This window comes from Providencia sp. 2023EL-00965, from assembly GCF_033550225.1.
Taxonomy (GTDB): Bacteria; Pseudomonadota; Gammaproteobacteria; order Enterobacterales; family Enterobacteriaceae; genus Providencia; species Providencia manganoxydans.
The window spans coordinates 519,043-605,447 of record NZ_JAWUEH010000001.1 but is presented as its reverse complement, the minus strand read 5'-3'; the positions used below and the strand labels follow the sequence as shown (position 1 = coordinate 605,447).

Sequence of the window (86,405 nt, the reverse complement as noted above, 5' to 3'; positions counted from 1 at the left end):
ACGTTTTACGACAGCGGCAGACCTGATGTTACAGCTTTCAACGGCAAAACGCCAAAACAAACTGAAACACTATTTATCACGTTCAGTGATGGCACCGAAGTTATTGATTATCGATGAGATAGGTTACCTGCCATTTGGACGAGAAGAGGCCAATCTATTTTTCAATGTTATTGCCAAGCGTTATGAGTATGGTAGCGTCATACTCACGAGTAATTTATCGTTTGGACAATGGCCGAGCGCATTCGCAGATGATGCAACATTAACCGCAGCGATGTTAGATCGTTTACTCCACCATTCACATGTATTGCAATTGAGTGGTGAAAGCTATCGATTGAAAGATAAACGACGCTCAGGTGCCATACCTAAATGAAACAGTGGATCACTTTTGATTGATCGAATTTGAGTTAAAAGTGGATCAGTTTTCGTTGATCGTTGACAGCGTTATGATGATTATTTTTTGGCGAGTGATTATTTTTGGAACTATATACTGAATTGATAATTAGCTTTCATTTTTTTGTTACAGGGGATGTTGTGCGTCATTGTTAAACTATCCCCTGTTTACAGTCATTATTATAATTTTTTGATTTTATTAATTTCGGTAATGTTCGTTCCAGTCTCTAATATCGGTTATTCGATAGGTATATTCTTTTCGTATATTATTATCGTCAATCTCTGAATAAGTAATATATTCACCAAAGCGAATTTGTTTATTAAAAATATTAATATATGTTGTTGATAGTTCTGATGTTTCCGAATCCGGATCTGATCCCCAATATATATTTCCTTTATTTCCTTCGTATTTTATATAAATAGGCCATTTACCATAGTCGTGAGAAATATACCCAAAAATCTCCATTTTTTCAATGAATCCATCTTGTTTTAAAAGTGCATCAAAAACAAGAATGTCATTGCTTTGGGGCGAATTGTCAATACATACAGCCTTTATCCTAGAAAAACGCATAGTATTATCCTCATTAGATATAAAATTCGGGTATTCATCCAATTTTGTTATATTTTGCCGTTACAAGATTCTAAAACTGAATTTTCCAATAAATCAAGTACCGCAAATAATCCCCGCCATCTTCTTGCAGCCCGTGCACCAATGGCTTCATACTTTTATGGGGCAAGTCAGGCCACTCACCAAGGCTTCTTGGCTGATGAATATTTTTCTCACTTAGGCTTTCCCACCCAGACTCATTCGGTACCCACAAACCTTGCCACTCTTCTTGTGCTATTCGAGGTAGCTTCCAGCACGGCTGATAACTAATTCGTCCATGTTGTCGTAACACATCCAATGGGGTTTCAGGGCGCAGGGTGGCTAGAAAACGGTAAGAACTGGCGTTGTTGCGTAGCGTATCCTGATAAATGTCATCGCTGTGGGTGTCAATCAGGTATTCAAACGGTGAGACAGATTTCAAGATATTGTTTGTCCCGCCTTCAACCTCGATTTCTTCGACCCAAACCACGATACGTTGCCAGACGATAGCCTGAATCAAGCAACGGTATTCTAGGGTTTGCGTATCCAGTGGTAATTCAGTGAATAATGGGGTTTGTGCTATCTCAATAGGTGCTGCAAAGGCTGATGTATCGAAAGAGCGGTAGTGAGTCGGATATCCTAGAACCTCACGATAATCGTATTGATTCAAAGGCGTAATCACCCCTAGATACTCCAGTTGATGAATAATCCGCTCAGCTCGGTGAAAACCTATCCGAAAATGGTGCTGTAAGCGTCTCGGTGACGCCCTGTTAATAAGAATGACGTAATCAATAGCTTTAGCTGTTAATGGGTCATAGCTGCTGTCGAGCGTGTTGTGGTGAGATAACTGCATAGTGCCTCTGAGTCAGTGACGAAAATACAGTTATTAAAATAACAAAAGATATCAAAAGATACTAATTTAATTCTTCCTGCTTCATGATGAGTGCATTTTTTAATAACGCTTTCCTTTTCTCAACTGATAGTGATTTATAGATTTCGAGTAAAAGGTTAAGATCTGCACTTTCTGCGGATAGCGTGTTTTGCTTGATGATCTCTTTTTCATCCGTGTTTAGGATCACCTTAAAGGCATCAATATGATAGAGATCGCCACGCTTATTAGGGTTCTTCTTGCGAAAGTGGGGATGAAGAGCTGTGATTGACTCTAGACGGACTCTAACGCCTTTCGCTGTCGTCGGGATATCCATATCTTTATATTCAGGATAACGTGTTGGATCGTCAGTTTTTTCTTTTCCTATAGCAGCTAGCTCCCCACTGGTAAACCAGAGCTTGGGCGCATTATCCATTTCAGTTAGTTGTTTTTTATCAGTCATGATTTCTATAAATTCCATACATATCAAAAGGATAAAATAACCGCACTAGAAAGATGTTAAAATCATAAAGATATCTATTGATAATTCCCTTTAATTGGTTTTTAATAGATGAGGAATTAAACAGTGGAGTTATTACTATGTCTAACCCTGTAGCATCTCAAAAAAAGCCCCGAAAAGGAAGCGCTGCGGATTGGCACCGTGCGGATATTGTGGCGGCTTTACATAAAAAAGGGGTCACACTAGCGCAATTATCTCGTGAGCACGGTCTTTCTTCTCGGACGTTAAATAATGCGCTAGAGCGAGCGTACCCAAAAGCTGAACAGATCATTGCGGATGTGATTGGCACGGCTCCCGAAACAATATGGCCGAGTCGTTACATCAATAAGCCATCTTCTAATAATCATAGAAGGTCATTGAAATAGCCTAAATATTTACCTTTGCCTATCAGTAAGGCATTGCACCCATTCTAGCGCCAACATCATGGAAAAAACCTTAATTCATTTAATTGAAGGAACACTCATGTCTATCAAAGATAAATTGCAAAAAAATCGAGAAGAAAACGAAGCTAACGGATTAAATGATCCGACTTTATTTAAACAACGTTTGTTCAACGGGGATTTTGGATTAGCAAAGACCTTTTGGTTATTTTGGTTTGTTCCAGTTTTATTCTCAAATATCGTTGAATGTTTTATCACTAAAAAGATGGTATTTAATCAAATAGAAGCATTGATGATTATTTGGAGCATTTATTGTTTTTACTTTATTGTGAAAATACCGAATCGTCGGGCATGGTCTTACGTGGCGTTGGTCGTGATTGTTCTCAATTTATTATTGGGAATACTCGCAATAATTGGGAATTTTCTGGGGTAAAGTGAATCGATGAAAATAAAACTGAACCAGTGGATGAAATTAAGCGTATTAATGGCGATGGTTGGTTTAACGGGATGTAATGAGAGCGCTGTTAATTGTAACAGTGATGGCGCAAAGGCATTAGCGTTACAAGTCGTCAATCAACATGTGGGCTGGGCGATGTATGAGCAGCTTGAGAATGTGCGAACGCAACGTCAAAATGCAGATCGAGGTATTTATCTTTGTGCTGCGGAAGCAACGGGAAAAGCAGGCTCTGTCACGGTAATTTATTCCGTGCAACTTACGGATGATAAAAAAAGTTTTGTAGTTACGTTACTCAACGGTTAATTGCTATGCCAGCCTATTATTAGGTTGGCATTTTACCCTTCGATGCTTCTATATTCTTTCATTCACTTTCCACATCAATATTCCCCGCCATAAATAAAAAATCACAGTACGTATATCCAAATAGCAATGATGGCTAAATCCCATAACTATCTGATTACAAATAATAAACTACTTGTTTTTGCTAGTGTTTATGGTAAAATATTAGTATGGCACTATACCCAAAATATGATTGGGTTGTGCTTAACAGTTTATTCCCACTTTTTTATTTAAAGGCAACTTTATATGACTATTCATCAGTCAGGGCTACGCTTGCCTATCGCCCAAGCTTTTAGCCAATTGTTATTAAATGAACTGAATAATTCAGTGATTAACTCAGCAATTGATTTAACCACTGTTCGAGCGGTTACAATGAATTTTCGAGACTCATTGTATAGTGCTGAAACAGGTGGTTTCCATCCTGTCGAAATACGCTTGTTGAGGCTCCATGAGCAATGGCAGTTTGATTATGTGACTGATTTTTCATTCATGGGGAACTATTATCCTGAGCTTGAAAAGGAACTCGATATTTGTTGGTCGCAAGGTTATGTTTATCATTTTATGATGGGGGATATTGATGAAGAAGAGGGCGGAGCAATGTTTGAACTGTGGCAACGCAATTTTATTCAATACCACAAAATGAAATGTTATGAAGTCAGTATTCAGTGGGAAACCCACTAATTAATTAAAAAATAATACCAGCGCTGGTTATTCCATAAAGTACAGTACAATCAATAGAAGGTTTGAATTGATGTTGATACCGTCCAAGCAAGGGGATTTAGATTGCCTCTGTGGGATTTACAGTCTGGTGAATATGAGTACATGGTTCTATGGAGAGCGCATTAAACCCCGCCCGTTATTTAACTATCTTTTGCGTGAATACAGCGAGTATTGGTCACTGTACAAGTGTTTAAGTCAAGGTATTGATATTCCTGAAATGGATTACTTGATTAAGCGTCTAACCTCAAAATACCCATCACAAACCCCTCTACACGTCACCACGCCATTTCGTTACAGAGATGGACTTACCACACAAAAAATACTGTCTGCTTGTCAGGCGTTCTTAGGCGCTCATACAACGTCACGTCGGCTTATTCTTCTGGGTGATCAGTGGCATTGGTCGCTGGTGGAACGTATGGACAGTGAATATCTCTATTTCTTTGATAGCCACCAGCAAGAGAAAGTGAGCCGCACCTGTTATGGTTTACGAGGTAACAAGGTACGGCGGTTGTATAGTGAATCTGTTTATTTTATTGATTTAAAATAATTAAACTGATGGGGATGGTATAATGCGAATAAAAGATCATTTTTTACGATTGCTAAGTTTATTAAGGTATTCGATATCGTGATTCAGAGCCTGAATATCTAATAAGTCCACAACCTCTTCCAACGTCCATGGTGCCTGTTTATATCTTTCACCGCCTTTAATTAGGCTATTAGGTGTTGGATAGTGTTTATTCCGCATTTTTTCAAGAATATCTGTGGGGCTATCACCATTCTCTTTTAAAAATTGAGCTACTTGGTATAGATCATAGAGTTGTTGGCTATAAGGTTTTACAGCAGGTAAAATATGCGGTTCATTCTTTGTTTTGATCATATTGTTATAAGCAGTATTAATACAATAAGTTATTACTCGGCTTACTGAATCAATCTCTTTACGCCCTGCAAAATTGAGATCATTTTTTTGCTGAATCTTATAAATTTCTTCTAATTTTTTATAAGTGTCCTTCCCTAAGTAGATCTTAGCCCGCTTAAATCCTGCTTCAGCGTATCTTTTCGCTAATTTAGCTTTATTTTCTGCATCAGCTCGACGCTTTATCTCGTTTTTATCTTCAATCTCAGTCTTATCGATTTTATTATTGGTTTTTTCGTTGTTTTTCACTGAATTTCCTTATTTTCGCTCATTTATCAAACATTTCAACCGCAAAGAATTGGTTGTTTTTTGACCGGTAAGGGGGCTTTTATCGTTAGTTTAAGAGAAGCGGATCCTTACTTTTTATAACTCCTATTTTAAATGGAAAGTCAGAGTAATAAAGTAAATTTTGGGAGCCGCTTCTCTCAAATTCTGTGTGTTTGGAGTTTGCTATGATTGTGTCATCAACGAAAGGGGGAGTAATGGAACATCGTAAATTGATTAAAGCTAATGAGGTGTTGAGGCGTTGTGCTATCAGCAGAGCAACACTTTATCGTCTAATTTCGAAAAAGTGTTTTCCAAATCAGGTTTCAGTGACGGGATCGAGGTCTGTCGCATGGCGTGAAGATGAAGTTCAAAAGTGGATAAATGAACGTCCATATAGCAAATAGTAGGATCAATATGAATCGAAAGCACCCAATACCTTTGCGTAAATTGGATGATGAGCTCGAAACTTTCGCTAAGGCCTTACCGAACTTTGAAACAGTAAAAGATGTACGTCAAGAACGAGAGTTGAGGATAATAAAGCTAACGCGTTATTTATCTAATAGTCTGAAATTAATGAACAAGCTTGAAAATTGTCACCCAGAATACCCTTGTAATAGTGCGGCTTGTCCTGAGTGTATAAGAATGCATCGACTGGAGATGACTAAAGAGGTCATGACAATATGCAGTAATCTGGACGAGTGGAAAAGTGTCACGTTGATTTTTTATCAAGATGCCATTAGTAATGATGATTTTTGGGGCTTTGATTTGAATAAACTAAAACGGCGCTTAAGGCGATGGCTAAACGACTGTGGCTTTTCAACGATGGTTATTGGTGGATATGAAATGGATTTTCATACAGATGTTCAAAAATGGTTACCTCATTTTCACCTTATTGTGCCAAATGAACCCGATGCAATTAATAAATTACGCATTAAAATGAAAAGTCAACAAAATGCAGTATTTAGACAAAAAATTATTAATCGACCAATCTTAGTTAATAATTTAAAAATACCAGAAAAACAAATTAGCTATCATTTTAAATCAATTTGGTGGCGAATTGAATCTATAAGCTATGATGAAACGATCAAAATAGGTCTTAAAGTAAGGAAAAGAAAGCGTAGGACAAAAAAATTTAGACTGAAAAAGAAAGAGTATATTCAATCATTATTGATGTTGGATAAGATAGGTATTTCTGAATTAACGTTTATGTATAAAGTAAAAAAATATGGGAGTCATTTAGTTATTAAAGATTAAATCTTATTTTTTTGTTGGTTTAATTAAATTTTCACTCGATTAAATTGAGCGGGTTATTATATCTAAAATTCAGTTTTTATTAAAGGTAATATTATGAAATTAAAGAAGAAATCATTAAAAAATAATGAGTATGAATTATTCGTTACTTTATTAGGACGAACTAAAATATCTCAAGGTGCAAAATTATCATACCGCCTTATGAAATTATCATACCCTAATAGTGAAGAGTCAATATATACATTATTTGAATCTGCCATATTGGCGAAAGAGAGTGATACTAAAAAATATCTCTTAAAAATAGGACATACTGCCAATGTTCCAAAAGAGTATTGGACAAAAGCACATCAAGAATTAAGTCAGGATATTGAACAATATATTACGTTATGTCACAAGCCTGGTTATTATCATCATCGCTATTTATGTGTCAATGATAAGGTTCTTGGAAAAGGGGATAAGAAAGCAGATATCCTCATTTTACACCCTGATGTAAAAAAACACTTACCTGTTGAAGATAAACAAGGAACGTTGAAAGAATGGAAAAAAGAAGTTGCTCCTTACGCGTTATATAGTTCTCGTATTTTATTGGCGATGTGTTGTGGTTTTTCTGGATTTATTTTGCACCTTCTTGGAATGGAGGGCGGAGGGTTCCATCTATGGGGAACAAGCAGTTATGGAAAAACGTCTTGCGGCTATATAATTGCCTCGTTGGCTGGTGATCCGCAGTATGTGATTGTCATGTGGAATAACACGGATAAAGGCTTAGAAGAAATTGCAGTTGCACATAATGATAGTTTTTTAGTACTTGATGAGTCCAAATTGCTTGATAAAGACACTATCGTTGCCGCAAAAACAATGCAAAACCGTGTTTATACTATCTCTGGTGGTAAAGGCAAAACACGTTCAGCTCTGTATGAAAATCAGGTAGCGGAATGGCGTGAAAGTATTTTCAGTACAGGCGAGGTGAGCCTTCAACAATTAGCTGAACAAGGGAATATCGAGCGCCTTGATGGGGAAGGTGTGCGTATGATTGATGTGCCAGCTGATGCGGGATGTGACCTTGGTGTATTTGAAAATCTACCACCGAATATGAAATCTGCCAATAAACTGGTCGATAAAATTAAGCAGGTCAGCCATCTTTATTATGGTTCAGCAAAACCTAAATTTTTGAAATGTTTAATTGATGATTTACAAGAAAATGAAGAAAGCCTCAAGGCTAATATCGAAAAAAACATTGAGTACTTTCTGCAAATAACAGGGGTTAATTATCGCTCGGGGATCCAATTAAGAACCGCTAAACGCTTCGCTGTTGCTTATGCTGCGGGTTGTCTTGCGATTAAATATGGTATTTTACCCTCTACGTTTAAAAAGCCAGTTATCGTTAAGGGGATCCTCAAATGTTATAACGATTCAATTAACGGAGTGAATAAGTGTGGTCTCGTGCCGAATGATGATTTACTCAAGGAGATTAACACAATTTTATCGAATCAACCCATGAATTTAATCAATAGTAAAGGTTATTCTGTGGAACAAATCGAAGAAGCAGATGCAGTGATTTCTTTAGTGAAAGGCATTGAAGTGATAGCAGTTAAAAAGGATATGATTCATCGCCATTTGAAGCAGATAAAACAACGCAAGTACGCATTATCGACATTAACAAAAGCGGGGATACTGCTCGCTGATAGCGGTAAGAAATTCAGTACAGTACCTATTCGTTATCAAAATAAAGTAGTGGGACGCCGTTACTGCTTTATTCTGGGTAAGTTAAAAGATATTAACTAATGCTAAGGCGGTCAATTGACCGCCTTATTTGTATTTGTCACAGTTTGGCATGAAAAAATTCAGCAGGAAATCCTATGTATTCGACGGAATGCTCATTTATCTTTTTGAGTAAATCGTTATTTAATGGCGGCAGATAATAAGTTTCATCGCATTCTGCATTATAAGTACAAAAGCGCAAAGCGTTTCCATAATCAATATCAATTAATGAGATATCGTTATGACAGCAAGGCGCATGTCGCATCTTTGTTAAATCGCTTAAGTCTATGCCTTCATTATCACTGTCCGTGTTATCGTATATTTCGCCAATAATATCATAGACCCAATCTTGTGATATTATTCCACTACAGCGAGGACAAATGACATCACTGACACCGTATGGATTGATTATAGGTCGTATCCGTTTGTAATAGTTGTGCTCAAAATGGCCTTGAGAGATATCATATTTTTCCAAAAGCTTATCAATTCTATTGACTTCATCTACTGATGGTGTGTACGTGATATCTTTCGGGATTATATAACAAAGATAAACACCCATGTGACCCTCTTATCAGTTTGGTTTTCGTAGATTAATTTAAGTATGATTTTAATGGCAACAATTCATATCGATGTTTGCATATTATCGCTGGCTATCAACATAAATAAACATTTGCTATCTACTTTAAGTAAAATGACCATTGCAATCGTGGTATTTAAACGCAAAGAGCGCAGGATCTTAAATTATATTCTTTGCATTACAAGACCAATAAGGCATGGTTTTATTATACAAGAAGAGAACGAATGTAACTTTCTGCTTGTTCTCTATTCATCGGAGGTCGCTCATTGATCCCCATATCAAAGGCATTCAATGCCTCATTGAGCTTATTAATAAGCTCTTCGTTGTCTCTGACACAGAGAATATACACATTTTCGAAATTAGCTAAATCAACTAATCTTAATCCTTCTTTGGTCAAAAAGGCATTGAGGTGCTCCAAATAAGGCAGTTCGTAAGGAAGCATATAAGGATCAACGCTGACTGTATTCCAGTCTACTTCACTGAGTTCTTCCAATATGAAATCATTCGGTGATTCAGTTAAAGACAGCGTATCCAGCAGGCCGATATCAGGGTACTCGCCAAAGTATTCTTTCCATTCAACATAATCCATTAACCTCTGGGATGAAAGCGATTGATATAACCAATCCAGTACATCATCTTGGTTTTCTGTCTCAGGTAAATTATTACTGAGTATTTGGGTATTCAAATTTGGAATTGCTTTTTCCAGAATGTTAATCAAATAGCTAACTTTATCCATTTTTTCCTCAATTCAAATTACATTATTTATGGGGGAAGCAGTATAAAACAGGACATTTCAATAAGATATACATCAATATTAGTCAAAATTTAGAGGTGGTATGGCTTGATGATGAAGTCTTCGATATTGGAATATCATATATAGCCTACTTTATACTTTTAACTATCAACAATTTATTTGAATAAGTAGGCTATGGATTTATGAAACTATACCCAAAAATCAGATGGCCTTTCATAATTTCATAGATATTACTTTCACAAGCTTTATTGCTACCAATCACTTTATTTGGTTATTCTGAAGTACTAAAAATAGAATAGCTATATGATGAATGTGCATGAGCTTTTTAGAAGAATCCTTCAAAGGATAGCTCTAACCTACCTGTAGATGCATTAACTCGTCTAGTTGCTGAAAATGTGTGTACAACACTACTCAAGATAGCTATGACACTTAATGTATAAAAATAATATGGGTTAAAAAAAAGTGATTGGCTGATTTTGTGATTATGTCACTGGTTAGACATGGAGTTAAAATAAATGAAGTTACAGTGCAGGAGGTGATAATTCATTCAAATTTTTTCGTGAAAAGTTTAACTGTGTATAGCTATGTTAGCCTATTTAATATACTAAAGACTATAAAGTAATTGTTTTGATCGTTACTTGCTCACATGATTCAAGGATTAGAGGGCTGTGAAATCTGTGATTATGTAAGCTTGCACAGCGGTATTTGTGCGCTAGAACATGATGGATTTATGAGTTTGCATGAGTTGTCTGATGGTGATTGGCAACATCCATATTTGGAGATAGTGCGGAAACATGAGCGTTAGTTACCTATTGACATGGAAGTTGATTTCTGGAGGATGAATTTGAGTTGACTTATCAAATGATTTGATAGACTTTGGAGGTATCTTAAATTAAATTAATAAGGAAAGCTAATGGCAACTAGAGTCGTAGTTGTAAAGAATGGGGTTATTAATGGAACAGAATATCTTAGGTCATGCTCAAAGAGAAACTTCAGGATCAACCACATTCGGAAAATATGATTTCCAATATCACTGGGCTTTATGCCGAATTATTGAAAAGCACCAATCTGGTTCTGACTACGCACTATTAATAGAATATCATGAGGATGTTGTTATTGCTGATTCATTGGATGGGCGTTTAGCAAAATTTGAATTCTACCAAGTGAAGAATACTGGAAAATCATTTACATTAGACGCTTTAACCAAGAGAAAACAAGGAGCTAAAGAGAACAAGAGTTCTATTTTGGGAAAATTATTAAGATCTTGCATAGGTACTGATTATGAAACTCGTATTACAGAAATAGGGCTTGTATCCTCGAGTGGTTTCTCTTTTGATCAAAAAGATAACAAGTTGAAGCTAGATATTATAACGTCAGGTGATCTGAGCGTAGATTGTTTATCAGGGTTAACTGGGAAGTTAAAGGATGAACTTGGAATAGATATCTTACCGGAAAACTTAAAATTTATTGTTCCAAAAATAAAGCTAGAAAATCAAGAAGAATTTGTCATTGGTAAATTTGCTGAATTAGTAAATGAAATATTTCCTAATAGTCATTGCAATGCCGTCAATATATATAGAGCTATCATCGATGAGATTCATCGTAAAGGGCAAAATACTTATGATTTTACTGTTTGGGAAAAAATGGTAGAGGATAAGTCGCTTACATCGCATAAGGTAAAGGATGTTATAGCTGTGAACACCACAAGCCCTAAATTTGAAGATTTCGAGAAAAATTTTGAGTACTTAGCTAAAAATGATATGAAATGGAATTCATTAATCTATCTAAAAATGAATAAAAAAATAAAACAGCTTTTTTTACGTCGAGTTGGATATATTTCGGCCTTTGATCTAAATATAATGAGAATAGTACAGAATGCTTTTAATCTTGTTTCTGAGGATGATTTTTCAGAAACTAAAGATTATATAGAATCGGTCATAGTAAAAGCCAAAGAACTAAATATTGAAAGTCAGATTATTGAATATGATGATATACTTTGCGAGATAATTTACTTTTTTTTAAAGGTGATGCATGAATAATATAGAAAGAAAAAAGGAACACTATAAATTATTAGTTCGAAATCTAAGGAATAAGAAAAATGAAAAGCTTGACATTTCAACGGTTGGTTCTGATATCAGATTCGAAAAGACTTGCGAATCAATTCGTGTTTCCCAAGAGATTGAATCTAATTACAGGAGTAGATAATAGTATAGGGAAATCTACTTTAGCTAAAAGTTTACTGTGGTCTTTAGGGTGTGAACCTACAATTGACGAAGAGTGGAAATCAAATGATATTAAATCGATCTTATATTTTACTATAAATAATAAACAATATTTTTCTTGTAGGGGAAGTCATTCAATAATTTTGGGTGAGGTTGGCGGTAAAGCGAAAAAATATTCGCATATAACTGGAGACTATTCAAAAGATTTATCAGACCTCGTTAGTTTTAAAATGAAACTTCCTAATCGTAGTGATGGTAGTTTAGAAACACCTCCACCAGCATACTATTTCTTACCATTTTATATTGATCAAGTAAAAAGTTGGAGTTCGCCATGGAATTCATTTGAATCCTTAGGGCAATATGCTAAATGGAAAAATCCGTTAATCAAATATTTCACTGGTTATCTGAAGCCAGAACATTTTGACATTGAAGAAAATATTTATGAGTACGGTGAAATCAAAAAAGAGTCATCAACAAAAATAGAGAGATTTAAAAACGCAGTTGAAGTAATTGTCGATAATCCAGATGACTTATCGGTAGCTTTAGATAATGAGAAGTTCAACCGAATTCAGGATGAAATTAACACTGAGCTACAAGGATTGATAAGTTATCAAACAAGGTTGTATGATGCTCAGGCAACACTTCTCTCAAATATTTATGATCTAGAAAGGCAATATGAGCTGGCTTCTAATTCAGCAAATGAACTAGAAGAGGATTATAAATTTGCTGTAGAGTCTATACCGACTGACACTTTAGAGTGCCCATTATGTGGTACTTTTCATGATAATTCGCTTCCTAGTAGAGCATTGCTTCTTTCAGAAAAAAATTTATTGCTTGATGAAGCAAGCTCTATCGCATCTAAAATAGTAGAACTTAAATTTTCATTAGCTGAATTAAATGAAAATGTTCAATTTGCCACAAATGAAATTGAGAGAATAAATAAGAAATACATCAATGATGGCAGTGATGGTAATCATTGTGAAAACGAAATTATTACGAAAGTTATAGATGCGATATCTACTGAAAATGTTTCAAGAAATATTCAAGTTAAAATTGATAACGAAGACCTTAAAATTAGTAGAGCCAATGGTTCTATAAAAGAATTAAAAAAAGATCAGAAAAAGCTTTTATCAGCTAGCGATAAGGAAGAATTGAATTCTTCTTTTATGTTCAAGCTGTTGGATAATATTGAAGCATTGGGATCAACAGGAGTAAATCTTAGTAAAGTAAAATCTCCAACAGATTATAAACAATTGCTAGGTGGTGGCGCAGCTGAAGCAGCTAGAGGATTACTAGCTTATCAATTCTCTATACTGCAACAAATACATGAGACTAAAACATGCATAGTGCCTCCATTTGTTATTGATACTCCTAATCAACAAGAACAGGCAGGGCACCGCTATGAGGTAGTCATTAAAAAATTAATGAGTAGTGTTCCTTTGGATTATCAGATAATACTATGTGCAATGGAAAATGATGCACTAAATGAATTCAAGAATGATGCTAATATTATAGTGCTTGATTCAAATAAACTTTTAAATTCATCACAGTATGACTCTTTGAGAGCTGAATATAAATCTATTCAGAAAATAGTTGTAGAGCAATGAGAAGATATAAATTGCATCGAGTATGTGATTTTTATTGTAGTGAGTGAGTTTTTCTTAGTGCTATTTTATACTCTAAAATAGCACTAAGCCATCATTCATATGAATTTAAATTAATTAAAGTGATTGGTTATCTAAGGGTATTAGTAATATTAATATATTTTTTTGTGCCACGTGATTAGTGTTGCCATATAAACCAACGATGATAAAATACACTATCGCCCGTTTGATGTGAGACTACTATGAAAAAAAACGAATTAATTCAAGCAACAAGACCAACTCGTACTCAACTTATTCGTTCGGTCGCAACCTCTACGGCGATTGAAACAGGGCAGGAATCCCGTCGCCTTGAAGAAGAAATGAAAGCGAAACGTGAGAAGTTTGGACATTTGAAACTGGCGATTTAGTTCGCTTTCAAGGCTTCGTTAACCCAATATTTCATGGGTTCATAGTTAAGGTTTAACCCCGCGTGGATTGCTGCAATGTATTTTTCGGGGTGTTGAGTCCAACTTTCATAGTCTAACGGCTGGAAACCAGCTTGTACCGCCATCACATCAGCGAGTAAACGCGATAAGCGCCCATTTCCTTCCCTGAACGGATGTATCAGAATTAACTCCACATGCACTGTGGCAATAGCTTCTATGACTTGTTCTCGGCTCATATTGGTGCAGGGTGTGTACTTCGCTAGAAACTCTTTCTCGAATTGAACAAGTAATTTTGCAACTCGACCCGCAGGGGCAAACATAAAGCCACCTTTGCTAATATTCACTGTACGTAATTGACCTGCCCACTCGTAAACATTTCCTAACCATTGGCGGTGCCAGCGCTGAATAAGTGATACCGTGATTTGTTCAGTTTGGAATTGCTCTTCAAAAATAACCTGATACAACTTTTCTAACAGAACAAGCTCTGCATCATTGATATCATCAACGTTTTGTCCACTCCCCTTTAATTGAGACACGTTAAATTAGAGTTTTCTAACTGTTTTCTGTATGCCTCCGGCGGGAGGTGATTTAAACTTTCATGAGTTCGATTTTGGTTATAATCTTGCAGCCAAAACCATGCTAATTCTCGTACTTGGCTTAATGATTCAAATAAATACGCATTTAAAAACTCACGACGGAACGAACCATTAAAGCGTTCGATAAACCCATTTTGCTGCGGTTTTCCCGGTTGAATATGGCACAGTAAAATTTGGTTATCTTCACAATAATTCAATAAGTTAACTGAAATGAGTTCAGGACCATTATCGACTCGGATCTGTTTCGGCAACCCTCTTTCGGCTTTTAAACGCTCAAGTACCCTGATGACGCGTTCAGCCGGTAATGACGTATCAACTTCGATCGCTAAGCATTCACGCGTTCCTTCATCAATAATATTGAGGGTTCTGAAGCGTTTGCCGCAATATAAACTGTCATGCATAAAATCCAATGCCCATTGAATATTCGGGACTTTCTCTATGACTAATGGCCTTTTTTCACGCTTCGGAAGCACTTTTTTAACCCGTCGTTTCAGATTTAATCCTAATCGACAATAAACGCGATAAACTCGTTTATGATTAAAAGGACAACCTTGAAATCTCAGTCGAAAATAGCATTTCCAGAATCCCGACTGTGGGGATTTCGCTAAAACGGATTGTATGGCATCGATGACGATTTTATCTTTCTCGTGCCAATTTTGAGTCTTTCGATAAAACGAAGCGCGAGGGAGCGATGTGAGTTTACACGCTTTAATGACTGATAAACCCGCAGCCTTTAACGACTGAGCACAGGATTTTTTTTCAGCCACTACCAACCCTTTTTTGCGAAAAGCTCCTTCATTGCATGGTTTTCAAGGCTAACTTCCGCAAAGAGCTTTTTCAGTTTCGCATTTTCATCTTCAAGCTCTTTTAATCGTTTAACATCATTAGCTTCCATGCCACCATACTTTGATTTCCAATTATAATAAGTGGCGTTGCTGATCCCATTTTGTCGGCAAATATCGCCCACTTTCATACCTGAATCAGCGAGTTTTAAAATATTAACGATTTGAGTTTCAGTAAAACGAGCTTTTTTCATCATGACCTCTGCAAATTTTAGGGCAGAAAATTTAATTATAGCTGTCTTATTTTAGGGGAAGTGGACAGTTTGAAAGCCCTAGCTTGTTAGCTAGCACTTCTTCATCAGAACCATCAGCAAATTTTCCTTCGCTGTTAAACACATCGTATTTATTCATATAAGCGTGTACTTGTGGTGTGGGTATGAATTTTGTACGTTATAATGCTAAAAACATCAAATAAATAATAACCACCTATAAATCAATGAATTAATTAAGTGTAGGTTAAATTGTAGGTTTTGCTGGGAAATTAATAAATATCTTTATATATCAATGCTAACACACCCATGCATCATGATTTTGATTCTAGGTTGGCCTGTTTTACCCAAATATCAAGTTTATCAGCCCAATCTTGCATCATGATTTTGCGCTCTTCAAGATAAGTTGCATGATTATATGAACGTCTAACGCTATTTGAGTCCATATGGGCTAATTGTGCTTCGATAGCATCAGGTCGATAACCTAACTCATTTAATCGTGTGCTGCCTGTTGTACGTGTCGCATGAGGGCTATATATACCACTCCAACCTCTCGTTTTAAGAAATTGCCTTAGCGAGTTAGTGGACATTGGTTTATGGCAAGAATCTCGACCGGGAAATAAATGTTTGCGGTTACCAGTAAAACCATAAAGAGATCTTAGAATCGTAATAGCTTGTGTAGGCAGAGGAACAATATGTTCTCTTCGTGCTTTCATACGCTCAGCTGGGATAGTCCAAAGTGCATTATCAAGATCGAATTCAGACCATTCAGCCTCAGCGACTTCAGATGGACGAGAAAGCGTCCACCACATTAACCACATACAATAGTTCAGTTGAAAGGTGCCACGGCTATTATCAAAGTTATTGAGTAGTTGACCTATTTGATCCGTAGTGAGGGCCTTTTTATGTTGTGTTTTGTTTGCTGGGAGAGCTTTTCTTATTGCCCATACTGGATCACTATCAGCTCTTAATGTGGCAACAGCAAATTCAAAAATCGAGGATATAGTCCGTTTAGCTTCAGCAGCAACTGTTGGGGCACCTCTTTGAACCTCACGTTGCAATATTTTGAGAATATGGTGAGATGTAATTTCTCTTATTGGTAATGTGCCGATAGAAGGAAATACAATGCGCTCCAACATATCAAGGCGACGGTATTTGGTTACATCAGCCCAATCTTTCATTTGCAACCATTCTTTTGCGATGATTTGAAATGTATTTGCAGATTCGTTCGCTTTTCTAATCTTATCTAGTTGCTTAGCTTGTGTTGGATTAATTCCTTCTGATACGAGTTTTCTGGCATCATCACATTTAGATCTGGCTTCAGCTAGTGTTACCAATGGGTAGTTGCCCAATGCAAGCATGCTTGATTTTCCATTTATTTGAAAACGGAATCGCCATGCTTTTTTACCATTAGGTTTCACTTCAAGGTACAAACCGTTGAAGTCATTGATACGATAAAGTTTTTCTTTAGGTTTTGCAGTTCGGCATTTTGTATCAGTAAGCATAATGAGTTCAACGAGTTATGTAAGTTGATATTATTATACTCACTTTAAAAGGGAAGATAAATAAATTGTACTCAGTTACGTACTCATTTAATCGCGAGCTTTTATGAAACTTAATGAGACATAAAAAAGCATAAAACCCAGTTAATATCATGAATTTTATGCTGTTTTCTTATTAAGTGATACTTTGTGAAACAGTATGAGACTAGAGTGTAAGCTTACACATTAAATAAGAAGTTAAGTACATCGCCGTCTTGAACAATATAATCTTTACCTTCAGCGCGCATTTTACCTGCTTCTTTTGCACCTTGCTCACCACGGTATTTGATAAAGTCATCAAACGCGATAGTTTGAGCGCGGATGAAGCCTTTTTCAAAATCAGTGTGGATCTTACCCGCTGCTTGTGGTGCTGTAGCACCAACAGGGATAGTCCATGCACGAACTTCCTTCACGCCAGCGGTGAAATAAGTTTGTAAGTTAAGCAGTTGATAACCGGCACGAATAACGCGGTTCAAACCAGGCTCTTCAATGCCTAAATCTGCCATAAACTCATCACGTTCTTCATCATCAAGTTCTGCGATATCAGATTCGATAGCGGCGCATACAGGAACGACAACAGAGCCTTCTGCTTCTGCGATTTTGTACACCATATCTAAGAATGGGTTATTTTCGAAACCATCCTCATTGACGTTAGCAATGTACATAGTGGGTTTTAATGTCAGGAAGCTTAAATAGCGGATCACAGCTTTTTCTTCAGTGCTGAGATCTAAAGTACGCAACATGCCTGCTTGTTCAAGGTGCGGTAAGCATTTTTGTAATGCTTCTAACTCTGCCTTAGCATCTTTATCACCGCCTTTTGCGCGTTTTTGAACACGATGAATAGCGCGTTCACAAGTATCAAGGTCAGCCAATGCTAGCTCAGTGTTGATAACTTCGATATCTTCAGCTGGATTTACTTGGCCTGCTACGTGGATAATGTTGTCGTTTTCAAAGCAACGAACCACATGACCGATAGCTTCAGTTTCACGGATATTCGTCAGGAATTGGTTACCTAAACCTTCACCTTTAGATGCCCCTTTTACCAAACCTGCAATATCAACAAATTCCATTGTGGTAGGCAAAATACGCTGTGGTTTGACAATTTCAGCCAATTGTTCAAGACGTGGGTCTGGCATTGGCACAACACCCGTATTCGGCTCAATCGTACAGAAAGGGAAGTTGGCTGCTTCGATGCCGGCTTTGGTCAATGCATTAAACAGTGTAGATTTACCCACGTTAGGCAGACCAACGATACCGCATTTAAAACCCATATGTTTCTCACCTTAAAATCACAAGGGGCAGGCGAGTGCTGCCCTAAATGTTAGAAAATTGGCGCTGATTATACACAAAAAGTTGATTTTAACGAAATGAACTCTTTTATCTGCTTCTAATTAAGCGGTAGCTTTAAAGCTATGCAGGCGATTCATTGCCTTTTCTATTCCATCATTGAGTAGAATATCGGTACATCTTAATGATTCATCGATAGCTTCATCAATCAGCTTTTGCTCTGAAACAGGCGGTTTACCGAGAACAAAGCCCACCACTTTATTTCTATCTCCTGGATGACCAATACCGATACGTAAGCGATAAAAGTTAGGGTTATTGCTAAATTTGTTTTGAATATCTTTCAGGCCGTTGTGACCACCATTACTACCACCCAATTTCATTTTAGCAACGCCGGGTGGTAAATCTAATTCATCGTGGGCGACTAAAATTTCATCAGGATTAATACGATAGAAATTAGCGATGGCCAATACTGACTTACCGCTTAAATTCATAAAGGTTGTTGGTACTAATAATCGAACATCATTGCCATTAAGGTTAATTCGTGCGGTATAACCAAAAAATTTAGGCTCTTCTTTTAGAGGTTGGTTATGGCGATCAGCAAGTAAATCAACATACCATGCACCTGCATTATGACGAGTTTGGGCATACTCAGCCCCAGGGTTGGCAAGGCCAACAATTAATTTTATTTTGCTCACGGCTAAGAATTCACTGTCAGTTAAGTCAAAAATTAGGTCTAGTTTACCCCGTGAAGGGCTAAATGTGCAAAATTGAATTAAGCCTATGGGTAAGTTAGTTACAAAGAAAATAATTCGGGAAAAATTCTTTTAAAAAAAGCATCTTTTGTACAGAAATAATAGAAAAAGTCTCACCCTGTGATACCCATCGCAAACAATTTTACTTATTGCACTATAATAAAGGCATAAAGATATATATTTTCCGAATATTTAATACTGGCTTTGCTTATCAGTCTACTGACATGGGAGGTAGATATGAAACGTAAAACGGCTGTTTTAGTAGGTAATATTTTGATGGTTTTAGGGTTAATTGCGATGATTGGGAGCTTAGCGGTTAATTTATCTTCTCATGTTTTTAGCCTTAACTTGCCAGATATGATCACGATGGGGTCACTATTTGGGATCTTCGTCGGTGCAATGATTTGGCTTGCCGGCGCAAGATTGGGTGGCAGAGATAAAGTGGCAGACCGCTACTGGTTGATAAAACACTATCATGACTCAAAGCATGATAATCACCGTTACCCATAGTGGATAGGGCTTACGTCTATTTTAGAGTCCCTTAACTTTAAAGAAAAATGTCATAAAGGTGCTGATTTTAGCGCCTTTATTATTTTGCCTTATGTTTGGTATAAATATGGACGTAAACGTGGTGATAAATAAAGCCCCTACGGTTGATGAACAACGGTAGGGGCGCTACTTAAATGTTATGACATTTCTTAAATTGTCTAAACACATAGAAAAAACGGGGTAATAATACCCCGTTAAGTCATTCTTAGTGTTCGAACATCGCAGAAATTGACTCTTCATTACTAATGCGGCGAATCGCTTCTGCCAGCATGCCTGAAAGTGTCAGCGTACGAACTTTGTTCAATGCCTTGATTTCAGGAGAAAGAGGAATTGTGTCACAAACAATGACTTCATCAATCACTGAATTTTTGATGTTGTCTACAGCGTTGCCAGAGAAAATAGGGTGAGTTGCGTAAGCGAATACGCGTTTAGCTCCACGCTCTTTCAATGCTTCAGCTGCTTTACACAGCGTGCCACCAGTATCTATCATATCGTCGACTAAAATGCAGTCACGACCAGAAACGTCACCGATAATGTGCATGACCTGAGAAACGTTTGCGCGTGGGCGACGTTTGTCGATGATAGCCATATCAGTGTCATTTAACAGTTTCGCAATTGCTCTAGCACGTACGACGCCGCCGATGTCTGGAGATACAACGATTGGGTTTTCCAAGTCTTTCTGTAACATATCTTCCAGAAGGATAGGGCTACCGAACACGTTATCAACAGGAACATCAAAGAAACCCTGGATCTGCTCTGCGTGTAGGTCAACAGTGAGAACACGGTCAACACCAACACTGGACAGAAAATCGGCAACAACTTTAGCGGTGATTGGTACACGGGCAGAACGTACGCGACGATCCTGTCTTGCATAACCGAAGTAAGGAATAACAGCGGTAATACGACCAGCAGATGCACGGCGTAGCGCATCGACCATAACAACCAGTTCCATCAGGTTATCATTGGTTGGTGCACAAGTTGACTGGATGATAAAGATATCACCACCGCGGACATTTTCATTAATTTGAACACTGACTTCGCCGTCGCTAAAACGACCAACAGCCGCGTCTCCAAGATTAGTGTAAAGGCGGTTAGCAACACGTTGTGCTAGTTCCGGTGTAGCGTTACCAGCAAAAAGCTTCATATCGGGCACGAGAAAAACCTCAGGCTTGCGTCCAGAGAGATATTGTTGACCAATAAAACGATTAAGTCGTGATTATTGGTGCAATACACGGGTTATCCCAGCGCGGAATCTGTGCAATGGCGATTCGTTCACCCCTTGAGCGACGAAACCTTGCACCCACGATGGGGCTTTATTTAACACCTGCAAGGCAGCAGCCTGTGTTTCAAATTCAGAAAAAACACACGCACCTGTTCCTGTTAGGCGAGACGGTGCATATTGTAACAGCCAAGAAACGAGCTGTTCAACCTCACGAAAACGTTTTCTTGCAATTGTTTCGCAATCATTTGCGTACGGAGCCAGTAATAATGCGGCTAGTGAGCGTTTTGGAGAATTTCTATTTAATTGCGGATCTGTGAAGATCATCGGGGTTGAGATTTCAATTCCGGGATGAGCGACCAAATACCATTTCTCCTTAGGTGACGCTGGTGTCAAAATTTCACCAATTCCTTCGGCAAAAGCGGCATGACCACGAACAAACACTGGCACATCTGCACCTAAGCTTTTACCTAGATCGGCTAACACATCATCAGAAATTTGAGTCCCCCAATGTTCATTTAATGCGACTAACACAGTAGCCGCATTTGAAGAACCGCCACCGATACCTCCTCCCATAGGTAAAATTTTATGAATAGTAATATCCGCGCCTAGGGGGTGTGTGAGTTTAAGTATTTCGTGGCAGTAGTGTTGTAACAATTTGGCTGCCCTAACGATTAAATTTTGTTCGGGCTCGACGCCTTCCATATGCGTCAGTAAATTGATTTGGTTATCAGTTCGGGTTGAGATGGTTATTTCATCGCCATAATCTAGAAATTGAAATAGCGTTTGTAGTTCATGATACCCATCAGCTCTACGACCTGTGATGTAAAGAAATAGATTTAATTTTGCGGGCGAGGGCCATGTCAAAGTCATTTCTGTAGCGTCCAACTATCCATTTTGAGTTTAATCAGTCGTGAACCTTGGCGTAACTCTAGGTTACTTGGCAACATTGGCGAAGTACTTTTATCATAAGAAAGATAGTTGAGTTGCCACGTTTCACCATTTTGTTGGAACGTTATTGATTTCAGTAAATGGTTTTCATCAAGTTCAAACTCAGTTGCCCGTCCCGGGGAGCCTGTTAGCCATGCGGTGAGGTCATCAAGAGGGATCTCCATTCCAGTGAGTTGATAAATCAACTCTGAAGGTACGTCACTCATGTGAGTTTGCCCATCTTTAGTCGTAAGGCGAGCTAAATCAGGTTCGACTGTTAATTCTAATTCGCGGCTACCCAATGGGTTAGTTAATAATAGACGGTATTTTTCAGGCGTATATTGTTGCCAGAAAAATTTAGCGTAAGTTTTGGTTTCCCCGCCGTTATAAACAAACGAGCCACGTGTTTGATAATCTCGTAGGGCATTAAGTTCTTGTAAATGTGTTTTCCATTGAGGGTCGGATGCTGAGCCAGTTCCTGTTGTTGTTTGTTTGTTGAAGACACATGCGGTTAGCAATAAACACGACAGCGGCAGTAAACGCCACAAACCCCGTGTTGTGATAGAGCGATAAGTAGCCCAAGTAGTGAACAGTTGCATAGCGACTCTCAAAAATCATTTAGTGAAAATAAATGGTGGCCTATCAAAACCTAGGCCCAAACCGAAGTGTAACCTGTTATTGTCAGTGAAGAAAACGTCTTCATTAGCAATGATAATAGTGAAAACAGGGTGAACTGAATAAAATAGTGCGCGAAAAACGCTAAATTATCAATCAGATTGAGGCTGATTTGCCTATCTATACAATTAGCTATAACTACGGTTTGCGTTACGTGCCAAATTATTGCATTTTAGATACCTATTATTGATATAGGGAATACCTTATTATATATAATAAAATAAAGAGTACATTTGTAAGCTTATGCGATGTAAACTTTTATAATAACAATAAGGTATGTGATGAAATAGCCATCAATTTTCTCTGCCAAAATCTGGCCTTGATCATCTTTATAATCTTTGATTATTAGCAGGGCGTAGAAAGCGCGGCTCGGATCATCTACAATAGTAGGTAAACAAATCACGGTAATATGATTACTGTTGAATAATTAATTAGCAATGTGAGCAATGTAATTAAGCACAATGACCCTATTAGCCTTAGGCATCAACCATAAAACGGCACCAGTGGCTCTGCGTGAGAGGGTCACTTTTGGACCAGAAAAAATAGACCATGCACTTGAGCAGTTATTACAACAGCCTCAAGTTAGCGGTGGTGTTGTGCTGTCGACGTGTAATAGAACAGAGCTGTACCTTAGCTTGGAATCGCAAGAGCAGGCGCAAGAGCAGTTGATTGCATGGCTATGTGAATTTCATAATATCACTGACAAAGATTTAAAGCCTAGCTTGTATTGGCATGAGGGTGACCAAGCCGTTAGCCATTTAATGCGTGTTGCTAGTGGGTTAGACTCATTAGTGCTTGGCGAACCCCAAATTCTTGGGCAAGTCAAAAAAGCCTTTGCACTTTCTCAAGATAATCATTCACTCTCCAGTGAGCTAGAGCGTTTATTTCAAAAGTCATTTTCAGTGGCTAAGCGTGTTCGTACTGAAACTGAAATCGGCGCTAATGCTGTCTCTGTGGCCTTTGCCGCATGTACACTAGCAAGGCAAATTTTCGAATCACTTAAACATTTGAATATACTGCTGGTGGGAGCAGGGGAAACGATTGAATTAGTGGCCCGCCATTTACGTGAGCATGGCGTACAGCGCATGATGATTGCCAATCGTACTCGTGAACGCGCTCAATTATTAGCGAGTGAAGTTAACGCTGAAGTGATCACACTCTCTGATATTGATACGCGTTTGGCGCAAGCAGATATTGTGATCAGCTCGACGGCTAGCCCATTACCTATTATTGGTAAAGGTATGGTGGAGCGAGCGATGAAAGTACGTCGTAATAAACCAATGTTACTAATTGATATCGCAGTTCCTCGTGATATCGAGGAAGATGTTGAAAAATTACGAGATGTTTATTTGTACACCGTTGATGATCTTGAATCCATTATTCAGCAAAACTTAGCACAACGTAAAGCTGCTGCTGTCGAAGCTGAATTTATTGTTGAACAAGAAAGCAGCCATTTCATGGATTGGTTGCGCTCGCAAGCAGCAGTGTCTACAATTCGCGATTACAGAGCGCAAGCAGAGGCAATCCGCGCGGGTATGACAGAAAAAGCACTCGCGGCAATTAGTCAGGGTGCAGATCCTGAACAAGTTATTACGCAACTTACCCAACAATTGACCAATCGCTTGATCCACGCACCGACAAAGTCTTTACAGCAAGCTGCTGGAGATGGTGATGTGGAGCGTCTGAATCTACTTAGGGACAGCTTAGGGCTGAACCATCAATAACCACATTTTAATCATGGGTCTGATATAACGAATGAAGCCTTCTATTGTCGCAAAACTGGAAGCATTACAGGAACGCTATGAAGAAATTCAAGCACACCTTGCCGATGCAGGTGTGATTGCTGATCAGGGGCGTTTTCGCGCCCTATCAAAAGAGTATGCTCAACTGACTGATGTCGCAAAATGTTTTACCGCATGGCGAACTGTTCAAGAGGATATCGAAACAGCAGAAATGATGCTAGATGATCCTGAAATGAAAGAAATGGCTCAAGAAGAGCTGAAAGAAGCAAAAACGCGCAATGAAGAGCTAGAGCAGCAGTTACAATTACTATTATTACCAAAAGATCCGGATGACGAATACAACTGTTTTCTTGAAATTCGTGCGGGTGCAGGTGGTGATGAAGCGGCTATTTTTGCGGGGGATCTATTCCGTATGTATAGCCGTTTTGCAGAAGCAAATCGTTGGCGTGTTGAGCTAATGAGTACCAGTGATGGTGAGCACGGCGGTTATAAAGAAGTTATCGCAAAAATATCTGGTGAAAGTGTCTATGGACGCCTGAAATTTGAATCGGGTGGTCATCGTGTTCAACGTGTGCCTGAAACTGAATCGCAAGGGCGTATTCATACATCGGCATGTACGGTCGCAATCCTTCCTGAATTACCTGAAGCTGAACTACCTGATATTAGTCCTGCTGACTTGCGTATTGATACTTTCCGTTCTTCTGGTGCGGGTGGACAGCACGTTAACACCACCGACTCAGCGATTCGTATTACTCACCTTCCAACAGGTATTGTAGTTGAATGTCAGGATGAACGTTCACAGCACAAAAACAAAGCTAAAGCGATGTCAGTGTTGGGAGCTCGTATTCGTCAAGCTGAAATGGATAAACGTCAAGCCGCAGAAGCTTCGGAGCGTCGTAATTTATTAGGTTCAGGAGATCGTTCTGACCGTATCCGTACTTATAACTTTCCTCAAGGTAGGGTAACGGATCATCGAATTAACCTAACCCTATACCGTTTAGACGAAGTCATGGAAGGAAAACTAGATACGTTAATTCAGCCAATTATTAACGAATATCAAGCTGACCAACTTTCTGCATTATCTGAGCAAGACTAATGCAGTACGGTGAATGGGTGAGCCTAGCTGTTGCTAGGCTGTCAAATAGCGACAGTGCTAAACGAGACGCAGAGATCTTATTGCAACACGTCACTAGGCAAACGCGAACATTTATTTTTGCATTTGCGGAGACAGAGTTAAAACTCGTAGAGCAAGATCACTTAGAATCTTTGTTGCAACGCCGAGAGCAAGGTGAACCCATTGCCTACATCATTGGTGAACGTGAATTTTGGTCTTTGCCATTATTTGTCTCACCTGCAACACTTATCCCTCGTCCTGACACTGAATGTCTTGTTGAACAAGCCTTAATACGCTTGCCAGCACAGCCTTGTCACATTTTAGATTTAGGAACAGGGACGGGGGCAATTGCATTGGCTCTTGCTTCTGAACGTTTGGATAGCACAGTTGTCGGTATCGATTTCAATCCTGAAGCAGTTTCTCTGGCACAAAGCAATCAACAGCGTTTAGCTATAAATAATGTGCAGTTTTTTCAAAGTGATTGGTATAAGGCTCTTTTCAATCAACATTTTGATATGATTGTTAGTAATCCACCTTATATTGATGGAAATGACGTTCATTTACAGCAAGGCGATGTAAGATTTGAGCCTTTGACTGCATTAGTGGCAGATAATCAAGGATTATCAGATTTAGACCATATTGTTTCCAAGTCGAAAGGATATCTTAAACCGAAGGGTTGGCTGCTGGTTGAACATGGATGGCAACAAGGTGCAGCGGTACGAAAACTGTTTGAACAATATGGATTTAGCAATATTGAAACCTGCCTAGATTATGGCGGCCGAGATAGAATTTCGCTTGGGCAGTGGAATAAAGCAGTGGAAGAGTGATGAAAACCATAAAAAATATTGAATTCAATAAAATACCTTTAAGTGAAGGTATTATGATGGTCTCGCAAAACGTTCGTGTAGATTTTCCTCTGATGCAGGTTCAAGCTCAGTTAGATAGCTTAGTAGAGACAGCTAAAGCGGCTATCGATTTACAGGCTGATAATGAAAGCAAAATAAATCAGTTGCTATGCCTCTTTTATCAGCAGTGGCGCTTTGGTGGAGCAGATGGTATTTATGCTTTATCTGATATGCTTTGGTTAGATAAGGTTTTGACCTCAAAACGAGGTACACCTGTCTCATTGGGCTCAATATTTCTATATATCGCCGAGAAACTTGATATTGCTATAGAACCGGCGGTGTTTCCAACCCAGCTACTTTTGCTGGCACAAAAAAACGATGGTTCTCAATGGTTCATAAACCCAGTTAATGGTGAAACGTTATCGTGGCATACATTAAATCTTTGGCTTAAAGGAACAGTCGATCCATACTCCGATCTTGATGACGATCAACTTGATGTTGCGGAAAACAGTGTGATTATTCGTAAATTATTTGACACGCTGAAAGCATCATTGATGGAAGAAAAAAAGATGGAATTGGCACTAAGGGTTTGTGAAACATTACTGGCGTTAGATCCTGAAGATCCATATGAAATCCGTGATCGTGGGTTAATCCTCGCACATTTAGATTGTAATCATGTTGCTTTGAATGATTTAAACTACTTTATTGAACACTGCCCAGAAGATCCTGTTTCTGAAATGATTAAAATTCAGATATATTCATTAGATAATCTTCCTGTAGTGTTACATTAATTTATTGTATAGACAGAAAACTGTCTCGATATAAAAGGTAAGAGCATGCAACAGAAAATGGTCAGTATTGGTGATATCCAAGTCGCTAACAATCTCCCTTTTGTTCTTTTTGGTGGGATGAACGTTCTTGAATCACGTGATATGGCAATGAAGGTGTGTGAGCACTATGTGACTGTGACTCAAAAATTAGGCATTCCTTACGTATTTAAAGCATCGTTTGATAAAGCTAACCGTTCATCAATTCATTCATATCGTGGCCCAGGCCTTGATGAAGGAATGAAAATTTTTGAAGAATTGAAAAAAACGTTTGGCGTAAAAATTATTACTGATGTTCATGAACCATCACAAGCTCAACCCGTTGCTGAAGTCGTGGATGTAATTCAATTACCTGCATTTTTGGCACGTCAAACCGATTTGGTTGCGGCAATGGCTAAAACGGATGCTGTTATCAATATTAAAAAACCACAATTTATCAGCCCGGGGCAAATGGGGAATATCGTTGAAAAATTTATTGAAGGTGGCAACGATAAAATTATCCTGTGTGACCGTGGCGCGAACTTTGGTTATGATAATTTAGTGGTTGATATGCTTGGCTTTAATGTCATGATGCAGGCCTCTAAAGGTTGCCCAGTTATTTTTGATGTTACTCATTCATTGCAATGTCGTGATCCATTTGGTGCTGCCTCTGGTGGTCGTCGTGCTCAAGTTGCTGAATTGGCAAGGGCGGGTATGGCTGTTGGCCTAGCTGGGTTGTTCCTTGAAGCTCATCCAGACCCAGATAATGCGCGTTGTGATGGCCCGTCAGCTTTACCTTTGAATAAACTAGAGCCATTCTTGCAGCAAGTTCAAGCCATTGATGCGCTTGTTAAAAGTTTTCCTGAGTTAGATACTAGCCGTTAATCACTATTTGGTATGCAACTCAATCAAGTTGTCAACATGTTCGGCGCTGATCTCCAGCGCCGTTATGGTGAGAAAATTCATAAAATTACCCTTCATGGCGGTTTCAATTGCCCTAATCGGGATGGCACCCTTGGTCGTGGTGGTTGTACATTTTGTAACGTGTCTTCTTTTTCTGATGAAACTCAATCGTCTCTATCCATTAGCGAACAAATTCGTGGGCAAGTGACTAAAATTACTCGTGCTAATCGCTATCTTGCCTATTTTCAAGCCTACACGAGTACTTATGCAGAGGTATGCATATTAAAAGAGCTCTATGAAGAAGCTCTTAAACAGGCTGACATTGTTGGATTATGTGTTGGAACGCGTCCCGACTGTGTCCCTGAAGAGGTTTTATCGCTATTGAGCAGCTATCGTGAGCGCGGTTATGAAATATGGTTAGAGCTAGGTTTACAAAGTGCCCATGATAGAACACTGCATCGTATTAACCGAGGGCATAATTTTTCGTCGTATCAGCAAACAGCGAGTAAAGCACGACAATTGGGATTGAAGGTGTGTACCCATCTTATTTGTGGCTTACCTAACGAAGACCAATTAATGAATATGCAAACGCTCGATAAAGTCCTTGAATGTGGAACAGATGGCATTAAATTGCATCCTTTACACATTGTTGATGGCAGCATAATGGCTAAAAGTTGGCAAGTTGGACGTCTTCAACCGATCACATTGGCGGACTACACCTCAATCGCTGGCGAAATGATCCGTCATACTCCATCTGAAATTATTTATCATCGTATATGTGCTAGTGCTCGACGTCCGACACTATTAGCACCAGAGTGGTGCGCAAACCGTTGGTTAGGCATGAATAGTCTATATCAGTATCTACTGTCTCATGGTGGACAAGGCTCTGCGTTGTAGCTCCTGTAGCTGCGCCTAAAATATAAATATTCAGACTAAAATAAATTAATGTGGCATGGAGACGCCCAACAAGATTGATTGAATATTGTTAGTTTTATTGCTGATAAAAATCCTCAATCAGCACAACAAATAAAAAATGAAGTAGCAACCAAGGCTTCACAACTATTATCTTTTCCAGATATGGGGCGAACAGGATGAGTAAAAGGTATGAGGGAATTGGTGATTAATCACCACTATGTCATTATTTATGTTCAATTGAAAAGTAATATCATTATGTTAAGGATGTTACACACTTCACAGCAATGGCCGCTGATCTCAGTAATTTGAAATAAAAAATTAGCCGCTACTCAGGTATCTGACAGCGGCTAATTTTATTTATTCAGAATCAAGCTCTTCAAGAGCTTTATCTATCGAATTATAGAAACTTAATGTGCCTTCAATTGGTGTCACACGTGCGCGAGCCAAGGTTTTTAAAGGCTGGAATGGAATATCACATACAACAATATGCGTGTCTTTTTTTACGGTATCGATAAATTTTTGAAATGCTTCTAAGCCACCCGCATCGAGAACAGGGACAGCATCCCATTGCATAACGATCGTTTCGTAACCTTCACTTTTGATCCTTAATTCATCAAATATGCGTTCTGCGGCAGCAAAGAACAGAGGACCATTTACGCGTACGACCAATCGACTTTTCGTTTCATCCGTTGCTGCTAACTCACTAATTCGTGTCATGTTGGCTATGCGGCGCATAAATAGCAATGATGCTAAAACGATACCGACAGTAATTGCAATCACCATATCAAATAACACAGTCAGAGACATACAAAGCAGTAGAACAATGATGTCGTCTTTAGGGGCGCGACGTATCAGGTCGATAACTTTACGTGCGGCGCTCATATTCCAAGCGACCATTAACAACAGTGATGACATCGCAGCAAGAGGCAGATAGGAAAGCATTGGTGCCAATACCAGTAATGTAAGTAGTACTAGCAGTGAATGGATGATAGCTGATACGGGCGAGGTTGCTCCTGCACGAACGTTAGCCGCTGAGCGTGCAATAGCTGCTGTTGCTGTGATCCCACCAAAAAATGGTGCAGCGATATTACCAAAACCTTGGCCGATCAGTTCACTATTTGAATGATGTTTTTTACCTGTCATATTATCAAGTACGACAGCGCAAAGTAGTGATTCAATAGCCCCTAAAACGGCCATAGAAAAAGCGGCTGGCATTAAAGCCGTAATCATTGACCAGCTAATTGGTGCACTACCAGGAAGCTCCCACGGTAGAACAAATTGAGGCAAAATGGGAGGGATACCGTTACCCTCAGTGCCATCAGGTAATAAATAACTAAATTGCGAACCAATAGTAGCCACTTGCTTATCAAACAGTGATAAACACCACATGACTAAAGTACCTGCGACCAACGCTGGTAAGTGACCGGGTAACTTTAAGCCAAGTTTTGGCCAATAAATTAGGATTAATAAGGTAACAAGACCAATTAATGTATCGCTATATTGTAAGGTTGGTAAGGCATTAGCTAATGCAATGACTTTATCAACATAGTTTTCGGGCACGTGCGCCAATTGCAGGCCAAAAAAATCTTTAATCTGCATTGTGGCAATGGTGATAGCGATCCCTGAAGTAAATCCCAATGTGACAGAAACAGGAATATATTCGATAAATTTCCCGAAGCGGGCAAAACCCATTGCCAGTAAGATAAGCCCCGACATAAGTGTCGCAACCAGTAAACCACTTATGCCAAACTGTTGCGACACTGGATATAGGATCACTACAAAAGCGGCCGTGGGGCCTGAAACACTGTAACGTGATCCCCCCGAGATGGCGATAACAATACCTGCAATTGCCGCAGTATACAGCCCATATTGCGGAGGCACACCACTTGCTATAGCTAAGGCCATTGCTAATGGAATGGCGATAATTCCGACGGTGATCCCTGCAATTAAATCTTTAATAAAACGCGCAAAGGTATATTTTTCTTTCCAACATGAATCTATTAGCGCACTAAATGGGCGCAATCTATTAATTTTTTTTGTACTCATTGTACCCCACCAAAATAACAGGGTGAAAATAATGGAAAACGAATGACAAAGGATACGCTGAATTCATTGGAAAAAATCTGTTATGAGTCAATGAATTCGTAATTATCATAACGGTTACAGTGCCAAAAGTAAAAAAATGGCTAATATCTTATTGTGATACCTCTAAAAATGAATAAATAGTAATTTATTATAGTTAATAAGAATCAATGAATAATACCATTCATTAGTAAGATTTTATTACATTCTCATCATTATCACTGAAACTATTAACCAAACCCAATGTATAACAACTAATGAGAGTGCATAATTAAATAATTTTTTTGTGCCATCCCAACGTTGATGCATATTGGTAATCATTTGTTTTTTAGGAAAAAGATATTGTAATGCAAAATCAAAATGAGAGCAGTCATCCTGTTGATATAAAACTTGAAATAATTGATTATCAAACCATAGTCTAAAGATATAATAGTGGCTAATAATAAAAATAATGCTATTAACAAATAAATATACCCAGTTATCGAATGAGTATATATAGAGAATGAACTGACAAATAAAGGCGAGCAATGATGCACTTGCTAAATAACGCCAACTTGATGTAAAAATAACCATGACATTGCCGCATTGCCTATCAGATAAATTATTCATGGCATTCTCCTATGTGAATGATATTTCTGATACCAATGATTTAATTGTTCAATAGTTGCTTCATTTAGGATCACTTGCGGTCTTACTTGAGTCACAATTTTAATTGCATCATCAATCGTTTTTGCTTGATGCTGATGGACTAACCAAGCGATAACAACCGTTGCACTGCGTGAATAACCCAGCTTGCAGTGTACATAAATTGAACCTATCTTCGCTAACTCATCCATGGTGTGTACGGCACGCTCAATATCTTTCGCGCTTATTGGTAACAAATCTATTTGTGGTTGGCTACGGTAAATTAAATTTTTGCTATAAGCATTGCGAGGCCACTCGCAAGTCATGTCGAAAACGGCTTGTGTTTGCAAAGGATAAAGCGGACGTCCTCCTAAAATAATATGTTCGCTGACTTTACTGGGTTGTCGACATGCGCTTGCATAGTAATGATAGGTACCAATAGCGATGAGTCGATATGGGAGAAGTAATATGCAAGCTGATGGAGAGAGTGCCCCTTCAGGGGTTTTTTGGAACACTGAAGCGCCCAACCCTAGGTATCCAAGGGTGATCAATAGGAATGTAATGGCAGGCCATAATAGTATCCATGCTCCTCCTTGGAAGGTAATGGCAATAAATAAGCAGATCAAAGCCCCGATACCATAGTTAATCGATATTTTGAAACTACGTCGGCTGCCGGTGTAGTGCCAGTGCCATTGGCTATCAATAGGCAATAGATAACTAATGATAACACCCACAGCAAAGCCACTGATGACATCAATAAAATGGTGTTGCCATGTGGTAAGGACAGAAAAGAGTATTAATAATGACCAGCTATGAAGTATCCAATGCCATTTAGCGGGTAGATGAGCTCGGAAACGTAGCCAGAGCAGCCATAATAGGATGATATGTAATGAAGGAGCTTGATTGTAAGGAAGGTCGAACATCTCAAGGCGATCAAACATCCATCCAGTAATGTGGCTTGTTTCAGGTCTAGGGAAACTAAATTTTAACGGAAATAGTAAAAAACCAATGCATGCGGCTAATGATCCCGCAATTAAACGTAGCGCATGGATAGTTTGTTCACGTACTGAGGTGCATATGAAAAGGGATAAACCATAGAAAAGGTCAATACTCCAATAGGGGATAATACTCCAAGCTAGAAATGGAATATGTTTTTCCCATGAATAAACATAGGAAGAAACTTGGGACAATGAAGCCGTGTAGGTATTGACTTGCCCATACGTGAGGAAGAAAAAAGGGGCTAAAAAGATTAACCAAATAAGACCGTATAACCAAATTTGTCGCCGAGATGCGGAGGGCAATGGTTTATGTAGGGATATCATTCGGTTACCTTATTTTTATCACTATTTATATGGTTTGTGATTCATTTAATGCTAATAAATTATCGTAGTGATTAGATGGCAAAATAACCATCTAATCCAACGTTAATACAGCGTATTAGCAGCGCCGAGCAATAGATACGGTAAATATACCCCAGCTATCAATTAATTGATTGAGTTTTTCAAAACCAGCTTCTTTAATGAGAGCATCCATTTCACCTTGGCTACGGCAGCGCATAACCCATGCTTGGCCGCCTTGGTGGCTTGGCAGTACGCGAGCAATCATTTCAACTTGAGGGTGCCATGGTTGACATGTATAGATGAGAAGCCCACCGGAAGGTATGGCACGGGACAAGCCATTTAATGAAGCACGGATCAGCTCATTGCTTGGGAAAAGTTCATACAATCCACTGACGATCCCCAGTGTAGGTGCTGGCGTTACCGCAGCAAGATCATCAGCATCAAAGGCATTACCTTCTTCAAAGCGGGCTTTATCTTCAAGGTAACGTTCTTTGATCTGCAAGCGGCCTTGTTCAACATTGATTGTGCTGTAATCACGTAAGAGGAGTGACTCAACTTTGCCATAGTCGTTGATAGCATCAAAAAGGTATCTGCCTTGGCCTGCGGCAATATCTATGATACGAACAGGCTGTTGATTGTCATGGAGATCGCGGATGGCTTGTCGAATGATATTTTCAATATTGGTTTTACGCTGACGTATACCTTGCCAGCCAATACTGTTGAGATATTGTCTATCAATGATTCGGCCAAATAATCCATTGCCTTGTGCTTTATTGCGATAGATATAATCGAGGGTCGAGCCGGAATCAAAGCCTTTATCATAACCGATGCGTACACCTTCGGAAGTTTTTCCTAATGTACTCATCAGTTTACCAAGGAGCTTATAACCTATATTTTTAGGGCACCAAATAGGCATTGGTTTAGTGAGTTCACGATAAGCATCAGCACTGGCACTCCATGTATCTTCATATTGGTAGTCATGTTGGTAACGGGGTAATGAAAATAATTTGCCAATGAACTCACGGATCTTAGCGATTGGAATATGACGCTCTTTCTCACCTAAAGTGTCATGGTAAAAATTAGGTAGAATATGTTTTTCTTTGATGGGGGTGTTCAGCCGTGCATAAAATTGGTGTTGAGGTTTGTGGTGCACCACATGATCACTACCTGAAATAAATAATTGTGTAGGCAGAGTGATTGCACTCGCATCAGAAACAATTCTGTCAGCTGTTTTGTAAAGTTCGAGCAAAATGTTGACGGCAATAGGGCGTGTAATTAATGGGTCGCGATTGAAAGAATCAATGCGTTGTTGATCATGAGTTAAAAATTTAGCTTTTACGTAGGAGTTAACATAAAACAATCCACGTATTTTTTGCATCAGCGCTAGCCCACTACGAGCAAAAGGAACATAAAGTTTTACTTTAAAAGCAGGGGATGCTAACACCATACCTCTAATGGGGGGCGCATAATCATGTACCCAAGTAGATACGAGGACCGCACCAACACTTTGACCAATAACAATGATATTTTCTAACGGTATTTGATATTGCGTTGAAACATAACGAACGAATTCATCAACATCATGTACAGAGGTACTGAGTGATGGGCTATAACCTCTAGGGCCATCATTACGACCGTGCCCACGGGCATCCCATGCAAACATGCTATAGTCAGGTAACTCTAATTCATCAACCAAATGAGCGACTCGCCCTGAATGCTCATGGCCACGATGAAACAGTATAATTGCTTTATCACTGGGTTGTTCTGCGGGCCAATAGCGGTAAAACAGTGAAGTACGATCACTGGTAGTGAATTGTGATTCAATAACAGAGCGTTGTGTTAAATAGTCTGTCTGCACGTTCATAGTAGTTCCTTAATATGAATGATCATCCGTTTTAGCGTTGAGCTCAATCAGCGCACGACGAATACGGTTAAAGCAGGTATAAAACAGCAACAAGGACAGAAAGATGAATATAAGAGTAAACCAATAGGATGTTATCCACTGTGGAAAAATCGACACGATAAGCCCTATAGCGCCAAATACAAATGCACGATCACTTTTACCGATAGGCCCATCGTAGCGGCGCGAGGCACCAATAGCTTGTGCGATAACACCAATAAATTCAGTGAAAAGAGCGAGTACTAGAATGAGCAAGATCAACCAAAAATCATGTGGAAATAATAAGATAAAGGGTAGGTACAATGCGATATCAGAAATGACATCCCCAATTTCATTTAAAATTGCGCCTAGGTCACTTTTTTGATCGTGTTCACGCGCAAGCATGCCATCAATTGCATTGAGCGCCATACGAATAAACAAAATAAAGGGTAATAATATAAATAGCTGTGGGTACGGGAAAAGGAGTAGTAATGTTCCTACTATGATGGACAATAGCATCGCAGTAACGGTTACTTGATTAGCGGTTACATTTGAATCATAAAGCTTTTGTACAATAGGGCGTAAGAGGTTCTGAAACTTGGGTTTCAGATCATAGATTGTCATTTATTCATCCTTGTTATTCGCAACAGCAATACATCAAATATACTTTTAATCATTCAAGATACGGTTGGTCGACAAGTGCATGAGTCGCTGGGAGATTTGTATTAGTCGATGACTAATGTGAATGAACAAGTCAACAACCCTATAACTTGAAATATCGTCAGTATCTAGCTATATCAATACGCTATTATTTCTAAGCTGCAATAAGAGCTATCCTAAGTTAACGATGCAGTGACAGCGTCACTTTTGTGGGGATAAAGATACGAATAACATTGAATTATCAAATATGCTGTTAAATATGGCTCTATATGATGCAGCTAAAGGTATTAGAGAACGAATAGGCCAACCTACTCGCTACTAGGTATATAGCAAGTTGTTGTATTTTACATTGAAGTATGGCGACTACGCACAATTGCGTAAGTCACCGTATTCTCTGTGCTATTACGACTTATTTAATTATTTCTTAGTTGCACTAGGAGCTGTTTTAAATATAAAAGAAAATGGTGATTGTTATATTTCGATAGCTTGGTCTTCAATAAATGAAGTTTTAGCAATATTAAGGCGCATCCGTTTAAATTGGCTTGGTGTCATTGTGGTCATTTCTTTAAATTTACGACAAAAAGCACTGTGATCGGCGTAAGCGCATTTGATAGATATTTCAGTGATAGAATAATCCTCCTCAAGCAATTCAATAGCATGCTCAAGTCGTTTCTTTTGAATATATTGCTGGGGAGTTATATGAAATATGGCTTTAAATTGGCGGTTGAGTTGTGATAAAGATAATCCAGAAATCTCTGCGAGAGTGGTTATTTTTATCGGTGTATCAAAGTATTGACTAATATAATGTTCTACTTGGCTTAATTGCTTATTTAATTTAGGGCTAACAGACTTTTCATCTTGCAAATCGACAGAAATTCCTGCAACACCAATGACTTGGTTGTATGTGTTAAATATAGGTACTTTAGTCGTGACACACCATCCTAATAAGCCTGCCTTATAAAGATGTAATTCTAATTTGTTAATGACGCTAATTTTCTTTTGCATCACAAGATAGTCTTGTGAGCTATAACTTCCACCTAATTCAGCATGAAAAATATCTTCTGCCCGTTTACCAATCACTCCATCAATAGATTTAATTTTACAGCGTTTTGCTAGGTTTTCATTCGCTAGAAGATATTTAGCATCACAGTCTTTAACAAAGAAAGTAACGTTAGGCAATGTATTGATTAAAGGCATGACTAGCCCAAGGTGATTTAAAAGTACGTCAATATTATCAACGGGAAACAGCATATTCTCCTGACTAATCAGTAGCAATTTATTTAAATTAATCATGCGGCCTCCTAGAAATTCAACATATTTAATCAGTTATCTTAAATATTTTTAAATTGTGCTGAATTACGCATCAGTGTGCACGAAAGATATCAAGATCCTTTAACAAAAATCAAGCATTCTGTTAACAATTAATGTGGCAGAGGACGCAATATGCACAAGCGCTATACAAAAATCGAAGTAATTGATTCACACACAGCGGGCGAGCCAACACGCTTAGTGATTGATGGTTTTCCTGATTTGGGCGATGGAGATATGGCTTCTCGATTAAAACGTCTAAAAAACGATCATGACCAATGGCGTACAACTACCATATTGGAACCACGTGGCAACGATATTTTAGTTGGGGCGCTACTTTGCAAGCCGCAAAACCCACAAGCAGCGGCGGGAGTCATTTTTTTCAATAATGAAGGTTATCTGGGTATGTGTGGGCATGGCACTATTGGCCTCGTAGCCTCATTATCTTATCTAGGTAAAATCACGGCTGGAGAGCATCTTATTGAAACACCGGTTGGTGATGTTAGGGCTACACTCCATGCTGACGGCAGCGTTAGCATTCAAAATGTTTACTCTTATCGTTATCGTAAATCAGTCACTCTTAATGTACCCGAAGTTGGCGTGATAACGGGAGATATTGCGTGGGGGGGCAATTGGTTCTTTTTGGTTGAGCAATCCCCTTTAGCTATTGATTATCGTAATGCTAAGGCACTAACCGAGGTATGTATAAAGATAAAGAGTGCATTGGTGGAGCAAGGGATCTACGGAAAAGACGGCCAGGAAATTGACCATATAGAATTGTTTGGCAGTTACGAGAAAGCCGATAGTCAAAGTTTTGTGTTATGTCCTGGTGGTGCATATGACCGTTCACCTTGTGGTACGGGAACCAGTGCTAAACTGGCCTGTTTGGCCGCAGATGGCAAACTAAATGAAGGTGCCCTTTGGCATCAAGCGAGTGTAATCGGTAGCCAGTTTGAGGCGAGTTACTTATGGGCTGACGGTAATGGCATCATTCCAACGATCCGTGGAAACGCTTATATCAGTGGTCGAAATACCTTATTGCTTGATGAAACTGACCCATTTTGTTGGGGGATCACGGTATCGTGAGGGCATAACATGGATAAAAAACATTCTGTGGTTGTCATCGGTGGCGGAATTATTGGATTAAGCATTGCACTGACATTGCAAGCTGATGGCACTGATGTCTTGTTAGTCGAAAAAGATCATATAGGTGCAGGAGCCTCATTTGGTAATGCGGGGCATATTGCAACAGAACAAGTTTTTCCTGTTGCTGACCCTTCGATTTTGAAATCTATCCCTGGAATGTTATTCGATCCCCTTGGGGCACTGCGTTTGGATTGGCGCTATTTACTGAGATTAACACCGTGGTTATTACGTCTGCTTGGTAACATGCGACATAAACCATTTACACATATTCATCATGCGTTATCTGCAATTAATGGTGTTTCTTTAGAAGCATGGCAATCATTTAGTGAACAATGGCAATTAACTGATTTAATTAAGATTGAAGGCTCTTTACTGGTCGCAGAAAAGGCCTCATCACTAGAAAAATTACGTAAACATGGTGAATATCTCAACTCGATAGGTGTCACCAATCAGCTATTAACCCAATCACAGTTGCTTGAGCGTGAACCTGCATTGGCACATAACCAGTTGGGGGGACTGTTTTACCCTGATACGGGGCATGTGGTCGATCTTAAACAGTTACACATCAAGTTAGTTGAGCATTTTTCACGTTTAGGTGGTGAACTACTCACCGAGTGTGAAGTGACAGCAATTAATGCACCAAGCAATGACAAAGTGGTGTTAACCACATCGCAAGGCCAAGTCGTGGCAAAACAAATAGTGATTGCTGGTGGCGCATTTTCTAAATCCTTAGTCAGTATGATCAGCCGCATTCGTGTACCACTTGAAACAGAGCGTGGTTATCATTTAATGCTGCCTAATGAAATAGGACGGTTAAACGTACCAGTATCAAGTATTGATAGACGTTTTATCATGACACCTATGAATGGCGGATTACGCCTTGCTGGTACAGTCGAGTATGCGGGCTTGAAACGGCCCGCAAATATGCAACGAGCGCGTCATTTCTTACCGCTTGCTAATCCAATGTTAAATACACCATTAAATAATTATCAATCTACAGAATGGATGGGATTTCGTCCAACACTCGCAGATTCTTTACCCGTCATTGATAAAAAAGGTCCTTATATTTTTGCTTTTGGTCATCAACACTTAGGACTGACTCAAGCGGCAGTGACTGCAAAAATTGTACAAAGCTTGTTTCAAGGGCGATCGACTTCAATCGATTGCTCTCCTTATTCGATTGAGCGTTTTCTTTAAGATTTCAAGGAGTTTTATATGAATTTTCATGGCATTGTTGTCCCTATTGTTACACCATTTCACAGTGATTTTTCATTAAATGTGAGTGGTCTGGCCCAACTGACTGAGACTCTTATTGAAAAAGGTGTTTCTGGTTTAGTGGTATGTGGTACGACAGGGGAATATTACGCGTTAAGTGAAGCCGAGCGTGAAACGGTTTTAACGACCGTCAGCAAAATTGCTAAAGGTCGCGTAACCCTGATAGCGGGTATCAATGATTTATCTACTGAAGGCGCAATAAAGCGTGCTGAGCAGGCAAAATTATTGGGTTACGAAGGATTAATGTTATCGCCTCCGCCTTATAGCCTACCTGATCAGCAAGGTGTTATCGCCCATTACGAAACAGTGGCTGCGGCAACAACACTACCAATCATTATGTATAACTTCCCTGCACGTATTGGTATCGAAATTGAATATGACACCGTGGTGCATCTATCGAAGGTGAAAAACATTGTTGCCATCAAAGAAAGTAGTGGTGACTTTAGTCGCGCTTTACGTTTACTGCAAACCCAATTTGATAATTTTGAAGTGATTTGTGGTTGTGATGACCAACCCGTCGATTTTTTCTTCTGGGGAGCTAAAAGTTGGATTGCTGGTGCTGGCAACGTATTTCCTGCTGAACAAGTTGCGATTTTTAACGCTGCACAACAAGGCGATTGGGTTAAAGCGAAACAAATTATGTCACAGATTTATCCAGCTATTTATTCGATGGAATCTGGTGATTATAACCAAAAAGCGAAAGCGGGTTGTATCAAAGGAACCGTCGATGTCGGGCCAGTCAGAATGCCATTATCCAACATTTCATCACAGCAGCAACGTGATTTTCTTGCCTTAATCAAATGAGGAGGGAAATGATGAAAATAACAAAAGAGCAGGTATTTGAACGAGCTAAAGGCGGCCAACTTTGGGCTGGCTGCCTTATCGAAAATTATCAGGATAGTGGTGCAAAACTGGAAAATCGTACCCCTATTGATGATAGCGTGATCGGTTATATCGCTGATGGACAAGCCGCCGACGTTGATGCTGCGGTTACAGTAGCTAGAAATACTTTTATTTCAGGTGATTGGAAAAATTTATCGCCTCAGGAACGTAAACAAGTGATGTTGCGTTGGGCGACTTTAATTGAACAGCACAGTGAAGAGCTTGCGGCTTTAGATTGTGTCGATGCAGGCAAACCAATCACGGAATGCTTAAATACAGACATGCCAGCAACCATTGAAACATTCTATTGGTATGCAGAAGCGCTAGATAAAATGTTTGGCAAAGTGGCACCCACTGGTCAGCAAGAGCTTGGATTGATTGTTCATGAGCCTATCGGTGTAGTTGGGGCAGTATTACCATGGAACTTCCCCGCACAAATGTTTGCTTGGAAGGTCGCGCCGGCCTTAGCGGCAGGGAACTCTGTAATAGTAAAACCCGCCGAGTTAACCTCTCTGAGCGCGTATCGTATGGTTGAACTAGCTTATGAGGCAGGTGTACCGAAAGGTGCTCTGAGTTTAGTGTGTGGTTTAGGCGAAAAGGTCGGTGAAGCCATTGGTCGCCATGCGGATATTGATATCGTTTCATTTACAGGCTCTACCGAGGTAGGCCGTTTATTTCTTAAATACTCTGCCGAAAGTAATTTAAAAGAGATCGTATTAGAGTGCGGAGGTAAGAGTCCACAAGTCGTGTTTGCCGACGCCGATCTTGACGCTGCGGTTCCACATATTATGGCCGCTGCATTTTGGAATATGAGTGAGAACTGTAGTTGTGGGTCACGCCTGATTGTTCATGAAAGCATTCGCCAATCGCTATTGGATAAATTAATCGCTGCAAGCACCAGCTGGAAAGTCGGTAATCCAATGGATGATTCAGTGTCTATCGGTCCTATGGTTGAAAAAGCGCATTTTGAAAAAGTGAAGTCATTTATTGATGTTTCTATAAAGGAGGGCGCAAAAATTGTCTCTGGAGGAAAAATTCACAGTGAATTAGGCAGCGGCTGGTACATTGAACCGACCATTTTCGATAATGTGACCCCAGAGATGTCATTATTTAAGAATGAGGTGTTTGGTCCTTTGCTTGCGGTATCCACTTTCTCTACCGATGAAGAAGCTATTGCATTAGCCAACGACACCCATTATGGATTAGCGGCTTCTTTCTATAGTCAAAATGTGCATCGTGTTATGAAAGTTGCCCGTCAAATTAACGCAGGTACAGTTTCTGTAAATGGGTTTAGCGAAGGTAACATCACCACACCCTTTGGTGGATTTAAGCAATCAGGGTTCGGCGGTAAAGATAATGGGCTAGAGGCCTTCGAACAATATACACAGACAAAAGTGATTTGGATTATTAATCATTAATAACTCGATAACCTGAATTTGATGAATTCAGGTTTTTTTTACCCTACAAACAGACAATTACAATAACGAAGGAGTACTCATATGGAAGCCATCGTGAATACGCTCGTTGGATACATTTGGGGTAATGCCTTAGTGATTTTATCACTAGGTGTTGGGTTGTACTTTACATTAGCTACACGTGGTGTTCAGTTTCGCTATTTAATTAAAATGGTTTGCTTACTGAAAGAAAATAAAGCCTCAAAAGAAGGAATATCATCATTCCAAGCGTTTTGTCTCGCATTATCCGGTCGTGTTGGTGTTGGTAATATTGCAGGGGTGGCGACAGCCATCGCCGCTGGTGGTCCGGGAGCCATATTTTGGATGGTAGTCATGGGCTTATTAGGGGGCGCAAGTGCATTTATTGAATCAACACTGGCTCAAATATATAAACAACGTTCTGATGGGCAATATCGTGGTGGATCGCCTTATTACATTGAAAAAGGGTTAAAACTCAAACCGTTTGCTATTATTGTGGCGGCAGTAATTTGCTTATCATATGGCGTATTGGTGCCGGGGATCCAAGCCAATACCATAGCCGATTCTTTTCAAACGTCATTTAACATTCCACCCATGGTAACTGGTGCGATCGTGACCGTGTTAATGGCTTGGCTGATTTTTGGTGGAGTAAAAAGAATTGCCAGCGCTGCTGATAAAGTCGTGCCACTAATGGCTGTCGCTTACATTATCATGATGGTGATTATATTAGGTAGCCACTATGAGAAAGTTCCCGCTATGTTTGGACTGATTTTCCGTAGTGCATTAGGGATGGATGCGGTATTTGGTGGTATTGTCGGTACAGCCGTTTCTTGGGGAGTACGTAGAGCGGTATTTTCTAATGTGGCGGGCGCTGGTGAGGCAACATTCAGCTCGGCAGCTGCGGAAGTGAGTCATCCGGCAAAACAAGGGTTAATACAGGCCTTTTCAATCTATATAGATACGGTTGTAGTGTGTACGGCTTCAGGGCTGATGATCCTCGTCACTAATATGTATAACGTTTTCCCTGATGGCGCTGCCTCTGCATTGGTTGAGCATGTGCCGGGGGTTGCTGCGGGAACTGCATGGACACAAATGGCGGTATCAACGGTATTTGAATCTGCAGGGTCTGGTTTTGTTGCTATTGCTGTTTTCTTATTCGCATTTACCACGTTAATGGCATATTACTATATCGCTGAAACAACGATTGTTTATTTAGATCGTAAGCTTAAATACCCTGTTTTAAAGTTGATATTAAAGCTAGTTTTCTTAGTTATCCTCTTTATGGGAAGTGTTCAGTCCGTGAGTATGATGTGGAGTTTAGGCGATATTGGTTTTGGTAGTATGAGTTACCTTAACTTAATTGCGATTGTTTTCTTATCTAAACCCGCATTGAGAGCATTACGTGACTATGAACGACAAGAAAAACTGGGTATTGACCCTGTATTTGACCCTAAAGTCGCGGGCGTTGAGAATGCTGAATTATGGGAAGATATTAGTAAAGAATACCAATCTCAACAACAAAACAAAGTGGGTAAAACAGAAGGTGAGTTAACGACAGAGCAGAAATAACCAATAAGGAATTTAATTAAAAATGGCGGTGAGGGAGGGATTCGAACCCTCGATACGTTGCCGTATACACACTTTCCAGGCGTGCTCCTTCAGCCTCTCGGACACCTCACCGTATTTTTAATTTCTCGTTGTGGGCAAAATAACTTGTCCTACAACGGGGCGCTACTATAGGGAAAAGCGTGGCTTGCGTCAACTCCCTATTTATTCTTTTTTACTGTTTTATTGCTTGTTTAGCTAAATATAAAGCAGTTTGGCTATTATCTAATCTTGTATGATTAATTGATGGTTAATTTAAACTTCAAGCACTAATTTTAAAATTCGTAAGCTGCTTAACAAAATATCAATCGGAATGACTATCTATCATTCTATTCGCTTGAAAGTAAGACATTTTCATCACACTCTGTGGGTAAACATAAAAGGAGTTGTCATGAATATTCTATTTTATCATCCGTCTTTTGATGCTAACGAGTGGATAGAGGGCATGCAAACTCGCCTTCCACAAGCCAACATACGCCAATGGGTAAAAGGGGATAACCAAAAGGCAGATTATGCCATGGTTTGGTTGCCTCCTTATGAATGTTTAGCGGGGCGAAAAGACTTGAAAGGCATTTTTGCGCTTGGGGCGGGGGTTGATGCGATTTTAAAACAAGAGCATGAAAATCCAGGAACATTGCCAGCGGGTGTGCCATTAATGCGTTTAGAAGACACAGGCATGGCTCTACAAATGGAAGAATATGCAATGGCAAAAGTACTTTATTACTTTCGTCGCATGGATGAATATCGCCAATTCCAATCACAGCGTCAATGGAAACCGCTTCCTGCAAATCGACATGAAGATTTTGTGGTTGGTATTATGGGCGCAGGGGCATTGGGGCAAGCGGTTGCTAAAAGATTAGTTGAGTTTGGTTTTCATGTGAGAACATGGAGCCGAAGTGAAAAGCAAATTGATAAAGTCATAAGTTACCATGGGCAAGAGCAGTTAAGTGATTTCTTGCAGGGGACTCGTGTCATTATCAACTTATTACCTAGTACGCCACAAACTGTTGGGATCTTAAACCAATCACTGTTTAGCCAGCTGCAACAAAAGGCCTATATCATTAACCTTGCTCGCGGTTCTCATTTAATTGAGCAAGATCTGTTAGTTGCACTTGAATCAGGTCAGGTGGCTGGTGCGTCTTTAGATGTCTTTGCGAGTGAACCATTACCGCAGATGCATCCGTTCTGGACTCACCCGCGTGTTGCCATCACACCACATATTGCCGCGATCACAGTGCCTCAAGAGGCTATGGATATGATCAGCAATAATATTAAGCGAATTGAAAGTGGGCAACAACCTTTCGGGATAGTAGATATGGGACGTGGTTACTAATATACTATTTATACTCGTCATACTTCAAATTGCAGCGCTTTTCATTAAGAGATAGTGACTACGTCCGTGGCAGTCACCAATTTATGTAGGCTCCTAGCGACTCATTCACTTGCCGCTAAACTGCACCTCGAATTATAGAGAGTATAGTAAGGGTTGGTTATCGCATATCGCAAAACAGGGATTATATATGAATGAATTTTCAATTGTCTGCCGTATCTTAGGAACATTATTTCAGCGTTCTCCTGATGATAGTCTGGTGAAACCATTGCTTGAGATGATCGCCCAAGACAAATTAAAGGCATCATGGCCATTAGAACAGGATGAGTTATGGGCTCGTATGGCAAAATCAGTTGAAATGAAAGCGATTGTGGCTGACTATCAGGCTCTATTTGTAGGGGAAACAGCCGCCGTTTCAGTCTTTGCCCATGACTATGATGCTGAAATTGCAGAAGCTGAGATCCGTGAATTTTTAGTTGAACGTGGAATGACAGTAACAAATGCAAGAACGGATGCATTTGGATCATTGTTATTAGCGGCTTCTTGGCTTGAAGATCAAGCCGCAGAAGATGAAACGGCGGCTCAAATTGAGTTATTTGATAGCTTTATTCTGAGTTGGTACGGGACATTTTTAGGTAAAATGGAGGCTCATGCCTCAACGGCCTTTTATCGTACATTGGCACAAATTGCTCGAGATGCAGTCATTGCATTGAGAGATGAATTAGAGTCTGAGTGACAGCGTCACGTTTATTGTCGCAAAAGTTTTTGATGATTAATAGGTATATACTCTAAATAATTCGAGGTGCAGTTAGGCGAGAAGCGAGTGAGTCGCTAGGAGCCTACATAGGTAGGTGACTAGTGCGAATGAGCGTAGTCAACAACACTGTAATTTGAAGTATGACGAGTAAACGTATAAATACAAAAGGCAACGTGTTAAAACCGTTGCCTTTTGTGCTTTTATCAATCGAAAAAATTTATGGAGCTCAGTCAACTAATGGAATAATTATCTTACCCGGTTTTACTTCGATACCCTTAGCTAACTTTTTAGCGGTTGCTTCAACAGCACTATTGTCAGGGTTTAACACATAAACAGGTTGAGTTTCAAAGAAGGTTCCTAGTGAGCTATTGAGATATGGGATCACTGCTGAGATAGCGGTATCCATATTTTCAGGGATCACTTTATATTGACTAATATTCAGTTCTCTCAGGTAAATCGCGCCTGCTTGAGCATCAAAATAAGGGCGAGCAGTTAGTGTTAGTTCAATTTTAGCGCTGGTTTTACCCAGTAGTGAATCCAAATTGACAGTAGCTTCACCAGTAAGGGCAATCATCCCCGGTTCTGTTCGACCAATTTCTGATTTTAAATTAGCTAACTGAATGTCTGCGTCAGCGACGCCAGAAATTCCCACATTGTGGTTGTATTTAACCTTAGTTGCTAGGTAATTATTAATGGTTCCTTCGCTAATAGAAAACTCAGTTAGCTGGCTACAACCTGTGAGTAAAGTAAAACAGCCAATCATTGCAGCCAATATAAATTGTTTCATAAATGCTCCTTTTACTGTAACACTATTATCTTATCCTATAATTGTCGTTACGGGGGAATTTCAGTCGGAAACAATTTAATTTAACAGGCGATTAGATAGCAAAAGTATTGCCCTTAACCGCTTAACATGGCTGATTCAATTTTTTTACGGTTAAATTGTTTATGTAGTGCCCACAAGGTAATAAAGCCGATAATACCAAGTAAAAACCAAGGTAATTGCGGCATATTCCATTGATGGCCGATATCATACATCCAGCCACCGCCTGTATAACCTACTGCTCCACCTAAAGCTAACCCTAATCGGCTGAAGCCCATATAACTACCGCGAGCACGAGGATCAGCGAGTGATGCACTGAGAGTCTCTCTTGCGGGATCCGCAGTTACCGTACCTAAATAGAACAGACAAATTAAGCCAAATAACACATGCAGGGAGCTTGTCATACCAATAGGGAACATGCTTAAACTCATTAACAATAATCCAGCCATTAAGCGTTGTTCAAGGCGGAAATATTTTTCACTCCATCGTGCAATAGGGTAAAGCAGTGTTAGTGATATAGCAGCTTCGATGGCATACATCCATTTTACTGCGGTAGGTGTACCAGCTAGTTCGTTAACCACGATAGGGAACATGAGCATCACTTGCACTGACAACATAAAATAGCCAGCCAGAGTCACAACATAAGTGACAAAGCGTTTATCTTTCAGGACTCGTCCCATTCCTTCTTTTATTGGTGTTCTCGTTGTTGAAATACGGTAGGCAGGCAGTAACCAAACATTGAAGATCGCGGCAATAACAAATACAGCAGCACCGGCCCAACATACATAGTGGAAATCATATTGAAGTAACCAACTACCAATAAGTGCACCTATAACAGCACCTGCACTGTCTTGCATTAGAAGCAGTGAATAAAAACGACCACGCTCATAAGGGCGAGTCAGTTTTATCACTAAAGCAGTTCTTGGCGGGTCAAATAAGGTACCACCTAAAGCAGAAAGTATACATGACAGCCATAGTACCCATGGATCGTAAGCCACAGCCATTAATGCAAAACCACTGGCGCGTAATAGCATACCAATCACAATCATGGGTTTGGCGCCAAAACGGTCTGCGATAGCACCGCCAAAGATACCAAGCCCTTGCTGGACTAATTGTCGGATGCCTAATGCAAAACCAACAATAACAGCAGCCCAACCTAGTTGATCGACAAAACGAATCGAAATTAATGGAAAGACAACGAAAAAACCTAGAACGACTAACATATTATCTAGGAGTAAAAAATATTTACCTAGGCTTCTCGCCTGTGACACCTGTGCCATGACACACCATTGTAAAAAATAACAAACAAGGAAGGATTCTTAATGTTTCTCATCAATAATATCAGTAGAATATAGAAAGGAAGATGATATTTTTTTATCGTAATACCTGCCTATTTTTGATGCTTCATTTTTATCGTTGTGCAGTCTTTGATTATTTTAATTTTATAAGGGTTAACGATGTTTGGTTATCGATCAAATGAGCCTAAAGTTCGTCTTGTGACAGAAAGAATGGTTGTAAGGTTGGCATATGAGCGTGATGGTTATCGATTAGCCGATTATTACAGCGAAAATAAAGACTTCTTAAAGCCTTGGGAGCCAACCCGAGATAGCTCGCATTTTAATCCATCTAGTTGGAATAATCGTTTACAACTGATGTCAGAATTGCATCGCCAAGGTAATGCATTTCATTTTTTATTGTTAGATAGCCAAGAAAATGAAGTGATGGGGGTCGCGAATTTCAGCAATGTATTACGTGGTGCTTTTCATGCTTGTTATTTAGGCTATTCATTGGGTGAAAAATGGCAAGGGCAGGGATTGATGTATGAAGCCCTAGTACAATCGATTCGTTATATGCAACAACATCAAGGAATGCATCGTATTATGGCAAATTATATGCCACATAATATACGTAGCGGTGATTTGTTGACCCGCCTTGGTTTTGAGCGTGAAGGTTACGCAAAACAGTATTTGCAAATTGATGGTCAATGGCGTGATCACGTATTAACTGCACTGACCTATGAAAAATGGAAGTCCCTCAAGTCATAATAGGTAAAAGCTGATTTTGACATTCAATCGTAGTCAGTTATGCTTCGCGCTGTTAAACTGACACGATTGTTTTCTTTTAGTCTACCAATCATGAATTTATTAAAATCGTTAGCTGCGATAAGTTCCATGACCATGATGTCACGGGTACTTGGATTTATCCGTGATGCTATCATTGCTCGAGTCTTTGGTGCCGGCGCAGCGGCAGATGCTTTTTTTGTTGCATTTAAACTGCCTAACTTATTACGGCGTATTTTTGCCGAAGGGGCATTTTCTCAAGCTTTTGTACCCATATTAGCGGAATATAAGAACCAACAAGGAGATGAAGCAACACGTACCTTTGTCGCTTATATTTCAGGGATGTTAACCCTTGCATTAGCGATTGTGACTATTATCGGTATGATAGCAGCGCCATGGGTTATCTATGTTACTGCGCCTGGTTTTACAACAGATGCAGATAAATTTGCCTTAACGACAGATTTATTGCGTGTCACTTTTCCTTATATTTTTCTAATCTCACTGGCCTCACTGGCTGGGGCGATCTTAAATACTTGGAACCGTTTTTCGGTACCGGCATTCGCGCCGACATTATTAAATGTCAGTATGATTTTCTTCGCCGCTTTTGCCGCCCCTTATTTTGATCCGCCAGTGATGTCATTGGCTTGGGCCGTCATTGTGGGTGGTGTGCTGCAATTGGTTTATCAGCTACCACATTTGAAGAAAATTGGTATGTTGGTACTGCCCCGACTCTCTTTTCGTGATAGCGGTGTTTGGCGAGTAATGAAAATGATGGGACCTGCAATTATAGGGGTATCTGTCAGTCAAATCTCACTGATCATCAACACTATTTTTGCATCCTTTCTCCAATCAGGGTCAGTTTCATGGATGTATTATGCCGATAGGCTCATGGAACTGCCTTCAGGGGTACTTGGTGTTGCGCTGGGGACTATTTTATTACCTTCATTATCAAAAAGTTTTACCAGTGGTAACCACCAAGAATATCGTCACTTAATGGATTGGGGGTTGCGTTTATGTTTATTGCTAGCGCTGCCTTGTGCGATTGGCCTAGCTATTCTTTCTGAAGCACTCACGGTTTCACTATTCCAATATGATAAATTTACTGCTCATGACTCGCTGATGACGCAATATGCACTAATGGCTTATTGTGTTGGCCTTACGGGTATGATTTTAGTGAAAATCTTAGCGCCAGGCTTCTATTCACGTCAGGATATTCGTACTCCTGTGAAAATAGCAATTGTGACACTAATCTTAACCCAATTGATGAACTTAGCCTTTATTGGCCCAATGAAGCACGCAGGTCTTGCACTTTCAATAGGTCTAGCGGCTTGTTTCAATGCGGGTGTTCTTTACTGGCAGCTGCGTAAGCAAGAGATTTTTAAACCGCTAGCAGGTTGGCGTGGTTTTATCGTTAAATTAATCATTGCGCTACTAGTTATGGCGGCTGTACTGTTTGGAGTATTGCAATTTATGCCTGAATGGCAGCAAGGCAATATGGCCATGCGTTTATTACGTTTAATATTTGTGGTGATGATTGGTGCAGGTAGTTATTTTGCAGCGTTATTTGCATTAGGCTTCCGCCCAAGAGATTTTAAGAAACACAGTATTTGATTATTTATTATAAATAAAAAGAGCGCATATTATTGAATATGCGCTCAGTCTATCTAATATAAACAGAATAAATTACATTCTTTCAACAGTATCAATACCTAAAGTATCTAGACCTGTTTTTAAGGTTCTTTGAGTCAGTAGCGCTAATTTCAAACGACTTTGACGCTGTGCTTCTGTGTCTGCGGTTAAAACAGGGCAGTGCTCATAGAAACTAGAGAAAAGACCTGCTAAGTCATATAGATAAGCACACATCACGTGTGGTGTTCCATCACGAGCAACCTGCAAAATAGTTTCTTCAAATTGCATCAAGCGAGTGGCTAAGGCAATTTCACGTGGATCTTCTAGCATTACAGGTGACGTAAGATCAGCTTGTGTCACATCGGCTTTTTTAAAGATAGAAGCAACACGGGTGTAGGCATATTGCATGTATGGCGCAGTATTACCTTCAAAGGCCAACATATTATCCCAATCAAAGATATAATCGGTGGTACGGCTTTTGGATAAATCGGCGTATTTGACGGCACCGATACCAACGACATTGGCGACATTGTTGAGCTCATCTTCTGGCATGTCAGGGTTTTTAGTGCGGATCAAAGCTTGTGCACGCTCGATTGCTTCATCCAGTAAATCAGAAAGACGTACAGTCCCACCAGAGCGGGTTTTAAATGGTTTGCCATCTTTACCTAACATCATCCCAAACATATGATGCTCAAGTGACATGGAATCAGGGATATAGCCAGCTTTACGTACGATGGTCCATGCTTGCATCAGATGTTGATGTTGGCGTGAATCGATATAATACAGTGAGCGATCGGCATGTAGTACTTCATGGCGATATTTTGCACAAGCGATATCTGTCGTGGTGTACAGGAAACCACCATCTTTTTTCTGGACAATCACGCCCATCGGTTCACCTTCTTTGTTTTTAAACTCATCAAGGTAAACGACAGCAGCGCCTTCGCTTTCTACAGCTAAGCCTTTTGCTTTAAGGTCAGCAACAATACCCGGCAACATGCTGTTATACAGACTCTCACCCATCACATCATCTTCAGTCAATGTGACATTTAAGCGACGATAGGTTTCTTGGTTTTGTTGCATGGTGATGTCAACCAATTTACGCCACATTTTGCGGCAATACTCATCACCTGACTGTAACTTAACAACATACCCACGGGCACGTTCAGCAAATGCAGGATCAGCATCATAGTGCTGTTTAGCTTCGCGATAAAATTCTTCGAGATCAGCTAGCGCCATATCACTGGCGTTTTCATTTTGCATTTTTTCAAGGTAAGCGATTAGCATACCAAACTGTGTACCCCAGTCACCAACGTGATTTGCACGGATCACTTTATGACCAAGGTACTCTTGAGTTCGTGCTGCTGCATCACCAATGATGGTGGAACGTAAATGTCCAACATGCATTTGTTTTGCCACATTGGGGGCAGAATAGTCGATCACAATTGTTTCAGGCTTAACAGGTGATAAGCCTAAATGTGGATCGTTAAGTGCGCGTTCAACATGTGTAGTAATCCAAGTTGGCTCAAGAAAGATATTTATGAAGCCAGGGCCTGCAATTTCGGTCTTACTTGCAATCCCTTCAAGATCTAAGTGGTTAACTACTTGCTCGGCCAGTTGTCGGGGGTTGATGCCCATTTTTTTAGCAGCGCCCATAACACCGTTAGCTTGATAATCGCCAAACTGGGCTTTTGCTGATTGACGCACAAGTGCATCACTGCCTTCTGGGGCTCCCGCTGCCTGCATTGCAGCACTGATTTTATCTGAAAGAATAGCCTGAATATTCACCGGATTACCTTAAATAACGAACATAGTTATCGCATTGTGCCATCACATGCGCAGAACTAAAAGAAAGAAGAGAAAATTCGGCTGGTTTTATACCATATTTCGAGGGACTCGTGCTACAGTCTGGCGATTTTATTCAAAAGTAAAAGAGTAATTAAAATGACTGACTTTGCTAATATCGCAGAATTGCACGATTTGTGGCTGGCTTTACCTGAATTTGAACAACAGTTAACGCAAATGGCGCAAGATCTAAAAATTTCCCTAACTGATTTTCAGATTGATCATATGTCTGTGCGTTGTCATCATAGAGAAACCGCAGAACGTTGGCGAACAGGGTTACTGCGTTGTGCACACCTCATGTCAGAAAATGAGATTAATGGTCGTCCAATTTGTTTATTTAGTCTTTTTCAACCACTGAATGTGGTATCCCAAGAGGTGTTTGTGATTGAATTGCCTTTCCCCAAAGGGAAAGTCTATCCAAAAGAAACCTGGGAGCATGTTGAAATGGTGATTGATGTTACCCCAGAACGGCTAGAAAATACCGCGTATGCATTATTACCTCAACCATTACCTCCAGGCTATTCGATAAAAGTCAGTCAGCCAAAAGGCCAGTCAGAAAGGTTGCCTAATCCAACATTAGCAGTGACAAATGGATTAATCACCATCAAATATCATCCATTTACACTAAAACAGATCATTGAAAGTGAAAAATAAGTGATGTAATTAACGTTATTGAGAATAACTCGCAAAAAACTGTTCATGCTGTGATGTTTATCCGATAACGAAAAAGAATTAGTGGCATGATTGCACGAATGTTAACGAATAACATTTTTAACTTAAGTGATTAATTAGCTATTAAAGTAAATACTTTAATCTTACGTTTTGGAGGTGGTTATGGCAAAGCTGGAAATTTGCTGTTTTGGTATCGAATGTGCGCAAGTTGCACAAGAATATGGTGCCGATCGTGTTGAATTGTGCTCTGGTGCCGCTGATGGTGGTTTAACACCAAGTTATGGGTATCTGAAGCTGGCGAAAGAAAAACTGCATATTCCAGTTCATCCAATTATTCGTCCTCGTGGCGGCGACTTTTGCTATGACATGAATGAATTTGAAGTGATCCGTGAAGACCTATTGATGGTGAAAGAAATGGGCTTTCCTGGTGCAGTCATTGGTATATTAGATACAGAAGGGCGTATTGATATTGACCGTATGTATCCATTAATGGAAATCGCAAAAGGCATGCAGATTACTTTTCACCGTGCTTTTGATATGTGTATTAACCCGCTACAGGCATTAGAGCAACTAAAAAATCTAGGTGTCGCACGTATTTTGACGTCAGGGCAACAGCAAAATGCAGAGCTTGGTTTACCATTATTAAAAGAATTGCATGACAAAAGCCGTGAAATAGAGGGGCCAGTAATTATGGCTGGAGCTGGGGTACGCTTGGCTAACTTGAGTAAATTTATGGAGATTGGCCTGACAGAAGTACATAGCTCTGCTGGGAAATCGGTTCCTTCAAGTATGAATTACCGTAAAGTTGGTGTCACCATGGCGTCCAACAGTGAAAATGATGAGTTCACGCATTATTGTGTTGATGGGCCAACAGTTGAAGCGATGAAAGATTTTATTTCGATTACTGAAAAGGCTGTAGTGTAGTTTATTCGAAAATAGATGGAGTATTAATATAGGGTCTCATTCAATTGTTTCGAATAAAAAATTAAAGTAGTAAAAGGATCAGTGACAGGGAATGTCGATTATAACATTACTGAAGTTTAGTTTTTATATTTTTCATAAAACCTCACCTATCACAATAGCTGTTTTAATGTTTACAGCATTGTGGTTTTCGTCTATCACATCTAACAAAAAAATATCTATTTTATTGTTTTTAATTGCATTTTTAACTATTTCTCCTTATGTTATCATTGGTTCCTATTTTTTATTTATGATGATATTAGGAAGTTTATTAAGATGATCAAAGGATGGGATATATACTCGTCATACTTCAAGATGCAGGGTTATTGACTGCGCTATGCTTACCGAGTCACATAGTTCATCTATGCTCCCCGCCTATCTTCGCTTGTCGCCTACCTGCATCTCGAATTATTTAGAGTATATATCGTAAATGAAAGGTTAATTTTTGGCAGATAAAACAGTGTTTGCATAAGGGATCCCATTTTCTAAGATCTCTTTAGCGAGAATGAACATTTCGGGTTCTTCTTGGTCATCATCCTCTATTTCGGTGTCATAATTACCAATTACCGCCAAATTTTTATCATTTTCATTTGTATGTATGTATTTTACGATATTATTATTAAATGGTTCTAAATCGTATATTGCAGAGTTTAATAATGAGGTGAAATAAATATCGTTTCCTTTTTTGTATGCGATTATGCTTACATAACGACCTTCGCCATTATCAACTATCTTGAGTGTATCTGCACTTAATTCGGAATCATAAATTTCTTTTGCTCTATTTATTAGATGTGTTACAACTCGTTTACGAACAGACTCATCATGGATATTCTCTTCTATTACAGCAAGCTTATTTATATTGTTCATGAATTCTTGCCTTTGGCGATTTTGGGCGCTTTTTGCTCCTTCATAGCCATGGTTTTCACAAATTAATGAAGGGAAGCTGCTAGAATTATTTCTATTTCTAATATTTATACTGAGAATATCTATATTATCGCTTATAACAACTTGGCTGACAAAAGGTTGATATCCAATAAATTCACCATTGCTGTTTTTTGCATTAAATTCACCACATATGGTAGCGTCATCAATATTTCTATAAACAGAAATATCTTTATATTGAATAGTGTCTGGTTCTGGATAATGTTCACTAATTGCTTTTTTTACAGCAGTCAAGATTCGATTTTCAGAAGGGGAGCAGGCGAGCAAAGACAATGATATAATGAAACAGTAAAAAATTCGCATAAGAAAAACCAAAAATGAAGAGTTAAAATTAATAATCTAAAATAGATTTTTGAAGGAATATAATTATAACTATTTATATTAGAATAAAGAACATTTGGATATAGAAAATGTTTTTTACTTTGTAAGTATATATGTAAGTGTTTTTGAAAGTATGCTCGAGTTTTATTTAAGCTAGCGATGCTATAAGTACGTCAAGGGAACTTATTATTGAGTTTTTTAATTTATTTTAAAAAGCCTAATGACTGCCAGCAACCATAAAATGTTTGTCAGCAGCCAGAAAGGGGGAACAAGCCCCCTTTTATTTAAGGTTTACGAGCGACTAAGATCGCTCTTAACGGTGCGGGATAGCCTTCAATCGTTTTAGTGGAGTCGTTAGGATCTAAAAACTCAGCTAATGATTCAGTTGTCATCCATTCAGTACGTCGTTGCTCTTCAACTGATGTGAGGGCTTGATCTACAATGCGTACATCAACAAAACCACATTTTTCTAGCCAAACTTTCAGCATTTTTGCCGAAGGAATAAAGTATACATTACGCATTTGTGCGTAGCGCTCACCGGGTACAAGGCATTGGAATTCATCACCTTCAACGACTAAGCTTTCTAATATTAATTCACCTTTACTGGTAAGCTGATTTTTCAATTGCCATAAGTGATCTAATGGCGAACGGCGGTGGTAAAGTACCCCCATTGAAAAGACGGTATCAAAGGCATTTAGTGCGGGTAATTGTTCTATACCTAGAGGAAGTAGGTGAGCACGTTGGTCATCACCAAGCAATTTTCTAACAGCTTCAAATTGGCAAAGGAAAAGCTGTGTTGGATCGATACCAACGACAAATGAAGCACCTTCTCCTAGCATCCGCCACATGTGATAGCCACTACCACATCCAACATCGAGTACCATACGACCTTGTAATGGGGAAATATGAGGTAACACACGTTCCCATTTCCAGTCGGAACGCCATTCGGTATCAATATTGACCCCATAAAGGGAAAAAGGGCCTTTACGCCAAGGTTTTAGTTGTTCAAGAATATTATTTAAACGACGTGTTTCGCCAGCAGATAACTCAGGATCACGCGTTGCGGTGACACTATGCTTTAAATCTAAAACAGTTGGCGTCATCACGGGTAAATTATCAAGCATCTTCTCCCATGATTTGAATCCGCCATGTAAGTTATGATTTTTCCACTCAGTGATTTGAGACGGTAGGGTATCTAACCAATGGCTTAAGGGCCCCGTCGCAATGTGCTGATAGAAGCGTCCAAAATCAATCATTATGAGGCTCCTTTTAAGGCTAATAATGAGCCAAAATTGAAGCATTGAAACCAAACTTCACAATGGGTAAAGCCTGCTTGTTGTAAGCGTGATTTATGTGTTTCAACGGAGTCGGTTAACATCACATTTTCTAGCATGCTACGTTTTTGACTAATTTCTAATTCGCTATAGCCATTAGCACGTTTAAAATCATGATGCATATTGAATAATAATTCACCAATTTGTTGGTCTTCAAAATTAAACTTCTCTGATAACACTAAAATCCCGCCAGGTTTCAAACCTTGGTAGATTTTATTTAAGAGTCGTTGGCGATCATCAGGATTGAGGAATTGTAATGTAAAATTGAGTACTACCATTGAGGCATTTTCAATATCAACATCGCGAATATCACCTTCAATAACATTGACAGGAGTCGCAGCTTTATAAGCATCAATATGACGACGGCAGCGTTCAACCATAGCGGGTGAATTATCAACAGCAATAATTTGACAGTGTTGAGCGTTAATATTACGGCGCATCGACAATGTTGCAGCACCTAACGAGCAACCCAGATCATAGATATTGCTGCCTTCTGTTACAAAGCGGCTCGCTAGCATCCCAATCATGGTAATAATATTTGAATACCCCGGTACGGAACGTTGGATCATATCGGGGAAGACTTCAGCAACTTTTTCATCAAATTGCCAATCACCTAAATTAGCAATTGGGGCGCTAAACAGGCTATCTTTATTGTTGGATTCCTGACTTGACATAAGATCTGTATATGTAAAACGAAAAGTAGTCGCAGATTGTAGCAGAAAAGGCGGATAAGCTGAAAATCAATTGCTCAAAAGTACCATAAAAGTTTTACGACGCTGAGTTAAGCGTCGTATATACCCGTGATACTTTAACTCATTGGGCTTTTTGTTCAGGTGCGGTGACTACATTCAGCGAGTTGAGTCTTAGAACTTAACTATGCATAACGTCGCATAACGTCACTGTGCTGCACCTCTATCTTTTTTTACCGGTATTTCGAATTATTTACAGTATTAATAATAAAAATTAAAGATTGAACGAGAAGATTTGTATCCAAGGTAAGTAGTAAATATTGGCCATAACCATCAATGTGATCGCAATATAGGTTGCTGCCATGCCTGAACGTCGATAAGAGATATCATGGTTTTTGAGCCCATATGAATGTAGTACTCGTCCCGCAATCAAGATCAACCCACATAGATGGATCATCCAAACTTGCGCGCCATTCATTTCCATAAAAAGCAATAAAATTAAAGCAATAGGAATGTATTCAATGGCATTGCCATGAACACGTATTGCGGTTTGTAGCTCATAGAAACCACCATCACCATACGAAACGCGGTATTGGTTCCTCAGCTTAACCACATTTAATGACAACTTAATAAGTAGCAAAGCGCCCAGTACAGCATATAAAGAGCTGACCATTTATTCACTCCATTGCTTAACCAAAATGACTCACTAATTGATTAATACTGTGTATTATATTAATAGATATTAGTAAAATTTACTAATGGTAAAACGATTAGTCACTTTCTTTCAAACTGAAATCCAGTAAAGTTTAAGTGTATATAATATCTATTTAATTAATGAGGCCATCTTGTTGTAATTGCGAAACGATGATTGCCGCTGTGGCTGAGCATAAGGGAAGATCATGACTATCAAGCCACGCTAACTCAGCGATTTCTGCGGCAGGTATTGGGGAACCATCATAATCTGCGAAATAACAACGTATGCGCACTTGTGTTCCATCTTGCTTGCCATCAGCAAGCCCAATGAATTCACCATAAAAGCGAATTGAATCGAGATGTAATGTTAGGGTGAGCTCTTCGTCAAGTTCACGGCATAAGGCTTGTTCATCAGTTTCATTAAGCTCTCGTTTTCCGCCGGGGATATAAAACAAGGTTTTATTATGAGAACGAACCATTGCGACTTTTCGGTCACGTAGAGTAATTAGGCCTAATTTATCAATAATTTTGCTGTTCATAAAAATATTCATTATATGTGTAGATGATGATGCATTTTTAATGCGTAAAATCTTATGATCTAACCATAATAAAAACAATGGATTATTGATTAAACTCTCGTTAGCAGATGAAATATGTACCTGCTAACGAGATAGTATAAGGTGACATGACATTATTGAGTTTTATTGATGATCTCAACTAGCTCATAACGGATGCTTGGAGCATCAGCGGGTGGATTTGCGATATCAAATTGTTTTACTTTCAAGGTATATTGATAGCCAGGTTGATAGTCAAACCCTTGGATTGAACCATAAAAATATTCCCAATCTGCATTAGGATCTTGTTTGACTTTCATGCATTTCATGGGGGCAACACCAACACAGTCAGCGAGTGTTGAATCGATATAAAACGTTTTTGTATTATCGGCTGGTTTCACAGTTTGGCAACCTACAAGTAGAAGAAACAATGAAGAAACGAATAAGCCTTTTTTCATAAAATGACCTTTATAGTGATAGTCTAAATTAGTGTAATCATAGCAAAGGATAGGCAGTAATGATTCCGAAATAGATGTGTTATGAATGTTCCCTCTATATATAAAGAGCAAAATGATCCTTTGTTTAGCTTTTATTGATGTTTTTAATAGACAGTTTGTTGTTTTTTTCTGCGCCTAAAGCGTTAGTCATGAAATAAACCCTAATGACAATATGTACATAAGCGGCAGAGTCACTTAAAATCACCTTTAGTTATAAATTCTGTCTATACCAAGGTGCAGTGCTCGTTACGTTTTTCGGCTATCTTTTAATCGATTTTAAAATGATTAAAAACAAAAATATTAGGTTTTGCCCCCTAATACGTCACTGTTTGTGCAACAGAATTTCCTGTATAATGTCTGCCTTTTTGACATTCTGATGTTCAGCAAAATGCCAAATTTCCGCAGCAAGCAAATGCACAACAAGCTGAGTAAAAAGGATATTGTATGCGTACTAACTATTGTGGGCAGTTAAACATTGCTCATGAAGGCCAAAAGGTCACTCTTTGTGGATGGGTAAACCGTCGTCGTGATTTAGGTGGTTTAATTTTTATCGATATGCGCGACCGTGAAGGTATTGTGCAAGTATTTTTCGACCCAGAGCGTAAAGACCTGTTTGAAAAAGCCTCCGAATTGCGTAATGAATTCTGTATCCAGATCACAGGTACTGTGCGTGCTCGCCCTGATAACCAAAAAAATAAAGATATGGCGACAGGCGAAATTGAAATTTTTGCTGAAGAACTTGATGTCTTTAATAAATCAGAGCCATTACCTCTTGATAGCAATCAAACCAATACCGAAGAGCGTCGTTTAAAGTATCGTTATCTTGACCTGCGTCGTCCTGAAATGTCAGAGCGTCTACGCACACGTGCAAAAATTACTAGTTTTGTCCGTAACTTTATGGATAACGAAGGCTTTGTTGATGTTGAAACGCCAATGTTAACCAAAGCAACGCCTGAAGGTGCACGTGACTATTTGGTGCCAAGTCGCGTTCATAAAGGGAAGTTTTATGCTTTGCCACAGTCACCACAGCTATTTAAACAATTGCTGATGATGTCTGGTTTCGATCGTTATTACCAAATTGTAAAATGTTTCCGTGATGAAGACTTGCGCGCAGATCGTCAACCTGAATTTACTCAAATCGACGTTGAAACATCATTTATGACGGCTGAGCAAGTCCGTGAAATCATGGAGCGTATGATCCGTCAATTATGGCAGGAAGTGAAAGGTGTCGATTTAGGCGACTTCCCAATCATGACGTTTGCTGAAGCAATGCGTCGTTATGGTTCGGATAAGCCCGATCTACGTAACCCGATGGAGTTAGTAGATGTGGCGGATATCGTTAAAGATGTCGAATTTGCTGTCTTTGCAGGACCTGCTAACGATCCTAAAGGCCGTGTTGCTGCGCTAAAAGTACCCGGCGGTGCTGCAATGACGCGTAAACAAATTGATGAGTATGGTCAATTTGTTGGCATTTATGGTGCGAAAGGTTTGGCGTGGATGAAGGTTAATGAACGCGCGAAAGGTTTGGAAGGTATCCAAAGTCCAGTCGCTAAATTCTTAACTGAAGATGTGATCAATCAGCTTCTAGAGAGAACGGGTGCAGTCGATGGTGATATTATACTGTTCGGCGCGGGCGCTAAAAATGTTGTCACTGATTCAATGGGAGCCTTGCGTTTAAAAGTCGGTCGTGATTTCGAACTGACTAATTTGAATAGCTGGCAGCCATTATGGGTGATTGACTTCCCTATGTTTGAAGACGATGGTGAGGGCGGTTTAACAGCAATGCATCATCCATTTACTTCTCCGCGTGATTATTCACCGGAAGACTTGGCGCAGAAACCAGAAGATGCAGTTGCTAATGCCTATGATATGGTTATCAATGGTTATGAAGTGGGTGGTGGCTCAGTACGTATTCACCGTAGCGAAATGCAACAAACGGTGTTTAATATTCTAGGAATTAATGAAGAAGAGCAACGTGAGAAATTTGGCTTCTTGCTCGATGCATTAAAATATGGCACACCGCCACATGCAGGTTTGGCATTTGGTCTTGACCGTTTAGTGATGTTGTTAACCGGTACTGATAACATCCGTGATGTTATTGCGTTCCCTAAAACAACAGCAGCGGCTTGCTTAATGACTAATGCACCTAGCCATGCAAACCCTGACGCACTGACAGAATTAGCTATTTCAGTCGTTGCTAAAGATGTAGAAGCTTAAAATTAATTGATGATGAAAAGTTTCAAACGACCTGAATCGGTCTTAGTGATTATCACCGCTAAATCGAGTGGTAATGTGCTTATGTTAAGACGTAAAGATGATCCTGACTTTTGGCAATCGGTGACAGGAAGTTTAGATCATAACGAAGGGACGTTTGAAACTGCTGTGCGAGAAGTGAGTGAAGAAACAGGGTTTCTCTTAGAGCAAGGTCAATTATGCGATCTTGATCGTGAGGTAACGTTTGAAATATTTGCACACTTTAGACATCGCTATGCCCCCGATGTCACTCATTGTAAAGAGCATTGGTTTAAAATGGTGCTTAGCGAAGAGCAGGCACCAATCTTGACGGAACATACAGAATTTTGTTGGGTGCCACCTCAAGAGGCGGCAGAGCTCACCAAGTCTTGGAGTAACCGTCAAGCTATCTTAGAATTTGCTGTTTAATTTTTATTGACGTTTTTGGAGATATTTCATGGCAGGTCATAGTAAATGGGCCAATACCAAACACCGTAAAGCGGCACAAGACGCTAAACGCGGTAAGATATTCACTAAAATTATCCGTGAGCTGGTCACAGCTGCGCGTTTAGGTGGCGGTGATCCTGCTACTAACCCGCGTTTACGCGCTGCTGTGGATAAGGCGTTATCGAACAACATGACTCGTGACACACTAAACCGCGCGATTGCACGTGGTGTGGGTAACGATGATAACGATAATATGGAAACTATCATTTATGAAGGCTATGGCCCAGGCGGCACCGCGGTTATGGTTGAATGCCTGAGTGATAACCGCAACCGTACCGTTTCAGAAGTCCGTCATGCTTTTACAAAAACGGGTGGTAACTTAGGTACTGATGGTTCAGTTTCTTATCTGTTCACCAAACGTGGTGTGATCACTTACGCACCGGGCGTTGATGAAGATGCATTGATGGAAGCCGCGTTAGATGCGGGCGCTGACGATGTTGAAACGTATGATGATGGTGCAATTGATGTGTATACAACGCCAGAAACGTTCGGCGAAGTAAAAGACGCACTTGATGCAGCGGGTTTCACCAGTGAAGGCGCAGAAGTTTCTATGATCCCATCAACTAAAGCGGAATTAGATGTTGAAACAGCACCTAAACTGCTGCGATTGATTGATATGTTGGAAGATTCTGACGACGTACAAGAAGTCTACCACAACGGTGATATCTCTGATGAAGTTGCTGAACAACTTTAATCAGTGAGCACTTGCGTAGAGAAAGCTGGATGGTTATCACAACAGCCCGCTTTCTCTAACGCCTCTTTCCCTTATCTTCCATCCTGTTAAATATTCTGTTTACAGAATACACCTCACTACTGCCATGCTGGAATAGACTATTGTGGCATCTAAAAGATACAGATAAGATGATATTAAAAGTAATAAAGGATATTAATAGGCTTTGATATGGCGATTATTTTAGGTATAGATCCCGGTTCTCGAATAACTGGGTATGGTGTGATCCGCCAACAAGGCAGGCAACTTTTGTATTTGGGAAGTGGTTGTATTCGTACACAAGTTGATGATTTACCAAGCCGTCTGCAACGTATTTATGCGGGAGTCTCGGAAATTATCACGCAATATCAACCAGATGTTTTGGCGATCGAGCAGGTATTTATGGCTAAAAATGCCGATTCAGCATTAAAGCTTGGTCAAGCACGAGGCGTGGCAATTGTGGCTGGTGTGAACCAAAACGTGGCGGTATTTGAATACGCGGCACGACAAGTTAAACAAACCGTAGTAGGTACTGGTGCAGCAGAAAAAAGCCAAGTACAGCATATGGTTAAATCTATCTTGAAACTGTCAGCTAACCCACAAGCCGACGCAGCAGACGCCCTTGCAATCGCGATTACACATTGTCACTTCAATCAGAATCTATTACGTGTTGGTGATCCGCGTTTAGTTTTAACTCGTGGCCGACTGAGATAGTGATTGATTTCTACCGCACATAATTTGTTTGCTCACAGTCTGGCTGGATATGCATCCAGCCTTTTTTATGGTATAAACAGCGCTATCAAAAAAATAAATAGAGGGCTTCATTGTGATTGGTCGTTTACGTGGCATTGTATTAGAAAAGCAACCTCCCATTGTTCTGCTAGAGTTACAAGGTGTTGGTTATGAAGTTCATATGCCAATGACCTGTTTTTATGAATTACCCGAAATTGGCCAAGAAGCGATCATTTTTACCCACTTTGTCGTGCGCGAAGATGCTCAATTACTGTATGGATTTAATGACAAACAAGAACGCGCGTTGTTTAAAGAACTGATTAAAGTTAATGGCGTTGGTCCCAAATTGGCGCTAGCTATCTTATCAGGGATGTCAGCACAGCAATTTGTCTCTGCAATTGAAAAAGAAGCCATTTCATCATTGGTTAAACTACCGGGTATTGGTAAGAAAACAGCAGAGCGTTTAGTTGTTGAAATGAAAGACCGTTTTAAAGGTCTAAATGGTGATCTATTTAATCAAAACACCGATATCACTTTACCTGATGTGAATAGCAAAGCGCCAAGCAGCGCAGATATTGAAGCTGAAGCGGCAACCGCACTGGTCGCATTAGGTTATAAGCCACAAGAAGCAAGCCGTATGGTCAGTAAAGTGGCGAAACCTGACAGTGATTGTGAAACATTGATCCGTGATGCATTGCGTGCAGCACTTTAATTGAGAGAATTGAACGATGATTGAAGCTGATCGCCTAATTTCTGCTGAAGTGATCCATGAAGAAGAAGAAGCCATTGATCGCGCGATCCGCCCGAAATTACTGCAAGAGTATATTGGGCAACCGCAAGTTAAAGAGCAAATGGAAATCTTTATTCAGGCGGCCAAATTACGCGGTGACGCGCTTGATCATCTGTTAATTTTTGGTCCTCCTGGTTTAGGCAAAACCACTTTGGCAGGCATTGTCGCTAACGAAATGGGGGTTAACTTACGTACAACCTCAGGTCCAGTGCTTGAAAAGGCCGGTGATTTAGCCGCAATGCTGACTAACTTAGAGCCTCACGACGTTTTATTTATTGATGAAATTCACCGATTATCGCCAGTGGTTGAAGAGATCTTATATCCAGCCATGGAAGATTACCAACTCGATATCATGATAGGTGAAGGGCCGGCAGCGCGTTCGATTAAAATTGATTTACCGCCATTTACTTTGATTGGCGCGACTACACGTGCGGGGTCTTTAACATCGCCACTACGTGACCGATTTGGGATTGTGCAACGCCTTGAGTTCTATAACGTTGATGATTTACAGCATATTGTGAAACGTAGTGCCCAATATATGGGGCTAGAAATTAGTGAAGAGGGGGCTCGTCAGGTAGCAATGCGCTCACGCGGCACTCCACGTATTACTAACCGCTTATTACGTCGAGTACGTGATTTCGCGCAAGTCAAAGGTGATGGTTCAATTGACGAATTAATTGCTAATCAAGCACTGGATATGTTGAACGTCGATGCCGCTGGTTTCGATTATTTAGATAGAAAATTATTAGTAGCGATCATTGATAAATTTATGGGTGGACCTGTTGGTGTTGATAACCTTGCGGCGGCAATTGGTGAGGAACGGGAAACGATTGAAGATGTATTAGAACCTTTTTTGATCCAACAAGGTTTTATTCAGCGGACACCTCGTGGTCGAATGGCAACCGCGCATGCCTATTTACACTTTGGCTTAACGCCAAAAGAAATTTAGCATCTATGAATGATTTTTATTGGGGGGAAGATGCTGATAGCTATCGGCATCGTTTGGTGGTTATCAGCTGACCTAATAGCATCAATCTATTGAAGATCAGCTGATACACATTTAATTTTTTGCTTTTGCTAATAAACTTAAAACAAATAATATCGCAGCTGTTAGTACTACTGATGGGCCAGCAGGTGTATCGTAGAACGCAGAGAATGTCAGTCCTCCTGTCACCGATAACATACCAATTAATATCGCAACAAATGCCATTTGTTCAGGCGTTCTAGCAAAACGACGCGCTGTTGCCGCAGGTATAATCAATAAAGAAGTAATAATTAATGCTCCAACGAACTTCATTGCGATGCCAATGGTTAACGCTGTGACTAACATTAATAATAAACGGAGTCGTTGAATATTCACACCATCAACAAACGCCAGCTCTTGATTCACCGTCATGGACAGTAGTGCTCGCCAACGCCATAAAAGTAACCCACACACCACAACTACCCCAATAAAAATAGTGATAATGTCATCGTAAGTCACTGAAAGCAGGTCACCAAACAAATAAGCCATTAAATCAACACGTACATTAGCCATTAAGCTAACAACCACTAAGCCAAGTGACAGCGCACTGTGCGCCATAATGCCAAGTAAGGTATCAACAGCGAGCTGAGGTCGACGCTCTAACCATACTAATATCAACGACAGTAGTAGAGTTACACCAATCACAGCATAAAAGGGGTTGATATTCAGTAAAAGTCCGAAAGCAACCCCCAACAAGGAGGCATGGGCGAGAGTGTCGCCAAAATAGGACATACGACGCCATACAACAAATGATCCTAAAGGACCTGCTGCGATAGCTAAGAGTACCCCTGCAATCCAACCGGGCAATAGCAACTCAATCATGGTTACATTCCTTACTGTGGGTATGAGCTGTTACCACATTACCGTCTAAATCATGCTGATGATTATGATGATGACGATATACCCCAAGTTGAGATGCACCTCGATAGCCGAACATTGCAACGAATTCAGGATGATTAGAGACAACATCAGGGGTACCCGAGCAGCAAATATGACCATTAATACACAGCACTTTATCTGTTTTTGCCATCACTAAGTGCAGATCGTGCGAGACCATCAGTACTGCGCAGCCAAGCTCGGTACGCAATTGATTGATTAAATCATAGAGTGCGACTTGACCATTAACATCGACACCTTGCGCTGGCTCATCAAGAACCAACAGATCAGGTTTATTCAGTAAAGCACGAGCGAGTAATACACGCTGTGTTTCGCCACCAGATAATTTTTGCATCGGTTGATCGAGTAAATGGGTTGCATTAACGCGTTCAAGGGCAGGAGCCAACTGTTCTGAGCGAACATTTGGTTTTAGCATTAAAAATCGTTTTACAGTCAATGGCAGTGTGGCATCTAAATGTAATTTTTGTGGTACATAGCCAATTGATAGCGCTGAAGCACGTTCAATCGTACCTGAAGTTGGCGCTAATAAGCCAAGAACAACTCGCACAATTGTCGATTTCCCCGCACCGTTAGGGCCTAAAAGTGTCACGATATCGCCTTTATTTAGTGTAAAGCTGACATTTTTAAGAACCCGTTTCTCACCAAAGGAAACAGATATTTTATTTAAATTCAGTAATGGTTGCATGTGAAAAACATCTTGCAGAAATCATGTTGTGTTATATTATAACATTTCAAAATTAAAATCACGGAAAAAGACGTCTATGATACATAAATCTCAATCTAATGCCCGACAATTTATTTTAGGGCTGGCCGCAGCATCGGTGCTGAGCACAACGATGGTGACAGCGGCAAAAGCCGATGTGGTAACCTCTATCCGCCCACTGGCGTTTATTGCGGCGGGTATCGCAGATGGTGTTACGGATACACAAGTATTATTACCGGATGGTGCATCACCCCATGATTATGCGCTGAAACCTTCTGATTTGAAAAAAATTAAACAAGCGGACTTATTTGTATGGGTTGGTCCTGATATGGAAATGTTTTTAGATAAGCCTCTCAAAACGTTACCACAGAAGAAACGTCTAGCGCTTGCACAACAGGCGAATATCGTTCCATTATTAATGAAAGGGGATGATGAAGACGAACATAGCCATGATCATGCTGATGAAGCTAATCATGATACGGATCACGAACATCATCATCATGGTGAGTATAATATGCACATTTGGTTGTCTCCAGAGATAGCCAAACAAGCCGCGTTAGGTATTCACGATCGTTTAGTAGAGCTTTATCCTGAACAAAAAGATAAGCTGGACGTAAACCTTCGTAAATTCAATGAAAAAATGACGCAAAACGATGAGAATATTGTTAATATTTTAGAACCAGCCAAAAACAAGGGCTATTTTGTTTTTCACGATGCTTATGGCTACTTTGAAAAACACTATCGGTTGGCTCCATTGGGGCATTTTACGATAAACCCGGAAATTCAGCCTGGTGCACAGAAATTACATAATATACGAACTCAATTGGTTGAGCACAAAGCACAATGTGTTTTTGCTGAACCCCAATTCAGGCCAGCCGTCATAGAAAGCGTAGCGAAAAATACGGGAGTCAAAATGGGAACTCTCGACCCGCTTGGTAGCGGGCTGGAAATAGGCCCAGATAGCTATATGCAGTTCTTAACACAACTGTCGAAGCAATACGCGAGCTGCCTGAATTAAACAAGAAGGAATTGTTTAGTGCAGCAAATGGCTAAAGGGCTTGCACAGGTATACGGTAGCCTGTCCAAGTCTCATAGGATCATGTTAGGAACATTAACAGTCGCAACACTGGCCGTCGCAATTTGGCGGCCAACACACCTACCGACATCGAGCTCCGATACCGAAAACACTGTAGATACAGTGATCCCTTTGTCCTTTGCGCCTTTAACGGATGCAACTGACGATATTATTCAAGATAGCAGTGATCAACTGCCTGACGAAGGTGTGGTTGATGATAGCGATGGTGCCGAAGGAACGGATAGCGCTATTATCCCTCATGAATATGTCGTTGCTAGTGGTGATAATCTGTCCAGTATTTTAACCCAGTTTGGGATAGAGTCAGGTGATGTCGCAACACTGGCAAATCAACATAAAGCGCTGCGCAATTTAAAAATTGGTCAAACGTTAAATTGGAGTTTAACCGACCAAGGCGAACTTGAATCATTAACGTGGGAAGTTTCTCGCCGAGAAACGCGAATTTATACGCGGGTTGGTAGCACGAATAAATTCGAAGAAACGAAAGAAATTCGTGAAGGCGAATGGCAAAACAGTATATTGCCGGGTGTGATCAACGGCAGTTTCGCACAAAGTGCAAGCCAAGCAGGCTTAACGCGTAATGAAGGCCGTGAAGTGATTAAAGCACTACAATGGCAAATTGATTTTCGTAAGTTGAAAAAGGGCGATAAGTTTACCGTTTTAATGAGCCGTGAAATTCTTAATGGTCGTAATGAACAGAGCCAACTCGTTGGTGTACGTTTGAATAGTGGTGGGAAAGACTACTACGCATTTCGTGCAGAAGATGGTAAATATTACGATAGTGAAGGGAATGGTTTAGAGCGTGGTTTCTTGCGTAATCCTACAGCAAAACAATTTCGAGTGTCATCGCAGTTTAACCCTCGCCGCGTTAACCCTGTTACAGGGCGCGTTGCACCGCATAAAGGGGTTGATTTTGCTATGCCAGTAGGTACGCCTGTACTAGCGGTAGGTGATGGTGAGGTTATTGTTTCTAAATACAGTGGCGCAGCAGGTAACTTTATTGCTATTCGTCATGGTCGCCAATATACCACACGCTATATGCACTTACGTCAATTGTTAGTAAAACCAGGGCAAAAAGTGAAACGTGGTGATCGTATTGCGCTTTCTGGTAATACAGGTCGTTCAACGGGACCTCACTTGCACTTTGAAGTGTGGATTAACCAACAAGCAGTGAATCCATTAACCGCAAAATTACCTAGCTCAGGTGGTTTAACGGGTAAAGAACGCAAAGAATATTTGGCGATGGTGAAAGAAACTAAGCCTCAATTAAAAATGAAATAATCTCTTCACGATGGGCAGATATATTGTATCTGCCCAATTCCTTTGTAATACTTTCACTTATTATCATTTTAAGCTATAAAAGAGCGCGAATTGTTCTTTTAGGTACACTATGAATAAAGATAAAGACACCGATAGTAAATTAGGCTACGTGCCAACCTTTCATAAATCCTATTTACATCCAAAATATTGGGGTGTTTGGATGGGAGCTGGCGTGTTTGCAGCATTAGCTTATGTACCCGTTAAAGTTCGTGACCCTTTATTAGCAAAAGTAGGCAAGTGGGTTGGTCGACTAGCCAAAAGTGCCCGTCGACGCGCTAAAATAAATTTATTGTACTGTTTTCCTCAACTAACAGAGCAAGAGCGGGAACAATTAACCGATAAAATGTTTGAAACTGCGCCTCAGTCATTTGTCATGCTTGCTGAGCTTTGTGTTCGTGGTGCCAATAAAACATTAGCGAGAACGTTTTGGCATAATGAAGAAATCATTGAATCATTAAAGCAACAAGGTAGTAATGTGATTTTTATGGTGCCTCATGGCTGGGCTGTTGATGCACCTGCAATGTTACTTGCTGCTAAAGGTTATAAGATGGCGGCGATGTTTCATCATCAAAAAAACCCTGTTGCAGACTATTTATGGAATAAAGCACGTTACCATTTTGGTGGGCGCTTACATTCACGAGAAGCAGGTATAAAACCCTTTATTGCCTCTGTACGGCAAGGTTATTGGGGTTTTTATTTACCTGATCAAGATCATGGTGAAGAAAATAGTGAATTTGTCGATTTCTTTGCGACTTATAAGGCGACTTTACCCGCGGTTGGTCGTTTGATGAAAGTCTGTAAGGCTAAAATTGTTCCATTATTTCCTGTCTATGATCACCATACACATCAATTACATATCTATATTCGTCAGCCAATGGATGATATTGACGGCCAAGATGATGCTTATATTGCAAGGCGAATGAATGAGGAGCTTGAATATCTCGTCGCGCCAAACCCAGAGCAATATACATGGATACTTAAATTACTAAAAACACGTAAGGGTGATGAGATAGAACCCTATCAGCGTGATGATTTATATCGCTAATGTTAATAACGCAGTATATTTGTGAGGCATCTGATGGCATTTGACAGAATGGATTGGCATTACGGTGGCGATTATCCAGAGGGGCTACCTAATGAAAATGGTGGAACACATATAGGGTTCTACTTGGCATGGTTGATTCAAAATGATCTTATTGGTGAATTTCATCTTGAAGAGTCTATTGATGAATTGACCGCTGTTCGTGAACGTAAAATGGACGGACGTACATTTTTAATCGCTATGTGCGATGAGAAATTTACCGATGAGGACGTCAATGATGAGGGATTAGAATTTACTGAATTCTATTATCAGGCAGAAGAGAACGGCTTTTTTGATGATTATGAGCGCATTTTAGCACAAGGTTTACCAACGGTATATCATGTTGAAAATACTTGGGAAAACTACGATAAAATAGCACCAGTGATGACTGCTGCTTTTCATAATTGGAAAAAAGAACAACAAAATTAGCCTAATCTACAGTTTCTATAGATTTCATCTCATTGTTAAAATCAGGGTAATAGCCTCCATAAATGGTGCTGTTACCCTAAGTCATTTACATAAATTCATTAATTATCACTCTAATTAAGGGGGAAGTCGTGCTTCGCTTATTTTCCTTTTATTCGGGGTGATTTCGAATCAATAAATGCTTTGATCAAATCAGGGAAGCTGCTTTTAATCGCAAGTTAGTATTAACTTATTAATTGATACTAGTTGTATGTTCAGAATATAACAATGAAATAATAAAACTGTGATATAAATATCAAGGGAGTTTGACTCTCCCTTGATATTTCTTTAATAGATGGTTTTATTCAACTTCTAAAATACGGCAAGTATTGGTGCTGCCGATAGTTCCCATTAAATCACCTTGGGTTACAAGAACTAAATCACCACTCATTAAGTAACCATTGTCACGCAGACGAGTGACTGCTTCATTTGCCGCTGCAATGCCATCGGTGTGTGTGCTACAGAACACAGGTGTAACACCACGATATAGGGAAGATTGGTTCAGTGTTTTTTCGTGACGAGACATTGCGAAAATTGGTAAACCTGAACTAATGCGTGACATCATGCGTGCGGTACGGCCAGATTCGGTCATCGCAATAATGGCTTTTACCCCTTTAAGGTGGTTAGCTGCGTACATGGTTGACATGGCGATAGCTTCTTCAGGGCTGCTGAATTCGGCATCTAAACGATGTTTAGAGACATTCAACCCAGGCATTTTTTCTGCACCAAGGCACACTTGAGCCATTGCTGCTACGGTTTCAGCGGGATATTGGCCTGCTGCTGTTTCAGCAGAAAGCATCACTGCATCGGTACCATCAAGAACGGCGTTAGCCACGTCCATGACTTCTGCACGCGTTGGCATCGGATTCGTGATCATGGATTCCATCATTTGTGTCGCGGTGATCACGACACGGTTGAGCTGACGGGAACGGCGGATAAGTTTTTTCTGTACCGCAACCAATTCAGGATCACCAATTTCCACACCTAAATCACCACGAGCAACCATCACGACATCAGAAGCAAGGATCACTTCATCCATGATTTCATCATTGGCAACGGCTTCTGCACGCTCAACTTTGGCAACAATTTGGCATTCACAGCCTGCATCGCGCGCTAAACGGCGTGCATAATTTAAATCTTCGCCTGAGCGAGGAAAAGAGACAGCAAGGTAATCAACACCAATTTTTGCAGCAGTAATAATATCGGCTTTGTCTTTATCGGTTAATGCTTCAGCGGATAAGCCACCACCCAGTTTATTAATGCCTTTATTGTTTGACAGTTGGCCGCCGACAGTAACTTCAGTGAAGACTTGTAACCCTTGGACTTCGCGGACTTTGAGCTGTACGCGACCGTCATCAAGTAACAAAATATCCCCTGGGACGACATCAGCGGGCAGACCTTTGTAGTCAATGCCGACTTTTTGTTGGTCGCCTTCACCTTTACCTAGCGTGGCGTCTAAAGTGAATTTATCACCCACATTGAGGAACACTTTGCCATCTTTAAATGTAGAAACACGAATTTTAGGGCCTTGTAAATCGCCGAGGATCGCCACATGGCGACCTAAACGAGCAGCGATTTCACGCACGTTATTAGCGCGGAGGATGTGGTCTTCTGGAGTTCCGTGAGAGAAGTTAAGGCGTACAACGTTGGCGCCGGCGTTAATAATTTTTTCAAGATTATTATCACGATCGGTAGCTGGACCTAGGGTAGTAACAATTTTAGTTCTTCTAAGCCGTCTAGTCATGTATTACTCCGTTGACCTGTAATGGTGTTATTTTATTGGGTTAAATCTTTTCATACTTCAAGTGGCATGCTTTTGAAGGTTACTTGACCATGTTACTGGTGTTAATTAGGGCCTTGCTATCATGCAACTTGAACTATACTCGTCATACTTCAAGGTAGCGCTTTACGTTGAAGTATGGTGACTACGTTCGTTCTCACCAATGGCAGAGTATTCTATGCTTTTGGTGAATCATTCACTTTTTGTCTAGTCGCACCATGAAATATTTAAAGTACTTTTTGCGTAATTTCGCGACTTTTTCTCAATAAGTTATGATGCTGACACGTGCACAGCTATTATATACTGCTAATTAGTTAATGCTATCGGGTCTGCAAAACTATTATACCCAGCATACTTCAAGTTGCAGTGTTGTTGACGATATGCATTGGTGCTGGCCACCCACTTAGGTAGGCTTCCAGCGACTTAATCGTTTGTCGTCTAGCTGCACCATGAATGATTGAGCGTATTTAAAAGAAGCTCTTTTTGCTACATACTATCAAACCGCGAATCACGTAATGCTTCTTTGACCCGTTTCAAGTTATCTCTAAATTTTTCGCCTCTTCTTAATGTAAAGCCTGTTGTTAGTACATCAATGACAGTTAATTGCGCTAACCTAGACACCATTGGCATATATATATCGGTATCTTCAGGGACATCAATGATGATCGACAAGGTGGCTTCTTGAGATAATGGAGAATTTTCGGAGGTAATTGCAATAACAGTGGCATCGTTATCACGAGCTAGGCGAGCCATTTCAACTAATGCTTTGGTTCTTCCTGTATGTGAGATCAACACAATGACATCTCCTTCACTGCTGTTAATGCAGCTCATACGTTGCATAACAATATCATCAAAGTAAATGACAGGAATATTAAAGCGAAAAAATTTATTCATTGCATCATGTGCAACCGCAGCAGAAGCGCCAAAGCCAAAAAAGCTAATTTTTCGCGCTTGTGTGAGTAAATCAACGGCACGGTTAACTGCGGTGATATCTAAACTGTGTTTAACATTGTCTAGACCTGCCATCGCAGACTCGAAAATTTTGTGGGTATAGGTATTAACTGTATCGTTTTCTTCTACGTTACGGTTTACATAGGGTGTGCCGTTAGCGAGATTTTGCGCTAAACGTAACTTAAAATCGGGAAACCCTTTGGTATCCATTTTGCGACAAAAACGATTTACTGTTGGCTCACTGACATCAGCTAATTGAGCAAGGGTTGCTATGCTGAGGTGGATAGCTTGTTGTGGCATTCCAAGGATCACTTCGGCAACTTTCTTTTCGGATTTACTCAAAAAATCGAGGCTGTTTTTCATTTGTTCTAAAATATTCATGTCACGAAAGCGCCTATTTGATCAAAAGGAGAAATTTTTCCGCCATAAAGATATTGTGTGTTTATTGATATCGTGGTTACAGCAGTAGTAAAAAAGGCAATATACTATGAGTTATGGCTAACCTATCTGAATGATAGGTGTTTGTGATGTAGATTTTTGCGAAACTATGAGCTGTATCTAATTTTCATACCCGTAATTTCAGTTGCTGTTTTGTTATTTTATTACAAGTGCTGTCACCATTCAGTCATGATAAGGTTATTGACTTTTGGTGCTTTTTTCACCATAAAAACTGTGATCGGTATCATCAATATTTACTGAATACCTTCAAAAGGGTACATTAGCGGAACATCTGGCTAATTTTGTAACAAAATTACAATAAATTCCGCAAATTGAGGAGAACCAATATGGCGGTACATAACGCTGCTCAAGCCTGTGATTTGATTATTTTTGGCACCAAAGGGGATCTTGCACGTCGTAAATTGCTTCCATCTCTGTATCAATTAGAGAAAGCAGGCTATATCCATCCAGAAACACGCATCATTGGGGTGGGGCGTGCGCAGTGGAGCCAGAGCGATTATGTTGAGTTTGTTGAAAAAGCATTCCACGAATTTTTAAAAGAAGATCTTGACCCTGAACTTTGGGAGAGACTAAGTTCACGTTTAGATTTTTGCAATCTCGATGTCAATCAAACTGAGAATTTTGACAGCTTAGCACAAATGCTTAAGCAAGACTGTCATCCCGCTATTCACTATTTCGCTATGCCTCCAAGTACATTTGGTGCTGTCTGTCATGGTCTTGGCCATGCAGGGTTGAATAAACAACCAAACCGTGTGGTTATGGAAAAACCATTAGGGACAGATTTAGCCTCTTCGCAAGAAATTAACAATGAAGTGGCGAAATATTTCGATGAAAGCCAAGTCTATCGAATTGACCACTACCTTGGTAAAGAAACGGTTCTGAACTTATTAGCATTGCGTTTTGCTAACTCGCTATTTATCAATAACTGGGATAATCGAACTATCGATCATGTTCAAATTACCGTTGCTGAGGAAGTCGGTATTGAAGGGCGTTGGGGCTATTTTGATCAGGCAGGTCAAATGCGCGATATGGTCCAAAACCACCTATTACAAATTTTAACCATGATTGCGATGTCGCCACCGGCAGATTTAACCACTGACCGTATTCGTGATGAGAAAGTAAAAGTTTTACGTTCACTGCGTCGTATTGACCATACTAATGTCAGAGAAAAAGCGGTGCGTGGTCAGTATACCGCAGGCTTTGTACAAGGTAATAAAGTGCCTGGCTACCTAGAAGAAGAAGGTGCCAATAAGAAAAGTATGACGGAAACTTTTGTGGCACTGCGCGTTGATATCGACGATTGGCGCTGGGCAGGGGTTCCTTTCTATTTACGTACCGGTAAGCGTTTACCTGCAAAATGCTCAGAAGTCGTGGTTTATTTCAAAAAACCCGCGTTGAATATTTTCTCTGAAAGTTATCAAGAGCTGCCTCAGAACAAACTCACTATTCGCTTACAGCCGGATGAAGGTATCGATATCGAGATCATGAATAAAGCGCCAGGTCTTGATCATAAACACCGTTTGCAAACGACTAAACTGGACTTAAGTTTCTCTGAAACGTTCAACCAAACTCATTTAGCAGATGCTTATGAGCGTTTATTACTTGAAGCAATGAGAGGTATTCAAGCGCTGTTTGTACGTCGTGATGAGGTTGAAGAGGCTTGGAAATTTGTAGATTCCATTATGGATGCATGGGCAATGGATAACGAGGCACCAAAACCGTATCAAGCAGGTACTTGGGGCCCAATAGCCTCTGTGGCGATGATCACCCGTGATGGTCGTTCGTGGAATGAGTTTGAATAAACCTACCAGTATATAAGCTAAAAAACCAGCCGTCGAGCTGGTTTTTTATTGTAAAATCAATAGATTTAGTGAACATAATTATAATGGATAATGATTATGTTCTAAATGGCCATTGTAAGACTACAGCACCAATTCACTGCGTCCTGTTGCAGCCATATGGATGATTGCTTGTTCAATACGTAGACAAGCCATTTTTGCTGCATCAGGTACAGATAACCCAGCTAGCAGTTGTGCAGTTAATTCCGCACCAAATAAATCCCCTGTACCTTTAGGTGTGACAGGGTAACGTTTATGGCGAATAACGGCAATATCATGCTGAGTAACACAAACCACATCAATACTATCATCATCAGGCTGAAATGCGCTGGTGATGATCACCCACTGAGTATGGCCTTTTAATAAACTGCGGGCTGCTTTCGTCGCATCATCTAAAGTTTGTATCTCTTGACCACTAAGCATTGATAACTCAAATTTATTTGGAATGATCCCCGTTGCGAGTGGAATGACTTCATCTCGATAGACTTCGGCAATTTCAGGAGGGATGTAGAAGCCACTATCTTCATCACCCATAACAGGGTCGACGATCACCGGGAGAGATGGATGACTTTGACGTATAGTGGTGAGCCACTGTGCTAGATCATGCGCTTTATTTTTAGAACCTAAATAACCCGTTAAAATTGCGCGTACACTATCCATGCAACCACGTTCGACTAAGCCATTTAAATAGCCGCGAAACCACTCTGAAGGTAATTCACCACCATGACAAGTTGTGTAATGGGGCGTATTGCTTAAGATGACAGTAGGTACAGCAGCAACGCGTAAACCTTGTTTCATTAAAGCAGGGACGGCAATACTATTGCCTACACTACCGTAGATAACTTGTGATTGTATTGATATCACGTCGTAAGGAAGTGGAGTTGCATTTACATCATTTTGAAAACTGTTTGAAGTGAGGTTAAAGGTATCCATTGCTCTCTCTTTGGGAATGCTTATTTATCTGCCTACACTCTATAAGATGCTTGTTCGTATTTTAAGTCAATAAGAAACCTTGTTAGGAAGTCTGTAATAAAATAAAACAAGGAATAGTTTGATATTTTCAATAAAAAATAGGGTTAATAAGTGGTGATTTTACGATTGATTATTCGTGTAGTCCTTGGCGATAGAGCGGTTTTCTGGGGATTAAATGAATAATTATGCAAAAATTATTCATTTAAAAAAGCTTTTTGTATTCATTGACTTAATACTTTTACCATGATAAAAATAAGCCGTGAACAATTTTACATGAGGGTTCGGAGTAACTTGGATGGATGTCCATCTGATGAAATGAATGAGATATCATGCTTAGCGTGAATAGCATTAAAATCAGTAAGTCCCAAAGAAGATCAACTCATCGGCTTTTCCTTTCAGCTATCCTTTCTAGTGAACATCACTGGTGCGGTGCATTATAGCGTCTCTCTCTAATATTCATTCGACTGAATAAAATCAGTATCGCTTTGTTGTTTATTAATTTTTTTTAATTGCATTAAAGAAATTATCGCCAAAAAGTTTGTTTTTTCTGTATAAAAAACAATCAGGCATGCAATTATCCATAGAGAGATATTATAATGATATATTGGATATTTTTAGCATTAGCTATCGTTACCGAAGTGATCGGTACTTTATCAATGAAACACGCCAGTGTGAGTGGTGATTTTACGGGTATGGCAGTGATGTACGTGATGATTGCATCATCTTATATCTTACTGGCAATCGCGGTAAAAAAAGTGGCTTTGGGCGTTGCTTACGCATTATGGGAAGGCATCGGCATACTATTTATTACGACTTTTAGTGTGCTGTGGTTTGGAGAGTCATTATCCCCAATGAAAATAGGTGGATTGGTTCTATTAATTGCGGGTATTGGTCTGATTAAGTCTGGAACCAAAAAAGCAACGGTTAGCCAATCGGCACAAAAAGTAAAACAAGCGGCAGATCGTGCAGTATCCGCAGTAAAATCAGGAACTTTGGCGCATAATCACGCTAAAACGGAGGCCTGATCATGGACATTCAGTTTGAATGGTGGCATGGGGCATTTTTAGTATTAGCGGTGGTCCTTGAGATCTTAGCGAATATTTTATTAAAAATGTCGAACGGCTTTAAGCGTTATTGGCTAGGTATTTTATCTTTAGTCGCGGTATTAGGGGCTTTTAGTTCCCTTGCTCAAGCGGTTAAAGGCATTGAGCTGTCAATTGCATATGCACTGTGGGGAGCATTTGGGATTATCGCTACAGTGGCTGCGGGTTGGATATTGTTCAACCAGAGGCTCAATTATAAAGGGTGGGGAGGTATTGCCCTGCTATTATTAGGCATGGTTCTTATTAAAATGTCATAAATTAAAAAAGCGCCGATGTGATATTGGCGCTTTTTTTTCATGTTCAACAAATTAATCAATCGCCGCAACGATTTTAATTTCAACTTTATATTCAGGTTTCATCAGCGCGGCTTGAACTGTACAACGCACTGGTGCGCTACCTTCAACCACCCAAGCATCCCATGCTTGATTCATACCTGCAAAATCCGCTTTATCAGCTAAAAAAATGGTGGCATCTAAGATTTTACTTTTATCTGAGCCGACTCTTTGCAATAGGATATCAATAGCAGAAAGCGTGTTTGCTGTTTGCGCAATAATATCTGCATCTAAGTTTTCAGGGACACTAGTGTAATAGACAACATTATTGTGGATCACTGCTTCGGACCAACGTTTGTCTGGATCAATTCGTTCAATTGTCATCTGAGTTCCTTATTTCATGTTTTTTCTAGGATAACAGCTAGTTTGCTTGATGAAAATCCTTTCTGTTCTGATGAGTTTATTTAACTCAGCAGCGACGTTAGAGACATGTTAGAATCAATGCTTCCAAGTTGAATACGATATGGGTTTGCGGTGCACGACGATTTTTCTTCAGATGGCTTTCTAGCGAGAACAATTCCAGGCTTTCAACCACGGGCAGCGCAGGTCACCATGTCTAATGCTGTCACCGATGCGATTGAAAAACAGCAGGTGCTGGTGGCTGAAGCAGGAACAGGAACGGGTAAAACTTATGCTTATTTAGTTCCTGCACTGCGCTCAGGGAAAAAAGTGATTGTTTCGACAGGTTCGAAAGCATTGCAGGATCAGCTGTATCATCGTGACTTGCCGACGATTATTGATGCGATGCAATACCGTGGGCGAACCGCTTTATTGAAAGGGCGCTCGAATTACCTTTGTTTAGAGCGTTTAGATCAGCAATCACTTGGTGGTGGTAGCCTTGAACCTGAAATACTCTCAGCGGTCGTACGATTGCGTAGTTGGTCGATTGAATCTGAATCAGGTGATGTTAGTACCTGCCATGATATCGCCGAAGATCATGTTGTGTGGCCATTGGTAACCAGTACCAATGATAATTGTTTGGGCAGCGATTGCCCACGCTATCAAGAGTGCTTCGTGTTAAAGGCGCGCCGTAAAGCATTGGATGCTGATATCATTGTGGTTAATCATCACTTATTTATGGCGGATCGGGTGGTTAAAGACACAGGTTTTGGTGAATTGATGCCTCAAGCTGATGTGATGATTTTTGATGAAGCCCATCAAATACCGGATATTGCTAGCCAGTACTTTGGACAACAATTGAGTAGCCGTCAACTCCTCGATCTCGCACGTGACATGGTGATGGTTTACCGAACGGAACTTAAAGATCAGGCTCAATTACAAAAAAGTGCGGATAGATTAACGCAAAGTACTTTGGACTTTCGCTTAAACCTTGGGGAAAACAGTTTCCGTGGTAACTTACGTGATTTATTAAAAATGCCAGTGGTACAGCGCGCTCTGACATTATTGGATGATTCACTTGAGCTGTGCTATGAGGTGGTTAAAAGCGCGTTAGGGCGTTCACAAACGTTAGACTCGGTGTTTGAGCGTGTTACATTATATCGTAATCGGTTGAATCGATTAAAAGATGTCACTATTCCTGGTTACAGTTATTGGTTTGAAAGCTATGGTAGGCATTTTCTATTAGCATTAACGCCATTAACCGTCGCTGAAAAGTTTAGTGAGATGATAGCTGGTACACCCGCAAGTTGGATATTCACCTCTGCCACATTGTCAGTTAATGAGCAACTGAATTACTTTACTGATCGGCTGGGGTTAGCCTCGGCCGAAACATTATTATTAGCCAGCCCATTTGACTATCAAAGTCAAACTTTACTTTGTGTCCCACGCTTCCTTCCAGAAACCAATCAAAGAGGTATCGCACAAAAATTGGCAGCAATGCTTAGGCCCCTGATTATTAAAAACCAAGGGCGCTGCTTTTTCTTATGCACTTCGCATTTGATGATGCGTGAACTGGCTGAAGAGTTTAAAACAACATTAACCCTGCCTGTGCTGATGCAAGGCGAAAGTAGCAAAAATAAGTTACTTGCACAGTTTATTGCTGAAGGTAATGCAGTACTCGTGGCAACCAGCAGTTTTTGGGAGGGCGTTGATGTGCGGGGGGATGAATTAACCTGTGTTATTATCGATAAATTACCATTTACGGCGCCGGATGACCCCTTATTACGTGCACGTATTGAAGATTGTCAATTACGCGGTGGCGATCCCTTTGCTGATGTGCAAATTCCCGATGCTGTTATCACGCTAAAACAGGGAGTTGGTCGGCTGATCCGTGATACCCGTGATTATGGGGTGATAGTTATTTGTGATAATCGTTTAGTCACTCGTCCTTATGGAGAGATTTTTTTAAACAGTCTTCCGCCTTCGCCAAGAACTCGGAGTTTAACAAAAGCGATTGAGTTTCTTGAGAAAAAAAGAACTGAGATAAATAATAGTAATTAAACCAAAGCGATATGGATATTTTTCTGCTGCCTTGTTTTGAGTTTATGCTAATATAGCTACCATTTTTCAGGCCATGGCGATATGACCATGGCATCGAATCTAATCTATTTGCCGAGGTTATGGCATGTCGAGCCGTATTCTTGCTGTTGATACAGCAACAGAAGCATGTTCAGTCGCATTGTTATGCGGCACAGAGGTTATTTCTCGTTTTGCGATTTCGCCGCGTGAGCATACACAGAAAGTGTTGCCTATGGTTGAAGAAGTCTTGTCACAAGCGGGGATCACGTTAAATCAATTAGATGCACTTGCCTTTGGGCGTGGGCCAGGCAGTTTTACTGGGGTGCGCATTGGGGTCGGTATTGCTCAAGGCTTGGCTTTAGGTGCTGATTTACCAATGATAGGTGTTTCATCGTTGATGACGTTAGCTGAAGGGGTTTACCGAATTACGGGGCACACTCAGGTGCTTGCTGCTATTGATGCACGCATGACAGAAGTTTATTGCGCTCAGTATCAACGCAGTGTTGGTGGTGAATGGCTCGGAGAGCAAACTGAGGCTGTGATGGATCCCAATCTATTTAAGGAAAAAATTAGCCAACTGACAGGGCAATGGAGTTATGCAGGAACTGGCTGGAAAGCTTATCCACAGTTACATGAAAGTGCTATCTCATTAATTGATAGCACTATTGAACTTCCAACTGCACAAGATATGTTGCCTATCGCTGAGCGTTTATGGCTAGCAGGAGATGTTCAAGCAGTCGAGAATGTTGAGCCAACCTATTTACGTAATGAAGTGACTTGGAAAAAATTACCCGGTCGGTAATGGTGTTATTTTGAAACTGGCTATACTCGTCATACTTCAAGTTGCAGCGTTGTTGACTACGCTCAGCTAGCCGAGTCACATAGTTTATCTATGCTCCCCGACTATCTTCGCTTGTCGCCTAGCTGCAACTCGAATTATTTAGAGTGTATACAAAGTATTTAGCCAGTTTTGTGTTTTTTGAAAAGTTGAATTTAACCAGTCATAAATAGAACCATTATTAAATGGATGATTAAAATTCGCATCAATATGACATTAATTGCTGTTTTGTTTATCTATAATTGATATAAAGATTAAATCGATACTTAACAAATGACAAGATACTGAACATATCGTGTTATGTTAATAAATATGTATGTTAATCCATACTGTCTGAATTTATAATTAAAGCTAAAACGGAGGTGGTATATGGGAATTAAAATTAACTGCCGTGCGACTTTTAAAGCAGCTTTATTTATCGGCGTATTAGCATTAACAGGTTGTGTTTCGATCCCAGCATCAATTCAAGGCTCGTCACCTGATCCTGCGGTTAACTTATCATCAGTACAAAATGCCCCTGAAATGTATATTGGGCAAGAAGGGCGTTTTGGTGGAAAGGTGATTTCAGTTTTCAATCAACCAAATAAAACCCGTCTTGAGATTGCCGTTATTCCATTGAGTAAGTATGACGCGGCACCAGAGCTAAATACTGCATCCATTGGCCGCATTTACGCTTTTGTAAATGGCTTCCTTGATCCTGCTGACTATAATGGTCGTTATATTACTGTTGTAGGTAAAATTACAGGGGAACAGGCAGGGAAAATAGGGGATATCCCATATAAATATGTCACTTTGGATGTGACGGGCTATCAGCGCTGGAACCTAGCACAAAGTGTGGTGTTACCACCCGCTGGGCCATGGGGCTATGGTTATTATGGTAATCCTTATTATTATGACCATCCTTGGGGTTATGGGTATGGCTACTACGGCTACCCAGGTGGCGTGGCTCCGGTTCAAACTTACCTTACCGAGTAGTTTTATATTATTGAGGGGGGCGATGATTATCGTCTCCCTATACTTGTCATATTTTAATGCATATCGCTTTTGGGTGAGATACAGTAGCTATATTCATTCGCCCACATATCAGTCACAGAATGTCGATGCTTTTAGCGGCTGATTAGCCTGCTATTTAGCCGTCGAGTGCATTATTTCGAGTGTATTTAGCCAATATCGAGAGATAATGTGTTAATTTCTCCAAAAATGATTCAGAAAAGTGTATTATGGCGGCACTATTATCAGATAGATACTCAGCATAGGTTACAAGGTGAACAGCTCAAATAAATGAGTCAGTTAGATAGTGATATCGTTCACTAATAACGGGTTATTTATGCGGTTGTTATGTCAAATGTAACAAGTATCGCTCTGGAAAAATAAACTTAAGTGAGAATAGGCGGATTGTCCGCCTATTTTTATTTCGAAGGAATGAAATTTATTTAGTGATAGAGCTCTCAACCTTAGCACAGGGTATTTCTCAAACTGGTACGCTGAGTTAATAATTTGTTAAAAGAATGTGCGGGCAATATTACTATACTAAAATTCAGGAGTCATACTTTGGAAAAAATCTGGCTAAAAAATTACCCAAGCGATGTGCCGGCAGAGATCGATCCTGATCGCTTTGCTTCTTTGGCCGAGTTACTTGAAAATTCGGTGTCACAGTATGCAGACCAACCTGCGTTCATTAACATGGGCGCAGTCATGACATATCGCAAATTAGAGGAAAGAAGCCGAGCTTTTGCTGCTTACTTACAAAATGGTTTAGGGCTGAAAAAAGGCGATCGTGTTGCACTGATGATGCCGAATCTACTGCAATATCCGATAGCACTGTTTGGTATTTTGCGAGCAGGTATGGTTGTCGTTAATGTTAACCCGCTTTATACCCCCAGAGAACTGGAACACCAGTTAAATGACAGCGGTACGACTGCGATTGTTATTGTCTCCAATTTTGCGCATACCCTTGAAAAAATTGTTTTTAACACCAAAGTTAAACACGTTATTTTAACTCGTATGGGTGATCAGCTTTCTAGGCCTAAAGCCACACTGGTTGATTTTGTGGTTAAATATGTCAAACGGTTAGTGCCAAAATACAATTTACCTGATGCAATTTCATTTCGCCGAGCGATGCATTATGGGTATCGAATGCAGTACATTAAGCCAAATATTGCTGGTGATGACCTTGCATTCCTTCAATATACGGGTGGGACAACAGGTGTGGCCAAAGGTGCTATGTTAACCCATCGCAATATGTTAGCTAACTTGGAGCAAGCTCGAGCCGCTTATGGGCCTGTTTTAAAATTTGGTGCTGAGTTTGTGGTCACTGCGTTACCGTTGTATCACGTTTTTGCACTAATGGTTAACTGCTTACTCTTTATTAACGTTGGTGGGGTTAATTTATTGATCACCAACCCACGAGATGTACCGGGCACCATTAAAGAGCTTGCAAAATATCCAGTGACGTCGATCACTGGGGTTAATACCTTATTTAATGCATGGCTACATAATGCAGAATTCCAAAAATTGGATTTCTCTAAATTAAGGTTAACTGTTGGTGGTGGTATGGCAGTACAAAAAGCGGTAGCTGAAAAATGGCAAAAACTCACTGGTAAGCATTTGCTGGAAGGTTATGGTTTAACAGAATGTTCACCGCTTGTGACCGGAAATCCGTATAATCTGACGGCTTATAGTGGTAGTATCGGATTACCTGTTCCATCAACTGATGTAAAATTAGTGGGTGATGATGGCGATGAAGTCGCATTAGGAGAACCGGGTGAAATGTGGGTGAAAGGCCCTCAAGTCATGAAAGGTTATTGGAATCGTCCTGATTCAACTGCGGAAATTTTACGCGATGGTTGGTTAGCAACAGGTGACATTGCAGAAATAGATAGCGAAGGTTATATCCGTATCGTTGATCGCAAAAAAGATATGATTATCGTCTCTGGCTTTAATGTTTATCCAAATGAAGTTGAAGATGTTATCTCATCTCATCCTGATGTGGTTGAATGTGCAGCAGTGGGTGTTCCAAGCGAAAGTACAGGTGAAGCAGTGAAGGTATTTGTGGTTAGTAGTAATCCAAACCTAACAACAAATGAGTTAAAAACCTTCTGTCGCCGTTCACTAACGGCATACAAAGTACCAAAGTTGTTTGAATTTCGTACCGAGTTACCTAAATCTAACGTCGGTAAAATATTGCGTAGGGAGCTACGTGATGAAGAAAAAAAGCGAATGGATGAGTCAACGGCATGATAGAGACTGTTCAATTTGCATCCCTATGAGCAACGCCGGTTTTTACCGGCGTTGCCGTGATGAGAATATAAAAAAGAGAAATTTGTTTTGAATTACTGTTTAGTTACAACTGATAGCGAACTTGCACAAGTGTGCCAACAGGCGAGTGAAGCCGATTGGCTGGCACTGGATACAGAATTTGTCCGAACTCGAACTTATTATCCACAATTAGGTTTGCTACAACTTTATGATGGAAAACAAGTTTCACTGATAGACCCTTTATCTATTAACGATTTTTCACCTTTTAAGGCATTATTAACTAATAAAAATCTGATTAAATTTTTACATGCAGGTAGTGAAGATCTAGAGGTATTTTTACATGATTTTTCCTGCGTTCCTGAACCGATGGTGGATACACAGGTTGTTGCCGCTTTTTTAGGTTATCCAATTTCTTGTGGTTTTGCCTCATTAGTGTCAGAGCACTTAGGTATAGAACTTGATAAAAGTGAATCTCGAACTGACTGGTTAGCGAGACCACTAAGTGAAAAACAATGCCACTATGCGGCGGCAGATGTCTTCTATTTACTGCCATTAGCGAAAATCTTGATGCAGAAAGTTGAAGAGGCTGGTTATCTTACGGATGCAATGGAAGAGTGCCAAAGAACGGTTACTAGAAGACAACAAACCATCGATCCGGCACTCGCATACCGGAACATTACTAATGTGTGCCAGCTAAGAGGTGAACAGTTAGCCTGCTTACAAATGTTAGCAGAATGGCGTTTAAATCAAGCGAAAGCGCGCGATATGGCAATCAACTTTGTGGTTAAAGAAGAGCATTTGTGGAAAGTTGCTCGTTACTTACCTAGCTCGCTTGGCGAATTAGACGCATTAGGCTTAACAGGGCAAGAGATCCGTTGTCATGGGCGACGTCTGTTAAGCATTGTTGAAAAAGCTAAGCAAATGGATGAACAAGAATATCCGCAAATTGTGGCAAATCTTAACGAGCAATCTCAATATAAAACGCTGTTTAAAGAAATTAAAACGGTAGTCAAAGAAATTGCTGAGCATGAGAAATTCAATGCAGAGTTACTTGCTTCGAGGCGCCAGATAAACCAACTACTTTCGGTTCATTGGGGGATCAAATCAATAGATCAACAACCTGAACTTCTCGATGGTTGGAGAGGAAGGCTGCTTGCTGAACCAATTACTAAATTACTTTCTCAATCTCAGTAGTATTAATCACTAGGCTCCTATTTCATCAAAGTGGGAGTCTTAAATAATCAATCTATTGCCATATTTCCCTATTACTTAGCACATCTAGTAGAATCTGTTTTTTATCGTTATATATGATATTTTTTGAATATAGAATAATTATATATTCTTATGCTATATATCGGGTCATCGCAGTGCTGCTAATTTCGGGGTGAGAAAAGTCGAGCCATAAATAAAGCGTTATTCGCTCGCTTTATAAATAACTAATTTCAATTGCCTGAATAAATAATAAAGCAAGCCGCTATTTACAAACTAAAACAGCGGCTACTTTGCTATCATTACTTTTCTGGAACCTTGATTTCATCACCTTCTGGTAATGTTACGTTAAGTTCGAGTACTGAGATATCGTCGCCTTTTTGTTCAAATTGTACAGAAAGCATCTCAGGATCAACCTGAACGTATTTGCAGATAACTTGTAAGATATCTCTTTTCATATCTGCAAGGTAAGGAGGTTCGCTATCACCGCGGCGGCGCTCCGCTACAATGATCTGTAATCGCTCTTTTGCGATATTTGCTGTCGGTTTTTTTCTCGACAGAAAGAAATCCAATAAAGCCATTATTTACCCCCCAAATAGGCGTTTCAAGAAACCTTTTTTCTCTTCTTCAATGAATCGGATAGGGCGTTCTTCACCTAAAATACGGTCAACACAGTCGCTGTATGCCTGACCTGCATCAGATTCAGCATCTAAAATAACAGGTTCACCTTGGTTTGATGAACGCAATACAGACTGGTCTTCAGGGATCACGCCGATCAGTGGAATACACAGTATCTCCAGAACATCTTCCATACTTAGCATATCACCACGAGTGACACGACCCGGGTTATAACGCGTTAATAGTAAGTGTTCTTTAATCGGTTCTTGGCCTTTTTCCGCGCGGCGAGATTTAGACGCAAGGATACCTAAAATACGGTCTGAGTCACGAACAGAAGAAACTTCAGGGTTGGTAGTAATAATGGCTTCATCAGCAAAATAGAGCGCCATCAGCGCACCACTTTCGATACCCGCAGGGGAATCGCAGACGACAAAATCAAACGCTAATTCGTTACTTAATTCATCGAGTATTTTTTCAACACCTTCGCGAGTCAGAGCATCTTTGTCACGAGTTTGCGACGCAGGAAGGATATAAAGATTCTCTGTTCGTTTATCCTTAATCAGTGCCTGATTAAGAGATGCATCACCTTGAATGACGTTAACGAAGTCATACACTACGCGGCGTTCACATCCCATGATAAGGTCGAGGTTACGTAGACCGATATCAAAATCGATCACAACCGTTTTTTTCCCTCTTTGCGCTAGGCCTGTAGCTATGGCCGCGCTTGAAGTGGTTTTACCGACACCACCTTTACCAGATGTAACAACAATTATGCGTGCCATG

At 40.0% G+C, this 86,405-nt stretch carries 85 protein-coding genes and 1 tRNA gene; 48 read left to right on the top strand and 38 right to left on the bottom strand.

What is annotated here, in order from left to right:
- A partial coding sequence (locus tag SC428_RS02815; RefSeq protein WP_318705784.1) for an ATP-binding protein occupies positions 1–370 on the top strand: 370 nt, incomplete at its 5' end.
- 219 nt (positions 371–589) lie between these two features.
- On the opposite strand, the gene SC428_RS02810 is transcribed toward SC428_RS02815, so the two are convergent.
- The 3 genes from SC428_RS02810 to SC428_RS02800 form a co-directional block, all read right to left on the bottom strand.
- Positions 590–961, bottom strand: coding sequence for a hypothetical protein (locus tag SC428_RS02810; RefSeq protein ID WP_318705783.1), 372 nt, complete (start codon positions 959–961; stop codon positions 590–592).
- Positions 962–1,031: 70 nt separating this feature from the next.
- Entirely contained in the window at positions 1,032–1,829 is a 798-nt protein-coding gene (locus tag SC428_RS02805) for a DNA translocase FtsK (RefSeq protein WP_318705782.1), read from the bottom strand.
- A 61-nt stretch (positions 1,830–1,890) separates the two neighbouring features.
- Positions 1,891–2,307, bottom strand: coding sequence for a hypothetical protein (locus tag SC428_RS02800; RefSeq protein WP_318705781.1), 417 nt, complete (start codon positions 2,305–2,307; stop codon positions 1,891–1,893).
- Positions 2,308–2,444: 137 nt separating this feature from the next.
- Here SC428_RS02800 and SC428_RS02795 point away from each other — a divergent pair, with 137 nt between their 5' ends.
- From SC428_RS02795 to SC428_RS02775, 5 genes are all read left to right on the top strand, one after another.
- A complete protein-coding gene (locus SC428_RS02795) occupies positions 2,445–2,729 on the top strand; it encodes a helix-turn-helix transcriptional regulator (protein WP_318705780.1) in 285 nt (94 codons plus the stop codon).
- A 97-nt stretch (positions 2,730–2,826) separates the two neighbouring features.
- Positions 2,827–3,177 carry a hypothetical protein gene (locus tag SC428_RS02790; RefSeq protein WP_318578264.1) on the top strand — a complete coding sequence of 117 codons (351 nt, stop codon included), beginning with the start codon at positions 2,827–2,829 and terminating at the stop codon, positions 3,175–3,177.
- A gap of 9 nt (positions 3,178–3,186) precedes the next feature.
- Positions 3,187–3,504, top strand: coding sequence for a hypothetical protein (locus SC428_RS02785; RefSeq protein ID WP_318705779.1), 318 nt, complete (start codon positions 3,187–3,189; stop codon positions 3,502–3,504).
- A gap of 282 nt (positions 3,505–3,786) precedes the next feature.
- The gene (locus tag SC428_RS02780; RefSeq protein WP_318705778.1) at positions 3,787–4,221 is read left to right on the top strand and encodes a DUF2787 family protein; all 435 of its coding nucleotides are present in this window, start codon (positions 3,787–3,789) and stop codon (positions 4,219–4,221) included.
- A gap of 70 nt (positions 4,222–4,291) precedes the next feature.
- Entirely contained in the window at positions 4,292–4,807 is a 516-nt protein-coding gene (locus SC428_RS02775; RefSeq protein WP_196993161.1) for a hypothetical protein, read from the top strand.
- 36 nt (positions 4,808–4,843) lie between these two features.
- On the opposite strand, the gene SC428_RS02770 is transcribed toward SC428_RS02775, so the two are convergent.
- The gene (locus SC428_RS02770) at positions 4,844–5,422 is read right to left on the bottom strand and encodes a hypothetical protein (protein WP_318705777.1); all 579 of its coding nucleotides are present in this window, start codon (positions 5,420–5,422) and stop codon (positions 4,844–4,846) included.
- A 233-nt stretch (positions 5,423–5,655) separates the two neighbouring features.
- Here SC428_RS02770 and SC428_RS02765 point away from each other — a divergent pair, with 233 nt between their 5' ends.
- The 3 genes from SC428_RS02765 to SC428_RS02755 all read left to right on the top strand — a co-directional run bounded on the left by SC428_RS02765 (position 5,656) and on the right by SC428_RS02755 (position 8,473).
- A complete protein-coding gene (locus tag SC428_RS02765; protein WP_104873447.1) occupies positions 5,656–5,844 on the top strand; it encodes a helix-turn-helix transcriptional regulator in 189 nt (62 codons plus the stop codon).
- A 10-nt stretch (positions 5,845–5,854) separates the two neighbouring features.
- Positions 5,855–6,694, top strand: coding sequence for a hypothetical protein (locus SC428_RS02760; RefSeq protein WP_318705776.1), 840 nt, complete (start codon positions 5,855–5,857; stop codon positions 6,692–6,694).
- A 93-nt stretch (positions 6,695–6,787) separates the two neighbouring features.
- Complete coding sequence (locus tag SC428_RS02755) at positions 6,788–8,473, top strand: DUF927 domain-containing protein (protein WP_318705775.1); 1,686 nt, start codon at positions 6,788–6,790, stop codon at positions 8,471–8,473.
- A gap of 37 nt (positions 8,474–8,510) precedes the next feature.
- Here SC428_RS02755 and SC428_RS02750 read toward each other — a convergent pair whose 3' ends face one another.
- Positions 8,511–9,008 (bottom strand): hypothetical protein, encoded by a 498-nt coding sequence (locus SC428_RS02750; protein WP_196552367.1) that lies wholly within the window; start codon positions 9,006–9,008, stop codon positions 8,511–8,513.
- 223 nt (positions 9,009–9,231) lie between these two features.
- Positions 9,232–9,762, bottom strand: coding sequence for a hypothetical protein (locus tag SC428_RS02745; protein WP_318705774.1), 531 nt, complete (start codon positions 9,760–9,762; stop codon positions 9,232–9,234).
- Positions 9,763–10,733: 971 nt separating this feature from the next.
- On the opposite strand from SC428_RS02745, the gene SC428_RS02740 reads away from it, so the two are divergent.
- From SC428_RS02740 to SC428_RS02730, 3 genes are all read left to right on the top strand, one after another.
- Positions 10,734–11,819, top strand: a complete 1,086-nt coding sequence (locus SC428_RS02740; RefSeq protein WP_318705773.1) for a DUF4297 domain-containing protein — start codon at positions 10,734–10,736, stop codon at positions 11,817–11,819.
- Positions 11,820–11,878: 59 nt separating this feature from the next.
- Positions 11,879–13,609 carry a hypothetical protein gene (locus SC428_RS02735; RefSeq protein WP_318705772.1) on the top strand — a complete coding sequence of 577 codons (1,731 nt, stop codon included), beginning with the start codon at positions 11,879–11,881 and terminating at the stop codon, positions 13,607–13,609.
- Positions 13,610–13,848: 239 nt separating this feature from the next.
- Positions 13,849–14,013, top strand: a complete 165-nt coding sequence (locus SC428_RS02730; RefSeq protein WP_006536548.1) for a hypothetical protein — start codon at positions 13,849–13,851, stop codon at positions 14,011–14,013.
- On the opposite strand, the gene SC428_RS02725 is transcribed toward SC428_RS02730, so the two are convergent.
- The 5 genes from SC428_RS02725 to pth all read right to left on the bottom strand — a co-directional run bounded on the left by SC428_RS02725 (position 14,010) and on the right by pth (position 19,201).
- On the bottom strand, positions 14,010–14,567 hold the full coding sequence (locus SC428_RS02725) for a Fic/DOC family protein (RefSeq protein ID WP_318705771.1): 558 nt from the start codon (positions 14,565–14,567) through the stop codon (positions 14,010–14,012). The genes SC428_RS02730 and SC428_RS02725 overlap by 4 nt on opposite strands.
- A protein-coding gene (locus tag SC428_RS02720) for an IS3 family transposase (protein WP_412544571.1) occupies positions 14,555–15,663 on the bottom strand; the annotation gives its coding sequence in 2 pieces (ribosomal slippage) (positions 14,555–15,411 and positions 15,411–15,663; 1,110 coding nt in all). The genes SC428_RS02725 and SC428_RS02720 overlap by 13 nt, the downstream gene beginning before the upstream one ends.
- A gap of 329 nt (positions 15,664–15,992) precedes the next feature.
- Positions 15,993–17,183: a tyrosine-type recombinase/integrase gene (locus SC428_RS02710; protein ID WP_004910599.1), complete on the bottom strand. Its 1,191-nt coding sequence runs from the start codon at positions 17,181–17,183 to the stop codon at positions 15,993–15,995.
- A 215-nt stretch (positions 17,184–17,398) separates the two neighbouring features.
- Positions 17,399–18,490 carry a redox-regulated ATPase YchF gene (gene ychF / locus SC428_RS02705; RefSeq protein WP_318705770.1) on the bottom strand — a complete coding sequence of 364 codons (1,092 nt, stop codon included), beginning with the start codon at positions 18,488–18,490 and terminating at the stop codon, positions 17,399–17,401.
- A 120-nt stretch (positions 18,491–18,610) separates the two neighbouring features.
- Positions 18,611–19,201 carry an aminoacyl-tRNA hydrolase gene (pth, locus tag SC428_RS02700; RefSeq protein WP_070929653.1) on the bottom strand — a complete coding sequence of 197 codons (591 nt, stop codon included), beginning with the start codon at positions 19,199–19,201 and terminating at the stop codon, positions 18,611–18,613.
- A 294-nt stretch (positions 19,202–19,495) separates the two neighbouring features.
- Here pth and ychH point away from each other — a divergent pair, with 294 nt between their 5' ends.
- Positions 19,496–19,768, top strand: a complete 273-nt coding sequence (ychH, locus tag SC428_RS02695; RefSeq protein WP_070929652.1) for a stress-induced protein YchH — start codon at positions 19,496–19,498, stop codon at positions 19,766–19,768.
- Between the two features lie 244 nt (positions 19,769–20,012).
- Here ychH and prs read toward each other — a convergent pair whose 3' ends face one another.
- The 3 genes from prs to lolB all read right to left on the bottom strand — a co-directional run bounded on the left by prs (position 20,013) and on the right by lolB (position 22,555).
- Complete coding sequence (gene prs / locus SC428_RS02690) at positions 20,013–20,960, bottom strand: ribose-phosphate diphosphokinase (protein ID WP_006661866.1); 948 nt, start codon at positions 20,958–20,960, stop codon at positions 20,013–20,015.
- A 63-nt stretch (positions 20,961–21,023) separates the two neighbouring features.
- Positions 21,024–21,899: a 4-(cytidine 5'-diphospho)-2-C-methyl-D-erythritol kinase gene (gene ispE, locus SC428_RS02685; protein WP_140179244.1), complete on the bottom strand. Its 876-nt coding sequence runs from the start codon at positions 21,897–21,899 to the stop codon at positions 21,024–21,026.
- Positions 21,896–22,555 (bottom strand): lipoprotein insertase outer membrane protein LolB, encoded by a 660-nt coding sequence (gene lolB, locus SC428_RS02680; protein ID WP_070929650.1) that lies wholly within the window; start codon positions 22,553–22,555, stop codon positions 21,896–21,898. Before lolB ends, ispE begins: the two co-directional genes overlap by 4 nt.
- A 537-nt stretch (positions 22,556–23,092) precedes the next feature.
- On the opposite strand from lolB, the gene hemA reads away from it, so the two are divergent.
- Genes hemA through SC428_RS02650 form a run of 6 tightly spaced genes read left to right on the top strand, consistent with a single transcriptional unit; the run spans position 23,093 to position 28,938 of the window.
- A complete protein-coding gene (gene hemA / locus SC428_RS02675; RefSeq protein WP_070929649.1) occupies positions 23,093–24,355 on the top strand; it encodes a glutamyl-tRNA reductase in 1,263 nt (420 codons plus the stop codon).
- A gap of 31 nt (positions 24,356–24,386) precedes the next feature.
- A complete protein-coding gene (gene prfA / locus SC428_RS02670; protein WP_070929648.1) occupies positions 24,387–25,469 on the top strand; it encodes a peptide chain release factor 1 in 1,083 nt (360 codons plus the stop codon).
- The gene (prmC, locus tag SC428_RS02665; protein WP_070929647.1) at positions 25,469–26,314 is read left to right on the top strand and encodes a peptide chain release factor N(5)-glutamine methyltransferase; all 846 of its coding nucleotides are present in this window, start codon (positions 25,469–25,471) and stop codon (positions 26,312–26,314) included. Before prfA ends, prmC begins: the two co-directional genes overlap by 1 nt.
- Positions 26,314–27,123, top strand: a complete 810-nt coding sequence (gene sirB1, locus SC428_RS02660; protein ID WP_140179246.1) for an invasion regulator SirB1 — start codon at positions 26,314–26,316, stop codon at positions 27,121–27,123. Before prmC ends, sirB1 begins: the two co-directional genes overlap by 1 nt.
- Before the next feature lie 45 nt (positions 27,124–27,168).
- A complete protein-coding gene (gene kdsA / locus SC428_RS02655) occupies positions 27,169–28,023 on the top strand; it encodes a 3-deoxy-8-phosphooctulonate synthase (protein WP_070929646.1) in 855 nt (284 codons plus the stop codon).
- A gap of 12 nt (positions 28,024–28,035) precedes the next feature.
- A complete protein-coding gene (locus SC428_RS02650) occupies positions 28,036–28,938 on the top strand; it encodes a TIGR01212 family radical SAM protein (RefSeq protein ID WP_070929645.1) in 903 nt (300 codons plus the stop codon).
- Between the two features lie 375 nt (positions 28,939–29,313).
- Here SC428_RS02650 and dauA read toward each other — a convergent pair whose 3' ends face one another.
- The 6 genes from dauA to SC428_RS02620 form a co-directional block, all read right to left on the bottom strand.
- Positions 29,314–31,002 carry a C4-dicarboxylic acid transporter DauA gene (gene dauA / locus SC428_RS02645; protein WP_140179248.1) on the bottom strand — a complete coding sequence of 563 codons (1,689 nt, stop codon included), beginning with the start codon at positions 31,000–31,002 and terminating at the stop codon, positions 29,314–29,316.
- A 237-nt stretch (positions 31,003–31,239) separates the two neighbouring features.
- Positions 31,240–31,647 carry a hypothetical protein gene (locus tag SC428_RS02640; protein WP_070929644.1) on the bottom strand — a complete coding sequence of 136 codons (408 nt, stop codon included), beginning with the start codon at positions 31,645–31,647 and terminating at the stop codon, positions 31,240–31,242.
- Entirely contained in the window at positions 31,644–32,984 is a 1,341-nt protein-coding gene (locus SC428_RS02635; RefSeq protein WP_140186187.1) for a phosphatase PAP2/dual specificity phosphatase family protein, read from the bottom strand. The genes SC428_RS02640 and SC428_RS02635 overlap by 4 nt, the downstream gene beginning before the upstream one ends.
- A gap of 115 nt (positions 32,985–33,099) precedes the next feature.
- On the bottom strand, positions 33,100–34,866 hold the full coding sequence (locus SC428_RS02630) for a bifunctional alpha/beta hydrolase/class I SAM-dependent methyltransferase (RefSeq protein ID WP_318705769.1): 1,767 nt from the start codon (positions 34,864–34,866) through the stop codon (positions 33,100–33,102).
- Between the two features lie 9 nt (positions 34,867–34,875).
- Positions 34,876–35,505, bottom strand: coding sequence for a CDP-alcohol phosphatidyltransferase family protein (locus SC428_RS02625; RefSeq protein WP_070929641.1), 630 nt, complete (start codon positions 35,503–35,505; stop codon positions 34,876–34,878).
- A 507-nt stretch (positions 35,506–36,012) separates the two neighbouring features.
- Positions 36,013–36,834 (bottom strand): helix-turn-helix domain-containing protein, encoded by an 822-nt coding sequence (locus tag SC428_RS02620; protein WP_070929640.1) that lies wholly within the window; start codon positions 36,832–36,834, stop codon positions 36,013–36,015.
- A 150-nt stretch (positions 36,835–36,984) separates the two neighbouring features.
- Between SC428_RS02620 and SC428_RS02615 the strand changes: the two genes are divergently transcribed.
- From SC428_RS02615 to SC428_RS02595, 5 genes are all read left to right on the top strand, one after another.
- On the top strand, positions 36,985–37,935 hold the full coding sequence (locus SC428_RS02615; protein WP_140186191.1) for a 4-hydroxyproline epimerase: 951 nt from the start codon (positions 36,985–36,987) through the stop codon (positions 37,933–37,935).
- A 9-nt stretch (positions 37,936–37,944) separates the two neighbouring features.
- Entirely contained in the window at positions 37,945–39,192 is a 1,248-nt protein-coding gene (locus SC428_RS02610) for an NAD(P)/FAD-dependent oxidoreductase (protein ID WP_070929639.1), read from the top strand.
- An 18-nt stretch (positions 39,193–39,210) separates the two neighbouring features.
- Positions 39,211–40,074 carry a 4-hydroxy-tetrahydrodipicolinate synthase gene (dapA, locus tag SC428_RS02605; protein ID WP_070929638.1) on the top strand — a complete coding sequence of 288 codons (864 nt, stop codon included), beginning with the start codon at positions 39,211–39,213 and terminating at the stop codon, positions 40,072–40,074.
- Between the two features lie 11 nt (positions 40,075–40,085).
- A complete protein-coding gene (locus tag SC428_RS02600; protein WP_140179329.1) occupies positions 40,086–41,570 on the top strand; it encodes an aldehyde dehydrogenase in 1,485 nt (494 codons plus the stop codon).
- Between the two features lie 81 nt (positions 41,571–41,651).
- Positions 41,652–43,154 carry an alanine/glycine:cation symporter family protein gene (locus tag SC428_RS02595; RefSeq protein ID WP_070929636.1) on the top strand — a complete coding sequence of 501 codons (1,503 nt, stop codon included), beginning with the start codon at positions 41,652–41,654 and terminating at the stop codon, positions 43,152–43,154.
- Positions 43,155–43,177: 23 nt separating this feature from the next.
- On the opposite strand, the gene SC428_RS02590 is transcribed toward SC428_RS02595, so the two are convergent.
- Positions 43,178–43,265, bottom strand: a tRNA-Ser gene (locus SC428_RS02590).
- Between the two features lie 316 nt (positions 43,266–43,581).
- Here SC428_RS02590 and ghrA point away from each other — a divergent pair.
- Together ghrA and SC428_RS02580 are read left to right on the top strand one after the other, a co-directional pair.
- On the top strand, positions 43,582–44,523 hold the full coding sequence (gene ghrA / locus SC428_RS02585; protein WP_070929635.1) for a glyoxylate/hydroxypyruvate reductase GhrA: 942 nt from the start codon (positions 43,582–43,584) through the stop codon (positions 44,521–44,523).
- A gap of 187 nt (positions 44,524–44,710) precedes the next feature.
- Positions 44,711–45,256 carry a molecular chaperone gene (locus SC428_RS02580; protein WP_318705768.1) on the top strand — a complete coding sequence of 182 codons (546 nt, stop codon included), beginning with the start codon at positions 44,711–44,713 and terminating at the stop codon, positions 45,254–45,256.
- 247 nt (positions 45,257–45,503) lie between these two features.
- Here SC428_RS02580 and SC428_RS02575 read toward each other — a convergent pair whose 3' ends face one another.
- Positions 45,504–46,064 carry a lipoprotein gene (locus SC428_RS02575; protein WP_070929633.1) on the bottom strand — a complete coding sequence of 187 codons (561 nt, stop codon included), beginning with the start codon at positions 46,062–46,064 and terminating at the stop codon, positions 45,504–45,506.
- A 113-nt stretch (positions 46,065–46,177) separates the two neighbouring features.
- Positions 46,178–47,380, bottom strand: a complete 1,203-nt coding sequence (gene mdtH, locus SC428_RS02570) for a multidrug efflux MFS transporter MdtH (protein WP_318705767.1) — start codon at positions 47,378–47,380, stop codon at positions 46,178–46,180.
- A gap of 177 nt (positions 47,381–47,557) precedes the next feature.
- On the opposite strand from mdtH, the gene rimJ reads away from it, so the two are divergent.
- Together rimJ and murJ are read left to right on the top strand one after the other, a co-directional pair.
- Positions 47,558–48,145, top strand: coding sequence for a ribosomal protein S5-alanine N-acetyltransferase (gene rimJ / locus SC428_RS02565; protein WP_140179265.1), 588 nt, complete (start codon positions 47,558–47,560; stop codon positions 48,143–48,145).
- 90 nt (positions 48,146–48,235) lie between these two features.
- Complete coding sequence (gene murJ, locus SC428_RS02560) at positions 48,236–49,771, top strand: murein biosynthesis integral membrane protein MurJ (protein ID WP_318705766.1); 1,536 nt, start codon at positions 48,236–48,238, stop codon at positions 49,769–49,771.
- Positions 49,772–49,843: 72 nt separating this feature from the next.
- Here murJ and argS read toward each other — a convergent pair whose 3' ends face one another.
- Entirely contained in the window at positions 49,844–51,574 is a 1,731-nt protein-coding gene (argS, locus tag SC428_RS02555; RefSeq protein ID WP_283125798.1) for an arginine--tRNA ligase, read from the bottom strand.
- A gap of 156 nt (positions 51,575–51,730) precedes the next feature.
- Between argS and SC428_RS02550 the strand changes: the two genes are divergently transcribed.
- Both SC428_RS02550 and cutC read left to right on the top strand, forming a co-directional pair.
- Positions 51,731–52,285, top strand: coding sequence for a VOC family protein (locus SC428_RS02550; protein WP_140179280.1), 555 nt, complete (start codon positions 51,731–51,733; stop codon positions 52,283–52,285).
- Between the two features lie 180 nt (positions 52,286–52,465).
- Positions 52,466–53,227, top strand: a complete 762-nt coding sequence (cutC, locus tag SC428_RS02545) for a copper homeostasis protein CutC (protein WP_070929629.1) — start codon at positions 52,466–52,468, stop codon at positions 53,225–53,227.
- A 474-nt stretch (positions 53,228–53,701) separates the two neighbouring features.
- Here the strand turns inward: cutC and SC428_RS02540 are convergent, their stop codons facing one another.
- The 6 genes from SC428_RS02540 to SC428_RS02515 all read right to left on the bottom strand — a co-directional run bounded on the left by SC428_RS02540 (position 53,702) and on the right by SC428_RS02515 (position 58,254).
- Positions 53,702–54,439 carry a hypothetical protein gene (locus SC428_RS02540; protein WP_233445656.1) on the bottom strand — a complete coding sequence of 246 codons (738 nt, stop codon included), beginning with the start codon at positions 54,437–54,439 and terminating at the stop codon, positions 53,702–53,704.
- A 371-nt stretch (positions 54,440–54,810) separates the two neighbouring features.
- Entirely contained in the window at positions 54,811–55,782 is a 972-nt protein-coding gene (gene cmoB / locus SC428_RS02535) for a tRNA 5-methoxyuridine(34)/uridine 5-oxyacetic acid(34) synthase CmoB (protein WP_318705765.1), read from the bottom strand.
- The gene (cmoA, locus tag SC428_RS02530) at positions 55,782–56,534 is read right to left on the bottom strand and encodes a carboxy-S-adenosyl-L-methionine synthase CmoA (RefSeq protein WP_070929626.1); all 753 of its coding nucleotides are present in this window, start codon (positions 56,532–56,534) and stop codon (positions 55,782–55,784) included. The genes cmoB and cmoA overlap by 1 nt, the downstream gene beginning before the upstream one ends.
- A gap of 289 nt (positions 56,535–56,823) precedes the next feature.
- Positions 56,824–57,222, bottom strand: coding sequence for an MAPEG family protein (locus SC428_RS02525; RefSeq protein WP_140179291.1), 399 nt, complete (start codon positions 57,220–57,222; stop codon positions 56,824–56,826).
- A gap of 154 nt (positions 57,223–57,376) precedes the next feature.
- A complete protein-coding gene (locus SC428_RS02520) occupies positions 57,377–57,781 on the bottom strand; it encodes an NUDIX domain-containing protein (protein WP_318705764.1) in 405 nt (134 codons plus the stop codon).
- Between the two features lie 152 nt (positions 57,782–57,933).
- Positions 57,934–58,254: a DUF4377 domain-containing protein gene (locus SC428_RS02515; protein ID WP_070929623.1), complete on the bottom strand. Its 321-nt coding sequence runs from the start codon at positions 58,252–58,254 to the stop codon at positions 57,934–57,936.
- A gap of 483 nt (positions 58,255–58,737) precedes the next feature.
- Here SC428_RS02515 and aspS point away from each other — a divergent pair, with 483 nt between their 5' ends.
- The 6 genes from aspS to ruvB all read left to right on the top strand — a co-directional run bounded on the left by aspS (position 58,738) and on the right by ruvB (position 64,212).
- Positions 58,738–60,510: an aspartate--tRNA ligase gene (gene aspS / locus SC428_RS02510; RefSeq protein WP_070929622.1), complete on the top strand. Its 1,773-nt coding sequence runs from the start codon at positions 58,738–58,740 to the stop codon at positions 60,508–60,510.
- 12 nt (positions 60,511–60,522) lie between these two features.
- Positions 60,523–60,954: a dihydroneopterin triphosphate diphosphatase gene (nudB, locus tag SC428_RS02505; RefSeq protein ID WP_070929778.1), complete on the top strand. Its 432-nt coding sequence runs from the start codon at positions 60,523–60,525 to the stop codon at positions 60,952–60,954.
- Between the two features lie 28 nt (positions 60,955–60,982).
- A complete protein-coding gene (locus SC428_RS02500; protein WP_070929621.1) occupies positions 60,983–61,726 on the top strand; it encodes a YebC/PmpR family DNA-binding transcriptional regulator in 744 nt (247 codons plus the stop codon).
- A 207-nt stretch (positions 61,727–61,933) separates the two neighbouring features.
- Positions 61,934–62,455, top strand: a complete 522-nt coding sequence (gene ruvC, locus SC428_RS02495; RefSeq protein ID WP_140179296.1) for a crossover junction endodeoxyribonuclease RuvC — start codon at positions 61,934–61,936, stop codon at positions 62,453–62,455.
- Positions 62,456–62,567: 112 nt separating this feature from the next.
- Positions 62,568–63,185: a Holliday junction branch migration protein RuvA gene (ruvA, locus tag SC428_RS02490; RefSeq protein ID WP_070929619.1), complete on the top strand. Its 618-nt coding sequence runs from the start codon at positions 62,568–62,570 to the stop codon at positions 63,183–63,185.
- 16 nt (positions 63,186–63,201) lie between these two features.
- On the top strand, positions 63,202–64,212 hold the full coding sequence (gene ruvB, locus SC428_RS02485) for a Holliday junction branch migration DNA helicase RuvB (protein ID WP_140179298.1): 1,011 nt from the start codon (positions 63,202–63,204) through the stop codon (positions 64,210–64,212).
- A gap of 111 nt (positions 64,213–64,323) precedes the next feature.
- Here ruvB and znuB read toward each other — a convergent pair whose 3' ends face one another.
- Complete coding sequence (znuB, locus tag SC428_RS02480) at positions 64,324–65,109, bottom strand: zinc ABC transporter permease subunit ZnuB (protein ID WP_070929617.1); 786 nt, start codon at positions 65,107–65,109, stop codon at positions 64,324–64,326.
- On the bottom strand, positions 65,102–65,869 hold the full coding sequence (gene znuC, locus SC428_RS02475) for a zinc ABC transporter ATP-binding protein ZnuC (protein WP_272579772.1): 768 nt from the start codon (positions 65,867–65,869) through the stop codon (positions 65,102–65,104). Before znuC ends, znuB begins: the two co-directional genes overlap by 8 nt.
- Before the next feature lie 76 nt (positions 65,870–65,945).
- Between znuC and znuA the strand changes: the two genes are divergently transcribed.
- The 4 genes from znuA (at position 65,946) to SC428_RS02455 (ending at position 69,810) form a co-directional block, all read left to right on the top strand.
- Positions 65,946–66,905 carry a zinc ABC transporter substrate-binding protein ZnuA gene (znuA, locus tag SC428_RS02470; RefSeq protein ID WP_140186195.1) on the top strand — a complete coding sequence of 320 codons (960 nt, stop codon included), beginning with the start codon at positions 65,946–65,948 and terminating at the stop codon, positions 66,903–66,905.
- Between the two features lie 18 nt (positions 66,906–66,923).
- Entirely contained in the window at positions 66,924–68,261 is a 1,338-nt protein-coding gene (gene mepM, locus SC428_RS02465) for a murein DD-endopeptidase MepM (protein WP_070929614.1), read from the top strand.
- A gap of 109 nt (positions 68,262–68,370) precedes the next feature.
- Positions 68,371–69,345 (top strand): lauroyl-Kdo(2)-lipid IV(A) myristoyltransferase, encoded by a 975-nt coding sequence (gene lpxM / locus SC428_RS02460; protein ID WP_070929613.1) that lies wholly within the window; start codon positions 68,371–68,373, stop codon positions 69,343–69,345.
- A gap of 33 nt (positions 69,346–69,378) precedes the next feature.
- Positions 69,379–69,810 carry a hypothetical protein gene (locus SC428_RS02455; RefSeq protein ID WP_283125792.1) on the top strand — a complete coding sequence of 144 codons (432 nt, stop codon included), beginning with the start codon at positions 69,379–69,381 and terminating at the stop codon, positions 69,808–69,810.
- A gap of 337 nt (positions 69,811–70,147) precedes the next feature.
- Here the strand turns inward: SC428_RS02455 and pyk are convergent, their stop codons facing one another.
- Entirely contained in the window at positions 70,148–71,590 is a 1,443-nt protein-coding gene (gene pyk, locus SC428_RS02450) for a pyruvate kinase (protein ID WP_070929611.1), read from the bottom strand.
- Between the two features lie 522 nt (positions 71,591–72,112).
- Positions 72,113–72,958 carry a MurR/RpiR family transcriptional regulator gene (locus tag SC428_RS02445; RefSeq protein ID WP_070929610.1) on the bottom strand — a complete coding sequence of 282 codons (846 nt, stop codon included), beginning with the start codon at positions 72,956–72,958 and terminating at the stop codon, positions 72,113–72,115.
- Positions 72,959–73,362: 404 nt separating this feature from the next.
- Here SC428_RS02445 and zwf point away from each other — a divergent pair, with 404 nt between their 5' ends.
- The gene (zwf, locus tag SC428_RS02440) at positions 73,363–74,838 is read left to right on the top strand and encodes a glucose-6-phosphate dehydrogenase (RefSeq protein ID WP_140179306.1); all 1,476 of its coding nucleotides are present in this window, start codon (positions 73,363–73,365) and stop codon (positions 74,836–74,838) included.
- A gap of 120 nt (positions 74,839–74,958) precedes the next feature.
- On the opposite strand, the gene pdxK is transcribed toward zwf, so the two are convergent.
- A complete protein-coding gene (gene pdxK, locus SC428_RS02435) occupies positions 74,959–75,807 on the bottom strand; it encodes a pyridoxine/pyridoxal/pyridoxamine kinase (protein WP_283125791.1) in 849 nt (282 codons plus the stop codon).
- Between the two features lie 635 nt (positions 75,808–76,442).
- On the opposite strand from pdxK, the gene mdtJ reads away from it, so the two are divergent.
- Positions 76,443–76,871: a multidrug/spermidine efflux SMR transporter subunit MdtJ gene (gene mdtJ / locus SC428_RS02430; RefSeq protein WP_070929608.1), complete on the top strand. Its 429-nt coding sequence runs from the start codon at positions 76,443–76,445 to the stop codon at positions 76,869–76,871.
- A gap of 2 nt (positions 76,872–76,873) precedes the next feature.
- Entirely contained in the window at positions 76,874–77,206 is a 333-nt protein-coding gene (gene mdtI, locus SC428_RS02425; protein ID WP_070929607.1) for a multidrug/spermidine efflux SMR transporter subunit MdtI, read from the top strand.
- Between the two features lie 51 nt (positions 77,207–77,257).
- On the opposite strand, the gene SC428_RS02420 is transcribed toward mdtI, so the two are convergent.
- Positions 77,258–77,605, bottom strand: coding sequence for a RidA family protein (locus SC428_RS02420; protein ID WP_070929606.1), 348 nt, complete (start codon positions 77,603–77,605; stop codon positions 77,258–77,260).
- A gap of 150 nt (positions 77,606–77,755) precedes the next feature.
- Here SC428_RS02420 and SC428_RS02415 point away from each other — a divergent pair, with 150 nt between their 5' ends.
- The 5 genes from SC428_RS02415 to rnd all read left to right on the top strand — a co-directional run bounded on the left by SC428_RS02415 (position 77,756) and on the right by rnd (position 84,989).
- Positions 77,756–79,681 (top strand): ATP-dependent DNA helicase, encoded by a 1,926-nt coding sequence (locus SC428_RS02415; RefSeq protein ID WP_140179313.1) that lies wholly within the window; start codon positions 77,756–77,758, stop codon positions 79,679–79,681.
- A gap of 124 nt (positions 79,682–79,805) precedes the next feature.
- Positions 79,806–80,501, top strand: a complete 696-nt coding sequence (tsaB, locus tag SC428_RS02410) for a tRNA (adenosine(37)-N6)-threonylcarbamoyltransferase complex dimerization subunit type 1 TsaB (RefSeq protein WP_140186200.1) — start codon at positions 79,806–79,808, stop codon at positions 80,499–80,501.
- Positions 80,502–80,906: 405 nt separating this feature from the next.
- Positions 80,907–81,512 carry a Slp family lipoprotein gene (locus SC428_RS02405; protein ID WP_070929604.1) on the top strand — a complete coding sequence of 202 codons (606 nt, stop codon included), beginning with the start codon at positions 80,907–80,909 and terminating at the stop codon, positions 81,510–81,512.
- 576 nt (positions 81,513–82,088) lie between these two features.
- Positions 82,089–83,777 carry a long-chain-fatty-acid--CoA ligase FadD gene (fadD, locus tag SC428_RS02400; RefSeq protein ID WP_070929603.1) on the top strand — a complete coding sequence of 563 codons (1,689 nt, stop codon included), beginning with the start codon at positions 82,089–82,091 and terminating at the stop codon, positions 83,775–83,777.
- An 87-nt stretch (positions 83,778–83,864) separates the two neighbouring features.
- Positions 83,865–84,989: a ribonuclease D gene (gene rnd, locus SC428_RS02395; protein ID WP_318705763.1), complete on the top strand. Its 1,125-nt coding sequence runs from the start codon at positions 83,865–83,867 to the stop codon at positions 84,987–84,989.
- 317 nt (positions 84,990–85,306) lie between these two features.
- Here the strand turns inward: rnd and minE are convergent, their stop codons facing one another.
- A complete protein-coding gene (gene minE, locus SC428_RS02390) occupies positions 85,307–85,585 on the bottom strand; it encodes a cell division topological specificity factor MinE (RefSeq protein ID WP_070929601.1) in 279 nt (92 codons plus the stop codon).
- Between the two features lie 3 nt (positions 85,586–85,588).
- Positions 85,589–86,404 (bottom strand): septum site-determining protein MinD, encoded by an 816-nt coding sequence (gene minD, locus SC428_RS02385; RefSeq protein ID WP_318705762.1) that lies wholly within the window; start codon positions 86,402–86,404, stop codon positions 85,589–85,591.
- Position 86,405 lies beyond the last annotated feature (1 nt).

Coding starts and splice junctions, on each gene's coding strand:
- minD (WP_318705762.1), bottom strand. CDS start 86,404: ATGGCACGCATAATTGTTGTTACATCTGGTAAAGGTGGTGTCGGTAAA.
- tsaB (WP_140186200.1), top strand. CDS start 79,806: ATGTCGAGCCGTATTCTTGCTGTTGATACAGCAACAGAAGCATGTTCA.
- SC428_RS02455 (WP_283125792.1), top strand. CDS start 69,379: ATGGCATTTGACAGAATGGATTGGCATTACGGTGGCGATTATCCAGAG.
- SC428_RS02550 (WP_140179280.1), top strand. CDS start 51,731: ATGACTGACTTTGCTAATATCGCAGAATTGCACGATTTGTGGCTGGCT.
- SC428_RS02600 (WP_140179329.1), top strand. CDS start 40,086: ATGAAAATAACAAAAGAGCAGGTATTTGAACGAGCTAAAGGCGGCCAA.
- dauA (WP_140179248.1), bottom strand. CDS start 31,002: ATGAGTACAAAAAAAATTAATAGATTGCGCCCATTTAGTGCGCTAATA.
- SC428_RS02580 (WP_318705768.1), top strand. CDS start 44,711: ATGAATGAATTTTCAATTGTCTGCCGTATCTTAGGAACATTATTTCAG.
- SC428_RS02640 (WP_070929644.1), bottom strand. CDS start 31,647: ATGAATAATTTATCTGATAGGCAATGCGGCAATGTCATGGTTATTTTT.
- cmoA (WP_070929626.1), bottom strand. CDS start 56,534: ATGTCAAGTCAGGAATCCAACAATAAAGATAGCCTGTTTAGCGCCCCA.
- SC428_RS02775 (WP_196993161.1), top strand. CDS start 4,292: ATGTTGATACCGTCCAAGCAAGGGGATTTAGATTGCCTCTGTGGGATT.
- ruvC (WP_140179296.1), top strand. CDS start 61,934: ATGGCGATTATTTTAGGTATAGATCCCGGTTCTCGAATAACTGGGTAT.
- rimJ (WP_140179265.1), top strand. CDS start 47,558: ATGTTTGGTTATCGATCAAATGAGCCTAAAGTTCGTCTTGTGACAGAA.
- ispE (WP_140179244.1), bottom strand. CDS start 21,899: ATGACTTTGACATGGCCCTCGCCCGCAAAATTAAATCTATTTCTTTAC.
- SC428_RS02810 (WP_318705783.1), bottom strand. CDS start 961: ATGCGTTTTTCTAGGATAAAGGCTGTATGTATTGACAATTCGCCCCAA.
- SC428_RS02800 (WP_318705781.1), bottom strand. CDS start 2,307: ATGACTGATAAAAAACAACTAACTGAAATGGATAATGCGCCCAAGCTC.
- SC428_RS02735 (WP_318705772.1), top strand. CDS start 11,879: ATGAAAAGCTTGACATTTCAACGGTTGGTTCTGATATCAGATTCGAAA.
- minE (WP_070929601.1), bottom strand. CDS start 85,585: ATGGCTTTATTGGATTTCTTTCTGTCGAGAAAAAAACCGACAGCAAAT.
- kdsA (WP_070929646.1), top strand. CDS start 27,169: ATGCAACAGAAAATGGTCAGTATTGGTGATATCCAAGTCGCTAACAAT.
- SC428_RS02595 (WP_070929636.1), top strand. CDS start 41,652: ATGGAAGCCATCGTGAATACGCTCGTTGGATACATTTGGGGTAATGCC.
- SC428_RS02575 (WP_070929633.1), bottom strand. CDS start 46,064: ATGAAACAATTTATATTGGCTGCAATGATTGGCTGTTTTACTTTACTC.
- znuC (WP_272579772.1), bottom strand. CDS start 65,869: ATGCAACCATTACTGAATTTAAATAAAATATCTGTTTCCTTTGGTGAG.
- SC428_RS02805 (WP_318705782.1), bottom strand. CDS start 1,829: ATGCAGTTATCTCACCACAACACGCTCGACAGCAGCTATGACCCATTA.
- prfA (WP_070929648.1), top strand. CDS start 24,387: ATGAAGCCTTCTATTGTCGCAAAACTGGAAGCATTACAGGAACGCTAT.
- nudB (WP_070929778.1), top strand. CDS start 60,523: ATGAAAAGTTTCAAACGACCTGAATCGGTCTTAGTGATTATCACCGCT.
- SC428_RS02420 (WP_070929606.1), bottom strand. CDS start 77,605: ATGACAATTGAACGAATTGATCCAGACAAACGTTGGTCCGAAGCAGTG.
- SC428_RS02760 (WP_318705776.1), top strand. CDS start 5,855: ATGAATCGAAAGCACCCAATACCTTTGCGTAAATTGGATGATGAGCTC.
- mdtH (WP_318705767.1), bottom strand. CDS start 47,380: ATGGCACAGGTGTCACAGGCGAGAAGCCTAGGTAAATATTTTTTACTC.
- aspS (WP_070929622.1), top strand. CDS start 58,738: ATGCGTACTAACTATTGTGGGCAGTTAAACATTGCTCATGAAGGCCAA.
- SC428_RS02445 (WP_070929610.1), bottom strand. CDS start 72,958: ATGAATATTTTAGAACAAATGAAAAACAGCCTCGATTTTTTGAGTAAA.
- lpxM (WP_070929613.1), top strand. CDS start 68,371: ATGAATAAAGATAAAGACACCGATAGTAAATTAGGCTACGTGCCAACC.
- SC428_RS02740 (WP_318705773.1), top strand. CDS start 10,734: ATGGAACAGAATATCTTAGGTCATGCTCAAAGAGAAACTTCAGGATCA.
- ruvB (WP_140179298.1), top strand. CDS start 63,202: ATGATTGAAGCTGATCGCCTAATTTCTGCTGAAGTGATCCATGAAGAA.
- SC428_RS02745 (WP_318705774.1), bottom strand. CDS start 9,762: ATGGATAAAGTTAGCTATTTGATTAACATTCTGGAAAAAGCAATTCCA.
- SC428_RS02620 (WP_070929640.1), bottom strand. CDS start 36,834: ATGATTAATTTAAATAAATTGCTACTGATTAGTCAGGAGAATATGCTG.
- pdxK (WP_283125791.1), bottom strand. CDS start 75,807: ATGGATACCTTTAACCTCACTTCAAACAGTTTTCAAAATGATGTAAAT.
- SC428_RS02405 (WP_070929604.1), top strand. CDS start 80,907: ATGGGAATTAAAATTAACTGCCGTGCGACTTTTAAAGCAGCTTTATTT.
- znuA (WP_140186195.1), top strand. CDS start 65,946: ATGATACATAAATCTCAATCTAATGCCCGACAATTTATTTTAGGGCTG.
- SC428_RS02630 (WP_318705769.1), bottom strand. CDS start 34,866: ATGAACGTGCAGACAGACTATTTAACACAACGCTCTGTTATTGAATCA.
- pyk (WP_070929611.1), bottom strand. CDS start 71,590: ATGACTAGACGGCTTAGAAGAACTAAAATTGTTACTACCCTAGGTCCA.
- mdtJ (WP_070929608.1), top strand. CDS start 76,443: ATGATATATTGGATATTTTTAGCATTAGCTATCGTTACCGAAGTGATC.
- lolB (WP_070929650.1), bottom strand. CDS start 22,555: ATGCAACTGTTCACTACTTGGGCTACTTATCGCTCTATCACAACACGG.
- hemA (WP_070929649.1), top strand. CDS start 23,093: ATGACCCTATTAGCCTTAGGCATCAACCATAAAACGGCACCAGTGGCT.
- murJ (WP_318705766.1), top strand. CDS start 48,236: ATGAATTTATTAAAATCGTTAGCTGCGATAAGTTCCATGACCATGATG.
- sirB1 (WP_140179246.1), top strand. CDS start 26,314: ATGAAAACCATAAAAAATATTGAATTCAATAAAATACCTTTAAGTGAA.
- SC428_RS02635 (WP_140186187.1), bottom strand. CDS start 32,984: ATGATATCCCTACATAAACCATTGCCCTCCGCATCTCGGCGACAAATT.
- SC428_RS02610 (WP_070929639.1), top strand. CDS start 37,945: ATGGATAAAAAACATTCTGTGGTTGTCATCGGTGGCGGAATTATTGGA.
- cutC (WP_070929629.1), top strand. CDS start 52,466: ATGGCAAAGCTGGAAATTTGCTGTTTTGGTATCGAATGTGCGCAAGTT.
- SC428_RS02650 (WP_070929645.1), top strand. CDS start 28,036: ATGCAACTCAATCAAGTTGTCAACATGTTCGGCGCTGATCTCCAGCGC.
- SC428_RS02625 (WP_070929641.1), bottom strand. CDS start 35,505: ATGACAATCTATGATCTGAAACCCAAGTTTCAGAACCTCTTACGCCCT.
- SC428_RS02795 (WP_318705780.1), top strand. CDS start 2,445: ATGTCTAACCCTGTAGCATCTCAAAAAAAGCCCCGAAAAGGAAGCGCT.
- ychH (WP_070929652.1), top strand. CDS start 19,496: ATGAAACGTAAAACGGCTGTTTTAGTAGGTAATATTTTGATGGTTTTA.
- znuB (WP_070929617.1), bottom strand. CDS start 65,109: ATGATTGAGTTGCTATTGCCCGGTTGGATTGCAGGGGTACTCTTAGCT.
- SC428_RS02780 (WP_318705778.1), top strand. CDS start 3,787: ATGACTATTCATCAGTCAGGGCTACGCTTGCCTATCGCCCAAGCTTTT.
- dapA (WP_070929638.1), top strand. CDS start 39,211: ATGAATTTTCATGGCATTGTTGTCCCTATTGTTACACCATTTCACAGT.
- SC428_RS02730 (WP_006536548.1), top strand. CDS start 13,849: ATGAAAAAAAACGAATTAATTCAAGCAACAAGACCAACTCGTACTCAA.
- SC428_RS02515 (WP_070929623.1), bottom strand. CDS start 58,254: ATGAAAAAAGGCTTATTCGTTTCTTCATTGTTTCTTCTACTTGTAGGT.
- SC428_RS02500 (WP_070929621.1), top strand. CDS start 60,983: ATGGCAGGTCATAGTAAATGGGCCAATACCAAACACCGTAAAGCGGCA.
- SC428_RS02790 (WP_318578264.1), top strand. CDS start 2,827: ATGTCTATCAAAGATAAATTGCAAAAAAATCGAGAAGAAAACGAAGCT.
- SC428_RS02525 (WP_140179291.1), bottom strand. CDS start 57,222: ATGGTCAGCTCTTTATATGCTGTACTGGGCGCTTTGCTACTTATTAAG.
- SC428_RS02520 (WP_318705764.1), bottom strand. CDS start 57,781: ATGAACAGCAAAATTATTGATAAATTAGGCCTAATTACTCTACGTGAC.
- zwf (WP_140179306.1), top strand. CDS start 73,363: ATGGCGGTACATAACGCTGCTCAAGCCTGTGATTTGATTATTTTTGGC.
- mdtI (WP_070929607.1), top strand. CDS start 76,874: ATGGACATTCAGTTTGAATGGTGGCATGGGGCATTTTTAGTATTAGCG.
- SC428_RS02765 (WP_104873447.1), top strand. CDS start 5,656: ATGGAACATCGTAAATTGATTAAAGCTAATGAGGTGTTGAGGCGTTGT.
- SC428_RS02615 (WP_140186191.1), top strand. CDS start 36,985: ATGCACAAGCGCTATACAAAAATCGAAGTAATTGATTCACACACAGCG.
- ychF (WP_318705770.1), bottom strand. CDS start 18,490: ATGGGTTTTAAATGCGGTATCGTTGGTCTGCCTAACGTGGGTAAATCT.
- SC428_RS02750 (WP_196552367.1), bottom strand. CDS start 9,008: ATGGGTGTTTATCTTTGTTATATAATCCCGAAAGATATCACGTACACA.
- SC428_RS02785 (WP_318705779.1), top strand. CDS start 3,187: ATGAAAATAAAACTGAACCAGTGGATGAAATTAAGCGTATTAATGGCG.
- prmC (WP_070929647.1), top strand. CDS start 25,469: ATGCAGTACGGTGAATGGGTGAGCCTAGCTGTTGCTAGGCTGTCAAAT.
- SC428_RS02710 (WP_004910599.1), bottom strand. CDS start 17,183: ATGCTTACTGATACAAAATGCCGAACTGCAAAACCTAAAGAAAAACTT.
- SC428_RS02755 (WP_318705775.1), top strand. CDS start 6,788: ATGAAATTAAAGAAGAAATCATTAAAAAATAATGAGTATGAATTATTC.
- cmoB (WP_318705765.1), bottom strand. CDS start 55,782: ATGATTGATTTTGGACGCTTCTATCAGCACATTGCGACGGGGCCCTTA.
- ghrA (WP_070929635.1), top strand. CDS start 43,582: ATGAATATTCTATTTTATCATCCGTCTTTTGATGCTAACGAGTGGATA.